Consider the following 114,059-nt stretch of genomic DNA (forward strand, 5'->3'; position numbering starts at 1 on the left):
GCTACATCGGTACGTCGCTTGTTGGCTCTTATTTGCCGACGGGGTGCAAGCAATCGCAAGTCATTACTTCAGCGGCGACGTCAGCCGGAACAGATGGGCCATCACCTCTCCGTGTTGCTGCAAACTTAAAAGGGAATCTGTCATGGTATCAATCAAAAATATGAGAGTGGGTGTGCGTCTTGGCGCCGCATTCGGCCTGGTTATCCTGTTGCTGATTATTGTCAGCGCGACGGCAGTCATCAAAACCGGCAGCATTAATCACGCGATCGATAAAATCATCAACGATCGTTACGTCAAAGTCCGTCTCGCCTTTGACGTGCGTGACGGCGTCAATGAACAGATTAAATATCTGCGCGGCATGGTAATCGACGTCACGCGCCCGGAGCAGAACGTTAAGCGTTTTACCCAGCTGGAGGAGGCGACCCAAAAAACCAATGCGGCTATTGAGCGAATCTCCCAGCTGCAAACCACGGCGATTGGGCAGCAGAAGATCAAATCTCTGAAGGAAGCCTCGCAGGAGTTTGAACGGGTGAAGCAGGAGCTGCTGAGTTTGATCCGCAGCGGCAATGCTGACGTTGCAGCTGACTTTGCCCTGCGCAAAATCACCAACATTCAGAATAACTTTCTCAGCAGCGCGGTGAAGTTTGCTGATTCACAGTCACAGCAGCTGATGGGCGAAGGTGGGAACGCGGTTAATGACGCCTCAACTGCCATTAACGTTACGCTGATTTTTTCCAGCGTCGCTATTCTGGCGGCGATCGCGCTGGGCATGTTTCTAACCGGCTCGATTGTACGTCCGCTGCGCGAAGCCGTAACCATTGCGGAAAACGTGGCGGCAGGCGATCTGCGTACGGTAATCACGGTGAATTCAAAAGATGAAACCGGCCAGCTGATGCACGCGCTGAAAAACATGAACGATAATCTGCTGAACATCGTAACCGAAGTGCGTGCGGGTACCGACCTCATCGCCAACGCCTCCAGCGAAATTTCAGCGGGCAATATGGATCTCTCTTCGCGCACCGAGCAGCAGGCCAGCTCGCTGGAAGAGACCGCATCGGCGATGGAGCAAATGACCTCCACCGTGAAGCAGAATGCCGATAATGCCCGTCAGGCCAATCAGCTGGCGGCGCAGGCCTCCAGCGTGGCGGTCCAGAGCGGCGAAGCGGTTAAGCAGGTGGTGACCACCATGGAAATGATCAACACCTCATCGAAAAAGATTGTCGATATTATCAGCGTCATTGATGGCATCGCGTTCCAGACCAACATCCTTGCTCTGAACGCCGCGGTGGAAGCCGCACGTGCCGGCGAGCAGGGTCGTGGTTTTGCCGTGGTCGCATCAGAAGTGCGCAATCTGGCACAGCGTTCCGCTTCGGCAGCTAAAGAGATTGCTCAGCTGATCGAAGATTCGGTTGCGCGTGTGGAAGAGGGCGGCAAGCAGGTTGCCAATGCCGGCAGCACCATGCAGGAAGTGCTGACCAGCGTGAAAAGTGTGACGGAAATCATGGGGGAAATCTCTATTGCCAGCTCTGAACAGAGCACCGGCATTGATGAAATCAATACGGCGATTACCCAGATGGATCAGGTCACGCAGCAAAATGCTTCGCTGGTGAATCAGTCAGCCGCTGCCGCTCAGGCGATGCAGGAGCAGGCCGATCAGCTGGCGCGCGCCATTCGCGTGTTTAAAACGCATGATGCGGTAGCTGCATAATTGTTTTGGGCCGGCGCGTTGTCCGGCCCAAAATGTTTACCTGCCGTTTAATTTTTTTTAACATAATTGAGACAGGCGCCTGAAAAGCTGTTAGGCTGATTTCTCTTAAAACAAAAATATGAAGGTTTCTATTATTATTCTAAATTTCAAATGTCCCTCTTGCAGCGGACATCAGTATCGTCTCTCCTCGTTCGATGTCACTACAAAAAATCCCCACGGCGCAGTCTGCATCTTTTGTAAATCAATTATGCATGCCAGCTATCGTGACGCGAACGTTTCTGCTCGTTGCTAACCCTTTTTCGTTTCGTCTGGTGCTGACCAGACGCGATGCGCCTGCCAAATAATTAACTCGCTAATAATAACAACGGCAATAATTGTTAAACCTGGCTGGCGCCGATCTGAGATACTCCTTTTCGCCCCTTCAAGAGCTAAGCCACAACAGTGAGTGCCGGAGATAAGCGCCGGATGGGGTTAATAACAGGTCGCCTTTGCGGCCTGTTGTTGTTTCTGCACCGCTTCACTTCCCTGCAAATCATGACGCATCACCTATACTTAAGGTTCATTCACCTAAGGAGATGACCATGTCAGAACGCCACGATCATAATAAGCCTTACCCGGACGACAACGACCTCCACGGCCTGCCAGAAGATGCGCCACATTCGACCAATCCTTACGAAGAAGATGACATGGCGCATGGCCAGGAAGCGCCACAGGAGCAGGGTGAAATTCCGCGTAAGCGTGATGACAGCAAGGATGATCAACAAGATCCGTTTGAACCCAAACAGCCCAAATAACGTCACGCCCGTTCGGGAGTGATCATCTGCCGTAGCGTGCGGCGGCTGGAGGCACTATGTGTGGACGTTTTGCACAATATCGCAGCAGGGATGACTACTTCGCCGCACTTGGCATTGCCAGCGACGAAATAACCCACGATTCGCAACCGATCGGTCGTTATAACGTCGCGCCCGGTACGCGCGTGCTGTTACTTAACGCGCGTGCTGGATCCCTTTCTCTCGATCCTGTTCACTGGGGTTATGCGCCCGGCTGGTGGCAGAAGCCACCCTTAATCAACGCCCGCTCTGAAACCGCAGCCTCAGGCAGAATGTTTGCCTCGCTCTGGCAGCATGGCCGCGCCATCGTCATGGCCGACGGCTGGTATGAGTGGCAACGTGAAGGTAGCCACAAGCAGCCGTGGTTTCTGTACCATCACTCCCGCGAGCCGCTGTTTTTTGCCGCCATTGGCAACGCGCCTTATGACAAAGCCAACGATCAAGAAGGATTTGTCATCGTCACCGCAGCCAGTGATAAAGGGCTGGTGGATATTCATGATCGCTGGCCGCTGGTGCTTACGCCCGACGCGGCACTGGCCTGGCTCGATCCCGCCACTACGGCGGATGAAGCCTGCGATCTGGCGCACAAAGGCGCCCGCAAAGCCGACGAATTTCACTGGCATCCGGTTAGCACGGCGGTGGGCAATCCGAAAAATCAGGGCGCTGATTTAATTAAAGAAAGTGCCCCTGCGGATTAACTCAGCGCTCGCACGGGCGAAAATAAATCCCGATCGCACGCTGCAATCCTCACCTTTTGCCTTCCTCTGCCGATAACCTGTGACAGAAGTGTTGCTGCTTACGCGAAGTGAGAAGGCCGCTGCCGGAGGCGGCCGTCGTCGATATCGCCTGTAACCACTTACCTGTTAATGTTCAGAGGAATACATGGATAATTTTCAAAAAGATATCGACGAAAGAGCGAACCTGACGCTATCAAACCGCTTTGAGCTGCTGCTGTTCCGCCTCGGTTCCTCTTCACCGGAAGAGAAACCGGAGCTGTACGGCATCAACGTATTTAAGCTGCGCGAAATCGTACCGATGACGGCGATCACCAAAGCTGCGGGCATGAAGCCGCCATTGTTAGGAATGGCCAATATTCGCGGTCAGGTGATCCCGGTCATCGATCTGCCCGCCGTCGCCGGTTGTACGCCTTCAACCGGACTGAATCTGTTGCTGGTGACGGAATATGCGCGCAACACTCAGGCGTTTGCGGTGGAATCGGTAGACAACATTGTGCGCCTGGAGTGGAGCAAGGTTCACGCCGCTGAAGCGGGCGTCAGCAGCCGCAATATTACCAGTATCGCCATGCTCGAAAATCAGGAGCAGGGCAGCAATATGGCGCTGGTGCTGGACGTTGAACAAATTCTGTATGACATCATTCCGTCAGCACGCGATGTCAAAACCGAACAGGTCAAAAACAAAACCTTCAACATGCGCCCAGGCTCTATCGCTATCGTGGCTGAAGATTCGAAAGTGGCCCGTTCAATGCTGGAGAAAGGCCTGAGCGGCATGGGCATTCCAGCTGAGCTGCACAACACCGGCCTCGAAGCCTGGGAAAAGATCAAGATTCTGGCGCAGCAGGCACAGGCCGAAGGCGTACCGATTCGCGACAAAATCTCCATGGTGCTGACCGATCTGGAAATGCCGGAAATGGACGGTTTTACCTTAACGCGCAATATCAAAAGCGATCCGCGCCTGAAAGAGATTCCGGTGGTAATTCACTCATCGCTGTCAGGCAGCGCCAACGAAGATCACGTGCGTAAAGTCGGTGCCAACGGTTATGTGGCCAAATTTGAGATCAACGAGCTCTCTTCGGTTATTCATAAGGTGCTGGAAGAGGCGAACGTACAGCGCACCGCTTGAAGAAAGTGCAGTTAGCACCCATATTTACCTCTGTGACCATAACTGGAGGTGAAAATGGCAAGTGGCTGGGCTTCCGATGGCGCAGTACAGGATCAGATCGACAGCACCGTTAACGACGGCGTGGCGCGAGTGCGCAATGCGGTCGGGCAGGGCGAGAGTGAGGCGTTTTGCCTGGAGTGCGGAGAACCGATTCCTGAAGCGAGACGGCAGGCGTTAAAGGGCGTGAAATTTTGCGTCAACTGCCAGAGCAAGCTGGATCAACAGCAGCATACGGCCAGCCTGTATAACCGGCGCGGCAGTAAAGATAGTCAGCTGCGCTAACCAGAAAAAACCCGCCGACTGGCGGGTTTTTTGTTGATATCCGGTCTGCGTTGGGCAGATTATTCGACGCCGTCGACCAGAATCACCCGATATTCTGCGCCTTTCAGGCGATGCACTTTGGCTGCCTGATAAGCCGGGCTGTGATACCACGCTCGCGCCGCGGCCATGTCCGGGAACTTCAGCAATACCACGCCTTCCGACGCCTGACCTTCCAGCACTTCAAAATCACCGTAGTGTGCCAGCGCGGTTAACGGATGATCGCCACGCGCGTCGGCGGCCATTTTGCTGTAGGTCGCAAGCTCTTCAGCATCGAGGGTGGCATCGCGCACAAACATAATATAAGCACTCATCGTTCTTCTCTCCTTGGGTGACGTTTTCCCCTGCAACATAACCCCGATTCCCCACTGGCAGGCAAGCGCTTTGTGCGCCGGGGCCACTATTTCACATCATGCACAGCCTAAGTCGTTGGCGCAGTTGTTGAATAAACAGCCGACTGACCGTCAGGCTCCGGCAAAATCCTCAGCCTTAACTATACTTAACGCTGTGTCTCATCAACGGGAGGAAAGAATGACTATTCATAAGAAAGCCCAGGCGCATTGGGAAGGCGATTTAAAAAAAGGTAAAGGCACCATTTCTACTGAAAGCGGCGCGCTGAAGCAGCAGCCGTACGGTTTTAATACCCGCTTTGAAGACGCACCCGGCACCAACCCGGAAGAGCTGATCGGCGCAGCACATGCTGGCTGTTTCTCTATGGCGTTATCGATGATGCTCGGTCTGGAAGGTTTCACGCCAACCAGCATCGACACCACTGCTGACGTCTCGCTGGACAAAAAAGATGACGGCTTTGCGATCACCAAAATCGCGCTGAAAAGCGACATCGTGCTGCCCGGCATCGAAAAAGCGGCCTTTGACGCCATCATTCAGAAAGCGAAAGCGGGCTGCCCGGTTTCTCAGGTACTGAATGCTGAGATCACGCTTGAGTACGATCTGAAAAACTGATTCTGCTCAGATGTAAAAAAACCCGCCGCTGGCGGGTTTTTTATTGGCATTCATCGGCTGATTCAGCAGACGCCGAAATCACCCTCTTCGTGATACAGATTCACGGAAGAGGCGGGCACGGTAAGCTCTTTTTTATGCGCATCGTCAATGCGAATGCAGTAAAGCAGATCGTCTTCTACCCGCACCACCTGCATTTTGGGGCCGCCAGTTTTAGACTGCACGAAATCATCAACGTTAAACATGATTCTCTCCTCTTCAGAATGACAAAGCCCGCCAAAAGGCGGGCTCGTAAGCTTAATTCTGGTGACAGACTCAGCGTGAGCTAAGCAGTTTACCCAGCACAAAGCCAACGCCTGCAGCCACAGCCAGCGCGGTCAGCGGGCTTTTCGCCGCGGCATCACGCGCGCAATCCAGTGCGTCATCAACCGCATAGGTTGCCTGTGAAGCGCGACGACGTACGGCGCCTTTCGCTTCATGTTCTGCAGAACCGGTGGCGCGACCAAACTGCTGCTGTACGGCGCCTGCTGCTTCTTCTGCTTTATCTTTCGCTTTATCAAACATAAGGCATCTCCTTCCTGGGTTGGCAGCATCATTGCTACTACATTAACCATAGCACAAGGATTTTGTTCTGCCGGGCAGCGAAAGACGTTGCAATCAACAGACATATTTTTTTTCACTCCTGACAGCATACTGACATTTTCAATCGCCGGTTTTATGCCAGGCTTTACTGAGGAGGTGACCAATGAAACGCGATGTATTAAGCGAAGAGTATTACGACGAAGTGTGCCGGGTAGTGGGTGATGCGGTGATTGTATTGGCAGAAAGCGGCCATGATACGCCGCGCGAGATGCTGGCCACGCTGTTAAAACAGACGCGGCTAAAACGGGGGGACAGCGATCGTGAGGAGCAGCGCGTGCTGGAGCACGCCATCAGACTGGTAAAACCGTGAGTATTGCCCGGCACTGTCCGGGTTCACGGCTGATCCTGCGCCAGTTGACAGGGAAACCACGATACCAGGAAATGGCGCAGGTGATCCAGACACCATTCCGCTTCATCTGACTGCTCACAATAATATTGCACGGTGATGCGGTCATACTGCTCACCGCGGATCTGCACCGGCGCATGAGTCCAGTTCATCACCGACTGCGCGTAGTTCACCAGCGCACCTGCGGCCATCGCATGCTCGCTCTCCTGCCAGGCGAGATAACGCCAGAATTGTCGGTCGAGGTCGAGGGTGTGAGATCGGAGCTGCGATAAGGTTTCCGGGCGAAGTGCGAAGGTCACAAAACCCGCCGTACCGTTTTCCAGTTTCACGTGATCGCAGGCCAGCGTCATAAACAGTCCATCCTGCAGATTCACCTCTTCCAGCAGGCGACGCAGGTTTACCGAGCGGGCGCACTCTTCAATCTCATCGATACGGCCAGTTTCCAGCGTGAGATCGATGCCGCCACAGCTTACGCGGTTATCTGCACGGCGTTTGCCGGGCCAGGGAAACAGAACAACATCGTTATTCTCAACGTCTCTTTCCACTGTTTTTCCTTTCCAAAACCATAAAGCGCAAACGGTAGCATTTTTTGGGACCGGTCTCTACGGACACTGCCATGTCACCTGGTTATCCTGATACGGATTGATCAGGCGGAAGTGGTGTGAGGAGAGGCGTTGCGCATAGTAACCCTCTTTAGTCACCGCAGAGGGGATCCAGCGCAGCCGATCATTTGAATGCAGCGGGCCACTCTCAACGGTGACATCGTCATTGCTGACGTTGAACGCGTTAACCAGGTCAAACACCTTTGCCGTGCTTTGCCCGAGCGCTTTCCCGTCAAGTGTGGAAAGGTCGCCACGACAGGTCACACCTTGCGGGCCCGAGGCGCAGCCTGCGAGTAAAAGCGCGGTGAAAAGCAGGGGAAGTCGCAGCATGTGTTCGGCCCTTTATCGTTCCGTGATCCCAAAGCGGATAGTCTCAGCATAGCATTTTTGCCCGTGAAAAAAATTTGGCTGCGGCGTTACAGTTAAGCGAAAACGAGGCAAAGGGGTGACTTTTGCAGTGTTGTCACGTTATTCTTGGCCCGGTTAGGCACTGGATCACCATTACAAGGTTATTTTGATGAGAGAAGAAGAAGCCAGTCTGATGATTATTCGTCATGCGATTGAGAAACTGGCACACGAAAAAAAACAGCAGGTTGATGCCTGTGCAGCCGCGCTGCGCGCCGTGATGGGCGAGTATGATGAGGAGTCTGCGGGTATGGCATTGATGCTAATAGCGGCTGAAGTTGCTGCTGAGTAACCTGTTTCCAGGGCAAGGATACCGTTATCGAGCGGGCTTTATCTGTGATAAAGCCCGCTTTTTTAGTGCCGGAAATTGTTCAATGTCGGCGCAAATAATTGCCCTGAATGCCATTTTCAGATTTGTCGCAAGCGAATAGCGTGGCAGGATGAGCAGAAAAAAATCGCACCGCCCCTAGTTACAACATACTATAAAAGCTAACAATTTCCACATTTCATCGGCGACAGTGGTAACCCGCGTCGGGCAGAAAAAACATGGGCAGCTTTCTGCGATAGCGATCTCTTCATTTAAAACCTGCTGTGATAACCTTGAAATTCCCTAATGAAATCAAACGAAATGGAGAGGCTATGAGGCGCTATTCTGTTGCCGCGCTGCTGATGCTGGCCGGTTTATCTTCTGCGCAGGCTGAAACTGAATTCCAGATCACCTGCAGCGGGCGTGCCACCATGACGGTTTCCCGCGCGGCTTACGGCTTAAGTACGTTGATGTGGGGAGAGCACCACTTTCAGATCGCTTCAGGGCAGACCCGTTCACGCATCAACGACGGCGATAAGGTGGCGATTACCCAGTTCCGCAACGGCGATCAGCTGATTGTGAACAAAAGCAGCGGTGAAACTTTCTTTGCTTTCAACGACAGCGACAGCCTGACTCCCTGCAACCGCAGCGCCGATCGTGACACGCAGTCGGTGACGCTGGAACGTTGGGATGCTGCCGCGCACGTTGATTCATAATCAGGTCGTTCACTTTAGCCCCTTTTTTTGATCGCCGAGGTAGCCATGGAACTGAAGATCACCGCCACGCCGAGCCAGCACGATCTGGATGAGATACGTCTCGGTCTGAAGGCCTATAACGACCAATTTTTTGATGCTGATGTGATCAAGGCGCTGGGCATCTTTGTGGTCAATGAGCAGGGCCGCAAGCTTGCCGGACTCACTGGCTCCACCACCGGCAATTGGCTGCGCATCGATATGCTGTGGGTTAGCGAGGCGCTGCGCGGGGAAGGCGTGGGCAGTCAGCTAATTAAGGCGGCGGAATCGGAAGCGCGTAGCCGCGGCTGCCGTTTTTCCCAGGTGGACACCGCAAGTTTTCAGGCGCGGCCCTTCTATGAAAAGCAGGGCTATCAGCTGCGATTTTCTCTCGATAATTACCTTCACCACTATCAGCGCCACTATTTAACCAAAGCGCTGATTGAAGAGCCTTAATGACGCGGTAAGTAGAGTGGCGATTCACGCACCACCACCGGTGACTGTTCCGCTTCGTCGATCGCGTCAAGCCATTCCATCAGCGTCACTTCCTGCCACGACAGGTGACCGCGAGTGGTGCTCATCAAAATAACGTCGGGCCGCAGCTTGCGAAAACGTTGCAGGCTGCGCTCCAGATCGGCGCGATTGCTGTCCGGCACCTGAACGGTGATCCAGCGTTCATGATCGCGGGTCAGCGTATCACCCACGAACAGATACTTTTTGCCGTGCGGCGAGGCGTAAAAATAGCTGGTGGAGCCGGGCGTATGGCCGGGCGTGGAGAGAATCTGCAGATCGCCGAAATGCAGTTCATCGTGCGTCAGCGTCTCATCCGGCTCAACGCTGGTCATCACCGCACTGAGCGAACGGCTGTGGCAGTAGAGCGCGCTGTTAAAGCGTTGCTGAATCAGCGCCGCGCCGGGGCCCGCTTCGTGCCAGTGGGTAAAATAGTGGCGAATCGCGCCACCTTCCAGTTCAATAACGTTATGATCGTCCGGGTTTTCAATACGGCCGAACAGCAGGTTGCCGCGCGGATGACGCAGCATAAAGCCGTGCATCATAATGTCGTTATCTTCCGCCGGGAATTCAGGGGTGGAGATCCATAAGTCGGGATAAAGCGGCTTCATCAAGGGTCTCCTGGAGACAATACCGTTACGTCAAAATCGGATGGCCGCTCAGCGACAGTCGCGCCGTGCCCGCCTCTACCTGCAACTCTCCACGCGCACCCAGCGGCACGGTCACCGTATCCGCCTCATGGCCAAAACGTAAATCCGTGACGATCGGCAGGCCGGTGCTCTCCCGGAGCCGCTGCCACACGGTGGTAAAATCGAAGCCGTTGTCATACTCACCGATGGCGGCGCTGCTAAAGCTACCGGTCACAATCGCCTGCTGACGCGCCAGAATCCCGCTCTGCTGCAGTTGCAGCATCATGCGCTCGATTTTGTAAGGATGCTCATTGATATCCTCGATCACCAGAATGCCGTCCTGATGCACCGGCAGCCAGGGCGTGCCGATCAGCGAACAGATCATCGTGAGGTTGCCGCCCCAGACCCTGCCGCTGCGCGGGCTGCAGTCCGGTGCCGACGTCGGCCACGCCAGTGCAAACTGCGGCGCGGTCAGCGCCTGCCAGAAATGCTGCTGCGTAAAATCAGAGTGCTGCGCCGCGCCAAAGTTAGCGGCAAGCATCGGACCGCTGAAGGTAATCAGTCCGGTTTGCGCCAGCAGCGCCAGCTGAATAGCGGTGAAATCACTGTGTCCGCACAGCGCAACCGGCTGATTCAGCAAGCGGCGTTGCAACCCAATGTAATCGATTTTATCCAGCAGCCGCGATGCACCATAGCCGCCGCGTACCGCCAGCACGATATCGGGCAGGTCGGCCAGCGTCGCCAGCTGGTTGATGTCCGCCAGACGCTGCGCATCGCTGCCAGCGAAACGCTGCTCACGGCGCGTCACAACGTCAAGGTTATCGACCTGGTGTCCAGCCTGCTGCAAACGGTTGATACCGCGGTGGGCGGCCTCCTGCTGCAGGCAATAGCCTGATGGCGCGATCAGACGAATGAGGCGAGTGTGGCGGTCTGGCATCCTGCGGCTCCGGAAACGGATGTTATTCAACGGTTAATGCTGCTGTCATCACGATAATGACGAAAAAAGCGCATGAAGTCACGATAGCGCCAGCGAATTTTAGCAATTCGGATAAAAGGTAATTTTGTCCGGCGAATCTCTCCGTATGATTGGGCGCGGGACAGGTTTATTAAGGAAAACGGTGTGAGATTAAGACTGCTTGTGCTTTCAGCTCTGTTATTGTCCGGTTGCGCCAGTGGCCCTTCGCATCCTCCATTACAGGAAAAACAGACGCCTTTAACCAAAGCGTCGCCGGGTAAAGTATCTGATGCCTGGTCCATATTTACCGAAAACGCCGCCAGCCAGTATGGCGTCGATGAAAAATTGATCAGCGCCATTATCAGCGTTGAATCCGGCGGTAATCCGGGTGTGGTCAGCCGCTCTAATGCGGTAGGGCTGATGCAGATCAAAGCGTCAACCGCAGGCCGCGAAGTCTATCGTACGCAGGGCCGTCGTGGTCAGCCGAGCACCGCCGAACTGCGCGATCCGGCAAAAAATATCGATATCGGTGCCGCCTATTTACGCATCCTGCAGGACTCCGCGCTGGCCGGCATTCGTAATCCACAAACGCTGCGCTACGCCACAATCGTTTCCTATGCCAACGGTGCGGGCGCGCTGCTGCGCACGTTCTCATCCAGCCGCGATCGCGCGATCGCTATGATCAACGCCATGACGCCGGAAGATTTCTATCAGCACGTGCAGCAAAAGCATCCGGCTGCGCAGGCGCCGCGCTATCTGTGGAAGGTGACCACCGCCTACCGCACTATCGACTCCTGATCCGTTAATTGCTGCCGGATAACCCGCGCCGGCAGCGTAGCGGTTTTTAGTACCCGTCCTGGCCATCCTTCCGCTGTTTAGCAGACATTCTCTGCCAATGCTTAAAATAGTATTGCCTTCATTCATCATCAGGTTTACATTTCAGCCGCCGCGCAGCCAGGCGAATAAATAGATTTGTCGAACTTATCTGAGCGGCTAAATATCAGAAAACGCCGCCGTCCATCGGCAGTGAAAACAGAGTTCACCTGCAGGGAATGAATAATGTGACGCCGTTATTATCGCAGCCGGTAAATATTTTATTGGCGGAAGAAGATGATTTTCTTCAGCAGGAGATTGTTTCTGGTCTGAATAATCAGGGCTATCACGTCATTAGCGCCAATAAAACCGCCAAAATAAACCAGCTTATTCAGCAATGGTTGCCGCAGGTTATTTTATTCCGTGTCAAAGCCGGGGCGAAAGAGGGGTGGCAGTCGCTGTCACGGCTTGGGCAGCGGGCGGCGGTGCCGCTGATTGCACTGGTCAGCGAGGATGCGCTGCGCTATGTACCGCGCTGGGCGGATGATTTTCTGCTATTGCCAATGAACAGCGACGAACTGCAGGCGCGGATCCAGCTGGCCACCGCCAGACAACCGGCACAGAGTGACTGGCTGACCAGCAGAAATATCGCCGTTAATCGCGCAACGCGTCAGGTGCTGGTCGGCGATGCGCGCGAGGATATCGCCGCCATGCTGACCGCCACTGAACTGAAAATCCTCAGTTATCTGCTGAGCGAGCCGCAGCGGATCTTTTCCCGTCAGGCAATCCAGCACGCCTGCCTCAACGATGAGCAGGTCAGCGAACGCACGGTAGACAGTCATATCAGTAAGCTACGCAAAAAAATTGCCGCGGCGGGGGTGCGCTTTGTCCCGCAAAGCATTCGCGGCTCGGGCTATCGGCTGGGGGATTAAAAAACGCCTGGCATCGCCAGGCGTATGGGTCAGAACTGGTAGGTCAGGCCGAGGCCGGTCTGGTCATCCGAGGCGATGCCCAGATTGTTATCCTTATCGATGCGATTCAGCTTGTAATCGGCATACACGGACATGTTTTTGTTGAAGTAATAGACCAGCGAGAAATCCCAGTAATGCATGATGTCCTGATCGCCGGTCAGTTGCAGATCTTTGGCTTTGGATTTGAAATAGCCGACTTCCGGTGCAAAACCATTCTGGAACAGATACTTCGCCACCACTTCCAGGTTATCGGTTTTATTGGCGTAACCGAGGCTACCGATTGGCGTCATATTCTGGCTCTGCGCCCAGGTGGCGGCCAGATAAACGCTGTCGTGATCGTATTTCAGGCCGGTGGCCCAGATATCGGCGCGATCGCCGTCACCCAGCAGCAGGGCGTTTTGCGCGGTGGTGCGTTTTGAGGTCGCCCAGGCACCAAGAATGCTCACATCCCACGGCGTGTCGTAGCTCAGCGAAAAGCCATAGCCGTCGCCGTTAGCACGTGTCGCGGAACGCGGATTGTTGGTGCTGTTGCTGTTGGCGCCCTGATACTGCGCGGCCACGTTCAGGCCATCCACCAGGCCGAAGAAATCGTTGTTACGCCAGGTCAGGCGGCCGCCGCCACGACCCGTCATGAAGTTATCGGCGCTGATATAGGTCTCGTCGTCAAAGATCACCGGCGTGTCGGTGATCGCGCCAACGTCGTAAATGATGCCGTAGTTGCGACCATAATCGATGGAACCTAAAGTCGCGTGCTTTAGTCCGGCAAAGCCAAGGCGGGTTTTATTGCCGTTTTGCGCATCGTTGCCGCCTTCGCTGTGGTTGGCCTGGAAGTTATATTCCCACTGGCCAAAACCGGTCAGCACATCACTGATTTGCGTCTGGCCTTTAAAGCCGAGGCGAATATAGGTCGCGTCGCCATCAACCGCAGTATTATCGCTGATATAATGACGGGCCACGGCCTTGCCATAAAAATCGAGTTTATTTGCGTCTTTATTATACACTTCCGCCGCCAGCGCGCCCTGCGCCAGGCCCGCAGTCATTAAAACAATGACTAGCTTCTTATTCATGCTGTTGTCTCTTATATAATCGATGTGCCTTCTGCTTTATCCGCTGCTTAATAAAAAAGATTCAACAACCTGCCGCCACATTACGTGGCCGACGACAAAAAGAATCACTATTCAGGCGGTGCGGACGGCGGGATTAAATAACAAATTGTGTGGTTAAGAAACGGCTTTTTCAGCGGCGTCTGCGCTATGGTTTTTTGTGGTCCTGTGTGGATCGGGCTAACGGCGTTAAGGCGCTATGTCGCAGGGCATAAACGAAAATAACCAGCAGGAAACGCTGCCCTATTAAGAATAATCTTAAGAGCGCACTTTTCATCAGGATTGTATCGGCTTGCAACAAATGTGGAGCGAAGATGGAGTCGGTGCGAATTTTCAGCAAATTGAGCGTGTGTCGCTAAAAAGGCACCTTTAAGGTGCCGTTAGCAACAGGAGCAAATCAGGCATTGGCGCGCTGGCGCTCTTCCTCATTGGAGGCGTTACCGGCAATGCTGACTTCCGGCAGCGTACCGCCGGTGAACTCGATGCGACGAATAGGGAAGGCGAAACGGATGTTCATCTCTGCCATACGTTCCATCAGCTGCAGGTTAATCTCCTGCTGAATATCCATATAGATGTTGTAGTCGGCGTCGAGCACAATATAGACCACTTCAAAGGTCAGCTGCGACTCATCAAACGACAAAAAGTGCGCGCGGTCGAAGCGCGTCTTCGGCACCTGCTGAATAATCTCCTTCACCACGCCGCCAATCTGGCGCACTTTTTCCGCCGGTGTCTGGTAGTTGATGCCAAATTTAAACACGATGCGGCGCTGCTGCATGCGCTTGTAATTGTGAATGGTTTGCTGAAGCAAAATGGTGTTGGAGCAGACGATCTGCTCACCGCTCAGGCTGCGAATGCGCGTGGTTTTCAGGCCAATGTGCTCAATCGTGCCGGCAATATCGTTAAACACCACAAAGTCACCGTGTTCAAACGGCTTGTCGAAGCCGATCGACAGCGAGGCGAGCACGTCGCTGAGCACGGTCTGCACCGCCAGCGCGATGGCGATACCGCCGACCCCGAGGCTGGCCACCAGCGCGGTGATGTTGATGCCCATGTTGGAGAGAATGGCCAGCATCATCATCGCCCAGACAAAGGCGCGCAGCAGGAAGCCGAGGATCACCGTGGTCACCGGATTGCGCACGTGCGTCGGCTCGCGCAGCATATTACTCAGCCACAGGCGAATCGATCCGTCGAGCCACAGCGTCAGCTGCGCCATCAGAGCGATAAACCAGCCGTGCGAAATGGCGCTGCGCCAGCCTGTGGGTAAATCGATAAACTTCACCGCGATCAACGCCGAGAAAATTAGCAGCAGCGTCTGGCTGGTGTTGCGCAGGATCTCACCGGCAATGCCGTAGAATTTTGAGGTGTGTTGTTCACTCAGGCGGGCGATGCGTTTGGAAAAGAAGCTGATGGCGGTGCGCAGCACGGTGTAAATCACCAGCGTACCAATAATCACGATAGCGCTGTTGATCCACAGGGTTTCATTAAACAGCACACGGTAAAAGTTCCGTGAGGTGAGCCAGTTTTCCATCGGTCAATTACTCCATATGGGGTGCCCAGCGGGCAAAAGAAGCTAAAAAAAAGCGAGTGCTAAGCCTGGTTCATCGGGTAGCGCTTCGCCAGCTTTACCGGCGATTAACGATGATGGCTGCCGCCGAGATGCGTCTCCGCCAGCGGGTAGTGCGTCTCAGCGGGCTGCTCAAGATGCTGCAAAATGGCACAGTCGCGTACGCTGCTGGCGGTCAGGCAGCTGTTGCGCAGGGCGATCAGCTGCTGCTCCAGCGCCTGCAGCTCATCGATGCGACGTTGTACATGCTGCAAATGGCTCTCGATCAGCTGGTCGATGGCGCGACAGTCCGCTTCCGGTCGCGCACGGGCGTCGAGCAGCGTGCGGATCTCCTCATGACTCATATCCAGCGCCCGGCAGCGACGGATAAACAGCGCGGCCTCAAGGTGCGCCTGTTGGTAGTGGCGATAGTTATTAACGTCGTCGCGCAGGGCCGGCGGTATCAACCCTTCACGTTCGTAGTAGCGCAGCGTTTCGACGCTGAACCCGGAATTGCGTGCCAGCTGACCAATTTTCATATCACCCTCGTTACGGCTTGACCCTGAAATAACTTCAGGGTTTCTAATGCCACTATAGCAAGCGAACAGGAAAGGATAATGAAGAATTGTTGCAGTAAAACGTCTTCGGGCGCGATTCGCGGCACCATCAATCTTCGGCGTACCGCGTCACCGGTCAGCCCGGATGCGGCAGTCAGTCGCGTGCAGATCACCGACATGTGCTGCCCGGTAGAAGAGCAGATGATTCAGCGTCGGCTGGGCGATATGCCGGGCGTGGAGCAGCTCAGTTTTAACCTGATGCAGCGTGTGCTGACCGTGCGCCATCAGCCCGCGGCGCGGCAGCCCATGCTGGCGGCGCTGCGTGAGCTGGGGTTTGCGCCACGACTGTTGGACGCGGCGCAGCCGACGCCGGTGAGCGCGAAAAAACCGCTGCGCAGCTGGCCGTTGCTGCTGGCGGCGTGTGCGGCCGCGCTGGCAGAGGCCGCCCACTGGTTTGGGCTGCACGAGGGGGTGCAGGCGGCGCTGGCAGCGCTGGCGATTGTTGCCTGTGGCGTGAACACCTGGCGGCGGGGCTGGCTGGCGCTGCGCAACGGCAACCTGAATATCAATGCGCTGATGAGCATTGCGGTCACCGGCGCGCTGTTGATTGGCCAATGGCCGGAAGCCGCCATGGTGATGGTGCTGTTTACGCTGGCTGAACGGCTGGAGGCGAGATCGCAGGATCGGGCGCGTAACGCCGTGGCGGCGCTGATGGATCTGGCGCCGCCGCGTGCGCGTGTCAGGCAGGCTGACGGCAGCTGGCAGACGCTGCCGGTACAGGAAGTGATGCCGGGCAGCACGGTAAATATTCGGCCCGGTGAGCGCATCGCGCTGGATGGCATCATCACGCAGGGCGATTCGGCGATCGATCAGGCCGCAATCACCGGCGAAAGCGTACCGGTGGATAAAGCGCCGGGCGACAAGGTGTTTGCCGGTACGCTTAACAGCACCGGCAGCTTCGATTATCAGGTCACGCATCTGGCCGGGGAGAGCACGCTGGCCAACATTGTGGCGGCAGTGGAGCAGGCGCAGGCCAGCAAGGCGGAGATTCATCATCTGGTGGATCGCTTTGCCCGCATCTATACGCCGGTGGTACTGGCGCTGGCGCTGCTGGTGGCCACGCTACCGGCTATCTGGCTGGGCGACTGGCAGGGTTGGATTTATAAAGCGCTGGTGCTACTGGTGATCGCCTGTCCCTGCGCGCTGGTGATCTCCACGCCGGTTACGCTGATCAGCGGGCTAACCTTAGCGGCGCGGAACGGGATATTAATCAAAGGCGGCATCTGGCTGGAAAGCGGGCGCGCTATCCGCTGGCTGGCGCTGGATAAAACCGGCACGCTAACCCGCGGCCAGCCCGAACTGCGTAGCGTGCAGCCCTGCGCGGAATGGGATGACGCGCAGAGCCTGGCGCTGGCGGCCAGCCTGGCGTCGCACTCCACCCATCCTGTTTCACAGGCGATTGGCCGGGCCAGCACGCCAGCTATGGCGGTCTCCGCGTTTCGCGAACTGCCAGGGCGCGGTATCCAGGGCACGCTGGCAGATCAGACGTGGTGGCTGGGCAATCACCGGCTGATGCAGGCGGTAACGGTGCTGACGCCCGCGATCGAGCAGCAGCGCACGCAGCTGGAAGCGGCAGGGAATACGGTGGTGATGCTGGCGAATGCCGCGCAGGTGGTGGCGCTGTTTGCCGTCGCCGACGGGCTGAAGGCGGGCAGCCGGGAAGCGATCGCCGAACTGCATCAGCTGGGCGTCAAAACGGTGATGCTCAGCGGCGATAATCAGACCACCGTTGCCGCCATCGCCGCCGAGGTGGGTATCGATCGCGCGCTGGGTGAGCAGCTGCCGCAGGATAAGCTCGACGCCGTCGCGGCGCTGACGCAGAGCGGTACCACGGCGATGGTGGGTGATGGCATCAATGATGCGCCTGCGCTGGCGCGCGCCGATATCGGTATTGCCATGGGCGTGATGGGCAGCGATACGGCGCTCGCTACCGCTGACGTGGCGCTGATGGATGACGATCTGCGCAAGCTGCCGCAGTTTATCCGCTGTTCACGCATGACGTGGCGTATCCTGCGGCAAAACATTGCGCTGGCGATCGGGCTGAAGGTGCTGTTTTTGCTGCTGACGCTGATGGGCTGGGGCACGCTGTGGATGGCGGTGTTCGCTGACGTTGGCGCCAGTCTGTTAGTGACCGCTAACGGTCTGCGACTGCTGCGTATGAAGCTGTGAAGCCGGGCAACGCGCCCGGCGGCATCACTGAAAGCGGGTGGCTTTGTCGCGCGCCAGGCGCTCCAGCGCGAAGATCACCTGCTGCAGCTGGCGTTCCTGCACCGGATTGAGTGAATCGAAGCGAAAGCTCAGGCGCGGCGTCACGCGGGTTTCATTCTTTTTGCTCACCGTGCTGCGCTCGCCAACGTGCAGCAGCTGGGCATCCAGCTCAAACTGGCCATATTCGCCCAGCTCAACGCGCATGTTTTTCATGATCTCACCGCCGTTAAGGCCGTCGGGCAGCGGCTCATCCAGCAGCACACCCATGCCGCCCAGCGACAGATCCTGCAGGCGAAAGCGGGCGGGTTTACCATCGGGCCAGCGGGTATGGCACCAGAACACCGGCTCCAGCGGTGCCGAAATGCGAAAATATTCGCGGCGCTGAATTTTCAGCAGCTGTTCCGGCAGCGGGGCGATAAACGCCGGCATGTTTTCCCACTCGCCGACGGTAAACGCCGTCAGCGAAAATTCGATGCGGGCACCCTGCATATCACCGCTGAAGTGGATCTCCGCCACGTCCTGCACCACCTGGTTATCGTAATCGTTGCTGCCGAGGTCAAAAATAAGCTGCTGGTCATCCACATGCAGAATACGGCTGATCAGCTGACCCCGCGCATGCGTCACCATAATCGGCGCACGAAAGCGTTGTAAATCGCGCAAAACGCCCAGAACCGCCAGCGTGCCGCGTTTGATAAACTGTTCATTATCGTTTTCTTTCACTTCCCACTCCATCCCGATAAAGTGCTCTTCCTTTCTCTGTATTGAGTATCGACCTGGCAAAAAAAAACTTTACATATGCGCAGCTTCGGCGCGCGTTGGCGAAAAAGTTATCACTTAAATCACAGAGTTAGGATCTTTGACTATACTGTTTTTTGTAAAGCATATGGACAGCGAAAACAGGAGTATAAAATGTTCAACAAGCGTGACGCGAAGCGTCTGGCAAATGAAGCACAGTCGCGTGGTCAGGATGTTACCGACGACGTGCACAATGAATTGAAAAACGCCGCAGGACAATCCTGCGACTGGGTGAAACAGAATCCGTGGTCTGGCGTTGGCATCGGTGCCGCGTTAGGTCTGGTCGTTGGCATCTTAATCAGCAAAAAGTAAGGAGCAGTACAATGGGTATTCTTTCATGGATTATTTTTGGTCTTATTGCCGGTATTATCGCTAAGTGGATCATGCCGGGTAAAGATGGCGGCGGCTTCATTATCACCGTAGTACTGGGTATTATCGGTGCAGTAGTGGGCGGTTGGATCAGTACGCTGTTTGGTTTTGGTCGCGTTGACGGTTTCAACTTCGGCAGCTTTGTTGTGGCGGTGGTCGGTGCCATCGTGGTGCTGTGGATCTACCGCAAAGTCAGAAGCTAAATCGCGTCTGATCTGAAGAATCTCATCCGGGCTATGCAGCCCGGATTTTTTTTGCCTGTTATTCAGCGCGCTTGCGGAAACAGTGAGGCGCGAATGTTGTACAGATAGAGCAGCGGCATAAACATCGCATGATCGCTGCGCGCGCAGCGCTCCAGCGTCAGCAGCAGCTGGCTCAGCTCATCCAGCAGATCCTGATGCGGCACGGCTGAAAACAGGCGCATACGCCGCTTTAAAAACAGCGCCAGCTCATGGAACATCTGCCCGCTGTCGATGCAATAGCGCTCCAGCACCTCGCGGTGGCGCGCATAATAATCGAAGCAGTTAGCACCCAGCCAGGCTTCCGCAATCAGATCGCCGCCCGCCATCAGTTCCGGATCGGGATCGAGCCGCCTGCGCGGCAGAATAATATTCACCTTATCGAGCATGCGCGCAATGAACTGCTGGCGCGCCAGCAGCGACGAGGCGTTGCGCTCGATCTCCTTGATAAACCGCAGCAGCTCGCGCATGCCTTTACGCACCGCGCGTTTCGCAATCCACGATGGTCGCTTATTGCGGATGATCGCCGTCAGCACCACGGCAAACAAAATGCCGATCAGCGCCGAAAGCGCAGCGTTGAGCGTGGCGGTAAGGTTGGGCACGTAATGGTGGCTCAGGCCGATAAAACCGGGGATCTGAATGGCCACGCTGAGGCCAATCAGATTGGTGGCAGGCCGCGCAATCACCAGTCCCAGCGCAAACAGCCCCGGCACCAGGCAGATCATCAGCGCCTCAAAAGTCACCGCCTGCGGGATCAGCAACGCGATATAAATCACGCTGATCGCCAGCGCAAACAGCACGCCTTTAACAAACAGCTTCATCGGCGTGATCGGTGAATCGATGGCGGCAAAAAAGGAGCTGAGGATCGCCGCCATCATCGGCGCGGTGGCACCATCGCGCCAGCCGCTGGCAATCCAGAACAGGCTGGAAAGCAGGGTAGCGAGAAACGCGGTGGAGCAGGAGAGCAGCAGCAGGCCGTTGTCGATATGCCGGTACGCGCGCGGGTTGCTCACCGGCGCGCTGTCGCTGTCGCTCCACAGATCGCTGCCGCGCTCGCTGACGGTGTGATAGGCCTCCACGATGCGCACCATATTGCTCAGGCGCTCCAGCAATCCGGTCAGCAGCGCGCACTCTTGCAGCGTCAGCGAGCCCGCCCGCCATTGCGTTTCCAGCGCGTGCTGGCTCTCGCTGAGGGTAACGCGCAGGCTGGCGGCGTCCTGATGCGGCTCCTGATTTAACCACAGGATAAATTGCTGAAAGGTCTGCGCGACCGCGGGCGGAAAGGCGATCTGCGCCGCCGCCAGCAGGCTAAGGCGGGTTTCGATGGCGGTCAGCGTGGGCAGCAGATAAGAGAGATGCTGGTACTGCACGCTCACCAGACGAATCAGGCGCTGCGCCGCTTCACCTTCATAAACGCAGTGGGTAATCAGCGTCTCCACGTTGAGTGGATAGCTGGCCATTTGCACCAAAATATCGTCACGCGCCAGCGATTTATCATCAGGCTGCACGGTCAGCAACTCCACGCACAGCGCGCGTGCGGTCTGAAACCAGGTGCTGATATTCTGCGCCAGTAGATGATGCATCGAGACCGGCATAATCAGCCGATGCACCAGCGTGCTGCAAATAATTCCCAGCGTGATCTCCTCAATGCGCGAAATCACCGTATTCACGATCAACCCCGGCGTGGTCACCTCGGGAAAACCCATGATCGCGGCGCTGTAACCGGCCAGCATAAAAACGTAGCTTTTCGGCGTGCGGTCATGCAGCGACAGATAAAGGCAGGCGGTCACCCATAGAGAAACGCACAGGCTGAACAACAGCGGGTGCTGCACGGTTTGCGGATAGATCAGCAGGATAAACAGACCGCCAAGCAGGGTGCCCATCAGCCGGAACACCGATTTCGAAATGGTCGAAGCGGCATAGAGCTGGGAGGTGACGTAAACCGTGGTTAACGCCCAGGCGGGTTTTTCAAAATTCAGAAACAAAGCAACAGATAACGCCAGAAACGCGGCCAGGCAGGTTTTCGCCGAAAACAGCACCGCGTTTTTTGAAATCCACTTCATTAAGAGATCGCAGGGTGAACGCTGAAGGCGCGTATCCTGCCAGAATCGTCCTGTTTTGGCGCGAGGATATGTAAGACAAAGTATTACAAAAATTGGCGGATTTTTTGTTTTTAGTTGCTTACTTTCAATGGGTTATATTTTTTATTCTTCGAAATGCGACTGACGAGGAATAAAAAAACCGGGCGCTGCTGGCCCGGTGTGTTTGGGGCGTCAGAAATCGTAGCCCAGCGTGGCGGTAACCGTCCGTTCAGCGCCCCAGTAGCAGTAACCGGTGCCGTAACAGGCGGCGACATAACGCCGATCGGTGAGATTGTTGGCCGCCAGCTGGAACCAGGCGCCTTTCAGCTGCGGCGTGAAGGCACCCAGATCGGCGCGCACCGAGGCGTCAAACAGCGTGACCGACGGCATGCGCGTGCTGTTTTCATTGTCCGCCCACTGCTTGCCGAGGTAGCGCACGCCAGCACCGGCGCGAATACCGCCAGCGAACTGATAGTGCGCCCACAGCGTCGCCATGGCATCCGGCGTCACGTAAGGCGTGTGGCCGCTGTTGCCATCCACCGCATCTTCAAAGCGCACATGATTCAGCGTCACACCGGCAAGGGTGCTCAACCGTGGCGTCAGCTGATTGCGCGCCTCCAGCTCAAGGCCCCGCGCATGTACCTTGCCCGCTGGCGTATAGGTGGCGGTGATCACATCGCGATTGGCGACATCTTTTTGCATCAGGTCGTACAGCGCGATGGAGTAGAAGTCGTCGCTGCCCGGCGGCTGATATTTCAGGCCCGCTTCCAGCTGCTCAGCGGTGGTGGGTTTCAGCTGCGTGCCATCGGCACCGGTCAGCACCGCCGGGGTAATCGCCTGGCTCCAGCTGACATAAGGCGAGAGGCCGTTATCAAAGGCGTAAAGCAGGGCCGCACGGCCGCTGACGTGATCGTCCTGACGACGCTTGATGCCGCTGTTATCCGCCACGATGCGATCGTAACGGCCGGAAAGGTCAAGGTGCCAGCGATCGTACACCAGCTGATCCTGCAAATAGATCCCGGTTTGGTAGTAGCGGCGCGAGGCGTTGCTCCAGGTGTAATCCGGCACGGCACCGAGCGTTTCGCCGGTCAGCGCATTCAGCGGCGGCGCACTGAGCCCGCCGGTTGCCTTGCTGAGCTGATTGCGGAAACGATGATACTCCGCGCCCAGGGTCAGCGTGTGTGCCAGCGCGCCGGTGGCAAACTCCGCCTGCAGTTGATTATCGATCGCTGCCGCATTAAGCGACGAGCGTTCACCCGAATAGTAGCGGTTAAGCAGCTCAGCGTTATCGGCGTTCCAGCCAATCTGATAGACCTGATCAAGATCGACACTGGAATGGCTGTAGCTGCCCACCGAGCGAAACTGCCAGACATCGTTCAGATGGTGGGTAAACTCGTAGCTGTAAATCTGCTGGTGGCGCTTAAAGCGATCCAGCGAGCTGATGCCCTCATAAAAGCCGCGGCTCAGCCGTTGGCCGTTATGCTCATTGAGCGAGCCATCGGCTGGCACCGAACCGTGATAGCCGCCGGAAGGATCTTTTTGCCAGTACGCCTTCAGCAGCAGCGAGGTCTCTTCATTGGGCTGCCAGAGCAGCTGCGGCGACAGCGCATATTTCTCTTCGCGAGTGTGATCGTATTGCGTATCGCTGTTACGGGTGATGCCGGTCAGGCGAAAAGCCCACTGTTCGTTGATGGCGTTGCCATAGTCAAAGGCGGCGCTGCTGCTGTTCTGGCTGCCGGCGGAGAGACGAAAATGCCCCTGTTCGTTAAAGAGTGGGCGTTTGCTGGTCATGTTCACCAGGCCGCCCGGTACCGTTTGCCCATAGAGCGCAGAAGAGGGGCCTTTGATCACATCGACGCGTTCGAGAAACCAGGGATCGACCTGCATCACATTGAAGCTGCCGCCGTCGCTCATCACCCGCAGGCCATCGAGGAAGGTGTTATCAACGTCACCGCCGTGGAAACCGCGCAGCGAAACCGTATCGTAACGGCTGGCGGCACCAGCGAAATTGGTAAACACACCCGGTGTATAGTTCAGCGCCTGGTTAAGCGTGGCCGCGCCCTGATCTTCGATTTGCTGGCGTGTAACTACGGAAACGGACTGCGCGGTGGTGATCAGCGGGCGATCGCTTTTTGTCGCACCGCGGCTGGTTTTAACGTTGTAGCCGTTGGTCGGCGAATCGGCGGACTGTTCCGGTTCGGCGTTAACCACCAGCGTTTGTGCAGCAAGAGTTAACGGCAGTGTGCACAGCAACAGCAGCGGCTTCAGAGGCGTGTTCATCAGAAAGATCCCTGTTCAGTAAAAGGAATAATGGCAATGCGAATGGCAATGAGAATTATTCACTTTTAGATAAGGATTGCAATCATTGATCTGAAGTTGTAATACCAGGCGGGAGGCGCAGCAGGCAGGGGAAAAGCGTGCGGGCGAACCCGCACGGCAGAAATTACTTCTTCATGTTCTGGGTGACGTCACCGTAGCTGTTACAGGTGACCTCTTTCGGGCAGTACATATCGAGCAGCTTGAGGGTCACGCCGTTGGTCCAGCCAAAGCCGTCCTGCAACGGATATTCACCGCCGCCACCGCCGCCCAGACCTTTGCCCTCAACCACATATTTTTCCACCAGCTTTTGCTGGCGGTCATAGGTGGTTTGCACATTCTTCAGGAAGTGCAGGCCGATATCTTTCGCCAGCGGCTGCTGCTGATAGTTATTCAGCCCTTCCACCGCAACCCATTGCAGCGGCGCCCAGCCGTTTGGCGCATCCCACTGCTGGCCGTTATTCACCGTAGTGGTCGCCAGGCCGCCCTCTTTGACCAGCTGCTTTTTCACCGCGTCGGCGGTGCGCTGCGCCTGCTTGTCACCCGCGGCGCGCAGATAGAGCGGGAACAGCGTAGCGGCGGTCAGCTGCGGACGCAGCGCGCGTTTTTTCCAGTCGTAATCGACGTAATAGCCCTGTTTCTCATCCCACAGCACGCGGTTAATCGCTTTCTGACGTTTTTCCGCCAGGGCGGCAAAGCGCTGACTGTCATCCGGCTTGTTGGCCGCTTTACTGGCACGCGCCAGCGTTTGCTCCAGGTGGAACAGCAGACTGTTGAGATCGACCGGCAAAATGTTGGTGGTGTGAATGGTCGCCAGCTCTTTGGGATTATCCAGCCAGCGTGAACTGAAATCCCAGCCCGAGGCGGCACCGGCGCGCAGATCGCGATAAAGCTCCGCTTTATTCCGCTCCGGCGAGGCGTTTGCCAGCGCAACGTCCTTCATCCAGGATTCCGTCCGCGGCACATCGCGCGCATCCCAGTACCGGTTCAACAGCGTGCCGTCGCTGAGTTTCACCACGCGCTTGCCCGCTTCGCCCGCTTTCAGGCCATCTGCATCGGCCATCCAGTAGTTATACTCTCTCTGTAACTGCGGCAGATACTTGCTGTAAACCTGATCGCCGCCGTGCTGCGCCAGCAGGTCGATCATCAGGCTGAAAAACGGCGGCTGCGATCGGCTGAGATAGTAGCTGCGGTTGCCGTTAGGAATGTGACCATACTTGTCCAGTTCGTAGGCAAAGTTGTCGACCATATCCTGCACGCGATCCCAGTGACCGCTCTCGGCCAGCCCCAGCATGGTGAAATAAGTGTCCCAGTAATAGACCTCGCGGAAGCGGCCGCCTGGCACCACATAGGGTTTTGGCAGCGTCAGCAGCGAATCGTACGGGCCCGCTTTCTCACTGGTGCGCGTCAGCACCGGCCACAGACCGTCGATATGCTGGCGCAGATTCTGACCCGCTGGCGGCGTATATTTTTCAGCGGCCGCGGGCAGGGTAAAGTTGGTTTCGACAAAGTGTTTCAGATCGAAATTGCGCTGATTTTTCTGCATCTGCCAGTCGGCGAGAATCGACGCGGGATCGTATTTCGGCACCGCATCGGCAAAGGTTTTCTGATCCGGGAAGAGTGTCGCCGCCTGCACCGCATGAAACAGCGGCCCTAAACGCATATCTGGCGGCTGCGGGGCGTTATTCAGCATGCGATCGTTGTCCTGCGCCTGCAGCGACAAGCTGGTACCGGCAACCAGGGTAGCGATCAGCATGGTGAGCAGCCATTTTCCGTGACGACGTTGTGCTTGAATCATCTGTTACTCCTTAACGGGATCATCTCTAAGTAATTGAGCATACAAACAACTTTAGACGCAATTCCGGAAATGTCCCGTTGCGTCATAGCGAAGTGTGAGCTGGGAAGGGCTTTTGTCAGCAGGATTTATTCTCTCCGACTGCCGATGTCGGCGGCCTGATTTGATAAGGTAAGGGCTGGCGGGCGCAGTAAACCCATAGTGAGATTGCGAGGAGGCAAGGTGGACGTTCTGTTTTATCACCCTTCATTTGATGCGGATATCTGGCAGCGCGGCGTCATGCAGCGCTTACCCAATGCGCATTTTCGGTGCTGGCAGCCGGGCGATGATGCGCCCGCGGATTACGCACTGGTGCGCTCACCGCCGCTGGAGATGCTGCAGCATCGTGGTGGGCTGAAGGGCGTATTTGCGCTTGGCGCGGGCGTTGACGATATTCTTGGTCAGCTGCGTCAGCACCCAACCCTGCTGCATGAGGAGACGCCGCTGCTGCGCCTGGAAGATACCGGCATGGCGCGGCAGATGCAGGAGTATGCGGTGTACACCGTACTGGGCTGGTTTCGGCGCTTTGATGATTATCAGCTGCAAAAACAGCAGGCGCACTGGCAACGGCTGGAAAACTATCCGCGCGATCGGTTTACCGTGGGCGTACTGGGCGCAGGCGTATTGGGTAGCAGCGTCGCCCGCAGCCTGGCGAGCTGGGGCTTCCCGGTGCGATGCTGGAGCCGTTCACCGAAGCAGATCGACGGCGTGACGCCCTTTTATGGCAACGATCGGCGCGCTGACTTTCTGCGTGACTGCCGGGTGTTGATCAATCTGTTGCCCGATACGCCAGAAACGCAGGGCATTATCGATCATGCGCTGCTCAGCCAGCTGCCCAGCGGCGCGTTTGTACTGAATATGGCGCGCGGCACGCATCTGGTGGAAGCCGATCTGCTACAGGCGCTGGAGAGCGGGCAGATCAAGGGCGCGGCGCTGGATGTTTTCGCCACCGAACCGTTGCCGTCAGACAGCCCGCTATGGCGTCATCCGCGTGTCGCGATCACGCCGCATAATGCCGCTATTACGCTGCCGGATGAGGCGCTGGATTTCATCTGCACCGCCATCACGGCGCTGGAAAACGGCGAGACGCCGGCAGGCATCGTCGATCGTTCGCGCGGTTACTAACTTTTAATTCTGACAAGGAAATATTATGTATCCTGTTGATCTGCATATGCATACCGTTGCCAGCACCCACGCTTACAGCACGCTGCACGATTACGTTTTTCATGCCAAACAGAACGGCATCAAGCTGTTTGCCATCACCGATCACGGCCCGGATATGGCCGACGCGCCGCACTACTGGCACTTTATCAACATGAAAATCTGGCCGCGGGTGATCGACGGCGTCGGCGTGCTGCGCGGTATTGAGGCCAACATTAAAAATACGCAGGGAGACATTGACTGCACCGGCCCGATGCTCGACGTGATGGATCTGATTGTGGCGGGCTTTCACGAGCCGGTATTTCCACCCGCCGATAAAGCCACTCATACCGAGGCGATGATCGCCGCCATGGCCAGCGGCCAGGTGCATATCATCAGTCATCCGGGCAACCCGAAGTTCCCGGTGGATATTCCGGCGATTGCCGAAGCCGCCGCCCGCTACGACGTGGCGCTGGAGATCAATAACTCCTCTTTTACCACCTCGCGCGTCGGCAGCGAGCCCAACTGCCGCGCGGTGGCCGCCGCGGTTCGTGATGCGGGCGGGCGTTTAGCCTTTGGTTCTGACTCGCACACCGCTTTCACGCTTGGCGATTTCGAGCACTGCCTGCGCATCACCAAAGAGGTCGGCTTCCCGGAAGATCGCATCCTCAACGTTACGCCGCGCCGCCTGCTCGATTTCCTTGAACAGCGCAGCGGCAAGACGATTGCGGAGTTCGCTGATTTTTAAGCCTTAGCGAGAGTAGATTTTCCGGGCGATCGCGTGTTAAATGGCGCGCTGTCGCGCCCGTTGTGGCAGCCCGCCTGTTTATCTCTTAAGGAATCGCTGTATGAATGAGTTTTCCGTTATCTGTCGCGTGCTCGGCTCGCTGTTCAATCGCCAGCCCCAGGATCCGCTGTTGGTACCGCTGTTTGCCCTGCTGAAAGAAGGCAAACTCAAGGAGCAGTGGCCGCTGGAGCAGGATGAGCTGCTGACGCGTTTGCAGGATAACAGCGATCCCCAGGCGCTGGCCGCTGACTACAATGCGCTGTTTGTGGGCAGCGAATGCAGCGTGCCGCCGTATGCATCACAGTGGGAGCAGGGCGCAACTGAGGCGGATATTCGTGCCTTCCTCAGCGAGCGCGGCATGCCGCTGACCGACGCGCCAGCCGATCATTTCGGCGTGCTGCTGCTGGCGGCCTCATGGCTGGAAGATCAGTCTGAAGAGGATGAATCGGCGGCGCAGCTGGCGCTGTTCAACGACTATCTGCTGCCGTGGTGTGGCGCGTTTCTGGGCAAAGTAGAAGCGCATGCCACGACGCCGTTTTACCGCACGCTGGCCGCGTTGAGCCGCGAAGCGATTCAGGCGATGTACGATGAGTTGAACGAAGAGTCAGCGCCGCAGGCTGAGTAACGGATAACCTCTGCCGCCGTGTGCGGCAGAGGCTGATCACCTATTTATGTCGACGTAACCGCAGGCGTGGAAAACGCGCATGCATACGCAAATTTCGCAGATTAATCACCGCAATCGCCGTTCCCGCAATCACCAGCAGCGCACCAAAAATCTTGAAAGAATTCATGCTGTCGCCCAGCACCAGCACGCCCATGATCACTGACAGCACCGGCGTCAGCAGTGAATAGGGCATGATCAGATTGACGTTATATTTGCGCAGCAGCCAGTACCAGACCGAATAGGCGAGAATCGACGAACAGATGGCGCTGTATAAAATGCCAAACCAGCCGTGCCAGCCAGCGTGGCTCAGCGCATACAGCTGGTGGGATTCCATAATCCACGACGCGCTGCCAACAATCGGAATCGCCAGAAAGGAGATCCAGGCGGTCAGCGTCAGGGGTTTAATCGGCGGCGAAGTCTTCACAATCAGATTACTGATCGCCCAGCCACAGGCGCTGCACAGCAGGATCAGTAACACCCACCACGCGGGAATGGTTGGACTGCCGGTCAGCACCACCACGCCGCTCAGCGATATCGCAATGCCCAGCAGCTGAATCGGCGACAGACGCTCTTTGAGAATGGCCATTGCCAGCAGCATGGCGATCGGCGTACCGAGCTGCACCACGATGGCGCCGGTGCCGGCATCGGTAAAACTCATGCCAACAAACAGCAGCGAAAAGTGCATAAAGCCAAAGGTAAACGCCAGCGGCAACAGAAAGCGCAGCTGTGACCGCGAGATGCGGCAGAAGGGCACCAGAATAATCGCGACCACGACAAAGCGCATCAGGGTGAGAAACAGCGGCGGCAGCTCCTGCAAGCCCCATTTCACCGCGACGTTATTGAATGCCCATAGCGAAACCACCATGATGACCAGAAAAAAGTGACGCAGTGCCAACGGTCTGTCCTTACTGTTTCAGTTGTGAATTGACCTTATTATCATGGCACGATCCGCGACCTGCAGGTGAGCGAGGTCACATTTTTTTTAGCGGCGGCCTTTTGTGATTTTTGCATAATGATATTGCGAAAAGCGATGAGACGCGGCAGCAGGATGCTGGCAAACTGGTCTTATCACTCGCTGTTCTGAGGAATCACGCCGCATGACCCATTCTGCTGTTTTACCGCTGGCTTTAATTCAACTCGAGGTGCCGCCGCCGCATGTGGCGGAAAAAATTGGTGAGCAGGCGCAGTGGTTCATCGATGCGCTGGCGCTGCAGCCAGAGGATTATATTATCGTTCGCCCGCATCTTGGCGAGGCGCTGCCCGATTTCAACGCGGTCAGCGGCGCCATTCTCAGCGGCTCGTGGGCTATGGTTACCGATCATCTGGAGTGGAGCGAGCGCACCGCCGCCTGGATTCGGGCGGGGACGGAAGAGGCGTTGCCGCTGTTTGGCGTCTGCTACGGCCACCAGCTGATCGCCTGGGCGCTGGGCGGCGAGGTCGGTGACAATCCGCGCGGCTGGGAACGCGGGCTGATCGACATTGAACTGCATGATGCCAGCCTGCCATTACCCGCACGTTTTCCGGTGTGGCTGTCGCACCGTCAGTCGGTGCTGCGTCCACCGCAGCGTGCGCAGGTGCTGGCGCATTCAGCGCTGGAAGGGTGTCAGATATTGCGTTATTCGCCGCAGATGCTGTCGGTGCAGTTCCACCCTGAGTTTTCCGCCGAGATTATGCGCGCCTGCCTGCCCGAAACGAGCACGGCTGCCGTACCGCAGATGCCGCAGCCCGACTGGGCGCGCCAGCTGTTAACCGATTTCTGGCAGCAGTGCCAGCAGCAAACCTTACCCGCCGCCGCTGCCCGTTAAGGGATTTGCGTCACTCCGCGTTCACTTCCGTTATCTCATACTCGCGCACAATGGCGCGGGTTGCTTCGCCCCAGGCGGAGGCACGGGTGCGCTGCTGATGCGCGGCAAAGGTCTCGCGATCGCTGAACTGCTCTTCCACGCGCCAAATTAGCGGGTCATCGGTGACGGTGACCTCAAACGCGAGGCAGCCGGTTTCGGCGTGGGTAAGGCGTGTATGTTCAGGCAGCAGACGACGCACGATATCCGCTTCTGCCTGAGTGGCGCAGCGTAAAATTCCGGTGAGGACGATCATAAGTTTTCCAGATAAAACAGGAGAAAACTGCGGATGACGCCGCAGTTAACGGGTGACTTACTGTGGACGGTAAAGTGCACACAGCTTGTGGCCATCGGGATCGCGCACGTAGGCCAGAAAGACCGGGCCGGTGCTGCCGTTACGCAGGCCGGGTTCCGCTTCGACTGGCGTGGCGCCATGCTGCACGGCCACATCGTAAAATTCCTGCACCTGCGCTTCGGAATCACACTTGAAGCCGAGGGTGCCGCCGTTAGCTGGGGTAGCCGGCTCGTCGTTGATCGGTTCGCTGAGACAAAACGTGTTGCCTTCATGGCGATAAAACAGCCTGACGTGGCCAGTCGCGGCGGTGTTAAACACGCCTTCACCCGCGCCAATCACGCCGAGCACCGCATCATAGAATCTTTTCGCGCCTTCAATATCGTTGGTACCAATCATTACATGAGTAAACATGACAGCTCCTGAAGTATGGATGAACGCAATGCTCATCCCTGAAAAGGCATAGCTGGCATTATCATAGCGTGTAAATTGCCGCAACGGTGTGATTGTTAACGCAATTATGTTGCCTGATGTAAAACAGACGGCCGGGATAACGTCGAGGCGGGAGAGAAAACAGACTCCGCGTCAGGGCAGACGCGGAGCGCAAAGCTTACTTCGCGTAGGCTTCGGTAGAAAGGGTCAGCGTAACGTCATCGCCCACCGCTGGCACATATTTGTCCAGTTTGAAATCGGAGCGTTTGATGGTGCCGGTGGCGTCAAAACCGATCGCCTCTTTCTTCACCATTGGGTGCTCGGCCTGCTTGTTCAGCGTCGCATGCAGCGTCACCGGTTTAGTGATGCCTTTCAGGGTCAGATTACCTTCAACGTCAAATTTGTTGTCGCCTTTGGCCGTCACGCGGGTGCTGTGAAAGGTGGCGGTAGGGTATTTGGCGGTATCAAAATAGTCCGCGCCCTTAAACTCTTTGGTCAGCGCAGGTACATGGCTGTCAATCTGGGTGATCGGCAGCGTCACGTCGACTTTAGATTTTTCCGGCTGCGCCTTATCAAACACCAGCGTACCGGTTGTGTTAGCGATATAGGCAGTAGGATGAGAGAAGCCGAAGTGATTCCAGGCCACCACCACCGACGTGTGCTCCGGGTTCAGCTGATAGCTGACCGGCGCCGCGTGGGTCAGGGGCGCCCATAAGGTTGAGAGTACCAGCAGTGGCAGTAATTTTTTGACGTTATTCACGTTTCTTTCCTCAGGTTTCAGGGCAATCCGTTGAGTGTGCGTGAAAAGCGTGCCAGCGCATAGTGAAGAGATTTGCCCTTCACATTCAAATTAATTCAGCGATCTCACGGCGTTACCGTTGCTGCTTTTTACGCCATCAGGTACGGAAATGGCGGGTGCAGCGATAGACCCAGGCGGGCGGCATATTGCGCAGCACGCGACGCCGCTGCCAGGTGAAATAGCGTGACAGATCGGCCTGCGTCAGCGAGGTGTACTGAAACTGCACAAACACGCCGTTAGGCGCCAGCGCACGATGCGCGGCGGCCAAAATCGCCTGGCGGGTCTGCGGCGGCAGCGAGAGCAGCGGCAGGCCAGACATGATCACATCATAATGGCCCTCCATCAGCTCGGCGGAACAGTCGCGCACCTGCAAACGCGGATCGTCAATGCGACGCAGTTTTTGCACCAGCGGCGGGCTGATCTCAAACACTTCCAGCGCGGACTGCGGCAGCATATTTTGCAGCAGCACGCGCGTCAGTACGCCATCGCCCGCGCCCAGTTCGGCGATGCGATGCGCGGCTGACCAGTCAACTTCCTGCGCCATTGCCCGGCACAGCGCCTGCGAAGAGGGAGTGATACTGCCCATATGGCGTGGGTTACGGATAAACTGCCGGATAAAATCGGCCTTCGTACGCATTAACGTCATGGCTGAAGCCAACATCTAACCTCCGGGTAAACTCGCTGAAAACGAACGCCGTTTGGCTTGTTGACCACGCTCAGTGAGCAAGTTCCCTTGTAAGCAGTAATGACCCGAAAAGTCAGACAAATCTTGCTCACGCCATTCTCTCCGACTGCATTTCTTTTTGCGGCCGTCACAGTTTTTTCAGCGCGAATCTGACAGGCTGCGCACAGCGATTAATGTTAATTAATAGTTATCCGATTGTTACACCTATCCGCTTTGTAAGGAGCCTGACCATGCGCTACGCCTATCCCACCGAAACTGACTCGCTGATCCAGCTGCGCCAGCGCTACGGAAACTTCATCAACAACGCCTTTGTGCCGCCGGTGCAGGGCAACTACTTCACCAACACCTCGCCGGTTAACGGATCGGTGATTGGTGAATTTCCGCGCTCCGATAAAGAAGACGTTGAGCGCGCGCTGGATGCCGCACACGCCGCCGCCGAAAGCTGGGGGAAAACCTCGGTACAGCAACGCTCGCTGCTGCTGCTGAAAATTGCCGATCGCCTGGAAGAGAACCTGGAGCGGCTGGCGGTGAACGAAACCTGGGATAACGGCAAGCCGGTGCGCGAAACGCTGGCCGCCGATCTGCCGCTGGCGGTGGATCATTTCCGCTATTTCGCCGGCTGTTTGCGTGCGCAGGAGGGCAGCGCAGCGGAGATCGACGAATTTACCGCGGCCTACCATTTTCATGAGCCGCTGGGCGTGGTGGCGCAGATTATACCGTGGAATTTCCCGCTGCTGATGGCGGCGTGGAAGCTCGCCCCGGCACTGGGCGCGGGCAACTGCGTGGTGCTGAAACCGGCCGAGCAGACGCCGCTGTCGATCACGCTGTTTGTGGATCTGATTAAAGATATTCTGCCGCCGGGCGTGCTGAACGTGATTCACGGTTTTGGCCGCGAAGCGGGTGAAGCGCTGGCAGGCAACGTGCGCATCGCCAAGGTCGCCTTTACCGGCTCAACCGCCACCGGCGGCCATATTCTGGAGCTGGCGGCGAAAAACCTGATCCCATCCACCGTTGAGCTGGGCGGCAAATCACCTAACATCTTCTTTGAAGACATCATGCAGGCGGAACCGTCGTTTATTGAGAAGGCTGCAGAAGGGCTGGTGCTGGGCTTCCTCAATCAGGGAGAAATCTGTACCTGTCCTTCGCGCGCGCTGGTGCAGGAATCGATTTACGAGCCGTTCCTGGCGGCAGTAATGAAACGCATCGCCACCATCAAACGCGGCGATCCCATGGACAGCGAAACCATGGTGGGCGCGCAGGCGTCACAGCAGCAGTTCGATAAAATCCTTTCCTATCTCGATATCGCTCGCCAGGAAGGTGCCGAGGTGCTGACCGGCGGCGGCGTGGAGAAACTGGAAGGCGGGCTGGCGACCGGTTATTACATTCAGCCTACGCTGCTGAAGGGCAACAACACCATGCGCGTATTTCAGGAGGAGATTTTCGGACCGGTGATCGGCATCACCACGTTTAAAGATGAAGCGGAGGCGATCGCTATCGCCAACGACTCCATATACGGCCTTGGCGCGGGCGTCTGGACGCGCGACATCAACCGCGCCTATCGCGTCGGTCGTGCCATCAAAGCGGGGCGTGTCTGGACCAACTGTTATCACCTCTACCCGGCGCACGCCGCCTTTGGTGGTTACAAAAAATCGGGCATCGGCCGTGAAACGCACAAGATGATGCTGGATCACTATCAGCAAACCAAAAATCTGCTGGTGAGCTACAGCACTGAGCCGCTAGGCTTTTTCTGATTCTGCGGGCAGTGCCAGCGCCATGCTGAGAAATAAGCGGAGATTGAGCCCTGTCCTGGCGATCGGACAGGTAAATTTCCGCTATAACTATGTCATACAGCGGCGCGTTTGCCGCATGACTTTCATCATTGCAGGAATTGTATGACAACGTATGGACAGCCCGCTCTTCAGGAAGAGATCCTCGACGCGGTTGAGGAGAGCCTGATTTCGGTAAATTTGCCTGGCCGTCACCATATCTGGCTGATAGGCAAACAGGATTACGATCTGCTGCTGGTGACTAAAAAGCAGGATGCCTCGCAACTGCTGTGGCAGCAGCTGGAACAGGAATACCGCTTCTCCTGATCCTCTTTTCACTTTCGTCATGCGCAGCAGCCCGGCTCCCGCCGGGCTGCTGCTTTTCATGCCTCTGCCCAATTCTGCGCTTCATCATTACCTTCTCTCTGTCGCGTGGTTTTCGCCGTTTTCGCGCGCCGTGCGGACGATCACAAACCGGTAACATTTCGTGAAAATGCTCACACCAGCCAGGGCAGTTGCCCAACAATTGGCCGTTAATCACCACGCTTTGGCTAACGATTAGCCAGTGATTCCTGTTTATATTGTAAATGAAACGACGTTTTAAAAATGACGTTACAGGATACTGTATAAGGGAGCACACCGTGAAAATTACCGATGTCAGCGTCACCGTTTTTACCTATCCCACACGCCGCAGCGTCGACAGCGCCGGCCATTCCCATCCCGGCGAGATGTCGCAGGCCAGCATGGCGATGCTCACCATCAGCACCGACGAGGGCGCACAGGGATACTCTTTTGCGCCGCCAGAGGTCGTCAGACCGCACGTGGTGAACGCCTTTTTCAAAAAGGTGCTGGTGGGCCAGAATCCGTTTGACCGCGAGCGGCTGTGGCAGGATCTGGTGCACTGGCAGCGCGGCAGCGCCCATCAGCTGACCGAGCGCGCGCTGTCGTTTGTTGAGCAGGCGCTGTGGGATCTGATCGGCCGCAAACTCAATATGCCGGTACATAAACTGCTGGGCGGCTATCGCGAAAAGGTGCCCGCTTACGGCAGCACCATGTGCGGCGACGAGCTGAAAGGCGGCCTGTCGACGCCGGACGAGTACGCCGAGTTCGCCCTCAAGCTGGTGGCGCGCGGCTATCAGGCGATCAAACTGCACACCTGGATGCCGCCGGTCTCGTTTGCCCCTAACCCAAAAATGGATATCAAAGCCTGCGCCGCGGTGCGGGAAGCGGTCGGGCCGGATATCGCCCTGATGATTGACGGCTATCACTGGTACAGCCGCAGCGAAGCGTTAACTATCGGTAAGGCGCTGGAGAAGCTCGATTTTGCCTGGTTTGAAGAGCCGATGCAGGAAGAGAGCATGTCATCTTATGTCTGGCTGGCCGACAACCTGTCGATTGACGTGATCGGCCCGGAGAGCCTCGGCGGCAAGCATCACAGCCGCGCCGACTGGGTAAAAGCGGGTGCCTGCGACATTCTGCGCGCCGGAGCCAACGGCGTTGGCGGCATTTCACCGACCATGAAAGTGGCGGCGCTGGCCGAGGCGTTCGGCATGGATTGTGAGGTACACGGCAACGGTGCCGCGAGCCTGGCGGTGGTTGGCGCGATTCGTAACTGCCGCTGGTACGAGCGCGGGCTGCTGCATCCGTTCCTTGATTACGACGAGGTGCCGGCGTACCTCAATGCGCTGGTCGATCCGATGGATGAGCAGGGCTTTGTGCACCTGCCAACGCGACCTGGCCTCGGTGAAGATATCAACTTCGACTATATCGACAGCCACGCGGTGCGCAACATCGCCTGATCCTCCCTGAACCTGCTGGAAGTGACAACATGAACACTGGCTCCCGTACCGGGGCGTGGCTGTTTGCGCTCCTGATGTTGATTTCTGTTCCCTCGCTGCAGGCGCGCACGCCGCCCGATCAGCTGATCATCGGCATGAACATGAACAACCTGTTGACCCTCGATCCGGCGGCAATGACCGGCAACGAGGTGGTGGGCATCGTGGTGAATCTCTACGACTCGATGATCGAGCTGGACCCCAACCGGCTCACCGAGGTACGGCCGGCACTGGCCAGCAGCTGGCAGGTCAATGAGGCGCGCGATCGGCTGACCTTCCAGCTGCGCAAAGACGTCAAGTTTCACTCCGGCAATCCGCTGACCGCGCAGGATGTCGTCTGGTCGATGCGCCGCATCCTGCACCTGAATCTGGCGCAGGCGTCGGTGTGGAAATCATACGGCTTCAGCAAAAAGAACGTCGATGAGATGGTTACCGCACCGGACGATTACACCGTGGTCATCCAGCTGCCGAAAGCCAACGATCCTAATCTGGTGCTCTATTCGCTGGCCGCTCTGGGCAGCGGTTCCGTACTCGACAGCGCCACGGTGAAAAGCCACGAGCAGAATGGCGACTGGGGTAACCGCTGGCTGACCACTCATGAGGCGGGTTCAGGGCCGTTTACCCTCGATACCTGGCAGGCGAAAGATGTGCTGCGCATGAACCGTAATGCTGATTACTGGCGTGGCGACATCAAGCTGTCGCGCGTGGTGTATCGCCATTTTCAGGAGTCGCAGACGCTGCGGCTAATGATGGAAAAGGGCGATCTGGATGTTGCCAGCAACATGGCGATGGCCGATCTACGCGCGCTGCGCCACGATCCAGATGTCACCATCGACGCGGTGAAAAAAGGCACCATCTACTACGTGGCGATGAGCATGAAGGAGTCGCACTTTGCCAACGCCAAAGTACGTGAGGCGGTGCGTTATCTTATCGATTATCAGGGCATTAACAGGGCGCTGATGGCCGGGTATGGCGAGCTGCACCAGCGGCCGATTCAGAGCGGTCCGGCGACGCTGCCCGATCCTGGCTACCGGCTCAACGTTGAAAAAGCCAAACGTCTGCTGGCCGAGGCGGGCTATCCGCAGGGCTTTGACACCACGCTGCGCGTCCTGGCCGATCAGCCGTTTCTTAATATCGCCATTGCGGTGCAGTCGACGCTGATGCAGGCGGGCATTCGCGCCAAAATCATCACCGGCACCGGCAACCAGATTTACGGCGCGATGCGCGAGCGCCGGTTCGACATGCTGGTCGGGCGCGGCGGCAGCGGCGTGGAGCCGCATCCACATTCCAGCCTGCGTGCGCTGGTCTATAACCCGGATAACAGCGACGCCGCGCGCCTGACCAACTTTCAGGGCTGGCGCACCGGCTTTTACGACGCCGGGCTGAACAAGGCGATCGACAGCGCGCTGCTGGAGCGCGACGCGGCGAAACAGCAGCAGGATTATCACGCCATTCAGCGCCGGTATGACCAGCTGATTCCGGCGCTGATTCCGGTCTCGCAGATGGTGGATTCGGTGGTGGTCAGCAACCGCGTGCGTGATTTTCAGCCGCATCCTTCCGCCACTACCTTCTTGCGCGATGTCTATAAAACCGCTGATGCCCCATCAGGAGAGACGCCATGACCGCTGCTGCGTTATTTACCGCTAACCGCGCCAGGCGGCTCAGTCGACGCCTGTTGCATATCGCCATTACGCTGTTTGGCCTGCTGGTGCTGACCTTTTTCATTGGCCGAGTGATGCCGGTGGATCCGGTGCTGGCGATTGTCGGCCCCGATGCCGATCACGCCACCTATCAGCAGGTTTATCACCAGCTCGGCTTCGATCGCCCGCTGTGGATGCAGTTTCTGATCTATCTGCAATCACTGCTGCAGGGCGATCTCGGTAATGCCCTGTTAACCGGCAAGCCGGTGAGCAGCGACATCCTGCGCGTCTTTCCGGCAACGCTGGAGCTGGCGACGCTGGCGATCATCATCGGCGCCGGGCTGGGCATTCCGCTTGGTGTGCTGGCGGCGGCGCGCCGTAACAGCCTGGCCGATTACGCGGTACGCATTGTCAGCCTGGCGGGCTACTCAACGCCGATATTTTGGGTCGGCATGGTCGGGCTGCTGGTGTTCTACGCTGCGCTTGGCTGGGTCGGCGGCGCCGGACGCGTCGATCTCAGCCTTGATGGCCAGGTCACGCGTCATACCGGGCTGCTGGTGGTTGACGCTATTCTGGCAGGTAACGGCGCGGTACTGCGCAGCGCGCTCAACCATCTGATTTTGCCCGCCTCGCTGCTCGGTTTTCACTCGCTCGCCTACATCAGCCGCATGACGCGCAGCTTTATGCTGGCGCAGCTGTCGCAGGAATTTGTCATCACCGCGCGGGTTAAAGGCTTGAGCGAATGGCAGGTGATCTGGCATCACGCCTTCCGCAATATTCTGGTGCAGCTGCTGACGGTGGTAGCGCTGGCCTATGGCTCGCTACTGGAGGGCGCGGTGCTGATCGAAACCGTATTTTCCTGGCCCGGCTTTGGCTCCTATCTCACCAGCAGCCTGATGCTGGGCGACATGAACGCGGTGATGGGCTGCGTGCTGGTGGTGGGCGTGATTTTTGTGCTGCTCAATCTCTTCTCCGACCTGCTGTATCAGGTCTTTGATCCGAGGACTAAAGTATGACCGTTTCGCTGGACTCCTCTTTTAACAGCGGCAGCGAGCGGCTCGCCCGCCTGCGGCGCCGCGCCACGCGCATTGGCCATTTTCTCTGGCTAATGGCGCGCAATCCACTGACCGCCATTGGCGGCAGCATTGTGCTGCTGCTGATGATCGTCGCGCTGTTTGCACCGTGGATCGCGCCATACTCGCCGCTGGTGCAGGATCTCAACAACGCGCTGAGCCCGCCGGGTGCCGCCCACTGGTTTGGCACCGACGAGTTTGGGCGCGATATTTTCAGTCGGCTGGTTTATGGCTCGCGCATCACGCTCTACATCGTGCTGCTGGTGTCGGTGACCGTCGGGCCGCTTGGCCTGCTGCTGGGCATCACCGCCGGTTATTTTGGCGGCAAGGTGGATGCGGTGCTGATGCGCATTACCGATATTTTTATCTCCTTTCCCAGCCTGGTGCTGGCGCTGGCGTTTGTTGCCGCATTAGGTCCTGGCCTTGAGCATGTGGTCATCGCCATTACGCTCACCGCCTGGCCGCCCATTGCGCGACTGGCCCGAGCCGAAGCGCTGTCGTTGCGTCAGGCGGATTTTATCTCCGCGGTGCGCTTGCAGGGTGCCTCATCGGTACGCGTGCTGGCGCGCCATATTCTGCCGCTGTGCATGCCGTCGGTGATTATCCGCATCACCATGAACATGGCGGGCATTATTCTCACCGCTGCCGGTCTCGGCTTTCTCGGACTCGGTGCGCAGCCGCCCGATCCGGAGTGGGGTGCCATGATCTCCAGCGGCCGCAGCTACATGATGGAGTGCTGGTGGGTGGTAACCGTTCCGGGACTGGCGATTCTGATCAACAGTCTGGCATTCAACTTCTTAGGAGATGGCCTACGTGACATCCTCGATCCCCGCAATGAATAGCCCGCTGCTCGATGTGCAGGATCTGCATGTCAGCTTTGTCTCCGGCGGTCAGCTCACCCAGGCGGTGCGCGGCGTCTCGTTTCAGCTGGGCCGTGAAAAACTGGCCATTGTCGGCGAGTCCGGTTCCGGTAAATCCACCGTCGGGCGCGCGCTGCTACAGCTGCATCCGGCCAAAGCCCGCATCACAGCGCAGGCGATGCGCTTCGGGGAGTTCGATCTGCTCAACGCCAGCGCGGCTGAGATGCGCGGCATTCGCGGCAAGCGCATTTCTATGATCATGCAGGACCCAAAATACTCGCTGAATCCGGTGCTCTGCGTTGGCGAGCAGATCGCCGAAGCCTGGCGCATCCACCACAAAAGCAGCGCGGCAGCGGCCAAAGCGCGGGTGATTGAGATGCTCGACGTGGTGCGCATCCGTGAGCCGCAGCGGGTCTATAACCTCTATCCGCACGAAATTTCCGGCGGGCAGGGGCAGCGCATCATGATCGCCATGATGCTGATCACCGATCCTGAACTGGTGATCGCCGATGAGCCCACCTCGGCGCTCGACGTCTCGGTGCGCATGCAGGTGCTGGAGCTGCTGGATGACCTGGTCAAATCACGCGGCCTGGGGCTGATATTCATCAGCCACGATCTGAATCTGGTGCGGCATTTTTGCGACCGGGTGTTGGTGATGTACGCCGGGCGCGTGGTGGAATCGATCGCCGCCGCCGATCTCGATCGCGCGCAGCATCCTTACACCCAGGGCCTGCTTAATGCACTGCCCGACATGAACCATCGGCGCCCGCGTTTGCCGGTGCTGCAACGCCAGGCGAGCTGGCTGACCGAATAAGGAACGCAACATGGCTGAACCGATGATCGCGGTGCGTAACCTGAACCTCAGCTTTGGCGAAGATGCCCAGGCGAGTCAGGTGCTGTTTGATGTGAACTTCGAGGTGAATCAGGGCGAGATTTTTGGCCTGGTGGGCGAATCCGGATCGGGCAAAACCACGGTGCTGAAGTGCCTGGCCGGGCTGTTTACCCACTGGCAGGGCGAGCTGGCCATTAACGGTGCGCCGCTGGCCCATGAGATAGGCCGTGAGCGCTGTCGGCTGGTACAGATGGTGTTTCAGGACCCTTACGGCTCGCTGCATCCGCGTCATACCATTGGCGATATTCTTGAGGAGCCGCTGCATATCCATCAGATCGGTCAGCAGGATAAAAAGGTGTGCGAGATGCTGGAGAAAGTGGGGCTGAGCCGCGCCTATCGCAGCCGCTATCCGCATCAGCTCTCCGGCGGTCAGCGGCAACGCGTCGCCATCGCCCGCGCGCTGATTTTGCAGCCGCGTGTGCTGTTGCTGGATGAGCCGACCTCGGCGCTCGACGTCTCGGTCCAGGCGGAAATCCTCAACCTGCTCAGCGATCTGCAGCAGCAGGAGCAGCTCACCTGGCTGATGGTGACCCACGATTTAGGCGTTATTGCGCATCTCTGCCATCGCGTCGGCGTCATGCAGTATGGCCGCCTGCTGGAGACGCTGGATGTGGAGGATCTGCTGCACGATCGTGCCCGCGAGTCCTATACGCAAACGCTGGTCAGCGCCAGCCGCGACTACCCTCGCGCCGCGGTGTAAAGTGGCGGGATGACGCACGAAAAACAGGGCAAGCCGTTTTAAAATTGGCTTCAAAACTGAAGCGTGTCGTGCCGTTTTGATATCGCTTACGCATTTCAGCGATGGCAATGGGCGTATGGGCCGCTTATGGCAGACGCTGATTCTGAGCGAATGGCGAGCAGAACGGGTATAGCTCCCAAAAAAGGCGGCCGCTGGCAGATTGTTTAACCTCTTTATTCGTTTGATGCGCCATAAAAAAACCACGCCGCGGCGTGGTTTTTGTGTGTTAGCGGCTGGATGGCAGAACAAATCAGAAGGTTTCCCAGCCCGCATCGGCGGCAGGCGATGCCGCTTGCAGGCGCAGCGGCTTGCTTACCGCTGCAGGCTGACGCACCGGGCTTTCGTTGGCAGAGATTTTAAATACCGCCACTACCTGCTCCAGCTGCTCTGCCTGCGACTCCAGCGAGCCCGCCGCGGCAGAAGACTCTTCCACCAGCGCGGCGTTTTGCTGCGTCGTGGTGTCCATCTCCGCCATCGCCTGAGCGATCTGGCTGATGCCCTGATTCTGTTCATCGGACGCCGCAGCAATTTCGCCCATGATATCGCGCACCTGTTTCACCGAATGAACGATTTCCGCCATGGTTTCACCGGCGCGGCTGACCAGCGCCGATCCATCGCTGACGCGATTGACTGAATCGCTGATCAGCGCCTCAATCTCTTTGGCCGCTACCGAGCTGCGGTGCGCCAGGTTGCGCACTTCGCCCGCCACAACCGCAAAGCCACGGCCCTGTTCACCGGCGCGAGCCGCTTCTACCGCGGCGTTCAGCGCCAGAATATTGGTCTGGAAGGAGATGCTGTTAATGACCGAAATGATTTCGCCGATTTTACCGGAGCTGCTGCTGATGCCATCCATGGTGCTAATCACTTTCTGGATGATCTCGCCGCCGCGTCCGGCATTGGTGGAGGCGTCCGCTGCCAGCTGGCTGGCATGATGGGCGTTCTCGGCATTCTGTTTCACCGTTGAGGTCAACTGCTCCATGCTGGCAGCGGTTTGCACCACGGCGGCAGACTGCTGTTCAGTACGTGAAGAGAGATCGGCATTGCCCGCGGCGATTTCAGCCGAGGCGCGCGCCACGCTGCTGACGCCGTCACGCACGTTAACGATAATCGCCTTCAGGCTCTGGTTCATGCTGTTAACCGCCTGCATCAGCTGGCCAATCTCATCGCCACGCTGAGTATCGAGTTCCACCGTCAGGTCGCCTTTGGCGATGCGTTGTGCGGCGCTTAGCGTGTGACCCAGCGGCACGGTGATGATGCGGGTCATGCGCCAGGCGATCAGCAGGCTGAGCAGAATACACACGCCGGACGCGACCGCAATGCGCCACTCAGCGGTTTTAACAAATCCCGCCGACAGCTGTGACTGATAGGCAAAAATCTCCGCTACCGAGGTGTTCAGTTTGCCTGCCGCATCAGTCAGCTGGGCAGACACGGCATTTTGCGTGGTGCTGGCGGTAATGTAGGCGGTCATGGCGGCGGTGTGCTGTTCAATCACTGCCATCGCCGCAACCAGTGCGCTTTGCTGCTCAGCAGGCAGCAGCGGTTGCAGCTGCGAGGTCATTTTTTCCAGCTCGTCAGAGATTGCCATGGCGCGCTGCTGGAGTTCTTCAGTTGGTGCGATGATGAACTGCTGCGCCAGCAGCGTAGCTTCTTTCACCGCAGAGGCCATGCGCGCGGCCAGCATCGCTGCTTCCGGTGCGGCGGCAACGCCAAAGCCATCCAGCTGATGCGCTACGTCCCACAATGGCTGCGCGTTAACCGCTGTTGCTGCCTGAACTTTCACTTTTGACACGTCAACAAACTTCTGACGCTGCGCTTTGTACTGACTCAGCGTGTCACCAATGGAGGCAATTTTATCCGCGCCCTCATCGCTCCAGTGGAAAGCCGCCAGCTTGCTGTAGTGTACTGACAGTTGATTCATCGCCTCGGCATTCAGCTGAGCGTACTTTTCATCCTGGGTATACTGGAAAAGCGTGCGGTTGAGGCGTGCCTTGCTCAGCGTATTCACCATTTCAACGGTAAGGCTGCGTCGGGCAGAGTTATCTTTGATATTAGAAAAACTGCTGAAGGCGAAGAGGGCGATCACCAGCGAGGCGGCAATCACCACCAGAAAACCGCCAGCCAGCTTCTTGCCTATTTTGATATCGTTGAACCGTGCAAAAATCATAACGTTCACCATGAGGGGGACAGAGGTCAATGACAAAAAAGATGCGTTCCGTGCAACCAGTTGTGCGTGGTCTTGTCATTACTATCGTCATGGTGAGCGTTTAATTTATGCTCAGTTGAAAATTAAATTGGCTTAAGAACGTTTACGTCACATTTTATTTACTGCGGTTTAACACCCGTGGGCCAGTACGGCGCATTAACCGACCTGATTTTCCGGCAGCACGATACCGCTGCTGATGCGCAGGCCGCTCTCGTCGAACACCATGCACTGATGTGGATGAAACGCCGGACGCAACGTCTGATAAGGGCGGAAGTGGACATCGCCCGGCAGCAGCATCTTAAAACCGTCGTAGCCGTGGCTCTGTCCAAACAGATAGGTGTTGTTGCCAAGACGTTCCACCACTTCGCAGTGGAAATCGAGGGTTAACGTACCTTCGCCGCCCACCTGCAAATGCTCCGGGCGAATGCCGAGCATCAGCGGCTCACCGGCGCTGAGCATGCGCGACGGCGCGGGCAGCGCGAAGCTGTGCTCACCGTCGTTGATCTCCACCACCAGCGCCGCCGGGTTGCAGCTTTTCACTTTAGCCGGCAGGAAGTTCATCTTGGGCGAGCCGATAAAGCCAGCGACAAAACGATTCACCGGGTTGTAATAGAGTTCCATCGGCGAACCCACCTGTTCGACCTTGCCGTAATTCATCACCACGATTTTGTCGGCCAGCGTCATCGCTTCCACCTGATCGTGCGTCACATAAACCATGGTGGTTTTCAGCTCCTGATGCAGTTTGGCGATGTGCAGGCGCATATCGACGCGCAGTTCGGCATCCAGGTTAGAAAGCGGCTCATCAAACATAAACACCCGCGGATTACGCACGATGGCGCGACCAATCGCCACGCGCTGGCGCTGTCCACCGGAGAGCTGTTTAGGTTTGCGATCCAGCAGGTGCGACAGCTGCAAGGTTTTCGACACCATCTCCACCTGATGGCGAATCTGATCTTTTGCCACGCCGTTGACCTTCAGGCCATAGCCCATGTTCTCCGCCACCGTCATGTGCGGATAGAGCGCATAGGACTGAAACACCATTGCCACGCCGCGGTGTGAGGGCGCCACGTCGTTCATCAGCTCATCACCGATCAGGATTTCACCTTCGCTAACCTCTTCCAGCCCGGCAATCAGCCGCAGCAGCGTGGATTTACCGCAGCCCGATGGCCCGACAAACACCGTGAACTCACCATCTTCAATATCCAGCTGAACGTTTTTCAGCGTTTCCGTTTTGCCAAAGCGTTTGGCGACGTTTCGTAGTCTGATGCTGGACATGCTAATCCTTGAGGGTAGAGGCGGGTGGCGTGATGTTGTGTATTACGTGTAACAATCCGCCAATTCTGCCGCCAGGGCTGATGAAACATGGCCTGACTATAACGCCGTCATCCGGTGCGCCCTAGGGCATGCTTCCATTTTTGTAATACGGATCACATATTAGAAAAGCCGGGCTGGAGCGGCTGGCGGCTTGCGCGTAGCGTATGGCCTCAACACGCCGATGGCGGAGCATACATTCCCCTTTCTAACGCGAAAACGAGGTGGCGACCTGTGCCACGGCAGCGATTGAAAATGGCTAAAATGTCATACCTTCACATGGAGTTCGCAATGAGAATAAAAACCACGGTTACCTTGCTGTTATCCGCGTTGGCGATGAGCCAGATGGCGCATGCCGCTCAACAGCTCACCGTCTGGGAAGATATTAAAAAATCGGACGGCATTAAAACCGCCATTGCTGACTTCCAGAAGCAGTACAACGTGGAAGTAAAAGTGCAGGAGATGCCTTTTGCTCAGCAGATTGAAAAGCTGCGGCTGGATGGCCCGGCGGGCATCGGCCCGGACGTGCTGGTGATCCCTAACGATCAGCTCGGCAGCTCGGTGGTACAAGGTTTATTAAGCCCGCTAACCCTGGATGCCAGCCAGCAGGCGGCCTATACGCCGTCGGCAATGGCGGCGTTTAAGCAGGGCGACGTGGTCTACGGCGTACCGAAGGCGGTAGAAACACTGGTGCTGATTTATAACAAAGATCTGCTGCCGTCGCCGCTGAAATCGCTGGATGAATACCGCGCCTTTTCAAAGAAAGCCCGCGAGGCGCAGCGCTACGGCCTGCTGGCCAAATTTGATCAGATCTATTACAGCTGGGGTGCGATTGCGCCGATGGGCGGCTACATCTTTGGCAAAGACAGCAAAGGGCTGATTAACACCAAAGACGTGGGCCTCAACACCGCGGGCAGCGTGGCGGCGGTGAGCTACCTGAAAAGCTTCTTCACTGAAGACTTGCTGCCGCGCGGCATCCTTGGCGACAACGGCCTGAACGCCATCGATTCGCTGTTTACCGAGAAAAAAGCTGCGGCGGTGATCAACGGCCCGTGGGCGTTCCAGCCTTATCAGGCGGCGGGCATTAACTACGGCGTTGCGCCACTGCCGCTGCTGCCCAACGGCAAACCGATGAGCTCGTTCCTCGGCGTGAAAGGCTACGTGGTCTCCACCTGGAGCAAGGACAAAACCCTGGCGCAGCAGTTCATTAACTTCATCAATCAGCCGCAGTACGTGAAGGTACGCTTCCAGAAAACCCAGGAAATTCCACCGGTGGTCGCGCTGATGAACGACCCGATCATCAAAGATGATGAAAAGGCCAGCGCCGTAGCGTTGCAGGCGGAGCGCGCGTCGGCGATGCCGGGCGTGCCGGAAATGCAGGAAGTGTGGGGACCGGCTAACGCCGCGCTGGAGCTGAGCGTGTCGGGCAAAGAAGAGCCGAAAGCGGCGCTGGATAACGCCGTGAAGCAAATCACCATGCAAATCGAAGCCATGCAGGCCAGCAACCAGTAAGCCATCGTTGCGGGCACCCGCACGGATAAGGATCGACCAGTGATGTTATCTTCCAGTGAAAAGCTGGCGCCCGGCGGGCGTCCGCACCGACATGCCGTCACAGGGCTGCTGCTCGCGCTGCTGCCCGGTTTCGGCCAGTTTTATCATCGCCAGTGGGCCAAGGGGCTCTGTTTTCTGCTGCTGCTGACCAGCTTTGTCGGCGTGTTTCATGACTTCCTGCGCGAAGGGCTGTGGGGGCTGGCGACGCTGGGTGACGTGGTACCGCGCGATAACTCGATTTTCCTGCTGGCAGAGGGGATCATCAGCGTGCTGGTGATCGCCTTTGGCCTGACGATTTGGGGTTTATCGTTTCGTGACGCCTGGCTCAATGGCCGCCGCCGCGATGAGGGCGAGCAGCTGCACAGCATCCGCAAGCAGTATCAGCTGCTGCTGCGCGAAGGCTTTCCTTACCTGATGATTTCGCCCGGCTTTATCCTGCTGGTCTTTGTGGTGGTGTTTCCGATTCTGTTCGGCTTCTCCATCGCTTTTACCAACTACAACCTCTATCACACGCCACCGGCGAAGCTGGTTGACTGGGTTGGTTTTAAGAACTTTATCAACATTTTTACCCTGTCGATCTGGCGCTCCACCTTCTTTGACGTGCTGCAATGGACGGTGGTCTGGACGCTGCTGGCGACCACGCTGCAGTGTACGGTCGGGGTGATGCTGGCGATTCTGGTTAACCAGAAAGACCTGCGCTTCAAACCGTTGATTCGTACCATTTTCATTCTGCCGTGGGCGGTGCCGGGCTTTGTCACCATTCTGGTGTTTGCCGGCATGTTCAACGACAGCTTTGGCGTGATTAACAACGCGATTCTCGATTTCTTCGGCATAGCGCCGAAAGCCTGGATGACCGATCCGTTCTGGAGCAAGGTAGCGCTGATCATGATGCAAACCTGGCTCGGCTTCCCGTTTGTGTTCGCCATGACCACCGGCGTGCTGCAGGCGATTCCGGAAGATCTCTATGAAGCGGCGATCATGGATGGCGCCAGCGCCTGGACGCGGCTGAAAACCATCACGCTGCCGCTGGTGCTCTATGCGATTGCGCCGATCATCATCACGCAATACACCTTCAACTTTAATAACTTCAACATCATCTACCTGTTCAACAACGGCGGGCCGGCGGTGGCGGGTTCCAATGCGGGCGGCACCGATATTCTGGTGTCGTGGATCTACAAGCTGACCATGTCGTCATCGCAATATGCGATTGCCGCCACCATCACCATTCTGCTGTCGATTTTTGTGGTCGGTCTGGCGCTGTGGCAGTTCCGCGCGACGAAATCGTTCAAGCAAGATGAGATGGCGTAAGGAAGCAATATGTCGAAATCTGCCAGTATTAAACGGGAAAAATGGCTGCGCCTGTCACTGACGTGGCTGGTGGTGATCGCCGTTTCCACCATTATTATCTATCCGCTGCTGTGGACGGTTGGCGCCTCATTTAACGCCGGTAACAGCCTGCTGAGCAGCTCTATTATCCCGGAAAACGGTTCGGTGGAGCACTACCGCAACCTGTTTGACGGCACGGTGCCTTATCTCACCTGGTACTGGAACTCGATGAAAATCAGCTTCATGACCATGGTGCTGACGCTGATCAGCGTCAGCTGTACCGCCTACACCTTTTCGCGCTTTCGCTTTAAGGGTCGGCAGAACGGGCTGATGCTGTTTTTGCTGCTGCAGATGATCCCGCAGTTCTCAGCGCTGATTGCCATCTTTGTGCTGTCGCAGCTGCTCGGACTGATCAACAGCCACATGGCGCTGGTGCTGATTTACGTGGGCGGCATGATCCCGATGAACACCTATCTGATGAAAGGCTACCTCGACGCCATTCCGCGCGATCTCGATGAGTCGGCACGTATGGACGGCGCGGGCAATTTCCGCATCTTCATTGAGATCATCATGCCACTCTCCAAGCCGATTCTGGCGGTGGTGGCACTGTTTTCGTTCACCGGTCCGCTGGGCGATTTCATTCTCTCCAGCACCATTTTGCGCACGCCGGAGCAGTTCACGCTGCCGATCGGCCTGTACAACCTGGTGTCGCAGAAAATGGGTGCCAGCTACACCACCTACGCCGCGGGCGCGGTGCTGATTGCCGTACCGGTCGCCATTCTCTATCTCGCCCTACAGAAATACTTCGTGTCCGGGCTGACATCGGGCAGTACCAAGGGATAACTCATGCAGATAAAACCACTTCTTATTGCCCTGGCGCTGGCCTGGGCAACACCGCTGTTCGCCGCCACGCCGGTGGATTTCGTGAAAGGCGCGGATATCTCCACCCTGCCGGAGCTGGAGAAACAGGGCGGCAAATTCTATAACGCCGCTAACCAGCAGCAGGATCCGATCGCCATTCTCAAGGCCAACGGCATCAACACGCTGCGCCTGCGCCTGTGGGTTGATCCCCGTGACGCCAGCGGCAAAGCCTACGGCGGCGGCACCAACGACCTGGAGACCACGCTGGCGCTGGCAAAGCGCGGCAAAGCGCAGGGCATGCAGCTGCTGCTCGACCTGCACTACAGCGATTTCTGGACCGATCCCGGCAAGCAGTTCAAACCCAAAGCCTGGGAAAAGCTGACCTTTCCGCAGCTGGAAAAGCAGGTGCATGACTACACCCGCGACACGCTTGCTCGTTTCAAACAGGCTGGCGTGATGCCGGAGATGGTGCAGATCGGCAATGAGCTGAACGGCGGCATGCTCTGGCCGGACGGCAAAAGCTGGGGACAAAACGGCGGTGAGTTTGACCGGCTGGCGGCGCTGTTAAAAGCGGGCATCAGCGGCGTGCGCGACAACCTCAGCGATCCCGGTCAGGTAAAAATCATGCTGCACCTCGCGGAGGGCACCAAAAACGACATGTTCCGCTGGTGGTTTGATGAGATCACTAAACGCCAGGTGCCGTTCGATGTGATTGGCCTGTCGATGTACACCTACTGGAACGGCCCGATTTCGGCGCTGAAAGCCAACATGGACGACATCAGCCAGCGCTATCAAAAAGATGTGATGGTGGTGGAAGCCGCCTACGCCTGGACCCTCGACAACTGCGACAGCGCGGAAAACAGCTTCCAGGCGAAAGAGGAGAAGGATGGCGGTTATCCCGCCACCGTCGCCGGGCAAACCGCCTATCTGCGCGATTTAATGCAGGCGATCCGGTCGGTGCCTGACCACCGCGGCAAAGGTCTTGTTTACTGGGAACCAACGTGGATTGCGGTTCCCGGCAACACCTGGGCTACGCCGGAAGGCATGAAGTACATCCACGACGAGTGGAAACAGGGCAATGCCCGCGAGAACCAGGCGCTGTTCGACTGCCAGGGAAAAGTGCTGCCGTCAATTCAGGTATTCCATTAATCCATTGGCGTAATGGCTGATGTTGCTGACATCTCTGAGGATTCTATGAGTAAATTTCCACCGCTAAGCGCCAGAGTTAATGCGTTACTGCATGGCGCGGACTACAACCCGGAACAGTGGACGCAGACGCCGGGCATCGTTGATAAAGACATTGAAATGATGAAACAGGCACACTGCAACGTGATGTCGGTTGGCATCTTTAGCTGGGCGAAGCTCGAGCCCGCCGATGGCGAGTACGATTTTGCCTGGCTGGACAGCCTGCTGGATAAGCTTCAGCAGAACAATATTGCAGTGTTTCTCGCCACGCCAAGCGGCGCGCGTCCGGCATGGATGTCGCAGAAATACCCGGAAGTGCTGCGCGTCGGGCGCGATCGCGTACCGGCGCTGCACGGTGGCCGCCATAATCACTGCATGACCTCGCCGGTTTACCGGCAAAAGGTCAGGGAGATGAACAGCGCGCTGGCCGACCGTTATGCGCACCATCCGGCGGTGATTGGCTGGCACATCTCCAATGAATATGGCGGTGAGTGCCACTGCGAACGTTGTCAGAGCGCCTTCCGCGGCTGGCTGCAACAGCGCTACGAGACGCTGGATAAGCTGAACCACGCCTGGTGGAGCGATTTCTGGAGCCACACCTACAGCGACTGGTCACAAATCGCCTCGCCGTCACCGCAGGGTGAAATGTCGATTCACGGCCTGAACCTCGACTGGCGGCGCTTTATGACCGATCAGGTCACCGATTTTTGCGCCGAAGAGATCAAACCCCTGAAGGCGGTGAATCCCGACCTGCCGGCTACCACTAACTTCATGGAGTATTTCTACGACTACGACTACTGGAAGCTGGCGCAGCCGCTGGATTTTATCTCCTGGGACAGCTATCCAACCTGGCACAACGAGAAAGATGAAACCACGCTCGCCTGCTACACGGCGATGTATCACGATCTGATGCGCACCCTGAAGCAGGGCCAGCCATTTGTGCTGATGGAGTCAACGCCGAGCGCCACCAACTGGCAACCCACCAGCAAGCTGAAAAAGCCGGGCATGCACATTCTGTCGTCGCTGCAGGCGGTGGCACACGGTGCCGATTCGGTGCAGTACTTCCAGTGGCGTAAAAGCCGCGGCTCGGTGGAGAAGTTCCACGGTGCGGTGGTGGATCACGTCGGCCATCTTGATACCCGCGTGGGCCGCGAAGTCAGCGAACTGGGCCGCATGCTGGCCGCAATGACGCCGGTGCAGGGCAGCCGCGTCGACGCAAAAGTGGCGATCATTTTTGACTGGGAAAGCCGCTGGGCGATGGACAACGCTCAGGGCCCGCGCAACATCGGCCTGCACTATGAGCGTACGGTAACGGAACATTATCGCGCCTTCTGGGAACAGGGCGTGGCGGTGGATGTGATCAATGCCGACGTCGATTTCAGCGGCTATTCGCTGGTGATCGCACCGATGCTCTATATGGTACGCGACGGCTTTGCCGGGCGCGCCCAGCGCTTTGTTGAAAACGGCGGGCACTTTGTCGCCAGCTACTGGAGCGGCATCGTTAACGAAAGCGATCTCTGCCATCTCGGCGGCTTTCCGGGGCCGCTGCGGCCGCTGCTCGGCATCTGGTCAGAAGAGATCGACAGCCTGGCAGAGGGCGAATTCAATGCGGTGCGCGGCATCAGCGGCAACCTGCTTGGCCTGAGCGGGCCCTATCAGGCGCGCGAGCTGTGCGAACATATTCATCTGGAAGGCGCCACCGCGCTGGCGAGCTACGAGAGTGATTTCTATGCCGGTCAACCGGCGGTCACGGTGAACAGCGTCGGCGCGGGCAAGGCGTGGTATATCGCATCACGCAACGATCTGGCGTTTCATCGCGACTTCTACGGCGCGCTGATTACCCGTCTGGCGCTGCCGCGCGCGCTGGCCACCGACTTCCCGCCGGGCGTCACCGCGCACCGTCGCACCGATGGCGTTCATTCGTTTATTTTCCTGCAAAACTTTACCGCGCGCACGCAAACGGTCGATCTGCCTGCCGGGCTTGAAGATCTGATTGCCGGTTCGCCGGTGGCCCGTTCACTCAATCTGGTGCCGTGGGATTGTCGGGTACTGCGCGGGCCGTTATAAGCCCGGGTCAGCAAATATGGCGGCAGCGATGCCGCCTGAGGAGAACATGATGGTAAGCCTTAAATCGTTTACGCATTACTTCAGCCGCCAGCCTCAGCCGTCAGCGGATGAGCCGGTGGATATGGCGATGCTCGAGCGTCTGCTGCACTGCTTTGGCGGCCGCGATAACATTGAGCAGGTTGATGCCTGTCTGACCCGCTTGCGGGTGCAGGTGAAATCACTGGCGCAGGTGGATTCCGCCGCGCTACAGCAGATGGGCGCAATTGGCGTGGTGATCCTCGGCCATGAGGTCCATGCTATTTTCGGTACGCAGTCCGATCGGCTGCGCCAGCTGCTCGACGCCCGCTTTTTTAAACCCGCCTGATACCCCGCGGGATAGCCAACCGGTTATCCCGCTTTCTCGCTGTTGCTTTCCGTATTGCCTCTTTGCATCGCTCTCTTTTTACCGCCGGAACGCCATAAAAAAAGGATGCCGCAGCATCCTTTTCGTGGGAGGCGACCTCAGCCGCTTACCACCAGGCTTCCACCTGCACGCCGAAGTTCCATGTGTTGTCAGCGGTGTTATCCTGGAAAGTGTTGCCCTGTTCTGAATCATTCAGGTAGGAAGCAAACACGCGTAGCTCAGGACGCGACATAAATTCACGACCGGCGGCGAGACCCAGCGCCAGAGTATATTTCTGTCCGGCCTGTTTGTAGTCGCTGCCGTCGCGGTTTTTATCTTTCTGCCAGAAACTGCCCACTTCACCAATGCCGCGCACGTAGTCGGTAAACTGGTACTGCGCCCGGCCAACCAGCGAGAGCAGGGTGGAGCTGTCGGTTTGTGCGGTGACGTTATCGGCTGAACCCCAGGTAAATACCTGATTCAGCGAGAAGCGGTCGGTGATCGGCAGCAGGCCGGTGTTGATCACGCGATAGCCTTTGGCATCACGGGTGTCGTTGTACATGTCATACCAGCCGCCGCCCTGCGACACCATGTTCTGCGCCAGACCTTTATCAGCGTACTGCACCACCAGCTTCTGGTAGCCGCTCCACATATCCTGGCTGACTTCGCCGGTGAGCATCACGCCGTTTTCCGCGTCATACAGGCCGCCGTACTCTTTCTGCTTGTCGGTGGCGTTAGGAATGGCGTAGTCGACGCCGAATTCAGTCCAGGCGCCGCTCCATGGCTTCCAGCCCGCATAACGCACGTCAATGTAGTTGATGTTCACGTCGTTATCGCCATCTTCGCGATAGTCGACGTCGTTGGCATCATTACGGATCCACGCCACAGAGATGGCGCCCGGGCCCAGGGTGTAGTTTTCCACACCGGCGCCGGAACCGGAGATGTTCCAGTATTTGGTATCGATGATGTGCAGATCGTGACGCTGGTAATAGCGCTTACCGCCCCAGATCACTGCGTTCTTATCACCCGGGATCAGGCCTTTGATCTGCAAATTAAGCTGACGCAGGCCAAACTGTGCGTCATCGCCCAAAGTGGTTTCGTTATCGTTGGACCCATCGGAAAACATGCTGACCATGGTGTCGACGTAAAAACTGACGTCATCTTTTTTGTAGACTTCGCTGCCCAGCTCCACTTCGCCATAGGTGTCCGCTTCGTTACCCAGACGGCCGATCTTGTTTTTTTGCCACTCTTCCATGCCACCATCGCGCGAAACGCCCACGCCGCCACGCAGATAACCGTGAAAATCGATGTTGTCGATCGCTGCGAGCAGGGAAGGGGAAGTCAGGGTTGCCGCCAGCGCCACCGCCAGCGTGCAAAGCTTAGTATTCATGTTATCCTCAGGGGTAATTGTCATACGTTCACATCGTGGCGACAGTTATCAATGAGCAAACAATTCCAGGCAATGCGAATCGGTGAATTGTGTGAGTCAGTGCAACAAATTAGCGGTAAAATGTAACGATTGGTGAGGCGGATCACTTAACGATCTATGTGAACGTCAATCTTTTATGGCAATTCGCAACGCTGTGAGCGGGTTAACTAGGCCAGGGTCTGGACGACTGATACAATTCCGACCCTCTGCAGACTGGGAATCGAGTTATGAAGCTGAAAAGTGCCACGTTAGAGGATGTTGCACGCCATGCCGGGGTATCCTACCAGACGGTTTCACGCGTGCTGAATAAGTCCGCTAACGTCTCAGAAACAACGCGTCGCAAGGTGGAAGAGGCGATAGAGGCGCTGCGTTACGTGCCCAACCGGCTGGCACAGCAGCTGGTCGGCAAGCACATAACCACTCTTGGGCTGGTGACCACCTCGCTGGCGCTGCATGCGCCCTCTCAGGTGGCCGCTGCGGTGAAACGCTACGCCAGCGAAGCGGGTTATCAGGTGCTGATTGCCATGATCGATGAGAACGTCGGACAAAGCCTGCAGGGCGCGATCAACGAGCTAAAATCGCAGCGGGTGGATCGGGTCATTATCAACGCGCCGATGGAGACCGCCGACGCCGAACGCATCGCCGAGGATAACCGCGACATCATCTGCCTGTTTCTGGATGTCGATCCCTTCTGTTCGGTGTTTAACGTGTCGTTTAACCCGGCCGACGGCACCCGCGCCAGCGTCAAATATCTCTATGAGCAGGGGCACCGGGCGTTTGCGCTGCTGGCCGGGCCGCAGCACTCGGTCTCTGCTAATCTGCGCCTGAAAAGCTGGCTGGAGATGCTGGAGCGTTATCATCTGCAGCCGGTGAGTCTGGTCTACGGTAACTGGGATGCGCAGAGCGGCTACGCTGGCGCGTTACAGATGCTGCGCGAAGCACCCGATTTTACCGCGCTGCTGGTGGGGAACGATCAGATGGCGCTGGGCGTGCTGAGCGCCTTTCATCAGAACGGCGTCGCCGTGCCGGGGCAAAAATCGGTGATTGGTTATGATGACACTTACGAAAGCGCCTTTTTCCATCCGTCGCTAAGCACGGTGTCGCTGGATCTCGATCGGCAGGGCAAAGAGGCGGTAGAGCGGCTGCTGCGGGCCAACGAAAGCGACAGCAGCCGCTCGTCGTCAATCCTGCCCGCGCGGCTGGTGGTACGCCATTCCAGCGGGGCGCCGGGCGAACAGCAGCAGGATCTGAAACAGATTGCCGATGAGCTGCGTGCCATCGCCAGCCGCTTGCAGGGGCAAAAGTAGCCGTCGGTTAGCCGCGACGGCGCAGCGCCTGCATATCGATCTGCCAGAGATGCAGCTTGTTATAGAGCGCGGTGCGTGAGATGCCCAGTTCCTGTGCCGAGCGGCGCAGGTTGCCGCCATGCTTATCGATGGTCAGCAGGATATGCTGACGGCTGGCATCCTGCAGCGAGCTGAGCGCCTCAGCGACCGGTGCGTGGCGCATCTCCGCTGGCAAATCGGCAACGTCAATCAGCAGCCCTTCGCACAGGCTGATCATGCGCTCCACGAGGTTTTCCAGCTCACGCACGTTGCCCGGCCAGTGCCACGCCTGCAGACAGGCCATCGCCGCCGGTGAAAAGCGCGGCGGATTCCGCTTCAGTCGTGCGCAGAGCGACTGGGTAAAGGCGTTCACCAGGCTGACAATGTCCTCCGCCCGCTGCCGCAGCGGCGGTATCGCCAGTGAGATGACGTTAAGCCGATAGAAGAGATCGCGCCGAAATGCCCCTTTTTCAACGGCGTCGAGCAGATCGCAGTGGGTCGCCGCAATGATACGCACGTTAACTGCCACCGGCTGCGCCGCGCCAATGCGCAGCACTTCGCTCTCCTGAATCACCCGCAGCAGGCTGGTTTGCGCCTCAAGTGGCATCTCACCAATCTCATCCAGAAACAGCGTGCCGCCGTCCGCCAGCTCAAACTTACCGGCCGATCCGCCGCGTCGCGAGCCGGTAAAAGCACCATCGACATAGCCAAACAGCTCGCTCTGCACCAGATCGCGCGGCAACGCGCCACAGTTGATGGCGATAAACGGCTCCTGCGCGCGCAGGCTGGCATTGTGGATCGCCTGAGCAAACAGCTCTTTGCCGGTGCCGCTCTCGCCGGTCAGCAAAATGGTGCTGTCACCGCGGCTGCTGAGGCGAGCATTCTGAATCGCCTGTTGCAGGGCGGGGGCCTGGCCCTGAATCATCTCAAAGGTATAGCTGGCGCTGACGCCCAGCACGCGCCGGGTAATCGCCCGGATACGCTGGTTCTCGCGCAGGGAAAGGATACGATCGCCGTCCGGGGCGGGCATCAGCGACACCAGACAGGATATGCCGCTGCCCGCAGGCATAAACTGCAGCTCGCGGTCATTGCAGAACGGCAGGCTCAGCAGCGATCCCGCCTGTGGCTGCAGTTGCTCATCAATTGCCGGACCGGTGATATCGAGGTGGCTGAACACCTGGCGCGCATAGCGATTAAGGGTTTTGATACAGCCCTGACGGTCGAACACGATAATGCCTTCGTTCAGCGTTTCCAGAATTGACTGCTGTTCGGTGAGGTGACGGCGCAGGATTAGCTCACGGCCCACCGCTTCGGCGGCCGCCTGCACCGTGCCCAGCGTGTGGGCGTTGAAATTATCCGGTGTGGCGGTGAGCGTCAGCACGCCGATCACCGAACCGGTGCCGTCACGCACCGGCGCGGCGGCGCAGTGGCGATGGCGATCGCGCAGCTGGAATTTCCAGTTTTCACCGCTGAGCACGTAGACCAGACGCTGCTCAATCAGGCAGCGCGCGGTGCAGTTGGTGCCGAGCACCTCTTCGCGCAGGATGCTGCCGGGCGGCGTCAGATCGGCGCCGCAGTAATCCAGCGTTACGCCTTGCGCATCGGTGAGATTGATATGGCCATCAGGATTGTAGGCCAGCAGGTTGGCCATCACTTTGCGCGCCACCTCAATCATCTCGCGGTTGCTGGCCAGAATCGCTGCCAGTTCCGCAGCGGGCAGCGCGCAGTAGACGAAGTGCGCCGGATCGATCGCCAGCTGCTGCGAACGCTGCCACGAATGAAGAATATTGGCTCTTATCCAGTGCGGCTGCTCGCCGCGCTGAAACGCCTGCCAGCCTTGCTGCAGTAAATCCTCCCATTTTGCTGCCTCGCTGCTGGCGGGCAGGCTGAATATCGCATCACTTTCATCTTTAACCGGTAACAGACCTTGTAACGCGTGCATGGCATTCTCCGCCCAACGTGGAATGTCCATTTTATTTACATGTCAGATTGACATGTAAATTTTGTTATCACTTTGTGACTTCCATCTGTGCAACCGCTCACAAATATCCCGCTCTGCGCGCTGGCACCGCGTTTGCAATGGCTGTAGCAGGCATGGCAGCGAGGTTTCGCCATCGCGCACCGATCGCCCTGACGGGCACACCATTTCAAAAAGGAGCGTTTATGCATTCACCATCCGTACGTGTCGGCCTGATTGGCGCAGGCAGAATGGGCAGCTTTCATGCCGAGTCACTCGCCCAGCGCGTGCCGGGCGCGCAGCTGGTTGCCGTGGCCGATCCGCAGCCTGGCGCGGCACAAGCGCTGGCAACAAAGCTGGGCGTCAGCAAGGCGTTCAGCGATCTGCAGGCGCTGCTCAACGATCCTGAGGTGGATGCGGTGGTCATCGCCTCACCGGCCCGCACCCACGCGGCCTGGGTCATCGCCGCGGCCCAGGCGGGCAAGCATGTGTTTTGTGAGAAGCCCATGGCGGTCACGCTGGAGGAGGCGGACCGCGCCATCGCCGCGGCAAAAACCGCAGGCGTGGTGCTGCAGGTCGGTTTTAACCGCCGCTTTGTCAGCGGTTTTGCGGCGGCCATTGCGGCGGTGAAGGCCGGTGAAAACGGCACGACTCAGCTCAGCCGCTCGGTGACCCGCGATCCGCTGCTGCGCGATCCAGCACCGATTCCGCAGTGGACCATTTTTCTCGAAACGCTGATCCATGATTTCGATACCCTACTGCATTTCAATCCCGGCGCGAAGCCGGTGGCGGTTTGTGCGCTGGCCGATGCGCTGGTGCGCCCCGATTTTAAAGCGCAGGGGCTGCTGGATACTGCCGTCGTCACTATTCGCTTTGATAACGGTGCCATTGCCACGGCAGAAGCGAACTTTCAGGCGGTATACGGTTATGACGTGCGCGGCGAGGTGTTTGGCAGCAAAGGCATGATGCAGGCGGGCAATATCAACCTTAACAACTGCGTCACCTATCGCGAAAACGGCATCGGCATCGCGACGTCGCGCATGGACACCGACCTGCTACGCGACGCCTACGTCGCCGAGCTGACCGAGTTTGTGCACTGCATTCGTTCTGGCGAAACGCCGCGCGCCACCGGGGAGGATGCGCGTAATGCGCTGGAGATTGCGTTGGCCTGCATCGCTTCGGTCGAGCAGGGACGGTCAATCACGCTGGGGGATCGCTGATGGCTGACTACACATTATCGGTCTGCGCCGAAATGGTGTTTCTCGACCTGCCGTTGATTTCCCGCGTTGAGCGTATTCATGCGCTGGGTTTCGGCGTTGAAATCTGGGGCTGGGCTGACAAGGATATCGCCGCGCTGGTGGCCACCGGTGCCCGCTTTACCTCGATGACCGGCTACCTTACCGGCAATCTCACTGATGAAGAGGGCATCGCGCAGCTGCTCGCCAGCGCAGAACGCTCGCTGGCGGTGGCCGCGCAGCTCAACTGTCCGTCGCTGAACCTGCACGGCACCGGGCTGGATGCGCGCGGCCTGCCGGTAAAACCGGTTGAGGTGGTGACCGGGCAGATGTGGCTGCAGGCAGCCGACACGCTGCGCCAGCTGGCACAGCTGGGCGAACGCGCCGGACGGGTGTTTACCCTAGAAAACCTTAACCTCGCGGTTGATCATCCGGGCACGCCGTTTGCCCGCGCCGCCGATACGCTGGCGCTGGTGGAGGCGGTCAACAGCCCGGCGCTCAAGATGAACCTTGATCTCTATCACGCGCAAATTGGCGAGGGCAATTTGATTGCGCTGCTGCGCCGCTGCGGACCGGCAATCGGCGAAATTCAGGTTGCCGACGTGCCGGGACGCCAGCAGCCCGGCACCGGCGAAATCAACTATCGCGCCATCGCGCGGGCGCTTGAGCAGATGCACTATCGCGGCGTGGTGGCGCTGGAAGGCTGGGCATCCGGCGACAGCACCGAAGCCCTGGCGCAGTTTCGCGATCATTTCACCTGCTGATCGCGCGATCATTCTTTAATCCAACAGGACGCAAACATGAAAATATTCACCGCTTTAGTGCTGCTGCTGAGTTCGCTGTTCAGCGTATCGGGACAGGCAAAAACCTGGCAGGTTGGCGTGGCGCTGGCCAACTTTGACCTTAACTTTGTTTCTATTTTGCGCACGCAGATGCTGAGCGAACTGAAAGCAAAAGGGATGCAGAGCCAGTTTGTCGATGCCAAAGGCGACGTGGCGCTACAGGTGCAGCAGGTTGATGATTTTATTAATCAGGGCGTTGACGCGATTATTCTCAACCCGGTGGACACGCAGGGCGTGCGGCCGATGATTGAGGCAGCACGGCGCGCCAACATTCCGCTGGTGTTCGTGAACCGCAAGCCTGAGATCAAACTGTTGGCGCGCATGGCCTATGTTGGCTCTGATTCCGCGCTGGGGGGTGAAATGCAGATGGAGGCGCTGGCAAAACGCATGGAGCACCGCGGTAATGTGGCGATCCTGATGGGCGCGCTGTCTAATGAAGAAGCTCGTGAGCGTACGCGCGCCGCTGAAAAGGTGATCGGCAAATATCCGCAGATGAAGGTGGTGGAGAAGCAGACCGCACGCTGGCAGCGCAATGAAGCGGTAGATGTGGTCTCTGGCTGGCTGCTCAATAACAGCCCGATCGACGCTATTGCCGCCAACAACGATGAGATGGCGATCGGCGCGATTATGGCGCTGAATCAGGCGAAGAATAAGCACATCCTGGTGGCCGGCATTGACGGCACGCCGGATGGGCTGCAGTTCGTCAAAAACGGCATGATGGCGCTGACCATTTTCCAGGATGCCAAAGTGCAGGCCACCGGCGCGGTGCAGGTAACCCAAACGCTGCTGGAGAATCAGCCCGCAGAGGCGTTTAACTGGGTGCCCTACAAGGTTGTCACTGCGGAAAACGTTGCGGCGATCGCCGCTGCTCGCTGAACAGACTGGCCGCAGAGGATGCTATCTCCTGAGCGGCCAGCCTGACGCCGCACTGTTTCAATCGGCTGAGCAGTGCAGACGCAGAGTGATTTTTTCGCATTACGGAATCGGCATTATTGCTGTTCGCAAAGGCAACAGGCATCACATAAAAAAATCCACGTCAGCACGTGGATTTTTCCTGTTAAAGCGGTCGATCCTTTACCTGAGCGAGACGATTACTCGTTGCCCCATTGATTCAGGAAGTTGGCGATCTCATCAATGCGCTGTGGATCGATGCCCGCATCAACCGCCATCTCCTGCTGAGCCGCTTCATCAATCTCTTCGTTGTTGCTTAACCGCGTCAACAGCAGTTCAAAATAGTGCGCAACCGGTTCGCGCTCGGCATCGCTCAGCGGCGTGGCGGCTTCGGTTGAGTATTCATCGGCAATATCAAAATATTTAATCGGTACTTCATGGTTCATAAGGTATTTCCAGAATTAAAGAGGGTGTCAGTTATTCCAGGCGGCGACGGGTAAATCTGCATCGTCAGCCCCGCCCGTTGTGGCAACATGATTACTATCACGCGAAGCCGATCGCCTGCGATACGCAGAAACCGGCCTGCCGGTTACACCTTGAGCATTTTCACCGTGGCATCGATATCGATCTCATCTTCCGAGAAGATCAGCGTGGTGCCCTGAAAGGTAGTGATCGCCAGCTTTTTCAGCGAGCGCGTGGCGCCAGGCTTAGCGGCGGTGGGCCGAATGCTGCTCATCAGCAGGCCCACAGAGAGCACCGCATTTTCTTTATCGATGCGGGTCTCGGCGGGCACTTCTTCGCTGAAAACCACGTAAGATTTAATCGAGGTCAGCTTCAGGCGCTCACCCGCAATATAGATGTATTTGCTTTCCGGCAGCACCTTCACTGCATAGGCTGACAGGCCTTTGCTGTTGGTGGTCGGTTCAAACGTCACCGCGGCATCTTTCTTGATCAAATCGGGGTTGGAGACCTTAATCACATGAAAGTACCGGTTGTCGCCGTTTTCATCTTTGATAAATCCAAAGCCTTTGTCCTGAAACCAGGTTGTGATCGTTCCGTTCATCGCCATTTACCGCCTGCCTAATCGTGTTATCTGCTCATTTTTTTCAGCGCGCAGTGTAAAACACAATGCCTGCGCAGACTATGCCTTTGCGTTAAGTGTGGACGATAAATTTGGCCTGGGCGAAGATGGAGTAGGGCGAGGTGCGGCGCGGCGGCCGCTCAGTAAGAGGGTTTTATCTCCCTGCACATTAAGCCTGAGCAACCTTACGGCTCAGTCCGACTTTTTTGTATATTAAAATGGAAAGCAATCCTGTAATAAAAAGTAGAAAAAACATTGCGTAACCATACCCAGCATCTATTAGCAAACCACAAATCAGAGGGCATAAGGATGCACCGAGAGAAGTAAGGTTTATAATTCCAAAGGAAGTCCCTCTAAGATTGGCTGGTGCTAGCCTGTCTACTTCAATGCTAAACGCTGGCATTGCTATCAGCTCTCCCAAACTAAGTAAAAAAGTAGCAAAAATAATAAATGCTATTAATTTAAAATAGGCCAACATAAAAAATAGTTGGGCTAAGGATATTAATATGATGCCTAAGATAATTTTAGTATTAACTGTAGATCTTCGCAAAAGATAAAGAACAGGATATTGGCATGCTATTACCGTTATAGCGTTAGTGAAAAATATAGCACTAATTATAAATGTTAAGTCTGGGAAGCTTATTCGAGTGAGGAACTGGATAAGTGGCGAGTCGAAGGATATATAAACAAACATGAGCAAGGAATAGCTTATAAGCAGTCTAACAAAAGAGGGTTGGGATAATATGATTGAAAAAGCGTGAAGGATTCCTGCTGAAGGAGATGCTTTCTCTCTTCTGGACTTTGAGGAAATCGCAACAATGGTTATCATCAATATCGTATAAATAATATATATTATGGCTGAAATTATAAATATATTTAAAGATGGCGAGGTCAAGGCGTAAGTTCCTGCTACAGGGCCAAAAGCTGTACCTATATTAACAATGTAGTAGCGAATATATTGAAATTTTTCCCTTTGCCGAACGTCATTAACATAATCTCCTATCATAGCTTTGCTAAATGACTCTGTGCATGCACGGCCTAAAGAAATTAGAGCCATAGCTATGACAAAGCCAATGACTTCTGTTGTTCCAGCCATCACTGAAAACCCCGCCACACTCAGAACAAGGCTGATTATTAGTGCACGCTCACGACCGATTATATCTGAATAATAACTTCCCAACATCCCAAATAATATTCCTGATGCTGAAGTCATAAAGAAAATAGCGCCGATGAGTGAAGCGCTCAGACCAAAATCACGATAAAGCACGAGCGAAAGATAAGGCCATGTCATAAAATAACCTGCACGGGACAAAAAAGTCCCCAGCAACATGGTATAAATTACTGCTCTGTTTTCAGGTGGCAAGGGCATATTATTCATTCTCATGATTTAGCAAGGTTTTTTCTACAGGCAAGGCATCGTCTGCACCCCATTCAGCCCAGGATCCATCATAAACATACAGGGCGTTGAATCCTGCAATAGAGGCAGCGATGAGCACAATGCATGCCGTAACACCAGAGCCACAACTAAAGATAAGACGCTGTTGTTTAGAAATGCCCCTGGAAATGAATAGCGCAGTGAGTGCATCTGAATTTTTATATCGGCCTTCACTCAGCACACTTTCAAAAGGAATATTGATTGAGCCGGGAATATGCCCACTTCGCAAACCAGACCTTGGCTCCGCCTGAATACCATCAAAACGGGCAGACGGGCGTGCATCAATAATAACGGCTTGCCTGGAGTTAAGATTTTCATTCAAGAAGTTTTTGTCGATGATATGCTCAGGTTGAGGAGCAAACTGAATAGGAAGCGTTGCGATAGGTTGCCGATGATGACTTGAAACCTTATAACCCGCCTGCTGCCATGCAGACATTCCTCCATCCAATAGATAAACGTTCTTAACTCCCATTACCTTAAGCATCCACCACACTCTCGGAGCAGAATAAGCACCCTGTTGATCGTAAACCACTACAGTTGATTCTGAGCTTATGCCCAGACCAGCCATGGAAGATGCCATTGAAGATAAGCGGGGAAAAGAGTGTGGAAGACCAGTAGTCAGATCAGAAAATTCTTTTTCCAAATCAAAATATATCGCATCAGGGATTACACCACCAGAAGTTGGAGCATGTGTATTCATGGTTTTTTTCAGCGTGGCATCCACTATGACAATATTTCGTTTATGTTGATTACTTATAATCCAAAGCGGTGATACTAATAAATCCATTTAAAATACCTTTTTTGACAGAGGCCGTTAAGGCCTCATTATTTTTTAGGAACAGCCTTTTATACTTCTATTACATCAATGCGATGTTTGTCTACTAAAGGGATATCATAATTTTCCATCTGAAGGATTTCTCCAGCAAAACATCCATTTTTATACACGCCTGATAACCTGTCCTGAGTGAACGATTCGATGGCTTCGACGTCAAAATGAACTCTGTAGTCATACTCATCGCTATTGGTTTTCTTGATGCGGGTAAGAGAGCCGAAGCCAGGCTCAAAAATATTTACACATCCAACTATTTGTCCTATACGTTCGTGTTCCTCACCCTCTATATAAGTAATAGTGGCCTCGCAAGGAATAATGGCAAATAGCTGACGACCCGCTCGGCACCAGCCCACGTGAGCAGGAAGATCCAGAACGTCGATCCCGGAGGTCCCAAAATCCTCGCTGACGCCAAGCTGAAAATGTAAAGTTAGATTATCGTGTATCCATCTTACATTCTCATAAAAATCGCGTACTTGCTTTTGAGAGAGTTGCAAATGAGGATGACGGCGTCCATGGTCAGTGAAGCAGTTAAAACGTACAGTCTCAACCCCCAATTTATTAAAAAGCTGACAATATTTTATTAAATTTTCGCGGGAATGATTATGCGTTCCAATAGTGATGCCAATATTGACCCGGATTTCCGTGTTAAACACATTTTCATTACTATAATTCTGTATTCTTGAAATAACTGATATACATTTCTCGCCTGGAAAAACACCTTTTATTGGATAATCCGTATGAGAATAAAGCAAACATTTATCGACATCATCAACTATACCATGAAAAGTAATGGAAACAGTACCGTAACCATTTCTTACCGCTTTATCCAGGAGGTCGGTATAGTTTTTTTGCAGTAGGGGTTTACCACTTGTCCATGCATCACCTTTTATCATAGTCTCTGTTTCTTCTTTATTCTCCCCTGAACGAAACTCACGGTTGTGTGCAGGCCCGTAGATATCCATAAATTCCCCATTGTGAGCAAAGCTGTCTACATAACGGGGGTAAATATTGAAACCTTGCTGTGACAATTTCCTATATATGTCATGGCCTGCATGTATACCAAATGATTTCGCGAAGACTTTTTGATAATTCACAAACCAACAATGATTGCAATTTTGCCCACAAGTATCCTTTCCAACAAATGTATCTACATCAAGGTAAAAATGGATGTCTTCATTTTTTATAGATGAAAATGGCTCTTTGAAATCGATATCACCATGATAATCGTAGGATATTTCCATGTTTTCTTTCATCGACATTGCTCCATTAGTTATTTTGCGTATATCGGTATAAAGAATATGGGTATGCAAAGTCAATGATAAGTTTAGCTGATTAGTTTGGTTGGGCTAAAATTCTGTGATGATGGACTTAGATGCTTTTTTTTATACATAATGCAAATTTTTATGCTGCAATGGAATTGTATTTAATTTCATAAGTAAATTATTTCAATCTTAATTATATAGTTTAACTTCTTTTTATTTGATGGCTAAGTTTTTAATATCTTGATTTTAATGGATATATTTATATTTTATGAGGGTTGTTTAAATTTATTGTCAAGGTTTATTTACTTTAGTAAGGTTGTGAGTGTTTTTTTCACAAAAAATTAAGGTAGAGACAGGGATGGAAGAAAAAAGGGTTTTAGTTTTGGCAAAAACGGAATACATGAGAACACCTTATGATAAATGGCTCATCGATTCAGGTATTTCGCCGATAATTGTTACATCCGCGCGTTTTTATGATGGATATGCAGAAAATTGTGAGCATTGTTATTGTTTGAGTAATTATGACAGTGACGATACCGAGTTATATGCATTGGTTGATAAAATTTATCAATCAATCCCTTTTCATTATGTGTTTTGCCGTGCAGAAGTTGATGTCATTCGTTCAGCTGAAATAAGGAGAAAGTTTAATATCCCGGGGCAAAGTACCAATAGCGCAATTCATTACAGAGATAAACTTCTCATGAAAGAACGTTTGTCCAGAAAAAATATAAACATGGCTAATTTTAGTGAGATAAACTCTGCTGATGATGTCATCTCCTTCTCAGAAAAGAATCAATATCCTTTTGTGATAAAACCCAGGCTTGCATCAGGTTCTTCTGGGGTTCGAATTATAAAGGATCATAAAGAGTTAAATGATTTCATTAAATCCAATGATGGAAATTTGAAAGGTATGTTGGCCGAGGGTTTTATTGATGGGGTGATGTATCATGTGGATGGTCTGTTTGTTGACGGTAGGATAAGGTTTATACAGCCCTTCAAGTATATCAACGATTGTCTTTCTTACCGTGAAGATATGTTTATAGGTAATGTACCGTTAGAAAAAGATGATAGTACCTATCACTTATTAGTTGAAACTACAAAACAAATAATAGCTAATATGCCTGCTACAGAAAACTTCGCTTTTCATTGTGAATTGTGGCTAACGGCTGAGAACGAAATCATTTGTTGTGAAATTGCAAGCCGGACCGGCGGAGGGATGATCAGTTTCCTCATTGAAGAGATGTCCGGATTAAATATTGATAAAGCCTGGTTGCTGGCTGAGTGCCACATTCAAACGGAGGATTACCCTGCTTATAGCGATGAGTTTTTGCGTTTTGGATGTGTTTGCATACCACCTGCAAGAGGAAAGCTGCTTTCTTTGCCAGTTGTCGATGAGAAATCTGTGCGGAAGATACATTTTACGGGGTTGATTGGCGACAGCTATCAGGGTGGGGAAAAGTCAGGGCTCTATCTTATCGGGTATGTAATCGAAGCTAAGGATCAATCAGCTGTCATTGCATCCTTTAAAAATCATTTTCTCCAGGTCCATCATTCACAATACTGGGAGCTAAATGTCCATGGTTGATGAGGTCTCCGAAAAAACTGGGCGTTATTTTCCCCATCCCGCTGTGCAACGTTTTACCTCTGGAGTTTATCCTGATCATCATGCTTTGGTAACGGCATCTCAGGATACTCTAAAGGAAAATTATCCACGATATTCACGGTTCGGCACACCTGTTACTGATGCTGTTGAACAAGAAGTGACTCGTCTTGAAGGCGGCTATGGTTCATTGTGCGTATGCTCTGGTCTTGCTGCAATAACTTCTACTCTTTTGGCTTTTCTTCGGCCTGGCGATCATATTTTGGTCAATCGTTCTGTTTATGAACCAGTACGTCATTTCATAAATACCTATCTTTCTCAACGTGGCGTGAGTGCCACGTTCCTTTCTTCATCCGAGTTTATGGAATGTGATAAATTTTTAAAAAAAAGCACTACCTTAATATATATTGAGTCACCGTCTTCAAATGTTTTTGAAGTTACCGATATCGAATTTGTTGTTAATCAGGCACAAAAAAATAACATCCTTGTGGTTATGGATAATACATGGTCAACGCCGTTGTTAATGAATCCAATTAAGCATGGCGTTGATGTTGTAATACATTCAGCGTCTAAATATTTATCGGGTCATTCTGATGCTGTAGCGGGCATCATTACAACTACGGAGAAGTATTTTTCCCCCTTAAGAAAATATCTGATGATGGCTGGTATCTGTTTAGGTGGAGAGGAATCCTTCAGCATTTATAAAGGGCTAAAGACATTGGGCGTAAGGTTGGACACACAGGCTAATTCTGCTTCTAAGATTATAGAATTATTGAGTTATCATCCACATGTTGGAACTGTTCTTGCACCTCAACTCATAACACATCCTGATCATTGCACATATAATAAGTATTATAAAAAATACAACGGCGTTTTTAGCTTTTCTGTTGCATGCGTGTCAGATAAAAAAAGAGATGAGTTTTTGGCTGGGTTTAAAATTTTTAAGTTAGCTTATGGGTGGGGGGGAGTAGACAGTTGTATAATTCCTTTTACATTGACTCACTTTTTAATTTCGGATCCAACTCAACTTTTTTTCCGTGTTAGCACAGGGCTGGAAGAGTGTGATCTTTTAATCGCGGATTTTAAAAATGCACTTTCATTTTTATAGTGTTATTAATAATATATTTTAATTAAATGAGGTTTTTTGTATTTATTGTTAAGTGGTTTTTTTATTTACTCGATGATTTTGCCGGCTTAAGAAAGATGAGGTTGATCGTGTTATGATATTTTAGTGAATAAGTAATGGGTTTTTATTGTGATCAATTTACGATTGAGATATACGAATTTACGCAGGTGGATATTTTATTGTGCCGAATTATAATTCTGCATAAATTAATTCAACGTTATTTCTATAAATTTTTTAATTATATATTAATAATATTCTATTGCTAAATTAATATTGTCATTGCGTTTACTTGAACACTAAATCACTCTTTTTTTTCGCAGGATTTCTTCTTCTCTCTTTTAGCCTGGATTCGCCAGTGCTCTAAAAATTAGCTATCATCCGCGCCCATTCTTCTTTCAGGCAGTCTGATGTCAGCCATCATCGATACTTTTATTGCTCCGCCGTGCCATGACAGCATAGACATTCTCTATCAGGATGCGCATCTGCTGCTGATCAACAAGCCCAGCGGGCTGCTGAGCCTGTCGGGAAAAAATCCGCTCAATCTGGATTCGGTGCATCACCGACTGGTGGCGCAGTTTCCCGGCTGCACGCTGGTGCATCGGCTCGACTTCGGTACGTCAGGGATCATGGTGATTGCGCGTAATAAAAGCATCAATGCCGCACTGTGTCAGCAGTTCAGCCAGCGGGCGGTTAGCAAGGGCTACAGCGCGCTGCTCTGCGGACATGTGGTCGATGATGAAGGGATCATTGATGCGGCGATTGCCAGCGATCCGGCGCTGTTCCCGCGGATGTCGATTTGCCCGATTAACGGTAAACCTGCGCGCTCGCGCTATCGCGTGGTTGAGCGCTTCAGCCGCGAAACCGAATGCGGGGCGCTGCTGGCGGTGACGCGGGTGACGCTGCTGCCGGAAACCGGTCGCACGCATCAGTTGCGCATTCACTCTCAGCAGCTGGGCCATCCGATTTTAGGCTGCGATCTGTATGGCGGTTGCCTGCTGCCCGGCACCGAACAGACACCCCGGCTGATGCTGCACGCCAGTGAACTCGATTTTGTCCATCCGGTGAGCGGAGCGCGAATGAACATTCGTCATCCCAGCCCGTTTTAAACAGTAGGTAAAGGTGCGCGGGGCAGTCAGGAACGTGGGTTGCTTACCACATTAAATCATCAGGCACTTTGAAATCAGCATAGGGATCGTCTTCATCCTGCGCTTCCTGACTCAGGGCGCTGTTGAGCACGATGCTGCTGGCGTCTCGTTGGGCAATTTTATCGGCGACGCTGGCCGGGATAATGGCGTACTGGCTTTCGCCGCCGTTCTCAGCCAGCAAACGTGCAATGGCAAGACGACCGTTGATCAGCTGTGCCTGCGTCGCTTTATCGACCGCAATTTTTTTAATCAGGTTGTTATCGGTAAAGTTGAAATCGATATTGCCTTTGGCAACGCTGATTTTATTCATCTCAATCAGCTGCTTGACCTGCGCTTTATGCTCTTTCGATAACGCCGCTTGTTTATGCTGTTCGCTAAGCTGTTTATCCCGCTCCGACTGCGCCTTTTTATTCTCTTCTACCGCTGCCCGCGCCTCACGCGCCTGTACGCGCGATTTCTTCGCCGTGCGCTGCACTTTATCCATTTTTTTACTGGTTACTAATCCCGCTTTTAGCAGCTGCTCTTGCAAGGTGAGCTTGGTCATTTTGGTCTCTGAATCCGCTGAATAATGGCGATGATTATACCTGCAATGGTTGCGGCTTTACCAGGTTGCAAATTTAAGCGGCCGCTCGCGCGTTATGACCCGTTGCGGCATTTATCGGGCGACTCAGGCTGCGCGCATCAGAAGCTGTGACTTGCACCGATACGGGTCGGATGGAAGCTTCACGCTGCATCTACTTGTTGCTGCTTGCTTTTGTTAACGGAAAGGGCACGTCATCTCAGCCAACCGTTGCATACAGGCTCTCAAGCGATCGGTAAATTCGGCATGTCATTTCAGTGATGGTGTCAGTGCAGAGGTAATAATGTTTTGCTCATTTATTAATCTTCTGGCTTAGGTTGGTGATGCGGTTTGCTGATGATGGTAACCATTATGAATAGTTAAGTTTTTGGGAGGCAAATCACATTAAAGGGGGGCTATGACAAGTGTGTGAATTCTGCATGCGGGTTAATTTTTAGGTAGGGGTGGCAAATTTTTAACTATTTCATTCAGCAGTTTACTAAAAATTGTAGGAAATTTCCTATATAAATCATTGTAATTAATGGTTTTTAAATATTGATCATATTAACCATGCTGCTCTATAGTCGCCGCAGTACACACAGGGAAAGTGTGCGTAATGGATGCTTTCCGCGCCTGGGCAGACAAGGAAATATATGAGCAATTCTTATCAAAGTGAAATTCCGAAAGCGCGTATTAACATCAAATTGGATCTTCACACGGGCAATGCGCAGAAGAAAATGGAATTACCCCTGAAGCTGTTGGTGACCGGGGATTTCAGCAATGGCCAGGAACAGCGTGTGCTGTCCGAGCGGCAAAAAGTTAACGTTAATAAGAACAACTTCGACAGCGTGCTGGCGGAGTTCTCCCCGGCTTTAAACATCTCGGTAGAAAACACCCTCGCCGGCGACGGCAGCGAAGAGAGCGTCAGGCTGATCTTCCGCGACATGAAAGACTTCACGCCCGAGCAGGTTGCCCGCCAGCTGCCGCAACTTAAAGCCATGCTGGCAATGCGTAATCTGCTGCGCGACCTCAAAGCCAACCTGCTGGATAACGTCACCTTTCGCAAAGAGCTGGAAATCATCCTGAAAAACCCAGCGTTGAGCGACGAACTGCGTGGCGAACTGGCTGCTCTGGCGCCCGAGAAAGCCTGATCCCCTTCACCGAATGATACAGAGAGAATACTAATGTCTGTTCAAAATGAAACTGCTTCTGCCGCTGCCGCTGCTGCTGCCGTGCTGGATCGTCCCGTTGCAGAAGGGGTTTACGCCTCACTGTTTGAAAAAATCAACCTTAATCCGGTGTCTCACCTCAGCGATCTGAACATCTGGCAGGATAATCAGGCGATGGCTGATGCCAGCATCGACGAGCGAGTGACCGCCGCGATGAAGGTGTTGGTGGAGTGCCTGAATCAGTCAGGGTCCGACGTTGATAAATTAGACAAAACCTTGCTGGATCATCATATCGCGCGGCTGGACGAGCAGATTAGCCGCCAGCTTGACGCGGTGATGCACCACGATGCGTTCCAAAAGGTGGAATCACTGTGGCGCGGCCTGAAGTCGTTGGTGGATAAAACTGACTTCCGCCAGAATGTAAAAATCGAAGTGCTGGACCTCTCGAAAGAGGATCTGCGCCAGGACTTTGAAGACTCGCCGGAAATCATCCAGAGCGGGCTTTACGCCCACACCTACATCGCCGAGTACGACACGCCAGGTGGCGAGCCGATTGGCGCGCTGATCTCCTCCTGGGAGTTTGACGCTTCGGCGCAGGATGTGTCGCTGCTGCGCAATATTTCTAAAGTCGCAGCTTCCGCGCATATGCCCTTTATCGGCTCCGCCGGTCCGCAGTTCTTCCTCAAAGAGAACATGGAGGAAGTGGCGGCGATTAAAGATATTGGCAACTACTTTGACCGCGCCGAATACATCAAATGGAAATCGTTTCGTGAAACCGACGATGCGCGCTATATCGGGTTAGTGATGCCGCGCGTGCTCGGGCGTCTGCCGTATGGCCCCGATACCGTGCCGGTGCGCAGCTTCAACTACGTTGAAGAGGTGAAAGGCCCGGACCACGGCAAATATTTGTGGACCAACGCCTCGTTCGCCTTTGCCACCAACATGGTGAGAAGCTTTATCAACAACGGCTGGTGTGTGCAAATCCGCGGCCCGCAGGCGGGTGGCGCCGTGCAGGATCTGCCGATCCACCTGTACGATCTCGGCACCGGCAACCAGGTGAAAATCCCGTCAGAGGTGATGATCCCGGAAACCCGTGAGTTTGAGTTCGCCAACCTCGGCTTTATCCCGCTCTCTTATTATAAGAACCGTGACTACGCCTGCTTCTTCTCGGCTAACTCTACGCAGAAACCGGCGCTGTATGACACCGCTGATGCCACTGCCAACAGCCGCATTAACGCACGTCTGCCGTATATCTTTCTGCTGTCGCGCATCGCGCACTATCTAAAACTGATCCAGCGCGAAAACATCGGCACCACTAAAGATCGCCGACTGTTGGAGCTGGAGCTGAACACCTGGGTGCGCGGGCTGGTGACGGAAATGACCGATCCGGGCGACGAGCTGCAGGCCGCTCATCCGCTGCGCGATGCCAAAGTGATTGTCGAGGATATCGAAGACAACCCAGGTTTCTTCCGCGTCAGGCTGTTCGCTATCCCGCATTTCCAGGTAGAAGGCATGGACGTCAATCTGTCTCTGGTTTCCCAGATGCCGAAAGCGAAAGTGTAGGGCGGTGGCTTGATGAAAACGGAACAGCCGCTATGGGGCCGGGGCGTGATGATTTCGCCACAGCATTTCCAGCAGCAGGCCGCCTATGCGGCCTGGTCAGCGGAATGTATCGCGCAGATGAGTCTGACTCATCCCTGGGGTGTAATTCGTGCTGAATTTGAGGCAGAGGCTCTGAAGCTGGGGCGGTTACAGGCAAGGCACCTGCAGGTGCGTTTTCAGGACGGTACGCTAATCGACACCAATAACGGTGACGATCTGCCGCCGGTGGTCATGCCTGAAGGACAGGATGCGGTGGTGATGTTGGCTCTGCCGCTGCTTCGAGCCAACGGCGGTAACTGCCTGCAGCCTGAAGAGGTTGCTGAGCGACCGGTACGCTATCGCCAACGCTGGCGAGATATCCGTAATCAGTTTGGCGACGATACGCGTCAGATTGCGGTGATTAAACCTGAGCTGACGCTGCGCTTCGCCCATCAGAACAACGGCGATTACCTGGTCTGCCCGGTGGCACGTCTGCGTCAGGACAGTCAGGGCAACTGGACACAGGACGAGACTTTTCTGCCGCCGCTGCTGAGCGTGCAGAGCAGTCCGTGGCTGTTAGCTCAGCTGGAACAGCTGATGACGCAGCTACGCGCCCGTCTTAAGCGCCTGATGGCGATGCGCCGTGAGAGCAACGAACGCATGGCTGATTTTGCCGTGGCGGATGTCTCGCTGTTCTGGCTGCTCAACGCGTTGAACAGTGCCGAGCCAGTTGTGGGCCAGTTTCTGCGTTTTCCGCAGAGTGCCCCGGAACGTTTATATCCGGAGCTTGCCCGCCTGGCGGGCAGCCTGCTGACTTTTTCACTGGAGCATCAGGTCAGCATTATTCCCGTCTATCAGCATGCGGAGCTTAACCACGTTTTTCCGCCCCTGTTCGATCTGTTAAGCGATCTGCTGGAAGCCAGTCTGCCGTCACGCGTGTTGTCGATAGCCCTTGAACATGATCGGCGTCTGCATCAATGGCTGGCCCGTTTGCAGGAGCCGCGCCTGCGCGAAGAGGCCGATTTCTATCTTTCAGTTCGCTCTCCGCTACCGGCGGCGCAGCTGCAGGAACAGTTACCGCGCCAGTGCAAAGTCGGCAGCCCGGACTATGTCACCGGGTTGGTGAATAGCTCCCGACAGGGGATCCCCCTGCAGCCGTTACGTCATATTCCCGCGGCCATCCCGCTGCGTCTGGAGAATCAATATTTTGCTCTCGACCTGTCGCACCCGGCGGCCCGCGAGATGCTGGAAAACGGCAGCTGCATGTTTTACGTGCCGGGCATGCTGGGTGAGCCTGAACTTGAACTGTTTGCGGTGCTTAGGACATGAGCCAGAAAGCCGAATGCGATATTGACGCGCTGCTGCAAAACAGCTGGCTGCAGGTTATCAGCCTGCGCCACGGCCCAACTTTCCGGGAAGGGGAAGGCCAGCTGTTATGGCAACGCTGTGTGACCGAGGTGGAAAACGTTCAGCAGGCGATGAAAGAGGCTGGTTACGACACGCAGCAGTGTGAGCATGTTCTTTATGCTCAGTGCGCGCTGATTGATGAAGCTGTCAAAGGGCGCGGCGAGCAGGACGATGCGTACGTCAAGTGGCGTCATCTGCCGCTGCAGGGGCACTTCCACGGCACGGTGGATGCCGGAGATGCGTTATGCAACCGCATGCGTGCCGTGCTGCGCGAGCCAGCACCGGAAGCGGCTGTGATGATCTGCTTTCAGCGGGTGATGATGCTGGGTTTCCTCGGTGGCTATAGCGACCTTAACGATCCGGAACGCCAGCAACTGGTGCAGTCTTTGAGTGAGCGGGTGCCGACTTCCAGCGGGCAAAAGGCGCAGGCAGTACTGGTCGACAACAAAGCGGGGTTTGGCACCCGCGGCTGGTTATCCAGCTCGCCCTTGCGCATCGGCTTCTCGGTGCTGCTCTTAGCCACCGTCTGGTGGGGCCTGAATCATTGGCTGAGCAGTCTGATCGCTTCGCTACTGCCGGAGTTGGTCAAATGAGCACTGCGCTCCAGCGCACGCTGGCGATATGGATGGTCCTGCTGGTGGCTGCGCTGCTCCTGCCGCTCCCTCACTGGGTTGCCATCGTGATGCTGGTGGCCGGGCTGGCGCTGCTGCTGGTTGCCACGCGAGTAACCCGCCGCCCCGCTCGATCAGAGACGTTGTTCGGTGCGGATGATTTACCGGACGCTGATTATCGTCAGCCGGTGGTACTGGTTTGCGGTGACAACGTGCAGGAGTGGCCAGAAAGCGCTGGGGTACTGACTGTGCCGCACGGCTGTTGGGTGAGAGTAGCAGCGGAGCAGGCGCTGGACGTGATGGTACGCCAGCTGTTGTCATGCCGTCCGGCGTGGGGTAGCCAACTCTCGGTAATGATTTGCATCTCTCCTCAGCAACAGCAGGATCGCGACTTGCTTTCCAACCGCCTGTTGGCTCTGCGCTGGCAGGTTTGCCAGCTGCGACGCGAAACCGGCTATTCACTGCCGCTGGCTCTGTATGTCTGGGTGGGTAGCGCACTGGTCAACCAGGCTCTCTGGCAGGCACAGCTGGCCGGAAAACCCACCAGCCTGTGGTCAGACAATACGCCGCCTTCCTCGCCTGAACGCTGGCTAACCGCGGGCGGCAGCATGGCTCTACAGCAGCAGGTACTGATGACCAGCCTTGCCGATTGGGTGCGGCAGGAGGTTGTCGCGGTGCTGACGGATCCTGATGCGGATATGCCGTGCGCCACGCCCGTTTGTATCGTCCAGGGATTGAACGCTTCACATGATGATGCGTTAACAACGTCGTTGTGGACGCGCTGGCTACAACAGCACACCGCACTGGTGCAGGTAGCGGGCTGGCTGCCGGCCAGTGAAAGCAATCAGGCGCGGCCATCGCTGCTACCGGAAAGCGTTTTACCGCTGCTGCCCAAAGGCCGTGGCCTGACGCCGTGCCAGCGGGCATGCCGCGGCGCGCTATGGACGGTAGTGATGGCAGGTGTTGTTGCACTTTGCTGCAGTGCCTGGAACAACCACCAACTGCTCCAGCGTGTGGCCTTTGATATCGCTCACTATGAACGCATCGCTATGACCGATTACCCACAGAAAGCAGCGGCGATCGGCGTGCTGCATCAGGATGCCGCCGAACTGGATAAGTATGCCCGTCACGGCGCGCCTCTGCGGCTCGGCCTCGGCCTGTATCAGGGCGGGCATTTACGTTTGCCGCTGCTGGAGGTTATTCGCTCCTATGTGCCGCCGCCGCCAACACCGCTCCCGCCTCCGGTGGAAAATCACGTAGAGAGCATCATCCGTCTCGACAGCCTGTCGCTGTTTGATAGCGGCAAAGCGGCGCTAAACCAGGGATCGACTAAAACCCTGGTTAACTCGCTGGTGGGCATCAAGGCAAAACCAGGCTGGCTGATTGTGGTCAGCGGTCACACCGATAACACCGGTAATTCTGCACTGAACCAGACGCTGTCGATGACGCGCGCGGCGGCAGTGCGTGACTGGATGCGTGACACCGGTGACGTTCCCGAAAGCTGTTTTGCGGTGCAGGGCTATGGCGCAGGCCGTCCCGTGGCACCCAACGACACGGCAGAAGGCCGCGCGCTCAATCGCCGGGTCGAAATCAGTCTGGTTCCGCAGGCGGACGCCTGTCGGATGCCTGGCAATACCCTAACGCCATCGCAGGAAGATGGCGTCGATAACAATCTAATGGAGAAGTAACACATGGCAATTCCAGTATATCTGTGGCTGAAAGACGACGGTGGTGCGGACATCAAAGGGTCCGTGGATGTGAAAGATCGTGAAGGCAGCATCGAGGTGGTGGCTCAGGACCACAATGTCTACATCCCCACCGATAACAATACCGGCAAGCTGACCGGTACGCGTATTCATACACCTTTCATGTTCACCAAGGAGATCGATGGCGCCAGCCCCTATCTGTACAAAGCAGTGACCACCGGTCAGACCCTGAAATCAGCAGAATTCAAATGGTACAAAATCAACGACGCAGGGCAGGAAGTCGAATACTTCAACACCAAACTGGAAAACGTGAAGGTGGTGAAGGTCAATGCTGTGATGCACGACGTTAAGGATCCCGCCTACGAGAAGCACAACCATCTCGAACAGCTTGAGCTGCGCTACGAAAAAATCACCTGGACCTACAAAGACGGCAACATCATTCATTCCGATTCCTGGAACGAACGCGCCACAGCCTAAGCCTGATGCGGACAGATCTCTCTGTCCGCATTTTTTTATGCCGTCCGGCGATCGTCGAAGACGGCTTAACACCCTTGGTTGGAAACTGACCTGATGCGCTTTGGTGACAGCGATGGGCGGTAGCGTGCCTGAGCGAAGGCGCACGTAATTTTCTCTCTGAGGACATAGATAAGGAAAAGTTATGCCATTTAGTTTTGATGACGCCGCGGCCAGACAAAACTGGGAAAAAGGAAAGTCTCTCAGCGTGCCGCCTGCCGGCATGCGTAAATATCATGACTGGCGCCGGTATGTGCTTGGCGGAAGAACACCGGCAGATGCGGCAAGACTGACAGGGGATATGAATTATGAACAGCTACGCGGTAACGGCAATCTCTATTCCGTCAGGCTTACCCAGCAACATCGGGTTTTATTCTCCGTTGAGGGCATGACGGTAAAGGTTCTGGAGATTGGTGGTCACTATTGACACTGGCAAATGGCCCAGAGGTGCGGGTCGAAATGGAGAGAGTAGATATGGAGCATTATGCATCGACCCTGTTACGTCGCCTGAACCCGTTCTGTGCCCGTGCGCTGGAAGGGGCTGCCTCGCTGTGTCAGACCCGCGCCCATGCTGAAATCCGCATTGAGCACTGGCTGCTCAAGCTGCTGGAGCAGGGTGAGGGCGATATCACCGTGCTGGCGCGGCGCTATGAGTGGGATATCGATGGAGTCTGGCAGGCACTGCTGGGTTGGCTGGAGTGCGTGCCGCGATCGGTGCATACCCGCCCGCAGCTGGCGGATTCCCTGCTGGCGCTGATTAAGCAGGCCTGGCTTGTCGCCTCGCTGGAGGATGATCAGCCGTACATACGCAGCCACCACCTGCTGGCGGCGCTGACCGACAAGCCGCTGTTGGTCGGCTGTGACGGATTATGGCCGCTGTTGAGCCTGACGCGTCCGCAGCGTGAACGGCTGCGCCCGCTGCTGGACGCTCAGTCCGACGAGCGTCCGGATGTGCAGCAGGCATTTCTTAACCTGACTTCCCCGGCACCGGTCGAGGCAAATGCGCAGGTCAGCCCCGTTAGCGGCAGTGTAATGAGTGAGGCGCTACAGGCTGCGCTGGATAAATTTACCCGCGATATCACCGCCGATGCACAGGCGGGAAACATCGATCCGGTGTTTGGCCGCGACAGTGAAATCCGCCAGATGGTCGACATCCTTTCGCGACGACGTAAAAACAATCCGATTCTGGTCGGCGAGCCCGGCGTCGGTAAAACCGCGCTGGTGGAAGGGCTGGCACTGCGCATTGCCGAAGGCAACGTGCCTGACAGTCTGAAAACCGTCCGCATCTGCACCCTTGATCTTGGGCTATTGCAGGCCGGTGCGGGCGTCAAAGGCGAGTTCGAGCAGCGTCTTAAAAACGTGATTGCGGCGGTTCAGCACTCCCCTGTGCCTGTGCTGCTGTTTATCGACGAGGCGCATACCCTTATCGGCACGGGCAATCAGGCGGGCGGGGCGGATGCTGCCAACCTGCTAAAGCCCGCCCTGGCGCGCGGCGAGCTGCGTACCATTGCCGCGACAACCTGGAGCGAGTACAAGCAGTACTTCGAGAAGGATGCCGCGCTGGAGCGTCGCTTCCAGAGGGTAAAAGTTGACGAGCCGGACGATGAGACCGCCTGCCTGATGCTGCGTGGCCTGAAGTCGCGCTACGCGCAGCACCACGGCGTACACATTACCGACGACGCGGTAAAAGCGGCGGTCAGCCTGTCGCGCCGCTACCTGACGGGCCGACAGTTGCCGGACAAAGCGGTCGATCTACTCGACACCGCCGCTGCCCGTGTGCGCATGAGCCTCGATACCGTGCCGGAGGCAATTACCTTGCTCAACGCGCGTCTCGCCGCGCTGGCGCTGGAAGATCGCGCGCTGCGCGACGACATCGCCACGGGCAGCAATACAGATGACGAGCGGCTGTGTGCTATCGAAGAGAATCGGGCGGTGCTGGAGGGCGAACGTCAACAGCAGGAATCCTGTTTTGCCGACCAGCAGATGCTGGCACAGCAACTGATGGTCAGCCGTCAGAAGGGCGGATCCTATGCCGAGATTACCGCGCTACAGCAGCAGCTGACCGCGCTGCAGCAGCAGAACGTATTGGTACAGATCGACGTTGACGTGCGTACCCTGGCCAACGTGATTGCCGACTGGACCGGCGTGCCGCTCTCCTCGCTCATGAAAGACGAGCAGGCCGAACTGCTGAGCCTGGAAACTGAAATCGGCAGGCGCGTGGTGGGTCAAAACCTCGCGCTTAACGCTATTGCGCAACGCCTGCGCGCTGCCAAAACCGGGCTGACTGCCGAAAACGGTCCGCAGGGTGTGTTTCTGCTGGTCGGCCCAAGCGGCACCGGCAAAACCGAAAGCGCGCTGGCGCTGGCCGACGTGCTGTACGGCGGCGAGAAATCGCTGATCACCATCAATCTCTCCGAATATCAGGAACCGCACACCGTCTCTCAGCTGAAAGGCTCGCCACCGGGCTACGTGGGATACGGTCAGGGCGGCATTCTCACCGAAGCGGTGCGCCAGCGTCCGTACAGCGTAGTGCTGCTTGATGAAGTAGAAAAAGCGCACCGCGACGTGCTGAATCTGTTTTATCAGGTGTTTGACCGCGGCTTTATGCGCGACGGTGAAGGGCGTGAAATTGATTTTCGCAACACCGTAATAATGATGACCTCTAACCTCGGCAGCGACGCCATTATGCAGTTGCTGGCAGAAAACCCGCATGCCACCGAAGGCGAGTTACAGGCGTTATTGCGTCCGATGCTGCGTGACCACTTTCAGCCCGCACTGCTGGCGCGCTTCCAGACCGTGATTTATCGCCCGCTGGTGGCTGGGGCCATGCGCACCATTGTCGACATGAAGCTGAATCAGGTAAGCCAGCGTCTGGCGCGGTACTACGGCCTGCAAACCCTCATTGGCGATGGGCTGTCAGCGGCCTTGACCGCAGCCTGCCTGCTGCCGGATACCGGGGCGCGTAATATCGACAGCCTGCTGAGCCAGCAGATCCTCCCGGTACTGAGTCAGCAGTTGCTGCAGCAGATGGCTGTGCGGCAGAAGCCCCGGCATTTAACGCTCGGTTGGGATGAGGATGAAGGCGTTGTGCTGACATTCGGCGCACCGCAGTTTCTCCCGTTTCCCGCTCAGCAAGATAACGACAGGGCGCCAGATAAGAGGCTGACTAACACGCAGACAGATGAACCCGCATGCTAAAGGGATGCGGGAACGGCGTATTTGCCGGTTAACTGAAAAAGTGATGACGTTGTTGTCATCAACATCGGGCTGTGTGCTGTCGTTGACGCAGGGCATATGCGGCGGCATCCGCAACGCGCTCCCTGTGTCAAACCGGTGACAAACCGCGCGGGAAAGCGTGAACGCTTTGCCACATCCGCGCCTGCGCCATGCGAAATACAACGCCGCTGAACCGCGGTAAAAGAATAAGGAGATTCCATGAGCGTAAATCCGGCCTCTTTTTTTAGCCACAGTCATCATCTGTTAAGGGTGCGCGACTGCATGTCCCAGCCGGACGTGCTGGCTTTTCGTGGTGAGGAGCGCCTCAGTGAGCCATTCCGCTGGCGAGTTGAGTTCACCAGCTTCGACCACGCCATTACCCGTGAGGCAATGTTGATGAAACCTGCCTCGCTGACGCTGCAGGCGCCGGTCGCTCAGGGCTGGGGTATCAAAGTGCAGCAGCCGGTGCGCGTGATACAGGGCGTGGTGACCGGCTTTGAGTGCCTCGGCAGCAGCGCCGACCAGAGCCACTATGCCGTCACCCTGCAACCAAGGCTGGCACTGCTGTCGCGCAGTCGCCAACACGCCATTTATCAGGATATGTCGGCGCCGGAGATCGTCGAGAAAATCCTGCGCGAGCGTCACCAGATGCGCGGTCAGGACTTCGTCTTCACGCTGAACAACGCCTATCCGCGCCGCGAGCAGGTCATGCAGTACGGCGAGGACGACCTGACGTTTATTACTCGTCTGCTGGGCGAAATTGGCATCTGGTTCCGCTTTACCACCGACGCCCGTCTGCACATAGATGTTATCGAGTTCTGTGATGGTGGGCAGGGGCATGTGAAAGGCCTGACGCTGCCTGCCGTACCGCCTTCCGGCATGCACGATGGCGCCGCTGACTCAGTGTGGAATCTCGCCAGCCACTCTACAGTGGTGGAGAAAAGCGTCAGCGGCCGCGACTACAACTACCGTAACGCGACGGAAAATATGAATGTGCAGGTGGACGTTACCGGCGGCGATGACACCACGTACGGTGAATCCTACCGTTGGGCTGACAACTACCTGATACCGGGTGATGACTACAGTCATACCCCGGCTCCGGAAAGCGGTGCCTTTTACGCTCGCCTGCGCCACGAACGCTACCTGAACGGCCAGACCCAGGTGGCGGCGGTGACCAGTTGCCCGGCGCTGGTGCCCGGCTGTGAGCTGACGGTTAGCGGCGGAGCCGATGTCAGTGAGGTGTTTCGCCGTGGCATTCTGGTCACCGCTATCGTAAGCACCGCACGGCGGGACCGCAGCTTTGAAACCGCCTTTGACGGTATTCCGCTGAGTAACCGCTATGGCTTCCGCCCCGAGCCGCCGCCACATCCGATGATGGCTGGCACGCTCCCGGCGCGCGTGACCAGCACCACCGTTAACGACACCTATGGCCATATCGATCGCAACGGGCGCTATCGTGTCAACATGCTGTTTGATCGCGCAGGCTGGGAAACCGGATTTGAAAGCCTGTGGGTGCGACAGGCGCGGCCCTATGCGGGCGACACCTATGGCCTGCATCTGCCACTGCTGGCGGGCACCGAAGTGGCTATCGCCTTTGAGCACGGTAATCCGGATCGCCCCTACATTGCTGGCGTGTTGCACGACTCCGTGCACGGCGACCATGTCACTATCCGTAACTACAAGCGCAACGTCCTGCGTACGCCGAAAAACAACAAGCTGCGCCTTGATGACACGGCGGGTCAGGAGCATATCAAGCTCAGTACCGAATACGGCGGCAAAAGCCAGCTCAATCTCGGTCATCTGGTAGACAGTGAGAAGCAAAGACGCGGGGAAGGCTTTGAGCTGCGCAGCGACAGCTGGGGCACCCTTCGCGCGGGAAAAGGATTGTTGATCACGGCGGATGGACAGCAGAAGGCGCAGGGCCAGCAGTGGGAAATGGCACCGGCTATCAGCCTGCTAAAAGGTGCGCTCAATCAGCTTACAGGATGGGGCTCTGTCACTCAGACTCACCACAATCACAGCCCTGATAGCCACCGGCTAAAAAAGCTGCTGGGCAGCGCAGACCAGCTTAGCGATCCGGTGTTGTTAATGAGCGCACCACAAGGCATAGGCGCGGTGACACCGGAAACGCTGCTGCTGCACAGCGGTAACGGGTTATACATGCAGAGCGGCGGCGAGGTAAACCTCACCAGTGCTCAGCGCCTGTCGGCGAATGCCAGCCAGGCCATATCGTTGCTGGCCCAGAATGAGGGGATGCGTCTGGTATCCGCCAAAGGCCCGCTGGAGATGGAATCGCACGGCGACGTACTGTCGCTGACGTCGCTGAAGGACCTGACGGTTCAGTCTACCCAGGGGCACCTGCAGTTAACCGCAAAAAACGGTATTACGCTGGGCTGTGGTGGAGCATACATTCGCCTGACGCCGCAGGGTGAAGTGGAAATACATGGACCGGGATTGATCAGCCTGAAGGGGCAGCACAATCTGCAAGGACCCGCCAGCGAGACGTTTCCGCTGCCGGAATTACCAGCATCAGTGTGTGAAGAGTGCCTGAAGAAAGCGCAAAAACTGGCGCAGGGCTTTGTCCCAAGGGAGGCGTAAATGACCAATCAATGGATTGAAGAAGTGGCAGGGGCCTGTCGCACAGCAGGCATTGATTACCTGGATGTGATTATCGATCAGGCCGGTCTGGACCGCAGCGTGATCCCGGCGCTTACCGTGCTGGCGCTGGAATGGCAATCGCTCTATCAGGGGTTGCCCGAGGAATTTATCGTTGATGCGGCGCCACTGATTACGCGCGTCAATCTTGATGATGAACAGCAAATGCAATGGCTGCAGGCGCTAAGTCAGCAGGTTCCATTGCTAGGGATTTGCTCTTCCTGGGGTTTTTCTGCTCTGTCTGCCTGGCTGGCGCAATGTACGGATATTTTGCAGGAAGGAAGAGGCGGGATTTTTCGATTTTACGATACGCGCATTTTTCCGCTGCTTTTTACGCACGTGCTCAGTGAAGAGCAGCAACAATGTTTGCTGCGCCCGGCGCTGTTCTGGGCCTGGCAGGACAAGGATGGCCTACCCCGCGGTATGGAAGGGGTGGGCATGCCTGCGTTACGTGGTGAAATAAGCCGCAAAATCGAACTGAGCGATCGCCAGCTTGAATATCTCTGCTGCGTCAGCGATGTCATCATCATGTTAGCCCACCACGCACCACCTGCCGGTGCTTATACCTCACGTCAGGCGCTGTTTTACGACTGCTACCAGGGCATGGTAGAAGCGACAAATAATGGCATTATTCTCGACGATGCCCGCGAAGAATGGGTGATGAACCAGTTGCTCGGTGTAGCGAGGTCCTCCTGATGATGCTTAAAAGCTGCGCTTTATGGACCGCTTTTCTGCTGTTAACCGGCTGCTCACAGTCTGCTGCGGAAGCGCAGGGCGGCGGAGGCGGCATCATTGACGCCATCAACCACACCCATCGGGCGATCAACCACTTCAGCATCAATCGTCAGTCGGGCCTCGATATTATCGGGCCGTACCAGGGCGGCGGCGGCGGTTGCTGTTTCAGCATGCCCGCGCAGTGGAGGCCGGGCATGATGGTGCAGGTAGACTGGGAAACCGGTCAGGGATCATCAGCAGGTTTTCCGGGTTTTGCTGATCGAGAGAAATATGAAGCCTGGAGGGCTAAAATTCATGCCCAAAAACGGCAGCACAGTAAAGCCGTCCCGCTCGCGGACTATAACGGTCAGGATACCTGCGGCATCACGGTGCATTTTCTGCCCTGCGATGAAGTAAAGGTGACAACCAGCTGTTATACCTACGGCAGCCCGGCCTACCCGATCAAAGAGCCCCTCAGGATGACGGAGCCAACAGTATGCCCGACATAACCCAGACTGCCGGGAACTGAGCATTTGCGGGCTTTTACCCGCGAACCAGGTACGCTGGTAGCCCGGCAAAAAGTCGCAGCGGCACAGCAGCAACTGGCGTTGGTGAAAGCTACCATCCCAGACAGCTGGCTGGAGAAAGCCCAGTCGGCAACGGTTTAACTCGGGGATAAGGAAAAACAATGAGCAAAATTATTCGCGAAGGAGACATTCTCCGGGAGTACGGCGGCAAAGTCCTGACCGGGCACTATCTCTGCTTTGGCAAGGGCATTGCCGCCAAAGGGGACCCGGTAAGCTGCAATCAACACGGCATGACTATCATCGCCGAAGGCAGTTCACTGGCCAGCGTGGACGGCCAGCCGGTGGCATTACAGGGTAATCGCTGCGCCTGCGGCTGCACGCTGGTCAGCTCCTTTCCTGACTGTGATATTGCCCAGTGAAGTCTGCACCCGACTATCCCAGCTATAAAAAAAGCGGGCACCGGCGGCGTGCTGGATTGCAGCTACGGCATTAATAATGCTGATGAGCCACAGCCTGTCGGCAGCTACTGTCGTCAAATTGCAGTAAATCTCACGAGTTCCTGCCGCTGGTTATAATTATCCGGACTTTCCGATTAAAAAGCCTTTAAGAATGAATGTGCCGAAAGTATGCCCGAAATAACAATCGAGTTATTCAGGCATCGGCCAAGGTTACCAGAACAGGGAAGGTAACGGATGATACCGCCATACCGCAGATTCCTGCATGCCAGCCTGTTTTTCGACCTTATTGATATTGAGTTTTAGCCGCTATATTTCTTATTAAATAATTGCTGGATATATACCAGTTAAACTCCGATTAGCTGTATTGGTCATCAACTGATAAATAAAAGATCATTCAGCCGTGTCCGTTATTAACGGGCAGGGTTAAATGATTTCAGGAAATAAAACGGAAAGCTAAAAAAAGGAAAAACAATGAAATTAAAACTACCCGGCGTGCTGGGCGCAATATTACTGCTGGCCGGATGTGGTCAGCAGCATGCGGAATATCACGGCGGCGGTGGCACTCTGGAGGCCATCAACCATACCAAAAGGGCTATTCAGTTCAGTGTTAACGGCCAGTCAGGCATTGATATTATCGGCCCCTTCCAGGGCGGCGGTGGCGGCTGTTGTTTCGGTGCGCCATCAACATGGGAGCCGGGAATGACGGTCAGGGTGGACTGGGAAACCTCGGTCGCCTCTGCCAGCATTGATCTCCCGGAAATACCGGGCCCCAAACGTCCCAGTATGAATAACCTGCATGCCGAAACCGGCTCTTTAATACAACGGAAATACAATATTGAATATCTCGCCTGGCGGGAAAAAGTAAAAAAACTGAGCCGCCAGCATTCGCTGACGGTCCCTGTTCCCGATTACACAGGGCAGAAAACCTGCGGCATCACCGTACATTTTCTGCCCTGTGACCAGGTGAAAGTTACCACCAGCTGCGCCGACTATGGTAACCCGCGTCACCCGATTAAAGAGCCTTTGGAGATGGAGGAGCCGAAGGTATGCCCGAAATAATCACCGATCTGGTCTGGTATCCGCCAGAATTTCCCCGCTTAGGCCGGTTACCCACTCAGGCTGCGCTGGTGGGGGCAAACTGCCGCAAGCAGGACAGTGAGGATCAGCGGCTCCACAACGAACTGTGCCTTGCTGCCAGCATGCGCGTTGCACCCTCCGCAGAAAGGTCCTGAATATCAGGCTGCTTTTAATCATACGGTTAATCACGCCGAACTGATTTAAATCGGGTTAAATATTCACTGAATGTACACCGAATAAATTCTGAATAATGTTTTTTCCCACCTGTTCATAAATAGAAAGATCATTCAGCCGTGTCCGTTATTAACGGGCACCGTTAAATGATTTCAGGAAATAAAACGTAAATCCAAAAAAAGGAAAAACAATGAAATTAAAACTACCCGGCGTACTGGGCGCAATATTACTGCTGGCGGGATGTGGTCAGCAGCATGCGGAATATCACGGCGGCGGTGGCACTCTGGAGGCCATCAACCATACCAAATGGGCTATTCAGTTCAGTGTTAACGGCCAGTCAGGCATCGATATTATCGGCCCCTTCCAGGGCGGCGGTGGCGGCTGTTGTTTCGGTGCGCCATCAACATGGGAGCCGGGAATGACGGTCAGGGTGGACTGGGAAACCTCGGTCGCCTCTGCCAGCATTGATCTCCCGGAAATACCGGGCCCCAAACGTCCCAATCTGGATAACCTGGATGCCGAAACCGGCTCTTTAATACAACGGAAATATAATACTGAATATCTCGCCTGGCGGGAAAAAGTAAAAAAACTGAGCCGCCAGCATTCGCTGACGGTCCCTGTTCCTGACTACACTGGTCAGAAAACCTGTGGAATGGTTGTACATTTTCTGCCCTGTGACCAGGTGAAGGTTACCACCAGCTGCTCTCGTTATGGTTATCCGGACTACCCGATTAAAGAGCCTTTGGAGATGGAGGCACCGAAAGTATGCCCGAAATAATCACCGATCTGGTCTGGTATCCGCCGCAGTTCCCGGAGCAGGGCAGGCTGCCTTCACAGGCTGCGCTGGTGGGGGCAAACTGCCGTAAACAGGACAGTGAGGATCAGCGGCTCCACAACGAACTGTGCCTTGCTGCCAAAAGGCATGTTGCACCCTCCGCAGAAAGGTCCTGAATATCAGCCTGCTTTTAATCATACGGTTAATCACGCCGAACTGATTTAAATCGGGTTAAATATTCACTGAATGTACACCGAATAAATTCTGAATAATGATTTTTCCCACCTGTTCATAAATAGAAAGATCATTCAGCCGTGTCCGTTATTAACGGGCACCGTTAAATGATTTCAGGAAATAAAACGTAAATCCAAACAAAGGAAAGGCAATGAAATTAAAACTACCCGGCGTACTGGGCGCAATATTACTGCTGGCGGGATGCGGTCAGCAGCATGCGGAATATCACGGCGGCGGTGGCACCCTGGAGGCCATCAACCATACCAAATGGGCTATTCAGTTCAGTGTTAACGGCCAGTCAGGCATTGATATTATCGGCCCCTTCCAGGGCGGCGGCGGCGGCTGTTGTTTCGGTGCGCCATCAACATGGGAGCCGGGAATGACGGTCAGGGTGGACTGGGAAACCTCGGTCGCTTTTGCCAGCGATGTCCCGGAAATACCGAAACCCAAACGTCCCAATCTGGATAACCTGGATGCCGAAACCGGCTCTTTAATACAACGGAAATACAATATTGAATATCTCGCCTGGTGGGAAAAAGTAAAAAAACTGAGCCGCCAGCATTCGCTGACGGTCCCTGTTCCTGACTACACCGGTCAGAAAACCTGCGGCATCACCGTACACTTTCTGCCCTGTGACCAGGTGAAGGTTACCACCAGCTGCGCCGACTATGGTAACCCGCGTCACCCGATTAAAGAGCCTTTAGAGATGGAGGCGCCAAAGGTATGCCCGAAATAATCACCGATCTGGTCTGGTATCCGCCGCAGTTCCCGGAGCAGGGCAGGCTGCCTTCACAGGCTGCGCTGGTGGGGGCAAACTGCCGTAAGCAGGACAGTGAGGATCAGCGGTTCCACAACGAACTGTGCCTTGCTGCCAGCATGCGCGTTGCACCCTCCGCAGAAAGGTCCTGCATATCAGGCTGCTTTTAATCATACGGTTAATCACGCCGAACTAATTTAAATCGGGTTAAATATTCACTGAATGTACACCGAATAAATTCTGAATAATGATTTTTCCCACCTGTTCATAAATAGAAAGATCATTCAGCCGTGTCCGTTATTAACGGGCACCGTTAAATGATTTCAGGAAATAAAACGTAAATCCAAAAAAAGGAAAAATAATGAAATTAAAACTACCCGGCGTGCTGGGCGCAATATTACTGCTGGCCGGATGTGGTCAGCAGCATGCGGAATATCACGGCGGCGGTGGCACCCTTGAGGCCATCAACCATACCAAATGGGCCATTCAGTTCAGTGTTAACGGCCAGTCGGGAATTGATAATATCGGCCCCTTCCAGGGCGGCGGTGGCGGCTGTTGTTTCGGTGCGCCATCAACATGGGAGCCGGGAATGACGGTCAGGGTGGACTGGGAAACCTCGGTCGCCTATGCCAGTGATATACCTGAAATACCTCAGCCAGAACGCCCTGATTTAGCTCATCTTGACGTCAAAACAGCAGATCTGAAAGCGATTGAATATGCAGAAAAGTATCAGATATGGCGGCAAAAAGTTAAATCCTTGAATAAGCAGCACTCAATGATCGTCCCTGTTCCTGACTACACCGGTCAGAAAACCTGCGGCATGGTTGTACATTTTCTGCCCTGCGACCAGGTAAAGGTTACCACCAGCTGCTCTCGTTATGGTTATCCGGACTACCCGATTAAAGAGCCTTTGGAGATGGAGGCACCGAAGGTATGCCCGAAATAATCACCGATCTGGTCTGGTATCCGCCGCAGTTCCCGGAGCAGGGCAGGCTGCCTTCACAGGCTGCGCTGGTGGGGGCAAACTGCCGTAAGCAGGACAGTGAGGATCAGCGGTTCCACAACGAACTGTGCCTTGCTGCCAGCATGCGCGTTGCACCCTCCGCAGAAAGGTCCTGAATATCAGCCTGCTTTTAATCATGCGGTTAATCACGCCGAACTGATTTAAATCGGGTTAAATATTCACTGAATGTACACCGAATAAATTCTGAATAATGATTTTCCCCACCTGTTCATAAATAGAAAGATCATTCAGCCGTGTCCGTTATTAACGGGCACCGTTAAATGATTTCAGGAAATAAAACGTAAATCCAAAAAAAGGAAAAACAATGAAATTAAAACTACCCGGCGTACTGGGCGCAATATTACTGCTGGCCGGATGTGGTCAGCAGCATGCGGAATATCACGGCGGCGGTAACACTCTGGAGGCCATCAACCATACCAAATGGGCTATTCAGTTCAGTGTTAACGGCCAGTCAGGCATTGATATTATCGGCCCCTTCCAGGGCGGCGGTGGCGGCTGTTGTTTCGGTGCGCCATCAACATGGGAGCCGGGAATGACGGTCAGGGTGGACTGGGAAACCTCGGTCGCCTCTGCCAGCATTGATGTCCCGGAAATACCGGGCCCCAAACGTCCCAATCTGGATAACCTGGATGCCGAAACCGGCTCTTTAATACAACGGAAATACAATATTGAATATCTGGCCTGGCGGGAAAAAGTAAAAAAACTGAGCCGCCAGCATTCGCTGACGGTCCCTGTTCCCGATTACACCGGTCAGAAAACCTGCGGCATCACCGTACATTTTCTGCCCTGTGACCAGGTGAAGGTTACCACCAGCTGCGCCGACTATGGTAATCCGCGTCATCCTATTAAAGAGCCTTTGGAGATGGAGGAGCCGAAGGTATGCCCGAAATAATCACCGAGCTGGTCTGGTATCCGCCGCAGTTCCCGGCGCGGGGAAGGCTGCCTTCACAGGCTGCGCTGGTGAGTGCAAACTGCCGCAAGCAGGACAGTGAGGATCAGCGGCTCCACAACGAACTGTGCCTTGCTGCCAAAAGGCATGTTGCACCCTCCGCAGAAAGGTCCTGCATATCAGCCTGCTTTTAATCATACGGTTAATCACGCCGAACTGTTTTAAATCGGGTTAAATATTCACTGAATGTACACCGAATAAATTCTGAATAATGATTTTCCCCACCTGTTCATAAATAGAAAGATCATTCAGCCGTGTCCGTTATTAACGGGCACCGTTAAATGATTTCAGGAAATAAAACGTAAATCCAAAAAAAGGAAAAACAATGAAATTAAAACTACCCGGCGTGCTGGGCGCAATATTACTGCTGGCGGGATGCGGTCAGCAGCATGCGGAATATCACGGCGGCGGTGGCACTCTTGAGGCCATCAACCATACCAAATGGGCCATTCAGTTCAGTGTTAACGGCCAGTCAGGCATCGATATTATCGGCCCCTTCCAGGGCGGCGGTGGCGGCTGTTGTTTCGGTGCGCCATCAACATGGGAGCCGGGAATGACGGTCAGGGTGGACTGGGAAACCTCGGTCGCTTTTGCCAGCGATGTCCCGGAAATACCGAAACCCAAACGTCCCAATCTGGATAACCTGGATGCGAAAACCGCCGATTCAGTAGCCAGGAAATACAATATTGAATATCTCGCCTGGTGGGAAAAAGTAAAAAAACTGAGCCGCCAGCATTCGCTGACGGTCCCTGTTCCCGACTACACCGGGCAGAAAACCTGCGGCATCACCGTACACTTTCTGCCCTGTGACCAGGTGAAGGTTACCACCAGCTGCGCCGACTATGGTAACCCGCGTCACCCGATTAAAGAGCCTTTGGAGATGGAGGAGCCGAAGGTATGCCTGAAATAATCACCAATCTGGTCTGGTATCCGCCAGAATTTCCCCGCTTAGGCCGGTTACCCACTCAGGCTGCGCTGGTGGGGGCAAACTGCCGTAAGCAGGACAGTGAGGATCAGCGGTTCCACAACGAACTGTGCCTTGCTGCCAAAAGGCGGGTGGTGCCGCCCTGCTGCAAGACCCTGCATATCAGTCTGTTTTTTGACGGCACCGGCAATAACCTTAATCACGACCTGAACATTGCCAGTCCGAAGCATCCCACTAACATCGCCCGCCTGTTTCAGGCCGCCATCGGCCAGGGCCATGCCGGCGGGCTGGGCAGCAAAAACCAGCAGCTGACCGACTTGCCGGACAGTGCCGGAAACAAGTACTACAAATATTATATTCCCGGCGTGGGCACGCCGTTCCCGGAGGTGTCCGATCTCGACTTCAGCGTTGTTGGCCTGGCAACCGCCAGCCACGGCGAAGAGCGGATCAACTGGGGGCTGCTGCGTATTATTGATGCCCTGCGCCGTACCTGCGGAATGGACAGGCTTGATGACACTGCCTGCTGGGAATCCGTACAGGCGATGGGCACCTCAGTGGCGGCCTTTGGCCTGACCGGCGGCCGCAACCGCCGTGAGGAGTTTTGGCGCCTGCTGCTGGAGGCGGAACTGGCGAAAGCGCTGCGTATCGCCCTTAACCCGGGCGAACCGGGCAGGGTCCGGTTGCTGGGTATCAGGCTCTACGTCTACGGTTTTTCACGCGGTGCCGCCGCCGCGCGCGCCTTTGTAAACTGGCTGAGCGAGTTGCTGCCCGCGCCTGCGGACAAAAATGAGAAGCCTGAGCAGTGTCTGGCGGCGGGCGACCTGAAAATCCCGCTCAGCGTTGAGTTTCTTGGCCTGCTGGATACCGTGGCGTCGGTAGGCGTGGCGCATATCGCCCCGGTTGCCGAGGGGCACATGGGCTGGGCGGATGATACCCAGGAGCTGCCGGAAGAAAAGGCGTATGGCGGGCTGATTAAGCGTTGCGTGCATCTGGTTTCCTCTCACGAGCAGCGCCTGTGCTTCCCCCTTGACTCGCTACGCCGCACCGATGGCACCTTTCCGGCCAACAGCAAGGAGGTGATCTATCCGGGCATGCATTCGGACCTCGGCGGCGGCTACCCGCCGGGCGACCAGGGCAAGGCCGGCGGGCTAAATGATGGCCTGCTGCTGTCACAGATTGCCCTGCATGATATGTACGCAGCGGCCTTTGGCGCTGGTGCACCGCTCAAGGTGACTCCTGAAGCTCTTCCCGAAGCCCTTCAAAAAGATAGATGGCGAATTTTTCCTGCAAATCTTATTAATCAATTTTATATTGATTCTGCTTTAGCCATCCGTTTCAACGCCTGGCGTACCCTGACGCTGAATCTCCCCCCATCTACAGAAACCATCAGTGCTGAACAGGCCGCCACCTTTACCCCGGTTGACGTCCGCGTCAGCCTGGAAAAGGCCATCGACGAACAGATGGCCTGGATTACCGCGTGGCGCATCGGCCGTTATGCGAATGGCAGTTATAAAACCCGGCGCTTTTATGTCGATGCCGCCGCCAGCGGCCGGGATAAGCACACCGACGCCGCCTTACGGCAAGCCGATAAAAACCAGCGGGATGCGCAGCAAAAAAGCGTGAAAGACGCGCGCAAAAAAATAGCGGCCGGAATGAAAAGAGGCGAGTTCAGGCTGCTGCCGCAGGGCCCTAAAGATTTCGACGCCGCCCTCGGGCAAACCCAGCTGCGCGAGGCGGCAGAAGAGTTTCGTCAGGACTATCATGGCGTCGCCCGGGAAACGCAGGGCGAATGGTTTTATCCGGCCATCGGGGGGCTACAAAGCACCCTTTACCTGCTTAATACCGACAACGAGTACGGCGAGTGGCTGAAGATGAAAACCGCCGCTGAAACCCATCTGGACGTGCTGTTTCCGGCGGCGGGCGAAGAGAGCAACGCCGGGCTGCCGGCCGGCCTGGTGCGCGCGTTGTTTGACGACCAGGTCCACGATTCCCGCGCCTGGTTCATGCACAACGCGCTGGGTACGCGCGAACCCTGGGGCGGCTATTTCCGTTATCGGATGGTCTATTCCGGCAGGGAAAGTAATAAACCGCTGTCGCCGCTGATAATCGCCGGAGCGGTGGTGGGCGCGGCCACGCTGGCCGGCGGCGTGGCGTTTATCATCAGGCAGAATAACTCCCGAGACAGGCTGCTGGGCGCGGCGGGCATGTTCGGCGCTATCTCGCTGGAGACACAGGCCGTTGATCTGCTCTCCGGCAAACCCATCCCGATGCTGCCGGGCGCGGCGCTGCTGAAGGCATTCACCCGCAAGCCGGGCGAGGTGGTGGCACAGCAAAAGGTGGCGATCGCGGCGCAACGGCTGGCGCTGGCGAAAGCGGCCATTCCGCCCGGCTGGCTGAAAAAACGCAGTCGACCATCACCACATAATCAAGGATGAAACGGATGAAGAGTATTCGCGAAGGCGAGATGCTACGGGAGTTCGGCGGCAAAGTGTGGGCGATTCAAAACTGCTGGAAGGGGATTGCCGCACAAAAGCGTCGGATTAACTACAACGAGCAGGGTATGGCCACCCGCTGCGAGGTCAGCAAGCGGCGGTCGCCTGTTACTCAGCCCGCGGCGCTGCACCGCTACCGCGGTATCAGCCTTGTGGCTAATGCATGTGCCGCCAGGGGTACTGTGCGATGAGAGCCTTCCCCGAGTTTCCGGTCTGGAAGACCGCAAGCCCGCCCGCCGGTAAAATCTGGCTGGCCGCAGGAGCATTGATCATGCTGCTGACGGCGGGAAGCGGGGTTCTGTTACGCAAAAATGAGAGTGGCAGCATGATTTTCACGCTAATGCTCTTCTCTTTGGCAATCACCGGCGGCCTGTGGCTGTGCCAGCTGGTTTACTACCGCGCCTCATTGCATAACGTCATCGTCTGGCAGCAGGCGGTGGAGCAAGAGCATCAGCTGTGGTGGGAAACGCATCAACGTACGCTGGCCCTGCGTGACGTTGTGCTGATTGGCCCTGCCGGCAGTGAAACCGCTGACTGGCATCAGGTATTAAGCCGTGAGCGCCGTCCGCCAGAAGGGCATCAGGAATCTGGCGGTAAGGTTTTGCGTAGCGGCTGCATCTTCTCCCACGACATCGCGGCACGCGAGCAGCAGCTGGCGCGTTTGCTGGTGCTGTTATGGCAAAAACAACAGCATGAACCTCCCGGTGCGTTTACCGCCGTTTTCTGGCTGGGCAGTGAAGCCGCCTGGCAGGCATTTGGTTCGCAGATGAACACCAGCTTTCCTGAGATCGAATTACCCGCACAACCTGAAATCTGGCATGGCGAAGCGACGTTATCGCGCATGGCGGCGCAGTTAGGTGAGGGCAATAGCCAACAGTTTTTGCTGGCCGGATGCCACGTCTGCGTTGCGTCTTCTGACCACCCGTTGCCCGCGGGCGAGTCGGCGGTGCTGTGGCGGATAGCCGTTGAGGGCCCTGTCGTGCTGCCGCGCGGCGAAGTTTTTTCTGCCGCGGATGGAGAGGCACTTAATGAGGTTTGCCAACGCGCGCTAAAACAGAGCGATCTCCACGATATCCCGGATGCCTGCGTGCTGTTTTCGCATCCCGGGCAGCCCCAGCTGGCTGAGACCGGCTGGAATGTCACGCATCATCTGCAGGACGCTTACTGGGGTGATGTGGGGAACATGCAGATGCCGATCGTGATCTCGCTGGCGGCACTTCATGCCCTTGAGCATCAACAACCCTGCGGCTGGATAGCCGCCGATCCTCATCACACACTCGCACTTGGAATTGTTAAGCCTTATGGAAAAGGATAAAGCCAGTCAACAAACCAAAAGCCTCTCTGCGGCATTCACCGGTGTGCTGGTCGTGGCTGCAATCACCCTGATTATGCTGCTGGCCGGGTTGGCATACTGGTTTTTTGTTGAAAACGCGTCAGCGGAATGGCCGGTCATCCGCGGAGTGCTGATCGTCTGCAGCATTCTCTGGACGGTACTGACATGCCTGATCTTGCTGGCATTTCTGACGGTGCAGCTGTGGATCTTCAATCGGGTAAAGCAGCACTCCCCAGTGCAAAAGCGAGGCGCACGCCAAAGCCACGCCGCGCCGATCTCTATCACCGCGCTAAAAAAACACCTTCGCACCCGCTATCAGCTGTTCTGGCGTTACAAGGTGCGGCTGCTGTTGATTGTCGGTGATGACGCGGCGCGTGAGGCCCTGCTTCCCGGATTACAAAAGCAGCAATGGCTGGAGGGACAGCGCACCGTGCTGATTGATGGTGGCAGCCTGGGCGCGGAACTGGACGCCGATAAACTTGCCGCGCTGAGTAAGCTACGACGCAGCAGGCCGCTTGACGGTATTGTCTGGGTGCTGGCAAACAGCCCGCCGCTGACCCTGCAGATGCAGGATAACGGCCTGCGCAGCCTGGAGAAGATCGCGCAGGCTCTGCGCTGGCAGCCGCCGGTCTGGCTGTGGCAGTTGTGCGGCAGTGACTGGCCGCAACAGGGGCGCGACGAGCAGACGGTCGGCGTGATGTTTTCCCCACGTGCGCGGCCGGAAGAGGTCGGTCAGCAGCTCGATAGCCTGGCACCACAGTTGCGCGAACAGGGCATTGCGCAAATTACGCAGCAGCGCGAGCACGACTTTTTGCTACGGCTGGGCAGCGCGCTGCAGCAGGGCGAAAGCCAGCTGTGGCAGCAGCGTTTGAGCCGCTGGCTGACCAGCCATCAACGCATTCCGTTGCGCGGGCTGATGTTCAGCCTGCCCTCCGGCAGTCAGGCATCCGTCAGCCACGACCACGCGCTGATGCTCTCCGACAGCTGGAATGGCATCGTGAATGCCTGCCGCAGAATAACCGGCCGCCGCGTGGGTAGGGTGTGGCGGCAGACGCTGGCCTGCGGACTGATCGCTGTTATCGGCCTGTGGGGCATGGGATTGCTGCTCTCTTTTGTGCTTAATCACCAGCAGATCGTCAGCGTGGCAGAAAAAGCCCGCGCGCTGATAGAGGATCCGGCGGTTTCCGATCGCCAGCTCACCGATCTGCATACGTTGCGCAATGACGCCGGGCTGCTTAAGCATCGCCATCAGTACGGCACGCCGTGGTATCAGCGCTTCGGCCTCGATCACAATACGCCGCTGCTTGAGGCGATGATGCCCTGGTACGGCGTGGCGAATGCCCGCCTGATTCGCGATCCGTCCAGTGCCGCACTGCAACAGCGGCTGAGCGAACTGATTGAGCTACCGCCAAACAGTCCGCTGCGGGCAGAGCGCGCCAGGCCCGGTTACGATCAGCTCAAGGCGTGGCTGATGATGGCGCACCCGGACAAGGGTGACGGCGCCTTTTACGCGCAGGTGATGCAGCGCGTGCAGCCGACCCGAGAAGATCTCTCGCCCGGCCTGTGGCAGCGGCTGGCGCCGGACCTCTGGGGGTTTTACATCGACGAACTGCCACATCAGCCGCAGTGGAAAATCACGCCGGATGCCACGCTGGTAAATCAGAGCCGCCAGGTGCTGTTGCAGCAGATTGGCCGCCGCAACGCCGAGAGCACGCTGTATCAGAACATGCTCAGATCGGTGCGCCGCAACGTAGCCGACGTCTCGCTGGAGGATATGACCGGCGGCACCGACGCGCGCCGTCTGTTCACCACCGATGAGATGGTGCCGGGCATGTTCACCCGTCAGGCATGGGAAGAGGGCGTGCAGCAGGCGATTGAGACCGCAGCCAACGCACGGCGCGATGAAATCGACTGGGTGCTGAGCGACAGTCGCCACAGTGTTTCCGCTGACCTGTCACCGGAAGCGCTCAGGGAACGGCTAACGCAGCGCTACTTCACCGACTTTGCCGGCAGCTGGCTTAATTTCCTCGGCAGTTTGCGCCTGAACCCTACCGATAACATTGCCGATGTGACCGACCAGCTAACGCTGATGAGCGATGTGCGTCAGTCGCCGTTGATTGCGCTAATGAACACGCTGGCGTGGCAGGGTCAGACCGGACAGCGGGGGGACGCGCTGTCAGACGCGTTGATTCAGTCGGCGAAGGCGTTGGTGGGCAGCAGTCAAAAGCCGGTTATTGACCAGAGTGCGGCCGGACCAAAGGGGCCACTCGACGAAACTTTTGGGCCGCTGCTGACGCTGATGGGCAGAAACAACGCCGCTAATGCCCTGTCCGGCGACGACAGCCTGAGTCTGCAAACCTATTTAATCCGCATCACCCGTGTGCGCCTGCGTCTGCAGCAGGTGGCAGGCAGTTCCGACCCGCAGGAGATGATGCAGACCCTGGCGCAGACGGTGTTCCAGGGGAAAAGCGTTGATCTGACTGACACCCGGCAATATGGCAGCCTGATTGCCGCCAGCCTTGGTGAAGAGTGGAGCGGTTTTGGTCAGACCATGTTTGTTCAACCGCTGACTCAGGCCTGGGAAACGGTGCTACAACCTTCTGCCACCAGCCTCAATGACAAGTGGGCGCGCGCCGTGGTAGCCGCGTGGCGTGACGCGTTTGACGGACGCTACCCGTTTGCTGCCAGCAATAACGATGCCTCGCTGCCGATGTTGGCCGAATTTCTGCGTAAGGATAGCGGGCGCGTCGAGCGCTTCCTGAACGCTGAACTGAGCGGCGTATTGCACAAAGAGGGCAGCCAGTGGGTGCCGGATCGCACTCACGGCCAGGGGCTGACTTTTAATCCGGCGTTTATCAGGGCGCTCAACCAGCTGAGCCAGCTGTCAGATGTACTGTTTACCGATGGCAGCCAGGGCATCAGCTTTGAGTTGCAGGCGCGACCGACGCCAGGTGTGGTGCAGACGCAGTTGACCATCGATGGCCAGCAGCAGACCTATTTCAACCAGATGGCAGAATGGCAGACCTTCCGCTGGCCAGGCGAAACCTTTAAGCCGGGCACGATGCTGACCTGGAGCACCGCCAGCGCCGGAACCAGGCTGTTTGGTGACTACAGCGGTAGCTGGGGACTGATCCGCTGGCTGGAGCAGAGTAAGCGTCAGCAGCATAACCGTAGCCAGTGGATGATGAGTTTCACCGCCCCGGACGGCAACGTGTTGCAGTGGGCGATGCGCTCGCAACTGGGCAGCGGCCCGTTACAGCTGCTGCAACTGCGTAATTTCACGCTGCCGACAGAAGTTTTTAGCGTTGATGCTGCGATGACAGCACAGGCGCTGGCACTGACGGAAAACGATCGTATTACCGCCACGGAAGGAGGTGTTGAATGACCACGCTGCAAAACTTAGTCATCGCCTGTGATGCCGAAGCGGGCACGCTAATGCGCCTGGCACAGGCGCGGACGGATGTCTGGAACGCCTGGCTGCTGCCGCTTAGCGATGTTCGGCCCGAGGGCGATGAACCTGGCTATGACGATGACTTCCAGCGCATGCGTGAGGAGATGAACAAGCTCTCAGGCATTGATACCTCGCTGATCTGCCAGCTTGCCGAAAAGCTGCTGACCGCGGTCAGCAAAGACCTGCGCGTGGTGACTTTTTACATCTGGGCACGCCTGCATCAGGACGGCGAGACCGGTCTGGCTGAAGGGCTGGAGCTGTTGGCCGCGATGCTGCAGCGCTTTGGCGTGCAGCTGCATCCGCAACGTGAACGCAGCCGTAAATCTGCGCTGGAATGGCTTGGCAGCGGACGCGTACTCGACAGCCTGTCGCGCTATCCGGAGGTGGATATGGCCGCCATGCAGCGTATCACTGGTGCCTTGCTGCTGGTGGATCAGGTGATGCAGTCGCTTGCCGAAGCGCACCGCCCGCAGTTTGGCGGGCTATGCCTGGCGCTGGAAAATCGACTGGCTCAGAGCGGTGGGGCGGGCAGCCTGGTGCCGCAGACCAGCCGCGATGATCCGCTGTCTGCTGCGGCGCCTTCTGCCACGCTGAATGCCGTAATCTCCGGCCGCGATCTGCTCGACCAGGCGAAAATACTGGCGGGCTATCTGCGCGATCGCCCCGGAGGCTGGCTGGCGGGTCATCATCTGATGAAAAGCATACGTTGGGACACGCTGACCGAACTGCCGCCACTTGATGCCAGCGGACGGACTCGCCTCGCGCCGCCGAAGCCGGATCACCGTGCTCACCTCAAGCGCCTGCACCTGCAGCAGAGCTGGATGGAATTGCTGGAGCAGGCTGACAGCCTCTATGCCCAGGGCGTTAATCATCTGTGGCTGGATGTGCAATGGTACAGCTGGCAGGCGCTGGGGAAACTGGACGGTGACACGGTGCGGGCCGATATTCTTTGCCGTGGCGTCAAAGGGCTGTTGTCGCGGCTGCCCGGGCTCGAATCGCTGGTGTTCAACGACGGCACGCCCTTTGCCGATGAGGTTACGCAGAACTGGATAGCTCAGCAGGTGAAGGATGATCCGGTTGGCTGGGGCTCGCAGGCGGTGACGTCGACCGTGCGCAGCGATGAGCAGGTACTGTTGCTGGAGCCCGAGCTGCTGGCACGGATTGACAGCGACGGCATCGAAGCCGCGTTCGGCTGGTTGCAGTCGCGTCCGGACATGATGTCGGCGCGCGATCGCTGGCTGATGCGCCTGCTGATGGCGCGCGTGGCGGAGCAGTACGCCCGGCATGATTTGGCGCTCCATCTGCTCGGCGAGCTGGAAAAGGGCGCACACACCCTGACGCTGCAGCACTGGTCGCCGGAGCTGCTGTTTGAGGTGCGGGCGCGACGGCTTAAGCTCTTGCGCATCAAAGCCGCACGCAGCGAAACGGACAAAACCCACATTCAACCGGAGATGGACGCGCTGCTGAGTGGCTTAATCAGCCTCGACCCGGCGCGCGCGGCCATTCTCTGCGGTTAATTACCCCCTCCGATACTCACCTTACTCAGGTTTTATTATGGATGACTTAACCCTGCGTTATTACGATGCAGAAATGCGCTACCTGCTTGAAGCTGGTGAAGAGTTTGCCCGCGCGCATCCGGATCGCGCGGCACTGCTTAATCTGGATAAATCGGGCGCCCGCGATCCTTACGTTGAGCGCCTGTTCGAAGGTTTTGCTTTTATGATGGGGCGCCTGCGCGAAAAGCTCGATGACGACCTGCCGGAACTGACGGAAGGGCTGGTCACACTGCTGTGGCCACACTATCTGCGCACTATTCCGTCGATGTCGGTGGTGGCGTTCAGCCCTGACTGGCGTGAAATGAAGGAGAAAATAGCGCTGGCGAAAGGCGCTGAAGTCCTCTCCCGACCAACAGGCGACAAGGCGACACGTTGCCGCTACACCACCACCCGGGAGATCAGCCTGCAGCCGCTGGCGCTGGAGCAGGCCGCGCTCTTTACCGATCCAGACGGTCGATCGGTGGTGCGTCTGCGTTTTGCCTGTAGCAGCCTGGCTGACTGGAGTCGGGCGGACCTCAGTCTGATTCCGTTTTACTTTGATGCCGACGCCCCGCTGGCCTGCGCCATGCATGAAGCTTTTACCTTACAGACCGCAGGCATCTGGCTGCGCCTGCCCGGCGATGCGCAGCGTCGCCCGCTGGACGCGCGCTTTACCGCGCTGGGATTTGGTGAGGAGGATCGGCTGTGGCCCAGGGGTAACAGCAGCTTCAGCGGTTATCAGCTACTGCTGGAATACTTCACTTTCCGCGAAAAGTTTATGTTTACCGGCCTGCGTGGGCTGGAGAATATCGCGCTGCCCGCCTCACTGCCGTGGTTTGAAATTGACGTTGTGCTGGCGCAGCGCTGGGAGCACGACTTTACCTTTAGTGAAAAACATCTGCGGCTGCACTGCGTGCCAGTGATCAACCTCTTTCCGCTGGAGTCTGATCCGCTGACGCTGAATGCCCTGCAGACCGAATACCTGCTGCGCCCGATGCGTGTGCAGGACGGGCATACCGAAATTTATTCTGTTGATTCGGTAATCTCGTCGGGCAAACAGACCTGGGTGCCTTTTTCCAGCTTCCGCCATAAGGGCGGAATGATGCGCCACGACGCGTCGGAATATTACTACCATTCCCGCGTGCGCCGTGGCGCTTCGGGGCTGCATAACACCTGGCTTATTGTGGGCGGTGAAGCCTTTGATAATCACAGCGTACCCGATGATGAAAGCCTGTCGCTGACCCTCACTGGCACCAATGGCCAGTTGCCGCGCCGCGCCCTGCAAAGCACGGTATTGGATACCGCGATAATCACCAGTTCGACCCGCGTCGGGGTGCGCAATCTTTGTGCGCCAACGCTGCCCTGTTATCCGCCCGATCGTGACCGCTTTCACTGGCGCGTGCTGAGTCATCTCGGCAGTAACTTCCTGTCGATGATGGACAACGCCGAAGTACTGCGCGGCACGCTGGCGCTGTATGAGTGGACCGGCAGCGAGATGAACCGCCGCCGTCTGGAGGCGATAGTCGCCGTCAGCCACAGTGAAAGCGAGCGTTTTGAGCAGGGCTTCCTGCTGCGCGGCGTACAGATTGAGGTGACGCTCGACAGCCAGGGATTTGCCGGGCACGGAGATATCTGCCTGTTTGGTGAGATGCTCAGCCACTTTTTCGCCCTTTATACCGATATCTATCTGTTTAACCGCCTGATTATTATTCTGCAACCCACCGGAGAGCGCCTGGAATGGCAAGAGAAACACAACCGCCGTATCCCCGGCTAAGCCCGCGGATGGAAGCCGATTTGACGCGGATGAACTTCTACCGCTTCTGTCAGCTGCTGGAAAAACAGCACCCGGACCGGCCATTGCTCGGCAGCTCCAGCCATCCGCAGGATGATGCGGTGCGCTTCAGCCCGTGGCCGGGCATGGGCTTTCCGGCCAGTGAACTGAAAAGCGTGGAATACAGTGAGGATGATGCCGGTGCAGCGCCCAAAGTACGTACCACTTTTATGGGCGTCTACGGGGTGGATTCTCCGCTGCCGACCGCCTATCTCGACGACATCAGCCAGCGACGAGAGGGACATGAGGCGTTGCAGGATTTCCTCGATATCTTCAGCCATCGCATCCTGACGCAGTTCTACCGCATCTGGCGTAAGTACTCTTATCCGGCCACCTTTGAGAGTGGCGGAACGGACAGCATTTCCCAGTCGCTGCTCGGATTAGTTGGCCTGGGGATTCCCGGCACCGCCAGCTATATCGCCACGCCAGTTTCGCGCTTTCTGGCGCTGCTCGGTGTATTGCGCCAGCCGGCAAAAACGCAGGAGGGCGTACAGGCCATCGTGCGCCTGCTGGCACCGGAGACGCAGGCGCGAGTCAGCCCGTATTGCCTGCGCCCGATTAACATCAGCCAGCCACTCGCTTTTTACGGCGAGCGGGATTTTCTACTGGATGGCAATACGCCGCTGGGCGATGAAGTAATGGATACCAGCAGTCAGTTACTGATTGAATTAATGACCGAGTGTGAGCGCGAAGCGCAGGGCTGGAAGCCGGATGGCCAGCTGTATCAAGACTTCCTGGTAATGCTGCGCGTCTATCTCGGCTGGCGCTTTAAAGCGAAAATTCGGCTGACGGTCAGCACGGCGCTGCTGCCGGTGGTGCCTCTCGGCGAGGCGCCGTTCTGGCTGGGAATGAGCGGCGTGCTTGGTGTGGAGGGCAAAACGCTTCCCGATGATATTCCGCGAACGTTTACCACCGAGCTTGGCAGCTATTACGGCCTGCAACCCAGCCTACAGGAACAAGGAAATCAGCGTGTTCATTACCAGTTTGACTAAACCCACCCGCTGGCTGCTGCCTTTGCTGGCGATCAGCCTCAGCGGCTGCGGGCTGACGCAGAGCGTCACTGACACCACCCGTTCGGCGGTATCGTCCATTTTTTATAAAAAGATTACCCTACTGCAGCTTGATTTCACTGCGCGCGAAGCACTGAATACCGACACGCGTGAAAATCACACCCGCTCGCAGTCCGTGGTCATCCGCATTTATCAGCTGAAGGATCGTAAAACCTTCGACACGCTGGTTTATCAACAGCTGGCTACCGATGGCGAGCGGCTGCTGGGTAAGGATCTGCTGGCCAGCCGTGATGCCGTGCTGACGCCGGGCGGTGCGATAAACCTCACTATGCCGATAGAGCCACACGCACAGTTTGTCGCCGTGGTGGCGCTGTTCCGTCATCCGGACCTGACCAACAATAGCTGGCAGCAGGTGCTCGATCGCGAAGCGCTTGAGCCCGATCGCGCGCTCGTTCTGCAAGCAGATGACAACAGCCTAATCCTGCTCCCACTCAAGAATAAGTGATGCCCGACGCACGCGGATTTTTTGCCCCTGTCAGTAATATCAACAATAAGCCGCTTGCTTATAGCCAAAGTATCTTTTGCTGCGGCCTGAGGTTAAATCTTTATGAGCTTATACCGGTAAGCCATTCGGATGAGTGAGCGCCGCCAGCCCAGACGCAACGTTAAATATGACGAATATAAAGAGTCTACTCATCAGGAATGCTCATATGCGTAAATGGATATTATTAATACCTTTGGTTGTATTGGTTTCAGGTTGTTCGCAGGTTGGAGGTAATGGCTATACCGCGGGAGATATCCGTGGAATTAACCATATGCCATACGTAATTAATTCGATGAATGTTAATGGTTTTGGTGGGCCTAATATGGGGGCTTACGGTGAGGGGGGCGGATATTGCTGCATCCTGCTGCCGGATAAATGGTCGCCGGGATTAAAAGCACGCGTGGAATGGGAGGTCGATCCCAATACCGCATCTGAGTTTCCGGGTTATAAGCATCGCGAGGAATATTTGAAATGGGAAAAGGAAGTAAAAGCCAGTTTCCGGAAGCACCGTGCGGTAGTGGATATTCCTGAATATGGCGAAGAGCGCTGCGGTATTAAGGTGCATTTCCTGCCCTGCAATGAGATTAAGGTCACAACAATCTGTGACGGCTACGGTACGTCAAAGTACCCAATTAAAGAGCCCAGAGAAATGAAGGAGCCTGCACAATGCCCGAAATAAATCTCATATTGCCCTCCCGGAAGCCTGCTGAATTTTATCAAAAGATACGATTCCAGCTTATGCCGGAGCAGCTTTTTATTCACTGGATATGGGTTATTTGTTTGGTTTTATCTGTTTCAGGTTGTTCCCAGCCCGGAGGTAATGGCTATACCGCGGGAGATATCCGTGGAATTAACCATATGCCATACGTAATTAATTCGATGAATGTTAATGGTTTTGGTGGGCCTAATATGGGGGCTTACGGTGAGGGGGGCGGATATTGCTGCATCCTGCTGCCGGATAAATGGTCGCCGGGATTAAAAGCGCGCGTGGAGTGGGAGGTGGATCCCAAAACCGCATCTCAATTTCCGGGTTATAAGCATTGGGAAGAATATTTGAAATGGGAAAAGGAAGTAAAAGCCAGTTTCCGGAAGCACCGTGCGGTAGTGGATATTCCTGAATATGGCGAAGAGCGCTGCGGTATTAAGGTGCATTTCCTGCCCTGCAATGAGATTAAGGTCACAACAATCTGTGACGGCTACGGTACGTCAAAGTACCCAATTAAAGAGCCCAGAGAAATGAAGGAGCCTGCACAATGCCCGAAATAAATCTCATATTGCCCTCCCGGAAGTCTGCTGAATTTTGTGAAAACAGACGATTACAAACAAGCCAGAAAAAGTGTTTTACTCACGGAATGTTATCTGTTTTTTTATTTTTATTCATTTCAGGTTGTTCCCAGACCGGAGGTAATGGCTATACCGCGGGAGATGTCCGTGGCTATAACCATACCAGCCAGGGAATAAATCGTTTCACGGTTAATGGTTATGGGGGAGGCGTAAGAGGGAATACCTGCTGCATCCTGCTGCCGGATAAATGGTCGCCGGGATTCAAAGCGCACGTGGAGTGGGAGGTCGATCCCAAAACCGCATCTCAATTTCCGGGTTATAAGCATTGGGAGGAATATTTGAAATGGGAAAAGGAAGTAAAAGCCAGTTTCCGGAAGCACCGTGCGGTAGTGGATATTCCTGAATATGGCGAAGAGCGCTGCGGTATTACGGTGCATTTCCTGGCCTGCAACCAGATTAAGGTCACGACAATCTGTGACGGCTACGGTACGCCAAACTATCCGATTAAAGAGCCCCTGGATATGAAGGAGCCCGCGCAATGTCCGAAATAAATCTCATATTGCCCTCCCGGAAGTCTGCTGAATTTTGTGAAAACAGACGATTACAAACAATCCAGAAAAAGTTTTTTACTCACGGAATGTTATCTGTTTTTTTAGTTTTATTCATTTCAGGTTGTTCCCAGCCCGGAGGTAATGGCTATGCCGCGGGAGATGTCCGTGGCTATAACCATACCAGCCAGGGAATAAATCGTTTCACAGTTAACGGTTATGGGGGAGGCGTAAGAGGGAATACCTGCTGCATCCTGCTGCCGGATAAATGGTCGCCGGGATTAAAAGCGCGCGTGGAATGGGAGGTCGATCCCAATACCGCATCTGAGTTTCCGGGTTATAAGCATCGGGAGGAATATTTGAAATGGGAAAAGGAAGTAAAAGCCAGTTTCCAGAAGCACAGTACGGTAGTGGATATTCCTGAGTATGGCGAAGAGCGCTGCGGTATTACGGTGCATTTCCTGGCCTGCAACCAGATTAAGGTCACGACAATCTGTGACGGCTACGGCACGCCAAATTATCCGATTAAAGAGCCCCTGGATATGAAGGAGCCCGCGCAATGTCCGAAATAAATCGCGCGCTACCCTGCCGGGCTCCCCCTGAATTTCCTGAAAATGGGCGGCTTTTCCTGACCCCGGAGCAGATTACGGCAAACTATCGTAAGCAGACGCTTGAAGAAAGGCAGTTCAGCAATAAATTAATGAAGCAGGCAGAAAAACGGCTAATGCCGCCCTGTTGCCATAGCCTGCATATCAGCCTTTTTTTGACGGCACCGGCAACAATGACGAAAACGATACCAACATAGCCAGGCCGCCGCATCCCACTAATATTGCCAGGCTGTTTCATGCCACCTATCCCACCAGTGGACAGCAACAAGGGTATTTCTCCTACTACATGCCAGGGGTGGGCACACCATTTCCGAAAATTAATGAGTTTGCTTATAGCAGCGATGGCCTGAAGTATGCCCTGGGCGGAGAGGACCGGATTAACTGGGCGATGCTGCGGTTGGTCGATGCGCTGATGATTGCTATTACGCCAACGCGTAAGGGGCTGAGTGATAGCGTGGCGCGAGAGCAGATCGTTGCCATGCGCGCGCACTGGCCGCTGAGCGGTGAGGTGAATCGACGCCGTGCGATTGATACCTTGCTGCAACCACTGCGAGCCAGAGTGGTACAGGCGCGGCCGCAGCCCATCGCCCTTAAGCTGTTTATCTATGGCTTTTCGCGCGGCGCGGCGGAAGCTCGTGCTTTTGCCAGCTGGCTGTCGGAGCTGTGTGTCGATCCAGTCAGCGACAATGTGGATCTTTCGCTGCTCGGTCTGCCGCTCAGCATTGAATTTCTCGGCCTGCTGGATACCGTGCCCTCGGTGGGCATTGCACGTCTGATACCGGGTTTTGACGGGCATATGAGCTGGGCCAGCGATACTCAGCAGCTGCCGCTAGCCAGCCGTTTCCCTGGCCTAATTAAGTGCTGTCATCACTTTATTGCCGCTCATGAACAGCGGTTGAGCTTTCCGCTGGACTCGGTGCGACGCCCGGAAGGCCATTACCCCGCAAACACATCAGAGGTTGTTTATCCTGGTGTGCACTCTGACGTCGGCGGCGGTTATCCGCCTGGTGAACAGGGAAAATCCCGCGGTAGCGTGGGTGAAATGCTGTCGCAGATTGTATTACATGATCTTTACGCCGCCGCGTTTGACGCCGGTGCACCGCTGGCAGTGCTCCCTAATAAAATTCCATCGCCTATCAAGCATATGCAGCCATCACGAAAAATGTCTCGTGACGCCATGACAGAATTTGATATATCAACAAACCTAATCAACCGCTTTAACGCCTGGCGCAAATTAACCCTGCTCGATGGGGCGGCATCGCAGGCAGATATCGCGACTGCTGAACAGTACGGCTATCAACCTTTGCAACTTACCTGCACCCTGGAAAATGCAATTATTCGGCAAATGGCCTGGATGACCGCCTGGCGTATCGGCCGCTACACGCATAACAGCCTGTTGACACAACCGTTCTACCTTAATGCCCCACAAAAGGATGCAGTCGGGCTGGAGAAAGACAAGAACAACTACGATATGGCGCTCAAAAAGTTTCGTCATGCGCTTAAGAACGTGCGTCGCGATCGCCCAAACTGGCAGGACAGCATTACGCCGGGGCCGCCCGATTATGAGCCCACCACCGGGCAGTATCAGCTGCGTGAGGGCGCTCGCGAGTTTGAGCACGACTATCGCAACTGGTTTCGCGATATCAATGGCAGCCCAGCGGAGAGAGTTATTCAGGTGGCGCTGGATGGCGTGTTGAAACACCCGGTCTATCTGCTCAATGGGGATGATGAAAATAATGAGTATGAGCAGATGCGCAAAGAGGGTGACTATTACTTTGGGCGCCTGTTCAGCGACAGGCTGGGCACCAACACCCGCAAAGAGCCGGAAGCGCAGGTATTGGCACTGTTTGACGAGCATATACACGATTCACGCGCCTGGTTTATGCAAAGCACGCTGGGCGGACGTGAACCCTGGAGCGGCTACTTTCGCTATCGCATGATCTATTGCGGTGATAAAGCCAGCAAGCAAACACGGCTGATTTATCTCAACGGGCAGGTTATGGGAGCCCGACAGGTTTCAGGATCTGCTGAATATATCGTTGAATCGCGTGTGGTACAGGGCGGTATAACGGAAGCCCACAAGGTACGCGAACTTGCCAGCGGGAAGACTGAAATACTGTCGCCCGGCAATATGCTGCCATTCAGTAACCAGCCCGTTCTGAACGCTGCTCGCGAAAGCGCGCGCATCAGCGCTGAGCATCATCATCAGCATATACAGCTTGCTCTCATGAAAATAAAGAGTGAGTGGAATGCTTAAAACAGTATGCGGGTATTGAATAATCTGCTTAACACCCCCCGTTTATAACCGATTAAGGATAAAGAATGCCTCATGCACATCGTTCTCCCTCGCTGTATGAAATTCTGTATGGCAATTTTAGTGGCGGGCTGGATCTGCATCACGTTAGCGAAGAGAACCAGGTGATCCTCTCGGTGCTCGACAATATGCAGCGCATCCTCAATTGCCGTGCCGGTACGCTGGCGCATTTGCCCAATTATGGACTGCCAGATATGACGAAAATTCTGCAGGGAATGCCTGGCACCGCACACCAGTTGATCACCACGCTTTCTGATGTGCTGCTCCAGTACGAGCCACGCCTTAACAGCATCAGGGTCGACATGCTGCGGCAGGTTATTCCCGGCGAGCTGCGTTACGCTATCGATGTCGAGCTGAAAGGCATCGGCCTGGTGCGCTACGGCACTGAATTTATGCCGGAAGGCAAAGTCCTGATCCGCTACCTGAAACAGCAGCAGGTTATTCATCAAAATGCGTTATAGGGTGTCCTGACTTTGTCCACACCGTGCAAAAAACACAGTTCAACGTCTGATAATAATCTGCATGAAACCTTAATGGCTTATTTACCATTACGTAATTTTTCAGCCGGTAATAGAAACGCTGACTCCCTGCAATTAATGATTTATTAACCGCCTCTTAAGTCAGCCGGAATATATCCCAGGCTGGGATGTCGTGCGGCCAGATTACTTAACTCCTTTATCTGCTGCTAATTAATTCAGCATACAGAGCAGCTAAGCTGTCGCCTTGCGGCACAGGAAGGCGCTGAACCATCAGAGCGTGCCGCGGAATAAATAATTCACCGCTTTCCCGTCATCCTGTTAAATGGATATTCAGTTATGAATGACTTTACTGCCCGTCAAATAAAAACCGGCGGCGATCCGCGCATGCTGCCGGATTATGCAGCCCTGCGCGATCAAATGCTCAAACTGATACATCCGGCGTGTCCGGATGTGAACTGGCGTGAAGCTGAAAAACACTGTCTTGCGCTATTTGAGCAAAACGGCGTGGAATTACAGACGGCAGCCTGGTACACGCTGGTTCGGACGCAGCTGGCGGGACTGTCTGGTCTGAATGAAGGCGTCTCCCTGCTGGAGGCACTGATAAGTTCTCAATGGAAAACGCTATGGCCGCAGCCAGTACATGCCCGGGTGGATATTCTCCACGGGCTGAGTCAGCGTTTGCATTCGTTCATGCGCCTGTTGCCGCTTAGCCATAGCGATCTTAGCCAGCTTTATCTTGTTGAACAGCGGCTTGTGCATATCAGCAAGCATCCTGATCTCAGGCAGATTAGCCAGTTTGAGTCATTGCGTACTCTGATGAACAGCCGTGCTAAGCGGCTGGAAAACGCTGATAACACCTCTGGTCCGGGTATAGCCATTCAATCCAGTGAGGTCTTGGCCGCCACGGAGAACTGGGCCTTACCTGATGACGCTCAAGCTGCCACGACGATTAAATGGGTGTATGTGACGCAGCCGGAACACCCGCCAAATGCGGAGGTCACGTCGGTCATACCGGAGCCGGTGAAACGCTGGAAAAGCTTTGTCGCCGGGATGGGCGTTATGCTGGTGGTCGGCACACTGTCGGTGTGGAGCTGGCAGCTGTCAAGCCGCAGCGATCCGCTGCGCGCCCAGCTTGCCGCATCGCTTGCGCCTTTGCCGGTAACGCTTAATGCCGCGCAACGGGACGGGATACGTCAACAATCTACTCCACCGCAGCCCTTTATTGCCCAGACGCGGCAACAGCTTATGCGTCTGCATCAGTTACCTCCGCACTGGACGATTAATCACAGTCGTCAATTACTCGAACAGGCGCAGGTTTTGTGGCCGCAGCAGGCCGATGCACTGGCTGTGGAGTGGCAACAGCAGCGTAATGCCATGGCGTTGCCCATTGAAAGTTTGGAAGGATGGCATCAGGGAATGACGACGCTACAGACGCTGAGCGATCGCCTGAGTCAGCTGGATGAGCGTAAGGGCAAATACATCACGGTCAGCGAACTGAAGTCGGTGGTATTTTCCGCCATCCAGTCATTTAACCATTCGATACCGGCGGAAGAGCAACTGCGTGTTTTATCGCACTATCCGACGGAGCAGCCTTTACCTGCTGCGGCCAGAGCGCAGCTGGAGATGCACCTGAAGCAGCTGATCGCCGGTTATGCTTTGCTGACGGATGCTGAATAACAGGAGTGACTGTCAGGGTAGGTTAGGTCAACTGTAAGCAGGGAGAAGCGGAGAGATAAGAGGGCGGCTTACTCAATGTGAGTCTGCGGGATTGGCTGGCGAGCGTAAATCCACAGCCGCGAGTGCTTGTTTAACGTGGGTACCGCCGTTGTACCGGCATCAGGCTTAACTACATTGTTGGTGGTTAGCCGTGCCGCTCTAAATAAAGCGAGAACCTGTAAAAAGAAAATCCACGCCATGGCGTGGATTTTATCGGAATTATGACTCTTCATGAGCGTGAATCCGCGCTCATGAATAAGCAGAGTTTAGACGTTGAACAGGAAGTTCATTACGTCACCATCTTTAACGATGTAATCTTTGCCTTCTGAACGCATCTTGCCCGCTTCTTTCGCGCCTTGTTCACCTTTATAAGCCACGAAATCTTCAAAGGCGATGGTCTGTGCGCGGATAAAGCCTTTTTCAAAATCGGTATGAATTTTACCGGCGGCCTGCGGCGCGGTGGCGCCCACCGGAATGGTCCAGGCGCGCACTTCTTTTACGCCCGCGGTGAAGTAGGTTTGCAGACGCAGCAGCTCATAACCGGCACGGATCACGCGGTTCAGGCCCGGCTCTTCCAGACCCAGTTCCGCCATAAATTCAGCGCGGTCTTCATCTTCCAGCTCGGCGATATCCGATTCCACTGCGGCACACACCGCAACCACCACTGAACCCTCTTTTTCCGCGATTGCACGCACCTGGTCGAGGTAAGGGTTATTTTCAAAGCCATCTTCATTGACGTTGGCGATGTACATGGTTGGCTTCAGGGTCAGGAAGCTCAGATAGCGGATAGCCGCTTTATCTTCTTCAGTAAGATCCAGCGAGCGCAGCATACCAGCGTTAGACAGGTGCGGCAGGCATTTCTCCAGTGCCGCCTGTTCTGCTTTCGCGTCTTTGTCGCCGCCTTTGGCTTTCTTCTGCACGCGATGCAGAGCGCGTTCACAGGTATCGAGATCGGACAGCGCCAGCTCGGTGTTGATAACGTCAATATCGTCGGCCGGATCGACCTTGTTGTTAACGTGAATGATGTTGTCATTCTCGAAGCAACGCACCACGTGACCAATCGCCTCGGTCTCACGGATGTTGGTCAGAAACTGGTTGCCCAGGCCTTCACCTTTTGACGCGCCTTTTACCAGGCCAGCGATATCAACGAATTCCATGGTGGTGGGGATGATGCGCTGCGGCTTGACGATTTCAGCCAGCTGATCCAGACGCGGATCGGGCATCGGCACCACGCCGGTGTTGGGTTCAATGGTACAGAACGGGAAGTTGGCTGCTTCGATGCCGGCTTTGGTCAGCGCATTGAACAGGGTGGATTTACCGACGTTCGGCAGGCCCACGATACCGCATTTGAATCCCATATTTATATCACCTTAATATCTTGATAATTAAGGTATTTATCAATACCTTAATCGGAATAATAGAAATTTCCCGGCATTATACACGTAATAGCGTCCGGAAGGGGGCGAATCACCGGTTTATGGTGCTCAGGCGCCCGCTTTAAAGGCGTGCAGGCGGTTCATCGCTTTTAAACGATCTTCCTTCAGCCACAGTTCGGTGCAGCGTACCGCTTCATCCACCGCATCATCAATCAGCTTCTGCTCGCTGGCGGGCGGTTTGCCGAGCACAAAGCCGGTGACCTTGTTGCGATCGCCCGGATGGCCGATGCCTACCCGCAGACGATGAAAATTATTATTGTTGCCGAGACGGCTAATAATGTCCTTCAGGCCGTTATGGCCGCCGTGGCCGCCGCCCTGTTTGAATTTGGCAACGCCGGGCGGTAAATCCAGCTCATCGTGCGCCACCAGAATCTCTTCCGGTGTGATGCGATAAAACGTTGCCATCGCGGCCACCGCTTTACCGCTGAGGTTCATAAAGGTAGTCGGCACCAACAGGCGCACATCTTCACCGGCCAGCGCAAGGCGGGCGGTATAGCCAAAAAATTTCCCTTCTTCTTTCAGCGACTGATTATGTCGCTGGGCCAGCAGGTCGACAAACCAGGCGCCTGCGTTGTGGCGCGTCGCGGCATATTCCGCGCCGGGGTTGGCCAGGCCAACTATCAGTTTAATTGTGCTCACGGACCGGTTCCTGTCACCGTAGAAAGGGCGCTAGTTTACCTGGTGCTGTGCCATAACTCAAAAAAGTGCGCAGCGTAGTAGTTTCATGGCGTGATAATTCATTTTTGAAGCACTATCAGCAGCTTAAACGTAAAATTTTGTCAGAGCGATTGACGAACTGTGATCCTTCCCACAGCCAGCGTTTAATCCATTAACTAAACTTATGACAGTTTAGCAATATGTGCTGAGCAGGCGTATTAACAGGAGGTGCAGCATGAAACGTAAAAGTGCGCACAGGTTAGGAAACGTACTGATGGGATTGGGTCTGCTAACCATGGTCGGCGGGGTACTCTATTCCGTGCTTAACCAGCTGCCAGAAATTAATTTGCCGGCGTTTATGGCGCAGGCGGCGATTTTCGGCATTTTTATCGGCGCGTTGTTGTGGCTGGTAGGCGCCAGCGTAGGCGGGCGTGAAAAGGTTAGTGACCACTATTACTGGTTACGTAACTGTGATGACCGCTGCCGTCGTCGTTCTGCCAGTCGTCATCCTCATAACTGATTAGCCAGTTCGCTCTTTTCTGCCAGCGGTGTGAAAACCTCTACCCGGTTACGCCCGCTGGTTTTTGCGCGATAGAGCGCTTCGTCTGCCGCCACCAACAAACTCTCGATATCCTGAATGCGGGTTGGCGCCACCGCGGTCATGCCGATGCTGGTGGTATAGATCACCTGTTCGGGCGCTGAATCGTGCACTGCCCGGCGCACCTGCTCACACCAGTTTTTCCCCTCCTGTTCATTCAGGCTGAGTACGGCGGCAAACTCCTCGCCGCCCAGCCGGGCAAACTGCGCCTGCGGCGGAAGTGCCTGGCTGACCACGCGACAAAAATCGAGCAGCACGCGATCGCCCTGATGATGGCCAAAACGATCATTGATGCTTTTAAAATGGTCGAGATCGAACAGTACCACCGTTAGTGGCTGACGATGTCGTCGACACCAGTCGGCCAGCTTGTTGCCTTCGGCAAACAGCGCACGACGATTAGCAATACCGGTGAGCGGATCGAGCAGGGAAGCCTGTTGGTAGCTCAGACGCGTGCGTTCATTGACCATCGCCAGAATGGTAAAGGTCAGCCCCATGACAAACAGCATCGATTCCAGCATGATCCAGACGGTGAACTGGGTGCCGCCGATAGCGCCGTGCAGCATATTGGGCCGACCGGCATCAAGAAACAGCCGGGCAACGTGGAAACCAAGGTGAATGACCAGCAGCAGCTGCGCCGGCCAGTAGGTGGCTGGCAATAGCGTGCGTGCGCCGTAAAGCAGGCGGATTAACACGGCGGTAAAGATGATGCACAGCAGGCAGGTAACGATAACGCGCTTGGGTAGCGAGAAGTAGAACTGGGGAAACAGGCAGAGTATTGCCCAGAGTAGCGCACCCGTCAGCCAGTTGATACCCAGCGGCAGGCCGCGAAAGGTGCGAAAGGCGTTGACCAGCATGCCGTAACCAAAATAGAGAATGACGTTGCCTACCGCAATCGGCAAAAAATGATGGCCGGTACTGCGCAGGCTGCTGAGCATCATCGCCAGCAGGGTGGCGATCAGCGCCACGGTAGTAAAGCCCAACACGCGATCGTACTGCGAACCCGCCCAAGCAAACAGCATAATGATGCTCATAAAGCCCAGCACAAAGAGTTCGCAAATAAAAAGCGTGTAGACGTCGAGAGACATAGAGGCGTTCCTGAAAAACGATCGCAGAAAAATAGCACTAAATAAAGGTGGGTTGAAGCGCAAAACCGGCGCGCGCAGTAACTCAGACGTTGGTATAAATAGTCGGCGATTACGCGCTGTGGAACGGAATAATTAGTAAAAATTTGCAGCGTTTTATCGGGCAGGGCAAAAATCAATACGCCGTTGCCCGCCTCAACAGTTCGCCGTTAAACGCCAAAAAAAAACCGGGCCTGAGCCCGGTTCATTCGCCTGCAGTGCGCATTAATGCTCAAACATGGCGGAGATCGATTCTTCGTTGCTGATACGACGAATGGCTTCAGCCAGCATGCCGGAGAGGGTCAGTGTGCGTACGTTAGGCAGCGCTTTAATCTCTTCCGGAAGCGGAATGGTGTCGCAGACAATCACTTCGTCAATCACCGAATGACGCAGGTTTTCCACGGCGTTGCCGGAGAAAATCGGGTGAGTGGCGTAGGCGAACACGCGCTTGGCGCCGCGCTCTTTCAGCGCTTCCGCTGCTTTACACAGCGTGCCACCGGTGTCGATCATGTCATCAACCAGAATACAGTCGCGACCGGCAACGTCACCGATGATATGCATCACCTGAGATACGTTGGCACGTGGACGACGCTTATCGATGATCGCCATGTCGGTATCGTTGAGCAGCTTGGCGATGGCGCGGGCGCGGACGACGCCACCAATATCCGGAGAAACCACAATCGGATTGACCAGGCCTTTGGTCAGCATATCTTCCAGCAGAATAGGGCTGCCAAAAACGTTATCGACCGGAACATCAAAGAAGCCCTGAATCTGTTCAGCGTGAAGATCCACGGTCAGCACACGGTCAACGCCTACGCTGGAGAGGAAATCGGCGACCACTTTCGCGGTGATTGGCACACGGGCGGAACGCACACGGCGATCCTGACGCGCATAGCCAAAGTAAGGGATCACCGCGGTGATACGACCCGCAGAAGCACGACGCAGCGCGTCGACCATCACAACCAGCTCCATCAGGTTGTCATTGGTCGGGGCACAGGTGGACTGGATGATGAAAATATCACCACCGCGTACATTCTCATTAATCTGTACGCTCACTTCACCATCACTGAAACGACCGACGGCGGCGTCGCCCAGGCTGGTGTAAAGGCGGTTGGCAATACGTTGTGCTAGTTCCGGCGTTGCGTTACCAGCAAAAAGCTTCATATCAGGCACGAGAAAAACCTCAGGCTTTGCGTCGAGAGAATGACCAGCGCAGCAGCACCCGGCGCTCTGCTGCTGCAATGGCCATGCGATAGTTAAGCGTAACGCGCACTGTCTGGATCAGGGTGACAGTGTCACGTTACGCGAATGACCCGTTTAGTATCTGGTGCAGCGGTGAGACGTTAACGCCCCGTGCGACGAACCCTTTTACCTCTTTCGGTGCCATTGCAAGCACCTCACGGGCAGCAGACTCGGTGTCAAATTCAGCAAACACGCAAGCACCTGTGCCAGTCAGGCGCGACGGCGCGTATTCTAGCAGCCAGGAAACAAGCTCATCAACCTCGCGAAAACGTTTTCTTACTACGGCTTCACAATCATTATGAAACGGCAGCTGCATCAGCGCTGACATTTCACGCACCGGCGTATCGCGCGTCAGTGCCTCATCGTTGAACACCGCAGGCGTGGCGATGCTGACACCGGGATGGGCAACAAGATACCATTTTTCCGCGGGCGACGCAGGCTGTAACGCCTCGCCAATCCCTTCGGCAAAAGCGGCATGGCCTTTCACGAACACCGGCACATCGGCGCCAAGCTGCAGGCCCATCTGCGCCAGCCGATCCGATGATAAGTCAAGTCGCCACAGATGATTCAGCGCCACCAGCACCGTCGCCGCATTTGATGAGCCACC

Annotated in this window: 115 protein-coding genes (1 of these 115 running past the window's edge); 81 read left to right on the plus strand and 34 right to left on the minus strand. The window is 55.7% G+C overall.

What is annotated here, in order from left to right; all coding sequences use genetic code 11:
* The first annotated feature begins 142 nt into the window (after window positions 1–142).
* The 6 genes from EM595_RS07420 (at window position 143) to EM595_RS07440 (ending at window position 4,719) form a co-directional block, all read left to right on the plus strand.
* Window positions 143–1,708 (plus strand): methyl-accepting chemotaxis protein, encoded by a 1,566-nt coding sequence (locus EM595_RS07420; RefSeq protein WP_067429757.1) that lies wholly within the window; start codon window positions 143–145, stop codon window positions 1,706–1,708.
* Between the two features lie 118 nt (window positions 1,709–1,826).
* Entirely contained in the window at window positions 1,827–2,000 is a 174-nt protein-coding gene (ymcF, locus tag EM595_RS21345; RefSeq protein WP_419190146.1) for a cold shock small protein YmcF, read from the plus strand.
* 289 nt (window positions 2,001–2,289) lie between these two features.
* Window positions 2,290–2,502 carry a hypothetical protein gene (locus tag EM595_RS07425; RefSeq protein WP_067429760.1) on the plus strand — a complete coding sequence of 71 codons (213 nt, stop codon included), beginning with the start codon at window positions 2,290–2,292 and terminating at the stop codon, window positions 2,500–2,502.
* A gap of 56 nt (window positions 2,503–2,558) precedes the next feature.
* A complete protein-coding gene (locus EM595_RS07430) occupies window positions 2,559–3,236 on the plus strand; it encodes an SOS response-associated peptidase family protein (RefSeq protein WP_067429763.1) in 678 nt (225 codons plus the stop codon).
* A 184-nt stretch (window positions 3,237–3,420) separates the two neighbouring features.
* Complete coding sequence (locus EM595_RS07435) at window positions 3,421–4,398, plus strand: chemotaxis protein (RefSeq protein ID WP_067429764.1); 978 nt, start codon at window positions 3,421–3,423, stop codon at window positions 4,396–4,398.
* Between the two features lie 54 nt (window positions 4,399–4,452).
* Window positions 4,453–4,719: a DksA/TraR family C4-type zinc finger protein gene (locus EM595_RS07440; protein WP_067429766.1), complete on the plus strand. Its 267-nt coding sequence runs from the start codon at window positions 4,453–4,455 to the stop codon at window positions 4,717–4,719.
* 59 nt (window positions 4,720–4,778) lie between these two features.
* On the opposite strand, the gene EM595_RS07445 is transcribed toward EM595_RS07440, so the two are convergent.
* Complete coding sequence (locus tag EM595_RS07445; RefSeq protein ID WP_067429773.1) at window positions 4,779–5,069, minus strand: DUF1330 domain-containing protein; 291 nt, start codon at window positions 5,067–5,069, stop codon at window positions 4,779–4,781.
* Window positions 5,070–5,286: 217 nt separating this feature from the next.
* On the opposite strand from EM595_RS07445, the gene EM595_RS07450 reads away from it, so the two are divergent.
* Entirely contained in the window at window positions 5,287–5,718 is a 432-nt protein-coding gene (locus EM595_RS07450) for an OsmC family protein (RefSeq protein ID WP_067429780.1), read from the plus strand.
* Window positions 5,719–5,780: 62 nt separating this feature from the next.
* Here the strand turns inward: EM595_RS07450 and EM595_RS07455 are convergent, their stop codons facing one another.
* Together EM595_RS07455 and EM595_RS07460 are read right to left on the minus strand one after the other, a co-directional pair.
* Window positions 5,781–5,960, minus strand: a complete 180-nt coding sequence (locus EM595_RS07455) for a GDFGVC terminal motif YodC-like protein (RefSeq protein ID WP_067429783.1) — start codon at window positions 5,958–5,960, stop codon at window positions 5,781–5,783.
* Window positions 5,961–6,030: 70 nt separating this feature from the next.
* Complete coding sequence (locus tag EM595_RS07460; protein ID WP_067429785.1) at window positions 6,031–6,279, minus strand: glycine zipper domain-containing protein; 249 nt, start codon at window positions 6,277–6,279, stop codon at window positions 6,031–6,033.
* Window positions 6,280–6,460: 181 nt separating this feature from the next.
* On the opposite strand from EM595_RS07460, the gene EM595_RS07465 reads away from it, so the two are divergent.
* Window positions 6,461–6,667, plus strand: a complete 207-nt coding sequence (locus EM595_RS07465; protein WP_067429787.1) for a DUF2767 family protein — start codon at window positions 6,461–6,463, stop codon at window positions 6,665–6,667.
* Window positions 6,668–6,690: 23 nt separating this feature from the next.
* Here the strand turns inward: EM595_RS07465 and EM595_RS07470 are convergent, their stop codons facing one another.
* Window positions 6,691–7,248 carry a hypothetical protein gene (locus EM595_RS07470; protein ID WP_067429790.1) on the minus strand — a complete coding sequence of 186 codons (558 nt, stop codon included), beginning with the start codon at window positions 7,246–7,248 and terminating at the stop codon, window positions 6,691–6,693.
* A gap of 57 nt (window positions 7,249–7,305) precedes the next feature.
* Window positions 7,306–7,635, minus strand: coding sequence for a hypothetical protein (locus EM595_RS07475; RefSeq protein WP_067429792.1), 330 nt, complete (start codon window positions 7,633–7,635; stop codon window positions 7,306–7,308).
* 187 nt (window positions 7,636–7,822) lie between these two features.
* On the opposite strand from EM595_RS07475, the gene EM595_RS07480 reads away from it, so the two are divergent.
* The 3 genes from EM595_RS07480 (at window position 7,823) to EM595_RS07490 (ending at window position 9,204) form a co-directional block, all read left to right on the plus strand.
* Window positions 7,823–8,002 carry a hypothetical protein gene (locus tag EM595_RS07480; RefSeq protein ID WP_067429794.1) on the plus strand — a complete coding sequence of 60 codons (180 nt, stop codon included), beginning with the start codon at window positions 7,823–7,825 and terminating at the stop codon, window positions 8,000–8,002.
* A gap of 347 nt (window positions 8,003–8,349) precedes the next feature.
* On the plus strand, window positions 8,350–8,733 hold the full coding sequence (locus EM595_RS07485; RefSeq protein ID WP_067429796.1) for a hypothetical protein: 384 nt from the start codon (window positions 8,350–8,352) through the stop codon (window positions 8,731–8,733).
* A gap of 45 nt (window positions 8,734–8,778) precedes the next feature.
* Window positions 8,779–9,204: a GNAT family N-acetyltransferase gene (locus EM595_RS07490; protein WP_067429798.1), complete on the plus strand. Its 426-nt coding sequence runs from the start codon at window positions 8,779–8,781 to the stop codon at window positions 9,202–9,204.
* Here the strand turns inward: EM595_RS07490 and EM595_RS07495 are convergent.
* Together EM595_RS07495 and ldcA are read right to left on the minus strand one after the other, a co-directional pair.
* On the minus strand, window positions 9,201–9,869 hold the full coding sequence (locus tag EM595_RS07495) for an MBL fold metallo-hydrolase (protein WP_067429801.1): 669 nt from the start codon (window positions 9,867–9,869) through the stop codon (window positions 9,201–9,203). The two genes, EM595_RS07490 and EM595_RS07495, sit on opposite strands and share 4 nt — an antisense overlap.
* A gap of 25 nt (window positions 9,870–9,894) precedes the next feature.
* Window positions 9,895–10,824: a muramoyltetrapeptide carboxypeptidase gene (ldcA, locus tag EM595_RS07500; RefSeq protein WP_067429804.1), complete on the minus strand. Its 930-nt coding sequence runs from the start codon at window positions 10,822–10,824 to the stop codon at window positions 9,895–9,897.
* A gap of 183 nt (window positions 10,825–11,007) precedes the next feature.
* On the opposite strand from ldcA, the gene emtA reads away from it, so the two are divergent.
* Together emtA and EM595_RS07510 are read left to right on the plus strand one after the other, a co-directional pair.
* The gene (gene emtA / locus EM595_RS07505; RefSeq protein ID WP_082691650.1) at window positions 11,008–11,640 is read left to right on the plus strand and encodes a membrane-bound lytic murein transglycosylase EmtA; all 633 of its coding nucleotides are present in this window, start codon (window positions 11,008–11,010) and stop codon (window positions 11,638–11,640) included.
* A gap of 263 nt (window positions 11,641–11,903) precedes the next feature.
* On the plus strand, window positions 11,904–12,587 hold the full coding sequence (locus EM595_RS07510) for a winged helix-turn-helix domain-containing protein (protein WP_157883856.1): 684 nt from the start codon (window positions 11,904–11,906) through the stop codon (window positions 12,585–12,587).
* Window positions 12,588–12,616: 29 nt separating this feature from the next.
* Here the strand turns inward: EM595_RS07510 and EM595_RS07515 are convergent, their stop codons facing one another.
* The 3 genes from EM595_RS07515 to cadR form a co-directional block, all read right to left on the minus strand.
* A complete protein-coding gene (locus tag EM595_RS07515; protein ID WP_067429822.1) occupies window positions 12,617–13,693 on the minus strand; it encodes a porin in 1,077 nt (358 codons plus the stop codon).
* A gap of 433 nt (window positions 13,694–14,126) precedes the next feature.
* Window positions 14,127–15,257, minus strand: a complete 1,131-nt coding sequence (locus EM595_RS07520; RefSeq protein WP_067429825.1) for a mechanosensitive ion channel family protein — start codon at window positions 15,255–15,257, stop codon at window positions 14,127–14,129.
* A 104-nt stretch (window positions 15,258–15,361) separates the two neighbouring features.
* Window positions 15,362–15,811 carry a Cd(II)/Pb(II)-responsive transcriptional regulator gene (gene cadR, locus EM595_RS07525; protein ID WP_067429828.1) on the minus strand — a complete coding sequence of 150 codons (450 nt, stop codon included), beginning with the start codon at window positions 15,809–15,811 and terminating at the stop codon, window positions 15,362–15,364.
* Window positions 15,812–15,889: 78 nt separating this feature from the next.
* Here cadR and EM595_RS07530 point away from each other — a divergent pair, with 78 nt between their 5' ends.
* On the plus strand, window positions 15,890–18,058 hold the full coding sequence (locus tag EM595_RS07530; RefSeq protein ID WP_082691651.1) for a heavy metal translocating P-type ATPase: 2,169 nt from the start codon (window positions 15,890–15,892) through the stop codon (window positions 18,056–18,058).
* Between the two features lie 24 nt (window positions 18,059–18,082).
* Here EM595_RS07530 and EM595_RS07535 read toward each other — a convergent pair whose 3' ends face one another.
* Window positions 18,083–18,817, minus strand: a complete 735-nt coding sequence (locus tag EM595_RS07535; protein WP_067435260.1) for a flagellar brake protein — start codon at window positions 18,815–18,817, stop codon at window positions 18,083–18,085.
* 189 nt (window positions 18,818–19,006) lie between these two features.
* On the opposite strand from EM595_RS07535, the gene EM595_RS07540 reads away from it, so the two are divergent.
* Together EM595_RS07540 and EM595_RS07545 are read left to right on the plus strand one after the other, a co-directional pair.
* Window positions 19,007–19,204 carry an ElaB/YgaM/YqjD family protein gene (locus EM595_RS07540; RefSeq protein ID WP_067429830.1) on the plus strand — a complete coding sequence of 66 codons (198 nt, stop codon included), beginning with the start codon at window positions 19,007–19,009 and terminating at the stop codon, window positions 19,202–19,204.
* Window positions 19,205–19,215: 11 nt separating this feature from the next.
* A complete protein-coding gene (locus EM595_RS07545) occupies window positions 19,216–19,464 on the plus strand; it encodes a GlsB/YeaQ/YmgE family stress response membrane protein (RefSeq protein ID WP_067429833.1) in 249 nt (82 codons plus the stop codon).
* A 62-nt stretch (window positions 19,465–19,526) separates the two neighbouring features.
* Here the strand turns inward: EM595_RS07545 and EM595_RS07550 are convergent, their stop codons facing one another.
* The 3 genes from EM595_RS07550 to treA all read right to left on the minus strand — a co-directional run bounded on the left by EM595_RS07550 (window position 19,527) and on the right by treA (window position 25,695).
* Window positions 19,527–21,563, minus strand: coding sequence for an FUSC family protein (locus EM595_RS07550; protein WP_067429836.1), 2,037 nt, complete (start codon window positions 21,561–21,563; stop codon window positions 19,527–19,529).
* A 210-nt stretch (window positions 21,564–21,773) separates the two neighbouring features.
* Window positions 21,774–23,861, minus strand: coding sequence for a TonB-dependent siderophore receptor (locus EM595_RS07555; RefSeq protein WP_067429839.1), 2,088 nt, complete (start codon window positions 23,859–23,861; stop codon window positions 21,774–21,776).
* Window positions 23,862–24,024: 163 nt separating this feature from the next.
* Complete coding sequence (gene treA, locus EM595_RS07560; RefSeq protein ID WP_067429845.1) at window positions 24,025–25,695, minus strand: alpha,alpha-trehalase TreA; 1,671 nt, start codon at window positions 25,693–25,695, stop codon at window positions 24,025–24,027.
* Between the two features lie 276 nt (window positions 25,696–25,971).
* On the opposite strand from treA, the gene ghrA reads away from it, so the two are divergent.
* From ghrA to EM595_RS07575, 3 genes are all read left to right on the plus strand, one after another.
* Window positions 25,972–26,856, plus strand: a complete 885-nt coding sequence (ghrA, locus tag EM595_RS07565; RefSeq protein ID WP_419190150.1) for a glyoxylate/hydroxypyruvate reductase GhrA — start codon at window positions 25,972–25,974, stop codon at window positions 26,854–26,856.
* A 25-nt stretch (window positions 26,857–26,881) separates the two neighbouring features.
* Window positions 26,882–27,619, plus strand: coding sequence for a phosphatase (locus tag EM595_RS07570; protein ID WP_067429850.1), 738 nt, complete (start codon window positions 26,882–26,884; stop codon window positions 27,617–27,619).
* A 100-nt stretch (window positions 27,620–27,719) separates the two neighbouring features.
* The gene (locus EM595_RS07575; protein WP_067429852.1) at window positions 27,720–28,283 is read left to right on the plus strand and encodes a TorD/DmsD family molecular chaperone; all 564 of its coding nucleotides are present in this window, start codon (window positions 27,720–27,722) and stop codon (window positions 28,281–28,283) included.
* Between the two features lie 40 nt (window positions 28,284–28,323).
* Here EM595_RS07575 and EM595_RS07580 read toward each other — a convergent pair whose 3' ends face one another.
* The gene (locus EM595_RS07580; protein ID WP_067429853.1) at window positions 28,324–29,217 is read right to left on the minus strand and encodes a DMT family transporter; all 894 of its coding nucleotides are present in this window, start codon (window positions 29,215–29,217) and stop codon (window positions 28,324–28,326) included.
* A 202-nt stretch (window positions 29,218–29,419) separates the two neighbouring features.
* On the opposite strand from EM595_RS07580, the gene EM595_RS07585 reads away from it, so the two are divergent.
* Complete coding sequence (locus EM595_RS07585) at window positions 29,420–30,127, plus strand: glutamine amidotransferase (RefSeq protein ID WP_067429856.1); 708 nt, start codon at window positions 29,420–29,422, stop codon at window positions 30,125–30,127.
* A gap of 10 nt (window positions 30,128–30,137) precedes the next feature.
* Here the strand turns inward: EM595_RS07585 and EM595_RS07590 are convergent, their stop codons facing one another.
* The 4 genes from EM595_RS07590 to EM595_RS07605 form a co-directional block, all read right to left on the minus strand.
* Window positions 30,138–30,419: a putative quinol monooxygenase gene (locus EM595_RS07590; protein ID WP_067429859.1), complete on the minus strand. Its 282-nt coding sequence runs from the start codon at window positions 30,417–30,419 to the stop codon at window positions 30,138–30,140.
* Window positions 30,420–30,476: 57 nt separating this feature from the next.
* Window positions 30,477–30,869, minus strand: coding sequence for a VOC family protein (locus EM595_RS07595; RefSeq protein ID WP_067429862.1), 393 nt, complete (start codon window positions 30,867–30,869; stop codon window positions 30,477–30,479).
* 196 nt (window positions 30,870–31,065) lie between these two features.
* On the minus strand, window positions 31,066–31,647 hold the full coding sequence (locus EM595_RS07600; RefSeq protein WP_067429865.1) for a YceI family protein: 582 nt from the start codon (window positions 31,645–31,647) through the stop codon (window positions 31,066–31,068).
* Window positions 31,648–31,783: 136 nt separating this feature from the next.
* Window positions 31,784–32,347 (minus strand): class I SAM-dependent methyltransferase, encoded by a 564-nt coding sequence (locus tag EM595_RS07605; protein ID WP_067429868.1) that lies wholly within the window; start codon window positions 32,345–32,347, stop codon window positions 31,784–31,786.
* A 254-nt stretch (window positions 32,348–32,601) separates the two neighbouring features.
* On the opposite strand from EM595_RS07605, the gene exaC reads away from it, so the two are divergent.
* From exaC to EM595_RS07645, 8 genes are all read left to right on the plus strand, one after another.
* On the plus strand, window positions 32,602–34,122 hold the full coding sequence (gene exaC, locus EM595_RS07610; protein ID WP_067429870.1) for an acetaldehyde dehydrogenase ExaC: 1,521 nt from the start codon (window positions 32,602–32,604) through the stop codon (window positions 34,120–34,122).
* A gap of 141 nt (window positions 34,123–34,263) precedes the next feature.
* Window positions 34,264–34,464 (plus strand): hypothetical protein, encoded by a 201-nt coding sequence (locus EM595_RS07615; protein ID WP_067429873.1) that lies wholly within the window; start codon window positions 34,264–34,266, stop codon window positions 34,462–34,464.
* Window positions 34,465–34,778: 314 nt separating this feature from the next.
* Complete coding sequence (locus EM595_RS07620) at window positions 34,779–35,936, plus strand: mandelate racemase family protein (RefSeq protein WP_067429876.1); 1,158 nt, start codon at window positions 34,779–34,781, stop codon at window positions 35,934–35,936.
* A 29-nt stretch (window positions 35,937–35,965) separates the two neighbouring features.
* Complete coding sequence (locus EM595_RS07625) at window positions 35,966–37,594, plus strand: ABC transporter substrate-binding protein (protein ID WP_067429879.1); 1,629 nt, start codon at window positions 35,966–35,968, stop codon at window positions 37,592–37,594.
* Entirely contained in the window at window positions 37,591–38,628 is a 1,038-nt protein-coding gene (locus EM595_RS07630; protein ID WP_067429887.1) for an ABC transporter permease, read from the plus strand. Before EM595_RS07625 ends, EM595_RS07630 begins: the two co-directional genes overlap by 4 nt.
* Window positions 38,625–39,527, plus strand: a complete 903-nt coding sequence (locus EM595_RS07635; protein ID WP_067429890.1) for an ABC transporter permease — start codon at window positions 38,625–38,627, stop codon at window positions 39,525–39,527. The genes EM595_RS07630 and EM595_RS07635 overlap by 4 nt, the downstream gene beginning before the upstream one ends.
* Window positions 39,499–40,359, plus strand: coding sequence for an ABC transporter ATP-binding protein (locus tag EM595_RS07640; RefSeq protein ID WP_067429892.1), 861 nt, complete (start codon window positions 39,499–39,501; stop codon window positions 40,357–40,359). Before EM595_RS07635 ends, EM595_RS07640 begins: the two co-directional genes overlap by 29 nt.
* 22 nt (window positions 40,360–40,381) lie before the next feature.
* Complete coding sequence (locus tag EM595_RS07645) at window positions 40,382–41,137, plus strand: ABC transporter ATP-binding protein (RefSeq protein ID WP_067435263.1); 756 nt, start codon at window positions 40,382–40,384, stop codon at window positions 41,135–41,137.
* Window positions 41,138–41,426: 289 nt separating this feature from the next.
* Here EM595_RS07645 and EM595_RS07650 read toward each other — a convergent pair whose 3' ends face one another.
* Both EM595_RS07650 and EM595_RS07655 read right to left on the minus strand, forming a co-directional pair.
* Entirely contained in the window at window positions 41,427–43,340 is a 1,914-nt protein-coding gene (locus tag EM595_RS07650; RefSeq protein WP_197608080.1) for a methyl-accepting chemotaxis protein, read from the minus strand.
* A 195-nt stretch (window positions 43,341–43,535) separates the two neighbouring features.
* Complete coding sequence (locus tag EM595_RS07655) at window positions 43,536–44,654, minus strand: ABC transporter ATP-binding protein (RefSeq protein WP_067429898.1); 1,119 nt, start codon at window positions 44,652–44,654, stop codon at window positions 43,536–43,538.
* A gap of 327 nt (window positions 44,655–44,981) precedes the next feature.
* On the opposite strand from EM595_RS07655, the gene EM595_RS07660 reads away from it, so the two are divergent.
* Genes EM595_RS07660 through EM595_RS07685 form a run of 6 tightly spaced genes read left to right on the plus strand, consistent with a single transcriptional unit; the run spans window position 44,982 to window position 52,044 of the window.
* Window positions 44,982–46,202 (plus strand): extracellular solute-binding protein, encoded by a 1,221-nt coding sequence (locus EM595_RS07660; protein ID WP_067429900.1) that lies wholly within the window; start codon window positions 44,982–44,984, stop codon window positions 46,200–46,202.
* A 39-nt stretch (window positions 46,203–46,241) separates the two neighbouring features.
* Entirely contained in the window at window positions 46,242–47,549 is a 1,308-nt protein-coding gene (locus EM595_RS07665) for a carbohydrate ABC transporter permease (RefSeq protein ID WP_067429901.1), read from the plus strand.
* A gap of 9 nt (window positions 47,550–47,558) precedes the next feature.
* Window positions 47,559–48,410, plus strand: a complete 852-nt coding sequence (locus EM595_RS07670; RefSeq protein ID WP_067429904.1) for a sugar ABC transporter permease — start codon at window positions 47,559–47,561, stop codon at window positions 48,408–48,410.
* 3 nt (window positions 48,411–48,413) lie between these two features.
* Window positions 48,414–49,577 (plus strand): glycoside hydrolase family 53 protein, encoded by a 1,164-nt coding sequence (locus EM595_RS07675; RefSeq protein ID WP_067429906.1) that lies wholly within the window; start codon window positions 48,414–48,416, stop codon window positions 49,575–49,577.
* Between the two features lie 45 nt (window positions 49,578–49,622).
* The gene (locus EM595_RS07680) at window positions 49,623–51,680 is read left to right on the plus strand and encodes a beta-galactosidase (protein WP_067435266.1); all 2,058 of its coding nucleotides are present in this window, start codon (window positions 49,623–49,625) and stop codon (window positions 51,678–51,680) included.
* A 49-nt stretch (window positions 51,681–51,729) separates the two neighbouring features.
* Window positions 51,730–52,044 carry a PTS sugar transporter subunit IIB gene (locus EM595_RS07685; protein ID WP_067435269.1) on the plus strand — a complete coding sequence of 105 codons (315 nt, stop codon included), beginning with the start codon at window positions 51,730–51,732 and terminating at the stop codon, window positions 52,042–52,044.
* Between the two features lie 145 nt (window positions 52,045–52,189).
* Here EM595_RS07685 and EM595_RS07690 read toward each other — a convergent pair whose 3' ends face one another.
* Window positions 52,190–53,452, minus strand: coding sequence for a maltoporin (locus EM595_RS07690; RefSeq protein ID WP_067429908.1), 1,263 nt, complete (start codon window positions 53,450–53,452; stop codon window positions 52,190–52,192).
* Between the two features lie 266 nt (window positions 53,453–53,718).
* On the opposite strand from EM595_RS07690, the gene EM595_RS07695 reads away from it, so the two are divergent.
* Window positions 53,719–54,798: a LacI family DNA-binding transcriptional regulator gene (locus EM595_RS07695; protein WP_067429912.1), complete on the plus strand. Its 1,080-nt coding sequence runs from the start codon at window positions 53,719–53,721 to the stop codon at window positions 54,796–54,798.
* 7 nt (window positions 54,799–54,805) lie between these two features.
* Here the strand turns inward: EM595_RS07695 and EM595_RS07700 are convergent, their stop codons facing one another.
* Entirely contained in the window at window positions 54,806–56,758 is a 1,953-nt protein-coding gene (locus EM595_RS07700) for a sigma-54-dependent Fis family transcriptional regulator (RefSeq protein WP_067429915.1), read from the minus strand.
* Window positions 56,759–56,979: 221 nt separating this feature from the next.
* Here EM595_RS07700 and EM595_RS07705 point away from each other — a divergent pair, with 221 nt between their 5' ends.
* From EM595_RS07705 to EM595_RS07715, 3 genes are read left to right on the plus strand one after another with little or no spacing between them, the layout of a single operon-like run.
* The gene (locus EM595_RS07705) at window positions 56,980–57,993 is read left to right on the plus strand and encodes a Gfo/Idh/MocA family oxidoreductase (RefSeq protein ID WP_067429919.1); all 1,014 of its coding nucleotides are present in this window, start codon (window positions 56,980–56,982) and stop codon (window positions 57,991–57,993) included.
* Window positions 57,993–58,772, plus strand: coding sequence for a TIM barrel protein (locus EM595_RS07710; protein ID WP_067429922.1), 780 nt, complete (start codon window positions 57,993–57,995; stop codon window positions 58,770–58,772). Before EM595_RS07705 ends, EM595_RS07710 begins: the two co-directional genes overlap by 1 nt.
* Window positions 58,773–58,808: 36 nt before the next feature.
* Window positions 58,809–59,726 carry a substrate-binding domain-containing protein gene (locus EM595_RS07715; protein WP_067429925.1) on the plus strand — a complete coding sequence of 306 codons (918 nt, stop codon included), beginning with the start codon at window positions 58,809–58,811 and terminating at the stop codon, window positions 59,724–59,726.
* Window positions 59,727–59,941: 215 nt separating this feature from the next.
* On the opposite strand, the gene EM595_RS07720 is transcribed toward EM595_RS07715, so the two are convergent.
* The 5 genes from EM595_RS07720 to EM595_RS07740 form a co-directional block, all read right to left on the minus strand.
* A complete protein-coding gene (locus EM595_RS07720) occupies window positions 59,942–60,187 on the minus strand; it encodes a DUF2543 family protein (protein ID WP_067429928.1) in 246 nt (81 codons plus the stop codon).
* Window positions 60,188–60,330: 143 nt separating this feature from the next.
* On the minus strand, window positions 60,331–60,810 hold the full coding sequence (locus EM595_RS07725) for a cold-shock protein (RefSeq protein ID WP_067429931.1): 480 nt from the start codon (window positions 60,808–60,810) through the stop codon (window positions 60,331–60,333).
* 181 nt (window positions 60,811–60,991) lie between these two features.
* On the minus strand, window positions 60,992–62,206 hold the full coding sequence (locus EM595_RS07730) for an MFS transporter (RefSeq protein ID WP_336470217.1): 1,215 nt from the start codon (window positions 62,204–62,206) through the stop codon (window positions 60,992–60,994).
* Window positions 62,193–63,044, minus strand: a complete 852-nt coding sequence (locus tag EM595_RS07735; RefSeq protein WP_067429934.1) for a sulfurtransferase — start codon at window positions 63,042–63,044, stop codon at window positions 62,193–62,195. The genes EM595_RS07730 and EM595_RS07735 overlap by 14 nt, the downstream gene beginning before the upstream one ends.
* A 59-nt stretch (window positions 63,045–63,103) precedes the next feature.
* Window positions 63,104–64,342 (minus strand): hypothetical protein, encoded by a 1,239-nt coding sequence (locus EM595_RS07740; RefSeq protein WP_067429937.1) that lies wholly within the window; start codon window positions 64,340–64,342, stop codon window positions 63,104–63,106.
* A gap of 331 nt (window positions 64,343–64,673) precedes the next feature.
* Here EM595_RS07740 and EM595_RS07745 point away from each other — a divergent pair, with 331 nt between their 5' ends.
* The 3 genes from EM595_RS07745 to EM595_RS07755 all read left to right on the plus strand — a co-directional run bounded on the left by EM595_RS07745 (window position 64,674) and on the right by EM595_RS07755 (window position 68,183).
* On the plus strand, window positions 64,674–65,936 hold the full coding sequence (locus EM595_RS07745) for an ATP-grasp domain-containing protein (protein WP_231938720.1): 1,263 nt from the start codon (window positions 64,674–64,676) through the stop codon (window positions 65,934–65,936).
* Complete coding sequence (locus EM595_RS07750; protein ID WP_231938721.1) at window positions 65,923–67,059, plus strand: trans-sulfuration enzyme family protein; 1,137 nt, start codon at window positions 65,923–65,925, stop codon at window positions 67,057–67,059. Before EM595_RS07745 ends, EM595_RS07750 begins: the two co-directional genes overlap by 14 nt.
* A 425-nt stretch (window positions 67,060–67,484) precedes the next feature.
* Window positions 67,485–68,183 (plus strand): RluA family pseudouridine synthase, encoded by a 699-nt coding sequence (locus tag EM595_RS07755; protein ID WP_067429944.1) that lies wholly within the window; start codon window positions 67,485–67,487, stop codon window positions 68,181–68,183.
* 43 nt (window positions 68,184–68,226) lie between these two features.
* Here the strand turns inward: EM595_RS07755 and EM595_RS07760 are convergent, their stop codons facing one another.
* Window positions 68,227–68,766 (minus strand): DUF2058 domain-containing protein, encoded by a 540-nt coding sequence (locus EM595_RS07760; RefSeq protein WP_067429946.1) that lies wholly within the window; start codon window positions 68,764–68,766, stop codon window positions 68,227–68,229.
* Window positions 68,767–69,434: 668 nt separating this feature from the next.
* Between EM595_RS07760 and tssB the strand changes: the two genes are divergently transcribed.
* From tssB to EM595_RS07945, 39 genes are all read left to right on the plus strand, one after another.
* Window positions 69,435–69,932, plus strand: a complete 498-nt coding sequence (tssB, locus tag EM595_RS07765) for a type VI secretion system contractile sheath small subunit (RefSeq protein ID WP_067429948.1) — start codon at window positions 69,435–69,437, stop codon at window positions 69,930–69,932.
* Window positions 69,933–69,965: 33 nt separating this feature from the next.
* A complete protein-coding gene (tssC, locus tag EM595_RS07770; protein ID WP_173645361.1) occupies window positions 69,966–71,513 on the plus strand; it encodes a type VI secretion system contractile sheath large subunit in 1,548 nt (515 codons plus the stop codon).
* Window positions 71,514–71,522: 9 nt separating this feature from the next.
* Entirely contained in the window at window positions 71,523–72,860 is a 1,338-nt protein-coding gene (gene tssK / locus EM595_RS07775; RefSeq protein ID WP_162265764.1) for a type VI secretion system baseplate subunit TssK, read from the plus strand.
* The gene (gene tssL / locus EM595_RS07780; protein WP_067429959.1) at window positions 72,857–73,531 is read left to right on the plus strand and encodes a type VI secretion system protein TssL, short form; all 675 of its coding nucleotides are present in this window, start codon (window positions 72,857–72,859) and stop codon (window positions 73,529–73,531) included. Before tssK ends, tssL begins: the two co-directional genes overlap by 4 nt.
* Window positions 73,528–75,237 carry an OmpA family protein gene (locus tag EM595_RS07785; protein ID WP_067429961.1) on the plus strand — a complete coding sequence of 570 codons (1,710 nt, stop codon included), beginning with the start codon at window positions 73,528–73,530 and terminating at the stop codon, window positions 75,235–75,237. The genes tssL and EM595_RS07785 overlap by 4 nt, the downstream gene beginning before the upstream one ends.
* Before the next feature lie 3 nt (window positions 75,238–75,240).
* Window positions 75,241–75,732 carry an Hcp family type VI secretion system effector gene (locus tag EM595_RS07790; RefSeq protein ID WP_067429963.1) on the plus strand — a complete coding sequence of 164 codons (492 nt, stop codon included), beginning with the start codon at window positions 75,241–75,243 and terminating at the stop codon, window positions 75,730–75,732.
* A 181-nt stretch (window positions 75,733–75,913) separates the two neighbouring features.
* Window positions 75,914–76,195 carry a type II toxin-antitoxin system RelE/ParE family toxin gene (locus EM595_RS07795; protein WP_067429965.1) on the plus strand — a complete coding sequence of 94 codons (282 nt, stop codon included), beginning with the start codon at window positions 75,914–75,916 and terminating at the stop codon, window positions 76,193–76,195.
* Window positions 76,196–76,242: 47 nt separating this feature from the next.
* Window positions 76,243–78,966 (plus strand): type VI secretion system ATPase TssH, encoded by a 2,724-nt coding sequence (tssH, locus tag EM595_RS07800; protein WP_082691652.1) that lies wholly within the window; start codon window positions 76,243–76,245, stop codon window positions 78,964–78,966.
* A 237-nt stretch (window positions 78,967–79,203) separates the two neighbouring features.
* Window positions 79,204–81,582 carry a type VI secretion system Vgr family protein gene (locus EM595_RS07805; protein WP_067429968.1) on the plus strand — a complete coding sequence of 793 codons (2,379 nt, stop codon included), beginning with the start codon at window positions 79,204–79,206 and terminating at the stop codon, window positions 81,580–81,582.
* Window positions 81,583–82,335, plus strand: coding sequence for a toxin Tle1 chaperone Tla1 (locus tag EM595_RS07810; protein WP_067429971.1), 753 nt, complete (start codon window positions 81,583–81,585; stop codon window positions 82,333–82,335).
* The gene (locus EM595_RS07815) at window positions 82,335–82,862 is read left to right on the plus strand and encodes a Tli1a family immunity protein (protein ID WP_067429974.1); all 528 of its coding nucleotides are present in this window, start codon (window positions 82,335–82,337) and stop codon (window positions 82,860–82,862) included. The genes EM595_RS07810 and EM595_RS07815 overlap by 1 nt, the downstream gene beginning before the upstream one ends.
* A 24-nt stretch (window positions 82,863–82,886) precedes the next feature.
* The gene (locus EM595_RS21450) at window positions 82,887–83,021 is read left to right on the plus strand and encodes a hypothetical protein (RefSeq protein WP_267913109.1); all 135 of its coding nucleotides are present in this window, start codon (window positions 82,887–82,889) and stop codon (window positions 83,019–83,021) included.
* A gap of 20 nt (window positions 83,022–83,041) precedes the next feature.
* Window positions 83,042–83,299: a PAAR domain-containing protein gene (locus tag EM595_RS07820; protein ID WP_067429977.1), complete on the plus strand. Its 258-nt coding sequence runs from the start codon at window positions 83,042–83,044 to the stop codon at window positions 83,297–83,299.
* 510 nt (window positions 83,300–83,809) lie between these two features.
* Window positions 83,810–84,397: a Tli1a family immunity protein gene (locus EM595_RS07825; RefSeq protein WP_067429980.1), complete on the plus strand. Its 588-nt coding sequence runs from the start codon at window positions 83,810–83,812 to the stop codon at window positions 84,395–84,397.
* Window positions 84,385–84,570: a hypothetical protein gene (locus EM595_RS07830; RefSeq protein ID WP_067429983.1), complete on the plus strand. Its 186-nt coding sequence runs from the start codon at window positions 84,385–84,387 to the stop codon at window positions 84,568–84,570. The genes EM595_RS07825 and EM595_RS07830 overlap by 13 nt, the downstream gene beginning before the upstream one ends.
* Before the next feature lie 209 nt (window positions 84,571–84,779).
* Window positions 84,780–85,367: a Tli1a family immunity protein gene (locus tag EM595_RS07835; RefSeq protein WP_067429986.1), complete on the plus strand. Its 588-nt coding sequence runs from the start codon at window positions 84,780–84,782 to the stop codon at window positions 85,365–85,367.
* Window positions 85,355–85,540 (plus strand): hypothetical protein, encoded by a 186-nt coding sequence (locus tag EM595_RS07840; RefSeq protein WP_067429989.1) that lies wholly within the window; start codon window positions 85,355–85,357, stop codon window positions 85,538–85,540. Before EM595_RS07835 ends, EM595_RS07840 begins: the two co-directional genes overlap by 13 nt.
* 209 nt (window positions 85,541–85,749) lie before the next feature.
* Window positions 85,750–86,334 carry a Tli1a family immunity protein gene (locus EM595_RS07845; protein WP_067429992.1) on the plus strand — a complete coding sequence of 195 codons (585 nt, stop codon included), beginning with the start codon at window positions 85,750–85,752 and terminating at the stop codon, window positions 86,332–86,334.
* A complete protein-coding gene (locus tag EM595_RS07850) occupies window positions 86,322–86,525 on the plus strand; it encodes a hypothetical protein (RefSeq protein WP_067429994.1) in 204 nt (67 codons plus the stop codon). Before EM595_RS07845 ends, EM595_RS07850 begins: the two co-directional genes overlap by 13 nt.
* A gap of 191 nt (window positions 86,526–86,716) precedes the next feature.
* Entirely contained in the window at window positions 86,717–87,301 is a 585-nt protein-coding gene (locus EM595_RS07855; protein WP_067429996.1) for a Tli1a family immunity protein, read from the plus strand.
* Window positions 87,289–87,474 carry a hypothetical protein gene (locus EM595_RS07860; protein WP_067429999.1) on the plus strand — a complete coding sequence of 62 codons (186 nt, stop codon included), beginning with the start codon at window positions 87,289–87,291 and terminating at the stop codon, window positions 87,472–87,474. Before EM595_RS07855 ends, EM595_RS07860 begins: the two co-directional genes overlap by 13 nt.
* Window positions 87,475–87,683: 209 nt before the next feature.
* A complete protein-coding gene (locus EM595_RS07865; protein ID WP_067430005.1) occupies window positions 87,684–88,271 on the plus strand; it encodes a Tli1a family immunity protein in 588 nt (195 codons plus the stop codon).
* Between the two features lie 382 nt (window positions 88,272–88,653).
* Window positions 88,654–89,238 carry a Tli1a family immunity protein gene (locus tag EM595_RS07870; protein WP_067430008.1) on the plus strand — a complete coding sequence of 195 codons (585 nt, stop codon included), beginning with the start codon at window positions 88,654–88,656 and terminating at the stop codon, window positions 89,236–89,238.
* Window positions 89,226–91,688 (plus strand): Tle1 family T6SS lipase effector, encoded by a 2,463-nt coding sequence (locus EM595_RS07875; protein WP_067430016.1) that lies wholly within the window; start codon window positions 89,226–89,228, stop codon window positions 91,686–91,688. Before EM595_RS07870 ends, EM595_RS07875 begins: the two co-directional genes overlap by 13 nt.
* 5 nt (window positions 91,689–91,693) lie before the next feature.
* On the plus strand, window positions 91,694–91,936 hold the full coding sequence (locus EM595_RS07880) for a hypothetical protein (RefSeq protein ID WP_067430019.1): 243 nt from the start codon (window positions 91,694–91,696) through the stop codon (window positions 91,934–91,936).
* Entirely contained in the window at window positions 91,933–93,060 is a 1,128-nt protein-coding gene (locus tag EM595_RS07885; protein WP_071852494.1) for a KPHS_23130 family T6SS system protein, read from the plus strand. Before EM595_RS07880 ends, EM595_RS07885 begins: the two co-directional genes overlap by 4 nt.
* On the plus strand, window positions 93,047–96,463 hold the full coding sequence (locus EM595_RS07890) for an ImcF-related family protein (RefSeq protein WP_067430022.1): 3,417 nt from the start codon (window positions 93,047–93,049) through the stop codon (window positions 96,461–96,463). Before EM595_RS07885 ends, EM595_RS07890 begins: the two co-directional genes overlap by 14 nt.
* Window positions 96,460–98,046 (plus strand): type VI secretion system protein TssA, encoded by a 1,587-nt coding sequence (tssA, locus tag EM595_RS07895; protein WP_067430025.1) that lies wholly within the window; start codon window positions 96,460–96,462, stop codon window positions 98,044–98,046. Before EM595_RS07890 ends, tssA begins: the two co-directional genes overlap by 4 nt.
* Window positions 98,047–98,083: 37 nt before the next feature.
* The gene (gene tssF / locus EM595_RS07900) at window positions 98,084–99,838 is read left to right on the plus strand and encodes a type VI secretion system baseplate subunit TssF (protein ID WP_067430028.1); all 1,755 of its coding nucleotides are present in this window, start codon (window positions 98,084–98,086) and stop codon (window positions 99,836–99,838) included.
* Complete coding sequence (gene tssG / locus EM595_RS07905) at window positions 99,802–100,887, plus strand: type VI secretion system baseplate subunit TssG (RefSeq protein ID WP_067430031.1); 1,086 nt, start codon at window positions 99,802–99,804, stop codon at window positions 100,885–100,887. The genes tssF and tssG overlap by 37 nt, the downstream gene beginning before the upstream one ends.
* Window positions 100,865–101,410, plus strand: coding sequence for a type VI secretion system lipoprotein TssJ (tssJ, locus tag EM595_RS07910; RefSeq protein ID WP_067430033.1), 546 nt, complete (start codon window positions 100,865–100,867; stop codon window positions 101,408–101,410). The genes tssG and tssJ overlap by 23 nt, the downstream gene beginning before the upstream one ends.
* 205 nt (window positions 101,411–101,615) lie before the next feature.
* The gene (locus EM595_RS07915; RefSeq protein ID WP_067430036.1) at window positions 101,616–102,128 is read left to right on the plus strand and encodes a Tli1a family immunity protein; all 513 of its coding nucleotides are present in this window, start codon (window positions 101,616–101,618) and stop codon (window positions 102,126–102,128) included.
* Window positions 102,129–102,187: 59 nt separating this feature from the next.
* Window positions 102,188–102,715: a Tli1a family immunity protein gene (locus EM595_RS07920; protein ID WP_067435280.1), complete on the plus strand. Its 528-nt coding sequence runs from the start codon at window positions 102,188–102,190 to the stop codon at window positions 102,713–102,715.
* Window positions 102,703–103,284 (plus strand): Tli1a family immunity protein, encoded by a 582-nt coding sequence (locus tag EM595_RS07925; protein WP_419190147.1) that lies wholly within the window; start codon window positions 102,703–102,705, stop codon window positions 103,282–103,284. The genes EM595_RS07920 and EM595_RS07925 overlap by 13 nt, the downstream gene beginning before the upstream one ends.
* Window positions 103,272–103,853: a Tli1a family immunity protein gene (locus EM595_RS07930; protein ID WP_419190148.1), complete on the plus strand. Its 582-nt coding sequence runs from the start codon at window positions 103,272–103,274 to the stop codon at window positions 103,851–103,853. Before EM595_RS07925 ends, EM595_RS07930 begins: the two co-directional genes overlap by 13 nt.
* The gene (locus tag EM595_RS21290; RefSeq protein WP_071852495.1) at window positions 103,841–104,086 is read left to right on the plus strand and encodes a hypothetical protein; all 246 of its coding nucleotides are present in this window, start codon (window positions 103,841–103,843) and stop codon (window positions 104,084–104,086) included. The genes EM595_RS07930 and EM595_RS21290 overlap by 13 nt, the downstream gene beginning before the upstream one ends.
* Window positions 104,087–104,277: 191 nt before the next feature.
* Window positions 104,278–106,146, plus strand: a complete 1,869-nt coding sequence (locus tag EM595_RS20615) for a Tle1 family T6SS lipase effector (RefSeq protein ID WP_336470219.1) — start codon at window positions 104,278–104,280, stop codon at window positions 106,144–106,146.
* A 65-nt stretch (window positions 106,147–106,211) separates the two neighbouring features.
* The gene (gene tssE / locus EM595_RS07940; RefSeq protein ID WP_067430039.1) at window positions 106,212–106,664 is read left to right on the plus strand and encodes a type VI secretion system baseplate subunit TssE; all 453 of its coding nucleotides are present in this window, start codon (window positions 106,212–106,214) and stop codon (window positions 106,662–106,664) included.
* A gap of 354 nt (window positions 106,665–107,018) precedes the next feature.
* A complete protein-coding gene (locus EM595_RS07945) occupies window positions 107,019–108,359 on the plus strand; it encodes a VasL domain-containing protein (RefSeq protein WP_067430042.1) in 1,341 nt (446 codons plus the stop codon).
* 305 nt (window positions 108,360–108,664) lie between these two features.
* Here the strand turns inward: EM595_RS07945 and ychF are convergent, their stop codons facing one another.
* Complete coding sequence (ychF, locus tag EM595_RS07955) at window positions 108,665–109,756, minus strand: redox-regulated ATPase YchF (RefSeq protein ID WP_067430048.1); 1,092 nt, start codon at window positions 109,754–109,756, stop codon at window positions 108,665–108,667.
* 126 nt (window positions 109,757–109,882) lie between these two features.
* Window positions 109,883–110,473: an aminoacyl-tRNA hydrolase gene (gene pth / locus EM595_RS07960; RefSeq protein WP_067430050.1), complete on the minus strand. Its 591-nt coding sequence runs from the start codon at window positions 110,471–110,473 to the stop codon at window positions 109,883–109,885.
* A 253-nt stretch (window positions 110,474–110,726) separates the two neighbouring features.
* Here pth and ychH point away from each other — a divergent pair, with 253 nt between their 5' ends.
* Window positions 110,727–111,011 carry a stress-induced protein YchH gene (gene ychH / locus EM595_RS07965; protein WP_067430057.1) on the plus strand — a complete coding sequence of 95 codons (285 nt, stop codon included), beginning with the start codon at window positions 110,727–110,729 and terminating at the stop codon, window positions 111,009–111,011.
* Here ychH and EM595_RS07970 read toward each other — a convergent pair.
* The 3 genes from EM595_RS07970 to ispE all read right to left on the minus strand — a co-directional run.
* Window positions 111,002–112,174 carry a GGDEF domain-containing protein gene (locus tag EM595_RS07970; RefSeq protein WP_067430060.1) on the minus strand — a complete coding sequence of 391 codons (1,173 nt, stop codon included), beginning with the start codon at window positions 112,172–112,174 and terminating at the stop codon, window positions 111,002–111,004. The two genes, ychH and EM595_RS07970, sit on opposite strands and share 10 nt — an antisense overlap.
* A 261-nt stretch (window positions 112,175–112,435) precedes the next feature.
* Window positions 112,436–113,383: a ribose-phosphate diphosphokinase gene (prs, locus tag EM595_RS07975; RefSeq protein ID WP_157883857.1), complete on the minus strand. Its 948-nt coding sequence runs from the start codon at window positions 113,381–113,383 to the stop codon at window positions 112,436–112,438.
* Window positions 113,384–113,510: 127 nt separating this feature from the next.
* Window positions 113,511–114,059: the 3' portion of a 4-(cytidine 5'-diphospho)-2-C-methyl-D-erythritol kinase gene (ispE, locus tag EM595_RS07980; protein ID WP_067430063.1), read on the minus strand. The gene runs 315 nt beyond the window's last position; only the last 549 of its 864 coding nucleotides appear in the window; its start codon lies off the right edge, out of view — the gene reads right to left on this strand; it ends in the stop codon at window positions 113,511–113,513.

This window comes from Duffyella gerundensis (genome assembly GCF_001517405.1).
GTDB classification, from domain to species: Bacteria; Pseudomonadota; Gammaproteobacteria; order Enterobacterales; family Enterobacteriaceae; genus Duffyella; species Duffyella gerundensis.

Bases quoted from the DNA above. Each gene is read 5' to 3' on its own strand.
- EM595_RS07420 (WP_067429757.1), top strand. From the start codon at position 143: ATGGTATCAATCAAAAATATGAGAGTGGGTGTGCGTCTTGGCGCCGCA.
- ymcF (WP_419190146.1), top strand. From the start codon at position 1,827: ATGAAGGTTTCTATTATTATTCTAAATTTCAAATGTCCCTCTTGCAGC.
- EM595_RS07425 (WP_067429760.1), top strand. From the start codon at position 2,290: ATGTCAGAACGCCACGATCATAATAAGCCTTACCCGGACGACAACGAC.
- EM595_RS07430 (WP_067429763.1), top strand. From the start codon at position 2,559: ATGTGTGGACGTTTTGCACAATATCGCAGCAGGGATGACTACTTCGCC.
- EM595_RS07435 (WP_067429764.1), top strand. From the start codon at position 3,421: ATGGATAATTTTCAAAAAGATATCGACGAAAGAGCGAACCTGACGCTA.
- EM595_RS07440 (WP_067429766.1), top strand. From the start codon at position 4,453: ATGGCAAGTGGCTGGGCTTCCGATGGCGCAGTACAGGATCAGATCGAC.
- EM595_RS07445 (WP_067429773.1), bottom strand. From the start codon at position 5,069: ATGAGTGCTTATATTATGTTTGTGCGCGATGCCACCCTCGATGCTGAA.
- EM595_RS07450 (WP_067429780.1), top strand. From the start codon at position 5,287: ATGACTATTCATAAGAAAGCCCAGGCGCATTGGGAAGGCGATTTAAAA.
- EM595_RS07455 (WP_067429783.1), bottom strand. From the start codon at position 5,960: ATGTTTAACGTTGATGATTTCGTGCAGTCTAAAACTGGCGGCCCCAAA.
- EM595_RS07460 (WP_067429785.1), bottom strand. From the start codon at position 6,279: ATGTTTGATAAAGCGAAAGATAAAGCAGAAGAAGCAGCAGGCGCCGTA.
- EM595_RS07465 (WP_067429787.1), top strand. From the start codon at position 6,461: ATGAAACGCGATGTATTAAGCGAAGAGTATTACGACGAAGTGTGCCGG.
- EM595_RS07475 (WP_067429792.1), bottom strand. From the start codon at position 7,635: ATGCTGCGACTTCCCCTGCTTTTCACCGCGCTTTTACTCGCAGGCTGC.
- EM595_RS07480 (WP_067429794.1), top strand. From the start codon at position 7,823: ATGAGAGAAGAAGAAGCCAGTCTGATGATTATTCGTCATGCGATTGAG.
- EM595_RS07485 (WP_067429796.1), top strand. From the start codon at position 8,350: ATGAGGCGCTATTCTGTTGCCGCGCTGCTGATGCTGGCCGGTTTATCT.
- EM595_RS07490 (WP_067429798.1), top strand. From the start codon at position 8,779: ATGGAACTGAAGATCACCGCCACGCCGAGCCAGCACGATCTGGATGAG.
- EM595_RS07495 (WP_067429801.1), bottom strand. From the start codon at position 9,869: ATGAAGCCGCTTTATCCCGACTTATGGATCTCCACCCCTGAATTCCCG.
- ldcA (WP_067429804.1), bottom strand. From the start codon at position 10,824: ATGCCAGACCGCCACACTCGCCTCATTCGTCTGATCGCGCCATCAGGC.
- EM595_RS07515 (WP_067429822.1), bottom strand. From the start codon at position 13,693: ATGAATAAGAAGCTAGTCATTGTTTTAATGACTGCGGGCCTGGCGCAG.
- EM595_RS07520 (WP_067429825.1), bottom strand. From the start codon at position 15,257: ATGGAAAACTGGCTCACCTCACGGAACTTTTACCGTGTGCTGTTTAAT.
- cadR (WP_067429828.1), bottom strand. From the start codon at position 15,811: ATGAAAATTGGTCAGCTGGCACGCAATTCCGGGTTCAGCGTCGAAACG.
- EM595_RS07530 (WP_082691651.1), top strand. From the start codon at position 15,890: ATGAAGAATTGTTGCAGTAAAACGTCTTCGGGCGCGATTCGCGGCACC.
- EM595_RS07540 (WP_067429830.1), top strand. From the start codon at position 19,007: ATGTTCAACAAGCGTGACGCGAAGCGTCTGGCAAATGAAGCACAGTCG.
- EM595_RS07545 (WP_067429833.1), top strand. From the start codon at position 19,216: ATGGGTATTCTTTCATGGATTATTTTTGGTCTTATTGCCGGTATTATC.
- EM595_RS07550 (WP_067429836.1), bottom strand. From the start codon at position 21,563: ATGAAGTGGATTTCAAAAAACGCGGTGCTGTTTTCGGCGAAAACCTGC.
- EM595_RS07555 (WP_067429839.1), bottom strand. From the start codon at position 23,861: ATGAACACGCCTCTGAAGCCGCTGCTGTTGCTGTGCACACTGCCGTTA.
- treA (WP_067429845.1), bottom strand. From the start codon at position 25,695: ATGATTCAAGCACAACGTCGTCACGGAAAATGGCTGCTCACCATGCTG.
- ghrA (WP_419190150.1), top strand. From the start codon at position 25,972: ATGCAGCGCTTACCCAATGCGCATTTTCGGTGCTGGCAGCCGGGCGAT.
- EM595_RS07570 (WP_067429850.1), top strand. From the start codon at position 26,882: ATGTATCCTGTTGATCTGCATATGCATACCGTTGCCAGCACCCACGCT.
- EM595_RS07575 (WP_067429852.1), top strand. From the start codon at position 27,720: ATGAATGAGTTTTCCGTTATCTGTCGCGTGCTCGGCTCGCTGTTCAAT.
- EM595_RS07585 (WP_067429856.1), top strand. From the start codon at position 29,420: ATGACCCATTCTGCTGTTTTACCGCTGGCTTTAATTCAACTCGAGGTG.
- EM595_RS07590 (WP_067429859.1), bottom strand. From the start codon at position 30,419: ATGATCGTCCTCACCGGAATTTTACGCTGCGCCACTCAGGCAGAAGCG.
- EM595_RS07595 (WP_067429862.1), bottom strand. From the start codon at position 30,869: ATGTTTACTCATGTAATGATTGGTACCAACGATATTGAAGGCGCGAAA.
- EM595_RS07605 (WP_067429868.1), bottom strand. From the start codon at position 32,347: ATGTTGGCTTCAGCCATGACGTTAATGCGTACGAAGGCCGATTTTATC.
- exaC (WP_067429870.1), top strand. From the start codon at position 32,602: ATGCGCTACGCCTATCCCACCGAAACTGACTCGCTGATCCAGCTGCGC.
- EM595_RS07615 (WP_067429873.1), top strand. From the start codon at position 34,264: ATGACAACGTATGGACAGCCCGCTCTTCAGGAAGAGATCCTCGACGCG.
- EM595_RS07625 (WP_067429879.1), top strand. From the start codon at position 35,966: ATGAACACTGGCTCCCGTACCGGGGCGTGGCTGTTTGCGCTCCTGATG.
- EM595_RS07630 (WP_067429887.1), top strand. From the start codon at position 37,591: ATGACCGCTGCTGCGTTATTTACCGCTAACCGCGCCAGGCGGCTCAGT.
- EM595_RS07635 (WP_067429890.1), top strand. From the start codon at position 38,625: ATGACCGTTTCGCTGGACTCCTCTTTTAACAGCGGCAGCGAGCGGCTC.
- EM595_RS07645 (WP_067435263.1), top strand. From the start codon at position 40,382: ATGATCGCGGTGCGTAACCTGAACCTCAGCTTTGGCGAAGATGCCCAG.
- EM595_RS07650 (WP_197608080.1), bottom strand. From the start codon at position 43,340: ATGATTTTTGCACGGTTCAACGATATCAAAATAGGCAAGAAGCTGGCT.
- EM595_RS07655 (WP_067429898.1), bottom strand. From the start codon at position 44,654: ATGTCCAGCATCAGACTACGAAACGTCGCCAAACGCTTTGGCAAAACG.
- EM595_RS07660 (WP_067429900.1), top strand. From the start codon at position 44,982: ATGAGAATAAAAACCACGGTTACCTTGCTGTTATCCGCGTTGGCGATG.
- EM595_RS07670 (WP_067429904.1), top strand. From the start codon at position 47,559: ATGTCGAAATCTGCCAGTATTAAACGGGAAAAATGGCTGCGCCTGTCA.
- EM595_RS07675 (WP_067429906.1), top strand. From the start codon at position 48,414: ATGCAGATAAAACCACTTCTTATTGCCCTGGCGCTGGCCTGGGCAACA.
- EM595_RS07680 (WP_067435266.1), top strand. From the start codon at position 49,623: ATGAGTAAATTTCCACCGCTAAGCGCCAGAGTTAATGCGTTACTGCAT.
- EM595_RS07685 (WP_067435269.1), top strand. From the start codon at position 51,730: ATGGTAAGCCTTAAATCGTTTACGCATTACTTCAGCCGCCAGCCTCAG.
- EM595_RS07690 (WP_067429908.1), bottom strand. From the start codon at position 53,452: ATGAATACTAAGCTTTGCACGCTGGCGGTGGCGCTGGCGGCAACCCTG.
- EM595_RS07695 (WP_067429912.1), top strand. From the start codon at position 53,719: ATGAAGCTGAAAAGTGCCACGTTAGAGGATGTTGCACGCCATGCCGGG.
- EM595_RS07700 (WP_067429915.1), bottom strand. From the start codon at position 56,758: ATGCACGCGTTACAAGGTCTGTTACCGGTTAAAGATGAAAGTGATGCG.
- EM595_RS07705 (WP_067429919.1), top strand. From the start codon at position 56,980: ATGCATTCACCATCCGTACGTGTCGGCCTGATTGGCGCAGGCAGAATG.
- EM595_RS07710 (WP_067429922.1), top strand. From the start codon at position 57,993: ATGGCTGACTACACATTATCGGTCTGCGCCGAAATGGTGTTTCTCGAC.
- EM595_RS07715 (WP_067429925.1), top strand. From the start codon at position 58,809: ATGAAAATATTCACCGCTTTAGTGCTGCTGCTGAGTTCGCTGTTCAGC.
- EM595_RS07720 (WP_067429928.1), bottom strand. From the start codon at position 60,187: ATGAACCATGAAGTACCGATTAAATATTTTGATATTGCCGATGAATAC.
- EM595_RS07725 (WP_067429931.1), bottom strand. From the start codon at position 60,810: ATGGCGATGAACGGAACGATCACAACCTGGTTTCAGGACAAAGGCTTT.
- EM595_RS07730 (WP_336470217.1), bottom strand. From the start codon at position 62,206: ATGAGAATGAATAATATGCCCTTGCCACCTGAAAACAGAGCAGTAATT.
- EM595_RS07735 (WP_067429934.1), bottom strand. From the start codon at position 63,044: ATGGATTTATTAGTATCACCGCTTTGGATTATAAGTAATCAACATAAA.
- EM595_RS07740 (WP_067429937.1), bottom strand. From the start codon at position 64,342: ATGAAAGAAAACATGGAAATATCCTACGATTATCATGGTGATATCGAT.
- EM595_RS07750 (WP_231938721.1), top strand. From the start codon at position 65,923: ATGTCCATGGTTGATGAGGTCTCCGAAAAAACTGGGCGTTATTTTCCC.
- EM595_RS07755 (WP_067429944.1), top strand. From the start codon at position 67,485: ATGTCAGCCATCATCGATACTTTTATTGCTCCGCCGTGCCATGACAGC.
- EM595_RS07760 (WP_067429946.1), bottom strand. From the start codon at position 68,766: ATGACCAAGCTCACCTTGCAAGAGCAGCTGCTAAAAGCGGGATTAGTA.
- tssB (WP_067429948.1), top strand. From the start codon at position 69,435: ATGAGCAATTCTTATCAAAGTGAAATTCCGAAAGCGCGTATTAACATC.
- tssC (WP_173645361.1), top strand. From the start codon at position 69,966: ATGTCTGTTCAAAATGAAACTGCTTCTGCCGCTGCCGCTGCTGCTGCC.
- tssL (WP_067429959.1), top strand. From the start codon at position 72,857: ATGAGCCAGAAAGCCGAATGCGATATTGACGCGCTGCTGCAAAACAGC.
- EM595_RS07785 (WP_067429961.1), top strand. From the start codon at position 73,528: ATGAGCACTGCGCTCCAGCGCACGCTGGCGATATGGATGGTCCTGCTG.
- EM595_RS07790 (WP_067429963.1), top strand. From the start codon at position 75,241: ATGGCAATTCCAGTATATCTGTGGCTGAAAGACGACGGTGGTGCGGAC.
- EM595_RS07795 (WP_067429965.1), top strand. From the start codon at position 75,914: ATGCCATTTAGTTTTGATGACGCCGCGGCCAGACAAAACTGGGAAAAA.
- tssH (WP_082691652.1), top strand. From the start codon at position 76,243: ATGGAGCATTATGCATCGACCCTGTTACGTCGCCTGAACCCGTTCTGT.
- EM595_RS07805 (WP_067429968.1), top strand. From the start codon at position 79,204: ATGAGCGTAAATCCGGCCTCTTTTTTTAGCCACAGTCATCATCTGTTA.
- EM595_RS07810 (WP_067429971.1), top strand. From the start codon at position 81,583: ATGACCAATCAATGGATTGAAGAAGTGGCAGGGGCCTGTCGCACAGCA.
- EM595_RS07815 (WP_067429974.1), top strand. From the start codon at position 82,335: ATGATGCTTAAAAGCTGCGCTTTATGGACCGCTTTTCTGCTGTTAACC.
- EM595_RS07820 (WP_067429977.1), top strand. From the start codon at position 83,042: ATGAGCAAAATTATTCGCGAAGGAGACATTCTCCGGGAGTACGGCGGC.
- EM595_RS07825 (WP_067429980.1), top strand. From the start codon at position 83,810: ATGAAATTAAAACTACCCGGCGTGCTGGGCGCAATATTACTGCTGGCC.
- EM595_RS07830 (WP_067429983.1), top strand. From the start codon at position 84,385: ATGCCCGAAATAATCACCGATCTGGTCTGGTATCCGCCAGAATTTCCC.
- EM595_RS07835 (WP_067429986.1), top strand. From the start codon at position 84,780: ATGAAATTAAAACTACCCGGCGTACTGGGCGCAATATTACTGCTGGCG.
- EM595_RS07840 (WP_067429989.1), top strand. From the start codon at position 85,355: ATGCCCGAAATAATCACCGATCTGGTCTGGTATCCGCCGCAGTTCCCG.
- EM595_RS07845 (WP_067429992.1), top strand. From the start codon at position 85,750: ATGAAATTAAAACTACCCGGCGTACTGGGCGCAATATTACTGCTGGCG.
- EM595_RS07850 (WP_067429994.1), top strand. From the start codon at position 86,322: ATGCCCGAAATAATCACCGATCTGGTCTGGTATCCGCCGCAGTTCCCG.
- EM595_RS07855 (WP_067429996.1), top strand. From the start codon at position 86,717: ATGAAATTAAAACTACCCGGCGTGCTGGGCGCAATATTACTGCTGGCC.
- EM595_RS07860 (WP_067429999.1), top strand. From the start codon at position 87,289: ATGCCCGAAATAATCACCGATCTGGTCTGGTATCCGCCGCAGTTCCCG.
- EM595_RS07865 (WP_067430005.1), top strand. From the start codon at position 87,684: ATGAAATTAAAACTACCCGGCGTACTGGGCGCAATATTACTGCTGGCC.
- EM595_RS07870 (WP_067430008.1), top strand. From the start codon at position 88,654: ATGAAATTAAAACTACCCGGCGTGCTGGGCGCAATATTACTGCTGGCG.
- EM595_RS07875 (WP_067430016.1), top strand. From the start codon at position 89,226: ATGCCTGAAATAATCACCAATCTGGTCTGGTATCCGCCAGAATTTCCC.
- EM595_RS07880 (WP_067430019.1), top strand. From the start codon at position 91,694: ATGAAGAGTATTCGCGAAGGCGAGATGCTACGGGAGTTCGGCGGCAAA.
- EM595_RS07885 (WP_071852494.1), top strand. From the start codon at position 91,933: ATGAGAGCCTTCCCCGAGTTTCCGGTCTGGAAGACCGCAAGCCCGCCC.
- EM595_RS07890 (WP_067430022.1), top strand. From the start codon at position 93,047: ATGGAAAAGGATAAAGCCAGTCAACAAACCAAAAGCCTCTCTGCGGCA.
- tssA (WP_067430025.1), top strand. From the start codon at position 96,460: ATGACCACGCTGCAAAACTTAGTCATCGCCTGTGATGCCGAAGCGGGC.
- tssF (WP_067430028.1), top strand. From the start codon at position 98,084: ATGGATGACTTAACCCTGCGTTATTACGATGCAGAAATGCGCTACCTG.
- tssG (WP_067430031.1), top strand. From the start codon at position 99,802: ATGGCAAGAGAAACACAACCGCCGTATCCCCGGCTAAGCCCGCGGATG.
- EM595_RS07915 (WP_067430036.1), top strand. From the start codon at position 101,616: ATGCGTAAATGGATATTATTAATACCTTTGGTTGTATTGGTTTCAGGT.
- EM595_RS07920 (WP_067435280.1), top strand. From the start codon at position 102,188: ATGCCGGAGCAGCTTTTTATTCACTGGATATGGGTTATTTGTTTGGTT.
- EM595_RS07925 (WP_419190147.1), top strand. From the start codon at position 102,703: ATGCCCGAAATAAATCTCATATTGCCCTCCCGGAAGTCTGCTGAATTT.
- EM595_RS07930 (WP_419190148.1), top strand. From the start codon at position 103,272: ATGTCCGAAATAAATCTCATATTGCCCTCCCGGAAGTCTGCTGAATTT.
- EM595_RS21290 (WP_071852495.1), top strand. From the start codon at position 103,841: ATGTCCGAAATAAATCGCGCGCTACCCTGCCGGGCTCCCCCTGAATTT.
- EM595_RS20615 (WP_336470219.1), top strand. From the start codon at position 104,278: ATGCTGCGGTTGGTCGATGCGCTGATGATTGCTATTACGCCAACGCGT.
- tssE (WP_067430039.1), top strand. From the start codon at position 106,212: ATGCCTCATGCACATCGTTCTCCCTCGCTGTATGAAATTCTGTATGGC.
- EM595_RS07945 (WP_067430042.1), top strand. From the start codon at position 107,019: ATGAATGACTTTACTGCCCGTCAAATAAAAACCGGCGGCGATCCGCGC.
- ychF (WP_067430048.1), bottom strand. From the start codon at position 109,756: ATGGGATTCAAATGCGGTATCGTGGGCCTGCCGAACGTCGGTAAATCC.
- ychH (WP_067430057.1), top strand. From the start codon at position 110,727: ATGAAACGTAAAAGTGCGCACAGGTTAGGAAACGTACTGATGGGATTG.
- EM595_RS07970 (WP_067430060.1), bottom strand. From the start codon at position 112,174: ATGTCTCTCGACGTCTACACGCTTTTTATTTGCGAACTCTTTGTGCTG.